Genomic DNA, 80902 nt, shown 5'->3' on the forward strand with positions numbered 1-80902 from the left:
CGCGTCGACCCACAGGCCTGGCTGACCGACACTCTCAAGCGCCTTGCGGGCGGCCACCGCATCAATGCACTCGGCGACCTCATGCCATGGGCATACGCCGCCCGCGTGGTGCGTTAACAGCGCTTACGGTTCTGTTGGCTCCCTCGCAAGTCGTGGCAACCCGGTTGTCGCATATCGCCATCGCCTGGAGCGGTAGCGAGGCGTCCGCCAAGGTCGTTGCCAACGCAATGCCCTGGCTCGCTGCAGCCGAGCGCGTCACGATCCTGTTGATCGACAAGGGCGAGGATGCAGCGCGCAAGTTGGTGGACGATCTTGGTCGCGGCGGCATCCGCGTCGGGGTCCATGCCGTCGCGGGTGATGATCGTGGACTGGGCGCCCAGATCGTGGCCGAGGCACATGCCGTCGGGGCGAACGCACTCGTTGCCGGAGCCTATCGTCACAATGCCTTGATCGAATGGGCGCTGGGCGGCACGACACGACACCTGCTGTCAGCCGCCGACTTGCCATTGTTTCTCGCACATTAGTCGAGCAGCGGGAGCTATCGTTCTGCGTCAGCGATAACCGTTCGTCAGCAGGTCGGCCGGTTTAGGCTCAGTACGGCGATAGAGCCGTCTGTGTGATATCGGTCCCCGCCGCCATTGCGGTGCCATGTCCCGGGCGGTAGCCGCATGGACTGCGGTGGCTGTGGGACTGCGCCGCAAGCCTGAAGGAGAGCTGACGACAAGGCGCGTTCGGTATCGATGTCGGGACCGATATGATGTGTGATCTGCAAGGTGAAGAGGCTCAGTCCAACGCCGCGATCAAACGTCGCTGCAGCGAGCCAGTCGTCGGTGCCGATCTGCCAGAAGCGGACATGGTGGCGGCGATCGGCGCTGGCGCCCTCGTCACGTTCGAACGCGAAATCCTGCATCCGATCCTGCACGAACAGGGGGCTCACCGGCGCATTCGGGTAGGGGCGTCCGGCGATGACACTCAACCCGATGCGAGCGCCCGTTCGCAGCGAAACCGGATCCGCCAATGACCAGCCGGCATGTCGATAGGCTGCCACGATCGCATCCTTGCGGCCCCGGATACGCAGGTTGATCGGATCGCCGGGAATATCCTGCGCGGTATAGGACGTGATCGCGTCGTTCTGGCCGATGAGCTTGTGCTCGTGGTGACTCCAAAGGCGTGGCAGGCCAGCGTAGGCCAATATGAACCATGCAAGCGGAATATAAATGATCATGGCCAGCGCGATCGACCACCAGTGCCAAGGCTTCAGACGCAATCGATCCCCCCAAAAATTGATCCCAACCTACTTATCCTCGCAAATCATGTATCTGCAGCCGCCACCTTTTCCCAGTAAGGAACCTTCAACCGGAAGGGCATCGGACGAGCACAGCAGTCTTTCCCGCGCCTATAAGAGGGAAATTTTCTCAAAAATTTGTTCCCGCAACTGTCTTCAAGAGAGGGGGGAATGGGACTGCCAAATGGTGTGCCCCAGCAGCCAGTATCGCGGCGGAGGAGCGTGAGACGAACGGCTTTTAGCCGGGCGATGCTGGTCGCTTGGTCGATATTGACGGCTTTCCAGCGATAGCGGTCGTACCCGCGACCTGACCGGAACGGCAAAAAGTGGTCGACAGCGTTCGGTTGGCCACTCTTCAAAAGGAAGGCCCGGAGCCGGCCTTGACCGGAACACGCTTTGCCTGCCAACCAATTGGCTCGCTCCTTCAAAGATATGCTCCCAAATGCATTTTCTGAAACGAACGATTGATATGGCAAAATGGGAAGATGCGGGGAGGGCAATAGCGGCCCCCGTCGCGACACAAAATTGGCCGAAATCAAACTAAGGCAATCGTACATGCCGTGAACCGCAATCTTCACGAGCTAGTTGCGGGCGATCAAATTGCTGACATTCGAAATATCAACTCCGTATAAAGTTCGTATATCCAACCGGCCGGCACATTCTCCCGAGGTCGCGAATGATCGCGGCATACCAAGGAGAACGTCATGGAACGCGATAACGACAAGGCACCGACGCTGGTCGACCTGGGCGATGCCCGTACCCTGACTCAGGGGCCGGCCGGCACCCCGATCGACGAGGTCCAGGGGTTCCTCGGCGCCGGCTTGGCCGACGACTGAAAGGGTGGCGGGGTGCTCCCGGGAACACCCCGCCGCTTCGCGATGAGGTTCTTCCTACCCCCGCTTGTCGGCTTCTGCTCAATCGGCGAGAGCGTGATCTTCCTCGATGCCCGCTCGGACCGCTACTGGATGCTTCCAGCCGTAATGAGCCAAGCCCTCAACCGGCTATGCGCCGGTGCAGAACTTGCAGGCGATGAGGCGGCACCGCTCCTCGCGCTCGTCCGGGCCGGACTACTTGACAGCACCAAGGGCGAACCTCTCGTGCCTTGCCAACTCCCGCGCGCGCGGACCAGTCGCCTTGAGGTAATCGACACCACGCCCAGGTCCTCGACGATGATTGCCGGACTGTGCTTCGCGGCGAGCACTTGGCGCATACGCAGGCGCGGCCTGGGATGTGAACTTGCACGACTTCAGCGTCGGCAAGAGCAGCAGGCCGGAACTGCCCGCGATGTCGATCGCCATGCGGGCGCCTTTGCGCGACTGCGCCTGCTGGTCAGCCCCACGGGGCACTGTCTTCCCCTGTCGCTGGCGCTGGCCCGGCGATGTGCTTCTGCCGATGCCCGGCTTGTCTTCGGCGTGCAGTTGGCCCCGTTCGCGGCGCATGCCTGGGTCCAGCGCGACACCGAAGTGCTCAACGACGAGTTGCATGTCGTGCACGCGTTCACGCCGATCCTCGTAATATGATCCGGCCGGCATTCGCGGCATGGTTGGCCAAGTCCCAGCCCTTCGGTGGAGGGGAGCAAGCCCGCTTTTCCGAGGCAGCCGGCCGGGCTGGCCTTGGGGTATGGCACATCGACGATCGGATGATGATCGCAGCGTCGCATGCGATTGCCACGCCGGAAGGCTGTATCGTCGGATCGGTCTTCCGGCGCGGAGAAACCACGTCGCTGACGGAAGCGACGCTTCGCGCTTCGTCTGGGACCATAAGCGCGGCAAGTGAACTGACGCGTGACCATTGGGGCGATTATGTTGCCGTCGGCACCTCGCGTGACGGCCGCTACGCCTTGCGCGCGCCGTTCGGCAGCCTGCCATGCTATTGGCAGGAGGCGCCCGACCATGTCGTTCTGGCCTCTTCAGTCAGGCTATTGAGCGCATTCGGCGGTTTGGCTCCGGCTGTCGACTGGCATGCCCTGGGCCATTTCCTCGCGGCCACCGACTTGCGCAATGGGCGCACCTGCCTGCGCGGCGTCGAGGAACTTGGCGGCGGGCAGGCAATCGAGGTCTCCGACCGCGGCATTCATCTCGAGCGGCACTGGTCTCCCTGGTCATGGGCCCACCGGTCGCAGGCTTTCGATACTGGCGATGCGGCGGCGGAAGCATTGGCCCGGGCGATCGACATAGCAGTCGTATCACGCCTCCCGGTCGACGTGCCGGCGATCCTGCTCCTGTCCGGCGGACTGGATTCTTCGGTCGTGGCGGCGGCGCTGGCGTCTACTGGGCGCCGCTTCACGTGCCTGACAATGGTGGTCGCAGACGCACAGGGCGACGAACGCGATCATGCCCGGGCCGTGGCGCACCATCTGGACGTCCCGTTGGTCGAGGTCGTTCGCGATCCTCGTCAAGTCGATCTCACGCGTCCCCTCGCGCGTGGCTTGCCGCGACCGACCGGTGCGCAGTTCCGCCAAGCGACATTTGCGGCTGCCGACGACCTGGCGAGAGAAACCGGTTCGTCGCTGGTCATCGATGGCGGTGGTGGCGACAACATGTTCTGCTCGCTGCAAAGCGTCGCCCCGGTGGTCGATGCCCTGCTCGGAATGGCCAGGGAGTCACGGCCAATCGCAACAGCGGTCTCGATCGCACGGATGGCCCAGGTCAGCCTTGCGGCTGTCCTGGCACGCGCCGGCATGCGCCTGGTGACGCGTCGTGCGGCCTATCGCTGGCCGGTCGACCAAAGTCTCCTCGATCCCGGGGTGATCGATGGCGTTGATCCTTCCCATCCATGGCTCGAGGTGCCGCGAGGCACGCCGCCGGGCAAGGCAGCCCAGGTCGACCTGCTCCTTGCCGCCATGGCGGTCGCGGATGGTCTCGATCCGGACCGACACCCGGCGCTCCTGTCGCCCCTCGTCTCGCAGCCCGTGGCAGAGGCCGCGCTACAGGTGCCGAGCTGGATGTGGTTCGAAGAGGGACGCAATCGTGTGCCCGTCCGACAAGCCTATGCAGCCCGCCTGCCCTCTTCGGTGGTGGGGCGGCGATCCAAGGGCACGCCGACCGGCTTCCTCGCGCGACTGGTCGAGCGGGAGGCTGACCTGTTGCGGCCTTTCCTGCTCGACGGATGCCTGGCCGTCCATGGCGTCATCGACCGGGCGGCGGTGGAGGCTGCTCTGGCGCCGGGACCTGCCCGCGACTTGCGCTTTGCCCGCCTGTTACAACTCGCCGACGCCGAGGCCTGGGCGCGGTCATGGAGCTGATGCCGGGGGGCGGGTCACGGCGGAATGGTCGCGCCAGTCCCGCCACCGCCGATACTGTTCGCGCTTGGCGGGATCGGGATCCTCCTCGCCCCGGAGCCAGAAGCGGAACCAGTCGAGATTGCGAGCATAGACTGCGGCCCGGTGCGCCGGCTGCCATTTGATGTGATGCTCGTCGGGAAAAATGCGCAGTTCGACGGGGACGTCGTTCTCGCGCAGGGCCGCGAATGTCTCGAGCGCGAACAGCCCTTCCTCGTCGGCCAGCTGGAAGAGGATTGGCGTGCGCAGCCGAGGAGCCGCCTGGGGCAAGGATATTGGCGCCCAAAATGCGGGATCGTCGGCGGTGACCTTGGGAAAGCCCATCGCACGCATCTCGTCGGCAAGGACAGTGCCCCCGTAAATGAGGTCGCTTCGCAGGTAGCGGCAGCAGGTGCTGAGCGACGCGGCGCGGAACGGCATGCCGGCGACCAGGGCATAGCGCGCCGTGGTCGAGCCGTCGCTCAGCCCGGTGATGCCCATCCGGTCGCGGTCGATGTCGCCGCGCGCGGCAAGCTTCGCCAATCCCGCTTCGAGCGAAGCATGGGTGCTGCGCCGCTCGTCCCAGTTGCGCAACACCGCCGCAACGGCCTCGGTGCTCGAGAGGTTGGGCTGGGCCTGCACGACGAGCGGTGGACGCTGGAAGCTCAGCACCGCGATCCCGTTCGCGGCCAGTGGCAGGATCGGATATTCGTCGCCCGTGCCGCCGCGCAGGAAGCCGCGGCTGGTGTACTGGACGATGACCAGCGGCCAGCCCTTGGCGGGCGGTTGTCCTGCGGGCAGGACGAGATCGCCCCAGGCGGGCAGACCCGCAGGGTTCGTCCAGCGCAGGCGCTCGACATGGGGCTTGGCCAGCGACGTGAACTCAGGGTTGGGGTCAAACACTGTTCGTGCGGCACCGCTGGCCAAGTCGATCGCGACGATGCGGCGTGGTGCCAAAGATGCCTCGCGCAGGCATAGTAGTTCCCTGGCCGCCATGGTGCAGCCGACCAGCGCATCCTCGGTGACCAGCAGGCGACGGACCGCAGCCTCGCCCGGCGTCCAGCGAAAGAGCGACGTACGCTCGTTGTTCGGGCCCTCATAGCGGAGGAAGAGAAGGCTGCGGCCATCGGGGCCCCACCACATCCCGCGGATCGAGCCATGGCATTCGGAGGCGATACAGGCCAGCCGGCCGCCGTTCCCGTCGGCCCAGATCCGGCGGCCGGCAAAGGGGGACGGACCGTCCACCTCGGCGCCCGCCTTCCGCCCGTCCGATGTCACGGCATTCAAAGGAGAGGGCTCGCTCAATACCGGTTCGCTACCCAGGCGGACGATGTCCTGGCGGCCTGCAAGCGCAGCGGGTCCGCCATTGCGGGGTACCGACCAAACCACTCGCTCGAGATCGCCCGGCAGCTGTGGCGCAAAGCCGTTGGGCGGGATGACGCGATGGTCGAACACGAACCCGGCGCGGCCCTCGGCGCGTACCGCGTCGGCAAAGGTCGTTCGCTCGGGCCGCGTCGCAAAGACGAGCCTCGTTCCGTCCTCGCTCCACCCGACGGCCTCGACATCGATCGGCGCGTCGGTGATCCGCACGGCGGTGCCGTCGTCGACCGAGACGCGCCAGGCCTGTGTCCGGCCGCCGACACGCTTGAGATAGGCCAGGTAGCGTCCGTCGGGCGACCATGCCGGGACGATGGTCGCAGGAAGGCCGCTGCCGGTCCGCGACCCGCGCACGACATTTTCCGCGCGTATCGCCTCGCCGCCTTCATCGACGATTCGTGGTTGAGCCCACGGTTCCAGGCCGAGCACAACCAAGGCCTGGCAGACGCGATTGGCCACGGGGTCGGCGCGCGAGATGACGAACGCGATCCGGCGACCATCGGGCGAGACGGCGAGCGGGCTCGGTCCACCGACCGAGGGGTCGGGCTGGCCGATGTCCCGCAAGGCCAGGAGATCGTCGAGCGAGACCGGTCGTCCCGCTGCGGCGGCCGGGGTGAATGCCGGCATGATGCCGGGGCATGGCGGGGGCGCGGCATCGATACCGGCGACAGCGAGGCCAGCGGCCAGCAGCATAACGCTCACCACGACTTGGTCGCCGAAATCGCGAGGACCCGCCCGAAGGGCGAATAGTTGGTCGAATCATAGGGCGTGTCGTACGGCAGGGTCGTCGCGATCGGACTGGGCTTGGCATTCAGGATGTTCTGGGCGGTCACGGCAAGGTCGACACTGTGCCACCATGCCGGTCCTGGGCCGGTGCGATAGCGAAGCGTGAGGTCGGCCTGCGTCATGCCCCCGACACGGCGTGCCGGCGAGGTCCGTCGGTCCTCGACCCCGCCAATCCGGCTCACCGCGCCGGTGAGAGTCAAGCCGCTCTGGGTCCAGCCGAGGGTGGCTCGTCCCCGAAAATGGGGAGGATTGAAGATCGTGCCGGCCAGATCGACGATGGGTTGTGCCGGCGTCAGTTGCTGGTCGCTTTGCAGATAGGCGCCGGAAAGCGTGGCGTTGATCTGCCCGGCGCCGAGACTGCGATCGAGGCGGGCCAGCATGTCGAGACCCTTCACGCGCTGCCGCCCGGCATTGCGGTTGGCGTTGTCGATGACCGCGACCACGCTCGTAGGGTCATAGGTGCGACCGGTGGCGTTGAGGAACTGCCCCGCCCCGAGACGCAGGCTTTCGAGGGTCGCAAGGCTGGGGGAGCGCAGTACCTGGTCGGCATAGGCGGGATCGGCGAGCGCACGGGCGATGAAGGTGACCGGTGCCACGATGCGATCCCGATAGAGCGTCTCGAAATAACTGATCTCGATGCTTAGCCCGTCCACCGCGCGGGGATGCAATGCCAGAGTCGTCGACCAGCTGCGGGCACGCTCGGGCTGCAGTGAATCGCGTCCCCCGGACAAGAGCAGGGCCGTGGCCCCCGATGGCAGGCCGGTCCCGCCGAATACGGTGGCTGGAAGGACGGCGACCACCAGTGGCTGGTAGCGCTGGAGGAGCGTCGGCGCGCGGAAGGACCGGCCCCAGCTCGCCTTCAACGAGACGTCGGGCGTCGGTGCGTAGACCAGGCCGAGCTTGGGCGTTGTGACTGCATCAATGCCGGGATAGTCTTCATGGCGAAGGGCCAGGCTGGCATCGAGGCGATGGACGGCCGGGATCGCCTGGGCCGGTCCGACGATCGGCAGGCTGGCTTCGGCATAGGCGTAGCGGCTGTCCTGGTGCGCATCGACGTCCTGCGCGCTGTTGTCGCCGCGCTGGCTGACCAGCCGGTTGTCACGATAGCCGACGCCCAGCGCGATCTTGGCGGGACCGCCGGGCAAGGCGAAGAGCGGACCGTCGGCCGCGAGCTCGACGCTATGGGCATCATTGCAATAGCAGCCGAATGTCCGGCTGGTCAGCTGGGTGCCAGTGAACTGGTTGGTCGCATAATGGACCCGGTCCCGGCCTGCGCTCCCCGCGAGTTCGAAGCGCCACGCGCCGGGAGACCAGCGCAGCGCCGGCGCGATCGCGGCCGAGTCGCTCTCGGCAGGCTGCTCGGCGTGTCGAAATGGCGTCACCCCGGCGGTGCTCAACGGAAACTGGGAGAAGCTGCGGCGATTGTTGTAGAGCAGGTCGAGCGACAGCTCGACAGTGTCGGCGAGCCCTTGATGGCCACTCAACACCACGCTGTGCCGCCGGAGCGATGGGTAGAGATCGAGCCCGGGCACCCGGTCGCGCGCATAGTCGCGGTCGGCGGCGCGGATGGCGGTGCTGTGCCCGAACTCATAGGCGAGCAGCATGCCGCCGCCCGACCATCGCTTTCCCGCAACGACGCCGTAGACCTGCTCGACATTGCCGCCATCGGTGGAGGCGCCGAGGCGCGCGCTCGTGGTCAGCCCCTCAGCGTCGCGCCGCAGCCGGATGTTGGCGACGCCGGCGATCGCGTCCGATCCGTACAGCGCGGAGGCGCCGTCCGCGACGATCTCAATCCGCTCGACCGCATTCACCGGGATCGCGGAGACATCGACGCTCTGGCGCGAGGCACTGTAGGCGAGCCGCCGGCCATTGAGCAGCGTCAATGTCGCGTCGCTACCGAGGCCGCGCAGGTTGAGCGACGATCCGCTCCCGACATTGACGCCGCTTGCCGCGGGCACATTGGCGCCGATGCCGGGGTTCTGGCCGCCCCCGAAATTCTGCGGGATGGTCCGGATGACGTCGGCAAGCGTCGCCTGACCTTCGTTGCGGATCGTGTCGGCGGTGCGGACGATCAGCGTCGAGGCGACCGGGGCGCCGCGAATGCGGCTCCCTGTGACCACGATGTCCGTGTCCGGGGACTGTTCCGCCTCGACCCGGACCTGCGGCGTGCCGTTCGGCCGAACCACGAATCCCTGGTTGATCGGCTCGGCCCGCAGGCCCGACCCGGCGAGCACGCGTGCCAGCGCGCTCGCGGCATCGAACCGCCCCTTGAGCGGTGGCGCGCGGCGTCCGGCGACGAGGGCCGCATCGACCATGACGGCCTGCCCCGTCGTCCGGGCGATCGCCATGAGCGCCGATCCCAGCGGCTGGGCCGGCAGGTCGTAGGCGTGTTCGTCGCGTGCCTGGCCATTGGCCGGTGCAACAACGGCCAGGCAGGCAAGGCCGGCACCCCCGAGATAGAAGCGATTCATCGTCGTTCCCCCTGCGGCATGATCGCCGCTCCACCGGGTTCAACGACACGCGATCGATCTACCCCCCTTGCGTTGCACGCGATGAGCCGGCGGCCGGCTGGAGCAGGATGGCGCCATCCGCTCGCGTCTCGACGCGCAGGCCGAACATGCGGGCAAGGCTGGCAGCCAGCTCCTCGGGCTTGTCGGCCGGGAATGCCCCGGTGACCCGCAGCTGGGCGAGCGAGGGATCGGCGAGGACCAGCCTGGTTGCCGTATAGCTGTTCGCTTCGGCCACGACCCGGTCGAGCGGCGCAGCGTCGAAGCCGAGCATCCCGCTCGTCCAGGCTGTCGTGCCCGCAGGTATCGTCCTGGGCGCCGAGAGATGCGTCATGTCCGCCGTGGCGGTGACCTGCTTGCCGGCCGTCAGGCGGATGCGTTGCTCCGGCGACTTTGCCGATCGGGCGGTGACCTCGACGATGCCCTGGATCAGCGTCACGCCCGCCCCGCTTGGTCGCATGTCGACATCGAAGATCGTGCCGTGTGCAACGACGGTCATCGCACCTGCCGTCACGGTGAACGGGCGACGCTGGTCATGGGCCACGGTAAACCGCGCGCGGCCCTGCTCGAGCACGAGTTGTCGCGCCTCCGGCGCGTAATGGATTGCCAGCGTGCTGTCGGTATCGAGCGTGACGCGCGACCCATCGGGAAGGCGGATGGTACGACGCTGGCCGACGGCGCTGGCGACGCGCTCCGGCTCGGCGACGCGCGGCGCCTCCGAAACGCTCCATGCCCCGACGACAAGGGCCATGGCGGCGGCGCAGCCGAAGGCGAGGCGGCCGGGCGTGGAAGCACCGACATGCCACCAGGGCCTTGTCAGCGGTGCGTCGTAGCGCAGGCTGCTCCGCGTCATGATGGTGCTGTCCTGCCAGTGCCGTTCGACCCGGGCGAAGGCGGCGGCATGCGCGGGGTCCGCGTTGCGCCATGCCTCGAAGCGGGCGCGATCGCGTTCGCCATCGGGCGCCTGGAGACGCGCGAGCCATGCCGCGGCCTCGCGCTGCAGCCGTCGATCGTCAGCCATTGTCGGCATGGTCCAGTTCATGGGCGAGAATGGCGATCGCCCGGCTCATCTGCTTCTCGACCCCTTTCACGCCAATCCCGCAGGCCTGCGCGATCTCGGCATAGCTCATGCCGTCGACGCGGTGCGCGAGAAAAATGGCACGGGTGCGGGGCCGCATCGCCTGGACGGCGCGCTCGATGCGTCGCAATTCGTCGCGCGCCTCGAGTTGCCGCTCGACATCGGGCGCAACGAGTTCGACGCCGTCGAGCGGGACGTGCATGTCCGAGGCGCGGCGAAGGTCGCGCTTGGCCTGGTCGAGGCTAACCGATGTTGCGATCCTCCAGAGATACGCCACCGGTTTCTCCTGAGCCAAGGATCGCAATCGGTCTGGCCCCAAGCCAAGCAATCGCACGAACGCGTCATGGACGAGGTCAAAGGCGTCGTGGCGATCGGACCGCCTTGCACGCGATCGCGCCAGGCGAGGCGCCTCGACCGCGTACAGCGTCTCGACGAGCGCATCGTCGCCGTTGGTGCGACGTGCGCGAGGGAGTGCCGATCCACTGCTCATGGCGAGCAGCGGACACGCGCCCGCGCGGCAGCTTCTCCGGAAGACATGGGACGCCTCCAGCGCCGAGGCGAGCCGGCCGGGCCAGCGATCGGGTCACTCGCGCAAGGGACGTCGCGGGCGTTTTTAGCCGACGAGCGCGGCCTGGACATCTACGCCAGCAGCCCGGAACGATCGTTCGTCCCGGCCAAAATATCCCAGGCAAGGTCCTCAAGCCTCGATGCGGACCGGGGCCCGCACGCTTCCAGCTTATCGCGTCCGATGCCCAATGCAAGGCGGGCAAGCGGTGGACATGCTCCGTCGACGGCAAGGCTGTGCCGCCGAACCGGGCCCTGAGGCATGCTTGAACATGCGCTGGCGCCTTTAGCCGCGAGGCCTGGACATACGCGCCAGCGACCCGGTCGCTGCTCTGCTCGGCATGGGCAGCGACTACTTTACGCCCATTCGCGATGTCGACCAAGGGGGCGATGCACCGTCGGCATCGACAAAATAGTGTTTCGCTCCCCGGCAGCACTGGATGGAGCCATTCGAGAACGGTCGCCGGATTTCCAGGGACCGATGGGACCACCATCGGCGACGGTCTCGTGCTGGTCCTTCTCGCCTGCATCGCTTCCATCGGGCCCGTTGCCCCATGCTTCGACTTTGCGTGCGCGACCACGCTTATTCACTTGCTGGATCCGGCAGGCGCCGCGTCAATGTCCCCAGACACGTCCGTGCTGGCCCCAGCGAGGGGCTGATCGTGGGGCGGCGATAATGAGATCGTAGAGGCGGCCCGGAGGACAGGATGTCCGGTCCCGGGCTGGAGACGCTCGTGACACCGACCAAGTTGCTTATCGGACAGATCCTCGTAGTGCTCGCGATCATCGTCGCGAGCATCTGGACCGCGACCCAATGGGCCGCCGCTCGGCTCGCCTACCAGCCGCAGCTTGGCCCGCCCTGGTTCATCGCCTTCGATCGTCCGATCTACCATCCGTGGTCGATCTTCCCATGGTGGTTCTCGTTTGACGCCTATGCGCCGGTCATCTTCGACGAGGCCGGTGCGATGGCTGCGGCCGGCGGCTTCCTGGGTTGCGGCGCCGCGATCTTTGGATCGATCTGGCGGGCGCGGCAATCGAACAACCTCACGACCTATGGCTCGGCTCGCTGGGCGGCCCGCAAGGACGTCGCGGCGGCCCGACTGCTCGGTGATCGCGGCGTCGTCCTCGGCCGGTTCGGCGGCGACGATCTTCGCCACGACGGCCCCGAGCATGTCATGGCGTTCGCACCGACCCGTTCTGGCAAGGGGGTGGGCCTAGTCGTGCCGACGCTGCTCAGCTGGACCGGCTCGACGATCGTCCACGACATCAAGGGCGAGAACTGGCAACTAACCGCCGGCTGGCGCGCGCGCTTCTCGCACTGCCTGCTGTTCAATCCAACCGATGCCCGCTCGGCGCGCTACAATCCGCTGCTCGAGGTGCGGCGCGGCGTGAACGAGGTCCGCGATGTCCAGAATATCGCCGATATCCTCGTTGACCCGGAAGGTGCGCTAGAGCGACGCAATCATTGGGAAAAGACCAGCCATGCACTGCTGGTCGGCGCGATCTTGCACGTCCTTTATGCCGAGGAAGAGAAGACGCTCGCCCGCGTCGCGACCGTCCTGTCCGATCCGCAGCGCAGCTTCGCTGAGACGCTGCGCCATATGATGGAGACCAACCATCTCGGCACCGATGATGCGCCCAGCGTCCATCCCGTCGTCGCCTCGGCCGCCCGCGAACTGCTCAACAAGAGCGATAACGAACGCTCGGGCGTGCTGTCGACGGCGATGTCGTTTCTCAGCCTTTATCGCGATCCAACCGTCGCGGCCGTCACAGCCGCGTCGGACTGGCGGATCGTCGACCTCGTGGAGGCAGCGCATCCCGTCTCCCTCTACCTCGTCGTACCGCCGTCCGACATCAGTCGTACCAAGCCGCTCGTGCGGCTGATCCTCAACCAGATCGGCCGCCGGCTGACCGAGGAACTCCATGGCCTTGGCAAAGACGGCAAAACCGGTGCCGCAGGTTCCGGAAGCCGCCCCGGCAGCAGGCGGACTCTCTTGATGATGCTCGATGAGTTCCCGGCGCTCGGGCGACTCGATTTCTTCGAGACGAGCCTCGCCTTCCTGGCAGGCTATGGCGTGCGCGCCTTCTTGATCGCACAGAGCCTCAACCAGATCGAGAAGGCTTATGGCGAGCACAACGCCATCCTCGACAATTGCCATGTCCGCATTGCCTTCGCGACGAACGACGAGCGGACGGCGAAACGGATATCTGATGCGCTCGGCACCGCGACCGAGCAGCGCGCGATGCGCAACTATGCCGGTCACCGGCTCGCGCCTTGGCTGGCGCATGTCATGGTTAGCCGGCAGGAGACCGCACGCGCCCTGTTGACGCCCGGCGAGGTGATGCAGCTCGCGCCGACCGAGGAGCTCCTGCTGATCTCGGGCCATCCGCCGATCCGGGCTAGGAAGCTGCGCTACTATGAGGACCGGCGCTACACTGCGCGCGTCCTTCCGCCGCCGACGCTTGAGGCAGGCGGATATCGCGACGTGCCCGCCGCCCGCCCTGACGACTGGGCCGGCCGGGTATGCGGGGCCGACCTGCGGCTCGCGGTTAGCACCGACGCTAGCAAAGACACAGAGGACGCCGGTCTCGAACAGGCCCGGCATCCTACCCACGAGGTCGAGCCGGCCATCAGGATCGAGCCGGAGATCGCCGACCCACTCGGCCTCGGCGATGACGATGGCGATCAGGCGGCCGAGCGACGCGCGATGGACCTTGCCCAGCAGGTCGGCACCGCTCGCACGGTCTATGGCCTCGATGCCGCCTCGGGCCGCCCCGACGATCTGCAGCTGGGGATTTGAGCGATGGACAAGACGAGCGACAAGGTGCGCCATCAATTCTTTCTCCCGAGACCGCTGTCCGACCGGCTGGAGGCACTCGCGGCCAAACCCGGCGCGACCAAGTCGGCAATCCTTGTCGATGCGGTCACCGCCTGGCTCAACCGGCGCGGGGCGTCCGAGCTGGAGGACCGGTTTGCGATCCGGCTCGACCGGCTGACGCACGCCATCGGGCGGGTCGACCGGGACACCTATGTCATCCTCGAGACGCTAGCGCTGTTCATCCGGTTCGAGCTGTCGATCCAGACACCGCTCGCCGAGAACGATGCCGCCGGTCGCGCGCTCGGCGCCAAGCGCTTCGAGGCCTTCGTGACCCAGGTCGGGCGACAGGTCTCGACCGGACGCCGTTCGCTGGGGGGATCGGTGCAGAACGCGGATGCGATTCCTTCCAAGCAGGGAGGCGACCGATGAGCGCCCTGCTGTCCGCGGAGCGTCGCCGCCGGATGCTGATTACAGCGCTGGGGAGTGACATCGCCACGGCGATGCGCGATCCGCTGGTGGTCGAGATCATGGTCAATCCCGATGGTGCGCTACGGCTCGACCGGCTCGGTGAGGGCCGGAGCGACACCGGGGTGCGGATGGCGCCCGACCAGGTCGAGCGCATCGTCCGACTGGTCGCCTCACACGCCCGCGCCGAGGTCCATGCCGAGCACCCGATCATCTCGGCGGAGCTGCCGCCGCATGTCGAGGGCCGCGCAGGCGAGCGGTTCGAAGGCGTGCTCCCGCCGGTGTCGTCGGCGCCGTGCTTCGCGATCCGCAAGCCCGCCACCAGGCTCCACACGCTCGACGACTATGTCGCCGATGGGCTGATGTCAGCGATCCAGGCCGAGGCGCTGCGCACTGCGGTCACAAGGCGCGACAACATCCTCGTCGCGGGCGGTACCAGCTCGGGCAAGACGACGCTCGCCAACGCGCTCCTCGCCGAGATGGCCGGGGAGCGCTCAGGGCAGGACGCACGTGTCATCCTGATCGAGGACACCCGCGAGCTGCAATGTCCGCTGCCCGACATGGTGGCGCTGCGCCCGCGCCCGCCGCAGGTGTCGATGAGAGAGCTCGTGCGCTCGACGATGCGGCTCCGCCCCGACCGGATCATCGTCGGCGAAGTCCGCGGCCCCGAGGCGCTCGACATGCTCAAGGCCTGGAACACCGGGCACCCCGGTGGGGTCGCGACGGTCCACGCCAACAGTGCGATCTCCGCGCTCTACCGGATCGAGCAGCTCTGCCAGGAAGCGGTCGTAACCGTGCCGCGCCAGCTCATCGCCGAGGCGATCGACCTCGTCGTCTTCATCGCCGGGCGCGGTGTCGACCGCCGCGTCTCGACCATCGCGCGCGTCACCGGGATCGACCCCGATACCGGCGCCTACACGCTCGCCGACCTGTCCCCGTTCACCCAGAAGGAGACCCGACCATGACCCATCTTTCCCTCCCGCGCCCGTCCACCCGGCGCAATCTCATCGCCGGCGCCGCGATCGGCCTCACGCTGACCTTTGCGACTCAGGTCCAGGCCGCGGGCTCGGGCATGCCGTGGGAGGAACCGCTGCAACAGGTGCTCGAGTCCGTACAGGGGCCGGTCGCCAAGATCGTCGCGGTGATCATCATCATCACCACGGGGCTGACGCTGGCGTTCGGCGAGACCGCAGGTGGATTCCGGCGCCTCATCCAGATCGTCTTCGGCCTGTCGATCGCGTTCGCAGCGTCGAGCTTCTTCCTGTCCTTCTTCAGCTTCGGCGGCGGGGCGCTGGTCTCATGAGTGCCCCGGCGACCGATACCGGTCGGTACCTCGATGGGTTCGAGGTGCCGATTCACCATTCGCTCGGCGCGCCGCTGCTGCTCGGCGGCGCGCCACGCGGGCTTGCGATCATCAACGGGACGCTGGCCGCCGCGGTCGGCCTCGGGCTCCAGCAATGGGTGGCCGGGGTGCTGCTCTGGGCCGTCGGCCACAGCGTCGCGGTCATGGCGGCGCGCCGCGATCCCGACTTCGCGCCGGTCCTGCTCCGTCACATCCGCCAGAAGGGATATTTCGCATGCTGAGGCAGAGGGCATGATGTACCTCGGCGAATATCGCGACCGTGCCGAGCGGCTCGCCGATCACCTTCCCTGGGCGGCGTTGGTCGCTCCCGGCGTGGTGCTCAACAAGGACGGCAGCTTCCTGCGGGTGCTCGCCTTCCGCGGCCCCGACCTTGAATCCGCCACCGAGGCCGAGCTGGTCGGCGCCTGCGCACGGGCGAACAACGCGCTCAAGCGGCTGGGCAGCGGCTGGGCCTTGTTCTTCGATGCCGAGCGGCAGGAGGCACTGGCCTATCCCGACAGCGACTTCCCCGACCCCGCGAGCTGGCTCGTCGATCGCGAGCGCCGGGCGGCATTCGAGGCCGCGGGCACGCATTTCGAGAGTCGCTATCACCTGACCCTGACCTGGCTGCCTCCGGCGGATACGACCGATCGTGCGGGGCGGAGCCTTGTCGAGCGCCCCGACAGCGACCGGGAGCGTGACTGGCGGAGTGCGCTCGCTTCGTTCGTCGCGGAAACCGATCGCGTGCTCGACCTGCTGTCGGGTGTCATGGCGTCGGTGCGCCCGCTCGACGACGGCGAGACGCTGACTTTCCTCCATGGCACCATCTCCGACCGGCGCCACCCCGTCGCCGTCCCCGAGACGCCGATGTATCTCGACGGCATCCTCGACGCGCTCAATCATCAGGATTTCGGCTATCGCTGGGCCACGCGCTTCATCGCGCTCGACAAGACTCAGGCGACGAGGACGCTCACGTCGCTTCGGCGCCAATGGTTCAACAAGCGCAAGTCGATCACTGCACTGCTGCGCGAGGTGATGTACAACACCCCGGCGCAGTTGCTCGACAGCGATGCCGACAACAAGGTCGCCGATGCCGACCAGGCGCTCCAGGTGCTCGGCGGCGACCATGTCGCCTTCGGCTATTTGACGACGACGATCACGGTCAGCGACCGCAATCGGGTAGCAGTCGAGGACAAGGTTCGCGCGGTCGAGCGGATCGTCAACGGCCTCGGCTTCACCGCCAAGCGCGAGACGGTGAATGCAGTCGAGGCTTGGCTGTCGTCCTTGCCGGGCCACGCCTATGCCAATGTCCGCCAGCCGCTGGCGCACACGCTCAACCTCGCGCATTTGATGCCGCTTTCCTCGGTCTGGGCCGGCCCGGCAGGCAACGACCATCTCGCCGCGGTCACGGGTCAGGACGCCCCGCCGCTGCTCGTCGCCAAGACCGCCGGATTGACGCCGTTCCGCTTGTCGACCCATGTCGGCGATGTCGGGCACATGATGGTGGTCGGGCCGACCGGCGCAGGCAAGTCGGTGCTCTTGAACCTGATCGCGCTCCAGTTCCGCCGCTACCGCCAAGCCCAGGTCTATATCTTCGACAAGGGCAACAGCGCGCGGGCGGCGGTGCTGGCGATGGGCGGCGCGCACCATGCACTGGGCGCGGCGGAGGCGGACGGCACGACGCTCGCCTTCCAGCCGCTCGCCGATATCGACGATGCCGTCGAGCGGGGCTGGGCTGCCGAATGGATCGCGGCGCTGCTGGCGCACGAGGGCGTGCCGGTCACCCCGGAGGTGAAGGACGCGATCTGGACCGCGCTCGGAAGCCTTGCCTCCGCCCCGCGTGAAGAGCGGACCATGACCGGCCTCGCGCTGCTGCTCCAGTCCAACGCGCTGCGCCTCGCGCTCCAGCCCTACACGCTCGAGGGACCGCACGGCCGATTGCTCGACGCGGCCGAGCAGCAGCTCGACCTTGCCGATGTCCAATGCTTCGAGACCGAGGCGCTGATGGGACAGGCCGGCACGGTCGCGCCGGTGCTAACCTATCTCTTTCATCGGCTGGAGGCGCGGTTCGACGGCCGTCCGACGCTGCTGGTCCTCGACGAGGCGTGGATCTTCCTCGACCATCCGCTCTTCGCCGCGCGCATCCGCGAATGGCTGAAGGTGCTGCGCAAGAAGAATGTCGCGGTCGTCTTCGCAACGCAGAGCCTCGCCGACATCGCTGGTTCGGGAATCGCGCCCGCGATCATCGAAAGCTGCCCGCAGCGAATCCTGCTGCCCAATGACCGGGCGGTCGAACCGCAGGGCCATGACATCTACGCGCGCTTCGGCCTCAACGACCGGCAGGTCGAGCTGATCGCGCGGGCGACGCCGAAGCGCCATTACTACCTCCAGTCGGCCCGCGGGAACCGGCTGTTCGAACTGGGGCTTGGCCCGATCGCGCTGGCGCTGTGTGGCGCGTCGGCCCCGGCGACGCAGAAGCGGATCAATGCCGTGCTCGCCGAACATGGCCGCGACGGCTTCGCCGAAGCCTTCGTGCGCGATGCCGGTCTTGGTTGGGCGGCCGACCTCATGGTGAATGCCCCTCAGCCGGAACTTGCCGGAGCATCACTCTAGCGATGCAAGATCACGCGACGCCGGCTGCGGTCACAGCCCGGCTGCCTCGGTCCGAAATTATGGTGCTTCTCAGATGCGCGATAATTGCAAAAATCGATCGCCCTGGACCTACCTGTCGGTAACGGACGAGCAGTCAACGACAGAATGTTTTGGGGGATGTGTGCACCAATAACGGCGTTAATGATTGATGCATACAGCGTGTCCGTTGACAACTTGCATTCGAGGATGCATGTGCTGGATGCATCCGGCGTAAAGCCGCTTGATGCTGGTTGGGTGCCACGGATGCCTGCTTCAAAGAAGCGCAGTTATGCGCGCTATACGATGGCAGCGGTAGAGCTCCTGGGCATGCTGGTGCAGCTTGAACGCAAGGCGCGCAGGATGACTGCGCAAGACATGGCGGACCGGCTCGGCGTCGACCGCAGCACCTTGCATCGGCTGGAAAACGGTGACCCGAAAGTCGAGCTGGGACTTGCCTTCGAGGCGTGTGCCATCCTCGGCATTCCGCTGTTCGAAGAGGATGCGCAGGGGGTGTCGATGCGGCTCGACGAAGCGGGCAAGCGCCTCGCACTGCTGCCTCGCCGCGTGCGGCCGAAGCCGTTGAGCATCAGCGATGACTTCTAGGCTGCCCCATCCGCGCGAGGCCTTTGTGTGGACCTGGCTGCCCGGAGCCACGAAGCCGGTCGTTGCCGGCCGGCTGGTATCCGATGGCGAGCGCATTCAGTTCATCTATGGCCGTTCGTATCGCGAGCGGGCCGACGCCATCCCGCTCTATATGCCGGAACTCCCGCTCGTGGGCGAACCCATCGCGCCCCACGGCACACTCGCGATGGCGAGCGCGATCCGCGACGGCGCCCCTGACGCGTGGGGACGGCGTGTCATTCTCAACAGGACCTTCGGGATCAAGGGCGACGGCCTTGATGGGATCGAGCTGGACGAACTGGTCTTCCTGCTCGAATCCGGATCGGACCGGATCGGCGCACTGGATTTCCAGATGTCTGCGACCGTCTATGCTCCACGCGGCGGCAGGCACGCGACCGTCGAGGAACTGCTCGCGTCTGCGGAGAAGGTCGAGAAGAACCTGCCGCTCACGCTGGAGCTCGACCAGGCCCTCCATCATGGCAGTTCGATCGGCGGTGCCCGTCCCAAGGCGCTGCTCACGGATGGGGCGCAGAAATATGTCGCCAAATTCTCCAGCAGCGGCGACACCTATTCGGTCGTGAAGGGTGAATATATCGCGATGCGTCTGGCCACACTCGCTGGGCTGTCGGTCGCGCCGGTCCGGCTGATCCATGTTGCGGGCAAGGATGTGCTTCTGGTCGAGCGGTTCGATCGCGTCCCGACCGGGAATGATTGGCACCGCCGGGCGATGGTATCGGCGCTCACCATCCTCGAGCTCGACGAGATGCAGGCGCGCTATGCGAGCTATCAGGACCTTGCCGAGAAGATACGCTTCCGCTTCATCGATCCGACCGCGACCCTGCACGAGCTGTTCGCGCGGCTGACGTTCAACATCCTGGTCGGCAATGTCGACGATCATGCGCGCAACCACGCCGCGTTCTGGGATGGGGCGCAGCTCGCCCTGACGCCCGCCTACGACATTTGCCCACAGGCGCGAGCCGGCGAGGAAGCCAGCCAAGCGATGCTGATTGTGGGCCGGCGCCGCTCGAGCCAGATCGCCACCTGCCTGGCGGCCGCCGGCGACTTCCATATGACGTCCGACCAGGCCATCGCGATCGTGTCCAGGCAGATCGAGACCATTGGCGCGCAATGGCTCGCGCTGTGCGACGAGGCAAGCCTAGGACCGGTGGACAGGGCGCTGTTCTGGGGACGGCAATTCCTCAATCCCTTTGCCTTCTACGAACTTGAAGGTCCGGCGGCCGTACTCGCCGAGCGCGCCGCCACGATCCGCGGCCAAGTCTGAACCGATCGCGATTGGTCGCCTGCTGCCGCTCGGCTGAACTGCAACGAAGACGAGAAGGACGTGAGCACGGAGCCGTCGTCTGCAAGACTGCGGCGGCGGCAAGGGCAGTCAGCATGACCTCGGTCCTGTCAGTTCATCTGGCCGCGGAGGAAGGCGATCAGTTTCGCATCACTCCCCGTGCGTTCGAGGATGGGCAGGATGACCCGCCACCCGTTGTCGCTGTTGGTCAGGATCACGATGCCGTCGCCGCTCGCACGATCGATCGCGGCGAAGGTGAAGGCCCCGGCATCCTTGCCGGTGTGGAGCATCGTTGTGCCTCCGGGAAATCCGAGAAGCTGCCAGCCGAGGCCAAAGCCGGTCCATGGTGGACAGCTGGCTGCTTTCGATCCGGCACATATTTCGGGCGTCAGATCGGCCTGCGATCTGCTGCGCTCCGCCGCGACGGACGCGACCAGGCCCCTGTCGTTGCGCGCATCGGTGAGGAAGCGCGCATAATCACGCGCTGTCGCGTGCGCGAGATCGGCAGCGTTGTAGCGCGTCACACGCTCTACAGGGAGCGGCTTGCCGGCGTCGTCGTAGGGCACGGCGATCGGCGCCGCCTCGCCTTGCGCCGACACATACCCGGAAGCACGCATGTGGGCGGGTGCGAACAGCCAGCGGCCAGCCAGCGTCTCGAACGACTGCCCGGTGCGACGCTCGGCGTAGCGCGCGGCATATTGATACCCCTCGCCCGAATAGCCGGTGGTCGTGCCGGGATCATGATCGAACGCCAGCCCCTTCGCATCGCGCCAGTTCGGCAACCCGGTGCGATGGCTCAGCGCCATGCGGACGGTGAGCTTCATCCGCCGGGGATCGCGCGACAGATCGGGGTCGCTCCAGTAGCGATCCATCGGCTCATCGAGCGACAGCTTGCCGGCCGACACTAGTCGCAGGATGACCTCCGCCGTCAGCGGCTTCGTCAGCGAGGCGAGATTGTAGGGCGTGGCGACACTCGCCGCCCGGTTGGGGCCTGCCATGCCCCAGGCACCTGTCGAGACGATCCGCCCGTTGCGGATCACGGCAACCGAAGCGCTCTCCACGTGCAGTTCTCGCAGAGCCGTGGTCATGTCCGGCAGAGAGGCTTTGGCTCTAGCGTCCGCCATCGAGGCGCACGCCAGCAGCGCAATCAAGCCTGCGTGAACTGTCCGCTTCAGAAGATTGGCTGTATTACCCATGCGCCACACGTATCGTCATGGCAGTCTGGCCACAACACCTGCCGGGTCTTTGGGGAAAGTTTCGTGATTGTCCCCATAAGGACCCGTGCAGACCCCAACCGGTATCTGACGCCAAGGCGCCGAGAAGCCGACACTCCATGCCGAACCCGACCGCGATCGACGCGGGTACGGGTGCCCGAGCACTGGAGATCGTCATGCCGTTCCTCGACCGCCGCCGCGTCATCACCGCCATGCTCGCCGCCGCTGCCAGCGGCAGTTTCATCATGGGGGTCATGTCGGCGGCGACGCCGGCCCATGCGCAGTTCGGCGGGATCGTGTTCGATCCGCGAAACTATGCGCAGAACATCCTGACCGCCGCGCGCACGCTGCAGAGCGTCAACCAGCAGATCCAGCAGCTGCAGAACGAGGCGCAGATGCTAGTCGCCATGGGTAAGAATCTGAGCCGTATCGACTTCCCGCAGCTCGACGTCCTCAAGCAGAAGCTTGCCGAGATCGACCGGCTGATGGGCCGGGCGCAGGCGATCGACTTCCGGGTCGGCCAGCTCGACGACCAGTTCAAATCGCTGTTTCCCGCCGACTTCTCCTCGGCGCTCCGCACCGATGCCCGCCTGCGTGATGCCCGCGCGCGGCTCGACGCCAGCATGGGTGCCTTCCGCCAGACGATGACGGTGCAGGCGCAGATCGTCGAGAACGTCCGGTCCGACACACAGGCGCTCGCCGACATCGTCGCGCGCAGCCAAGGCGCGGAAGGCTCGCTTCAGGCACAGCAGGCCACCAACCAGCTCCTTGCCTTGACCGCCAAGCAGCAGTTGCAGCTCCAGCAGATGATGGCCGCGCAGTTCCGTAGCGAGGCGATCGAGCAGACACGGCGCGCGACGCAGGCACAGGAGGCACGCGCGGCGACCAGGAAGTTCCTCGGCTCCGGATCAGCCTACACGTCCCAATAGCTCCACGGCGTAGACAGGCTCGATCCGGCCGGCGGCCGGTGATGCCCCGATCATCGGTCGCCGTCGCGGCGCGCGGTCCCGCTCCCCACCGCGCCCCGCGACATTCTTGCCACGTTGCCAGGAAGAGGATCCCATGAACGACCTCAATGTCATCGACCGCTTCTTGGCTGCGTTCGTTACCTACATCGACAGCGGCTTCGGGCTGCTCGGTCCTGACGTCGGCTTCCTGACCGCAACGCTGATCGGCATCGACATCACGCTTGCCGGCCTGTTCTGGGCGATGGGAGGCGAGGACAATGTCATCGGCCGCTTCCTGAGAAAGATCCTCTATGTCGGCGCCTTCGCCTTCATCCTGAACAGCTTCTCTCGCCTCGCCGACATCATCTTCCGCTCGTTCGCGCAGGCCGGGCTGACCGCCGGCGGTGGCACGTTGTCTGCGGACGACCTGCTGAAACCCGGGCGGCTCGCCGGGACCGGCTTCTCGGCGGCGTGGCCGCTGCTTGACCAGGCGAGCGAGATGGTCGGCTTTACGACCTTCTTCGACAATTTCCTGACGATCATGATCCTGCTGTTCGCCTGGGCGCTGGTGATCGTCGCCTTCTTCATCCTCGCGGTGCAGATGTTCGTCTGCATTCTCGAGTTCAAGCTGACGAGCCTGGCGGGCTTCATCCTCGTGCCGTTCGCGCTATGGAACCGTACCAGCTTCCTTGCCGAGCGCGTGCTGGGCAATGTCGTCTCCTCCGGCGTGAAGGTGATGGTGCTGGCCGTCATCGTCGGGATCGGCTCCAATTTCTTCGCCGAGTTCACGCAAGCGCTGCAGGGCCAGGAGCCCGACATCGGCCAGGCGATGAGCCTCGTGCTCGCCAGCCTGTCGCTGTTCGGCCTCGGCATCTTCGGGCCCTCGATCGCCTCGGGGCTGGTGTCTGGCGCCCCGCAACTCGGCGCAGGCGCGGCGCTGGGGAGTGCAGTCGGCGCCGGCGGCATCGCGATGCTGGCGGGCGGTGCGGCAGTCGGCGGCGCGCGCGCCCTGGCCGGCGCCGCGCTGGGTGCGGTGCGTGCCGGCACCGCGATGGGATCGGCAGCCTCGACCGCCGCGCAACTCGGTCGCGAGATGGGCGGCTCGGCGGTCGGCGGCATGGCCGCCGCCGCCAAGGGCGCGGCGGCCCAGAAGATGCAAAGCACCTTGGGGCTCGGCGCTGTCGCGGAGCGAGGTCGCAACGCAGCCTGGTCGGCGCTCCACCGAACGTCCGACGCGTCGCCGGGCGCGAGCGACGCCGGGGGCGGCACGCCCGCCTGGGCGCGCGCGCTGCGTGACCAGCAGACCAGCCGCCACCGCCGCCAGGTCGCGATCCACGCGCTCAGCCAGGGCGATCGTGGCGGCGGCTCCGCCATTCCCGACATCAAGGAAAGGAACGACTGAACCATGGTCTTCAAACGAAGCGTGCAGCGCTACGGGCGAACGCCGCAGCCCGAGACGCCCTACCAGCGTGCCGGGCAGCTGTGGGACGAGCGGATCGGCTTGGCGCGCGTGCAGGCGCGCAACTGGCGGCTGATGGCGTTCGGCTGCCTGTTCCTGACCGCAGGCACGTCGGCAGCCCTTGCCTGGCAATCGATGCAGAGCCGCGTCACGCCCTATGTCGTCGAGGTCGACAAGCTCGGCGAGGCGCGCGCGGTCCAGCCGGCCGACGTCGCATACCGGCCGACGGACCCGCAGGTGGCGTGGCACCTGTCGCGATTCATCACCAACATCCGCTCGGTGTCGCTCGACCCGGTGCTGATGCGCCGCGACTGGCTCGAGGCCTATGACTTCGCGACCCAGCGCGGGGCCCAGTTCCTGGGGGAATATGCCCGGTCGGCAGTGCCCTTTGCCCAGGTCGGCGACCGGACGGTGTCGGTGCAGGTCACCAGCGTCGTGCGCGCGTCCGACACGTCGTTCCAGGTAAAATGGACCGAGACCATGTTCGAGCGTGGAAGCCAGGCGGGCGTCCAGCGCTGGACGGCCATCCTCACCATCGTCACGCGCGCGCCGACATCGGCCGAGGTGCTGCGCAAGAACCCGCTCGGCATCTATGTCGACGCCATCGACTGGAGCCGCGAACTGGACGCTGCACCATCGTCGCCACCCACACGCCCCGCCGCCCAGTCGCCCGCGTCCCTGCCACTCGGATCGCCGCTCGACCCTTCCCTCGGCGCCCGACCTGACGCCGCAAACCTGTCCAACATGCAGGAGAATAACCCATGAAGCTCGTTATCTTGCCGGCCATAGCCACCATGGTCCTGGCCGGTCCCGCGTGGGCGAAGGATCAGGCCGCGGCACCGCTGAAGGCGGTGCGGTCCGCCACGCAGAATGCCACGATCGAGCCGGCAGCGACCGGGTTCGTCAGCGGCGCGCAGGTCTATCCGTTCAACGACGGCACGATCTATCAAGTCTATACAGCGCCGGGACTGGTGACCGACATCAGGCTCCAGCCGGGTGAGACGCTCGTCGCGGTCGCGAGCGGCGACACCGCCCGTTGGGTAATTGGCGACACCACTTCCGGAGGGAGTGGCAGCGGCTCGGGCGACGGCAAGCAGACGCATGTGCTGGTCAAGCCAGTCTCGTCAGGCCTGCTCACCAACCTGGTCATCATGACCGACCGGCGTGCCTATCATCTCAGGCTCGTCAGCACCCCGGCAACGGCGCTGTCCTCGCTGCGCTGGACCTATCCGCAGGACGAGCTGCTGGCCGTGCGACGCAAGGCGGAAGCCGCGCAGGCTGCAGCGCCGGTGGCGACGGGGCTGGCGATCGAGCAGCTGCATTTCGACTACGCGATCAGCGGCGACCGCCCCCCATGGCGGCCACTGCGCGTGTTCGACGACGGGGCAAGGACCTATGTCGAGTTTCCGGCTTCGCTGGCCAATGGCGATGCACCGCCCCTGTTCGTCATCGGCCCAGATGGGAAGGTGGAACTGGTCAATTACCGGCTGCGCGACCGCTTCTATGTCGTCGACCGGATCTTCGACGCGGCCGAACTCCGGCTCGGCTTGAAGAAGCAGCAGGTCGTCCGCATCGACAGGATCGGGCCATCCGCTCAGCGGAGGGGGGCATGACCGAGATTGCCGAACCTTCGTCAGACGCACCTTCGCCCGCCGAAGCCATGCTTGACGCGCCCGCACCCGAGGCGCCCGCCCAGCCGGCGAAGGTCGACCCGGAGACATTGGCCATCCGTTCCCGTCCGGCACGCGCGATCCGCTTCCGCAAGGGTGCGATCATCGGCCTCGCCGCACTGGGCTCGGCCAGCCTGATGGGTATCGCGTGGATGGCGTTGAAGCCGCAGGTCTTCCGGCACGTCGCGCAGGACAGCGAATTGTCTCAGCCAATGGCAAAGCCCGCCGCCGACGCACTCTCTGGCCTCCCGGCCAGCTATGGCGATGCGCCCAGGCTCGGCCCACCGCTTCCCGGCGACCTTGGCCGGCCAATCCTTCGCGCACAGGAACGGGCCAAAGCGACCGTTGCTCCTCCGTCCGTCGATACGGTCGCGGCAGCACGGCAGCAGCGGATGGCCGACCTCAAGGCGGCGCGAGAATCGGGCCTGATGGCGCAGGTCACGACCGGCCATAGCGTGGTCACCCCTGCTTCCTCCGTCGGCCCCGAAGACCCTGATGCCATCCCTGCGACGGCGACGGGGACGCGCAAGGAGCAGTTCGCCGCGGCCAGAGACACGGGCGGCGATCTCAACGTCGGCGCCCTCGTCACTCCTGCTTCGCCCAACAGCCTGCTGGCGGGCAGCGTGATCGCGGCAAGCCTCATCACCGGCCTGAGTTCCGACCTGCCCGGCATGGTCACCGCGCAGGTCACCCAGAACGTGTTCGATACCGTCACGGGGACGATCCTGCTCGTACCACAGGGTGCCCGGCTGATCGGCAAGTATGACAGCGTCGTCGCGTTCGGGCAGCGCCGTGCGCTGGTGATCTGGCAAAGGCTGATCCTGCCCGACGGCAGCTCGGTGCGGCTCGACAACATGCCTGCCACCGACCCGGAAGGCTATGCCGGGCTTGCCGACTGGGTCGATTTCCACACATGGACGCTGCTCAAGGGTGTCGCGATCGCGACCATGCTCGGCGTCGGTTCCGAGCTGTCGATCTCCGGCGGAAGCGACCTCGTGCAGGCGATCCGCCAGTCCGCCCAGATGAACGTCGCGCGGGCCGGCGACCAGATCACCCAGCGCAACCTCGACGTCCAGCCGACGGTCACGATCCGTCCCGGCGCGCCGGTCCGCTTGCTGGTGACCCACGATCTCATCCTCGCCCCTTATCCGAGAAGGACAAGCTGACATGGCCGATCTCAAGCTCGGCAAGCTGCCCGACCGCACGCCGGTCAAGCTGGCCATCACCATCACGCCGGACCTCCAGTCGTCGTTGCAGGCCTATGCTGCGGCCTATGCCTCGACCTACGGCATTGAGGAGCCGGTCACCGAATTGATCCCCGCGATGTTGTCGGCCTTTCTGGAGAGCGATCGGGCGTTCGTGCGCGAGCGCGACGCGCGAGTACGGGGGCAGAAATGATCGAGCGGGCATGGGAAAGGAAGATCAAGCCGCTGACGGTCCGCGTGGCAACGGCGGTTTGCATCACCGGCCTCAGCCGCTCGCGGATCTACGAGCTCATCCAGTCGGGCTACCTCGAGACGACGAAGGTCGGCCGTGCCACGCTGGTCCAGTATCGCAGCCTCAAGCGGTTTACCGACAATGAGGGTGGCGGAGAGGGGCATGCCGGACATGTTTTGCAACGCGACTAGCTTAGCTCCGTAAACGCCGTGTCGAGACGTGCCAGACGATCGGCGATCGCGCGGCTTACGCTGGCATGGACGTCGTCGGCGAAGTCGTCCGGCATTGCTTGCCGCGCGACGTCCGCGGCCGTGACGGCTTTTTTGCGAATGTCGGTGATGACCTTGTCGATAATGGTCGGGCCGATACCCGCGGCTCTCGCGGTCTGGACGAAGTGCCGGCCCAGGACTTCCTCGATCCGGTAATGGCGGCTGGTGCCCGCCGACATTGCCAACCGGAAACTCTTCTGTGCCAACTGTCCGCGATCGACAGCATCCTGGACGCTCAGGACATCGTAGAAGGGCGTCAGCTTGAAGCCGCCGCCCGGACGCAGGAAGAGGCTGAAGTTTTTCGCATGTCCGTCGGTCGCGCCGATGAGCCAGAAGATGATCTGGCTCGACAGGAATGTCGCCTGATCCTCGGTCGGATCGTCGCTACCGCCGAGCAGTCTTATGATGTCCGCCGCGGCGGGACCACCTTCGCTTTGGTATTTCTGGGAGGATGGCACGCCGAGTGCCTGGCAGCAGTCTTCCTGCGGAACGCGCAGCAGCCGACCATCGGCGAGCCATCGGCGATCGAACCGCTCTACGACCAGCGCGCGCCGCGCCCCGAAGGTGACGATCTCGGTTTTCGCGACCGGCAAGCCGAAGGCGCCCAGCAGCTCCAGACAGTAATGCTCGTTGTCGACACTGGCGGTCATGTCGACCGTGCCGGTCGAGGTCGGAATCTCGCCGAGCTGAGGCTTTAGGATATGCGTTGTCGGAGTCGTTCCGATTGGACGCAGCCACTGGCCGTCGTGGCGCAGCAGCGCGGTCTTCTCCTGCGCACCCGCAATCGAGATTCGGAATTCTTGGCCAGGATCGATCCCGAGCGGCGCACCTTTGAGATTGTCGAGGAGGTGTTCGATATCCTCGTCGCCCAAAGCTTCGCCCCGTACATCGCCTTTGGCGTCGATGGCTTCACCGTCGGGCAGAAACTGCATCGCGCCCACGCAATCCCGGCCGATACGGGTCAAGAGGCTGTATGGATCGGTACCTTCGGCACCTGTGCGCTCCGCCACGCGGCGTCGGATATCGGCGCTGTCGGGGAGCAGGTTGTCGAAAACGGCGAGTACCGGTGCGCCGCGATAGGTGGTTGCGCGAAGCGGCAGTGACAGCGAGGCCGCGAAGGCGTGGTCCCACTCGAGCCAGCTCAGGTCATAGCGGAACGATACGGCGCCACTCGTTTCCTTCTCGAGGCGGCCGACGAGGCGATTATTGATCAGCACGTTCAGGGGAACGTGGGTCTTGCGGCGCGCCATTGTCAGAAGATTTCGCTCAGGTCGGCGCTGCCCTTGCTGCGCGGTGCGATCTGCATGTCGAGGTCGAGCGCTGCCAGGATACCGAACAGGGTTTCGAGCTTTGTACCCGTCTGCCCACTTTCGATGCGGGAGATCGTCTTCTGCCCGGTGCCAACCAAGGCCGCCAGAGCCTGCTGGGTGAGGTTGCGCTTGGTCCGCGCGTTATGGATGAGCGCACCGAGCTGTTTGTGAGAGCGAGCAATGTGGGCCATGGGAGACGCCTTTCAGTGACGGCATACCCTATAAGGGATAAACTAGCGATATACCTTGAAGGGCATATTGTATATTTATACCCTACAGGGAGTAAATACAATTTATACCCTGTGGGGCATTATCTACGTTAAGGACTCTGGGCTATATCGGGCGTCCGCGAGGGTAGCGACCAGAGGCAGGGAGGAGCTATTCTCGTCAGCGTGGCTGGACGACGACATGTAACGCGCGCGATCCCAACGTTTGCCAGCCTTGCCTTCACGCCCTTGCGCACATTTGGGTGGGGCGCCGTCGATATCCACCAAGCATTGCGACACTCGCGCTCTTTGCCTCGGGTTGCAAAACAGAATGAACCCAGACGGAGCAGCTTGGCACCACGCCAGCGGCGTCGATGCCGTTCCTGCAGCATCGCGAGAGACGGTAGCGAATGTCCCTCGCGAGCACCCCGGAGGACCTAGAGAGGCTCTACTCCACTTAGCTGGGAAACAGGACCTTAGCGGTTCCCAACCGCAAAAACCGAAAGGTGGTACCCATGTCTGCTAATCCTGACCGCTTTCTCCGTCTGAACGCCGTCCTGGCGCAGACAGGACTTTGCCGTTCCACCCTATATCGCAAGATGGCCGACGGCACCTTTCCAAGGAGCACTCAGCTCAGCACCCGCTGCATAGGTTGGCGTGCATCGGCCATCGACGAATGGATGCGCAATCCCGCTTCCTACGATCCTGCAGGATGACGCCGCCATCATCTGGCAGGCGTCGCAAGTCTTACGCTCGCTTCCGAAACTTGCCCTTGATGACGGCACCGCCGATCCGAAGTTGGTCGAGATAATCCGACCACCACTGCGCCATGCGCACCCGTTCCGCCCAGTGCGCGCCGCGATGATAGGCGGCGCGCACCTTGTCCTTCTCGCCATGGGCCAGCGCGCGCTCGATGGCATCGGGATGCCACAGCCCTGACTCGTTGAGGAGCGTGCTGGCCATGGCGCGGAAGCCGTGGCTGGTCATCTCGTCGTTCTCGAACCCCAGGCGGCGCAGCGCGACGTTCAGCGTGTTGTCGGAAATGCAACGCTTGGTGGTATGAAGCGCCGGGAAGAGGAATTCGCTGTCCCGCGCCAGCGACCGCAAATCCTGCAACAGGAACAGCACCTGCCGCGACAGCGGCACGGCATGCGGCTGCTTCATCTTCATGCGCTCGGCCGGCACGCGCCACACCTTCTCGGCAAAGTCGATTTCGCTCCACTTCGCCTGCCGCAACTCTCCCGGGCGCAGGAAGACATGCGGCGCGATCCTGAGTGCATGCAGGGTCTCGGGCCGCCCCGTGTACCCGTCGATTGCGCGCAATAGGTCGCCGACCTTCTTGGGCTCGACGATCGCGGCATGATGCTTGACGCGCGGAACAGTAAGGGCGCCGCGCAGGATGTCGGCTGGATTGCGCTCGGTGCGCAGGGTCGCGAAACCATAGCGAAAGACACGGCCGGCAAAGGAGCGTAGCCGAAGCGCCGTCTCATGATGCCCGCGACGCTCGACCCGCTTCAGCACGTCGAGAAGCTCATGCGGGGTGATCGCTGCAATCGGACGCTTGGCGATGCCATCGAGGAGTTCGAGGAACCAGCGCGCCTTCTTGATGGTGGCGGGGGAACGTCCCTCACGCTCCATCTTCTGGATATATTCCTCCGCCACCAGGGCGAAAGTTGTCTGCGCGGCGAGTTCGGCCTTCAGTCGCCGCTGGCGCTTTTCCTCCACAGGGTCGATCCCGTCATCGAGTTCGGCCTTGGCCTCGTCGCGCTTCCGGCGCGCCTGCATCAAGGTGACATCGGGGAAACTGCCCAGCGATAATTTGCGCTCGATGCCGCAGCACCGGTAGCGAAAGCGCCAGAGCAGGGCGCCGGATGGCTGCACCAGTAGATACAGGCCGTCCGAATCGGCCACCTTGTAGGGACGCTCTGCCGGTTTCAGCGCCCGAATCTGCACAACCGTAAGCATGGGGCCACGCCTCCTGCAACGTTCGTGGCCCCATGATTCGTGGCCCCTTTTGAGTGGGCCACGGCGGAACATAATGAGATTTCACGGGACCGCCGAGAGGCAGTTTACCGCAGATTTCTGCGGTTTTCCAGGTTTGTTCCGGGGACGTGATGGTGCCGCTTACAGGACTCGAACCTGTGACCCCCGCATTACGAATGCGATGCTCTACCAGCTGAGCTAAAGCGGCCCGTCTCGTGAACCGGCTGGTGTCCGGTCAGGTGGGGGCGCTTAACAGGTCGGTGGGGGGCTGGCAAGCGGCTTGTGTGCGGGTGGGGCGATCTTCACCTGTGGTTAACGATGTCGGGGCATGACAGGATCATGACCAGGAAGACCGTCATGGACCGCGAACCGCAAAATCCCCGGGATCCCGTTTCGGCTCGTCCGGCAGGCGAAATCGCGGGCGGGGCGGAGGATGCGCTGTCGCGGCTGGGCGCGGTGGAGCGGCGGCTTCATGCACGGGCCTATCACCACTGGGTCTCGCTGTCGGGGGAGGCGCGGTTTCCCTCGATCCGGGCGCTGGATACCGAGGCGATCGGCGATTTCGCCGCCAATTCGGTGCTGCTGGATTTTCGCGGCGACCGGATCGACCCGGCCATCGCCTATATCGGCCAGGCGCTGCGCGAGGAATGCGGCACGGCGGCGCGACCGGCGCGGATCGGGGAATTGCCCGGGGAGTCGCTGCTGGCCCGGCTGACCCGGCATTTCGACCATGTGCTGGCCGATCAGGCACCGGCCGGGTTCGAGGCCGAGTTCGTCAACGCGCGCGGGCGCATGACGCTGTATCGTGGCATATTGCTGCCCTATTCGTCCGACGGGTTGATGATCGACTTCATCCACGGCGTCCTCAGCTGGAAGGAACTGGCCGATCCGCTGTTGCAGGCGGCGCTCGATTCGGAGCTGATGGATTCCGCCGCGGGGGAGATCAAGGCGCCGCCGCCGGGTTCGGCCGCCGCGCTGTGGAACGCAGCCCCGTCCTCCAGCGGGGAGGAGGCCAGGACTATCGCTACCATATCATGGCCAACCGATGCGCAGCCGGGGACCCCCGTGGTGATGGTCGGCCGCGTGGCGGAGGATGGTAGCGTTTCTATCAGCGGGACGGTGGTCGGCGACGCACGCTTGGCCGAAAGGGTATTGCGCGCTTCGCAATGAAAATTGCGCTGCGGCGCAACATCTTTTCTCTCGGTGCAGAGGGTTGAGCGGCGCGAAAGCCCGGCCTAGGACTTACCGCCATGGCACCGAATATGTCGCATCCGATGGCCGACGCGATTGCCGCGCGGCTGACCCAGGGCGCCCTTCCGGCGGAGTTGCAGGGGTTCGGCCCCGCGGAGGTGGCTGCTGCGGCGGCCTTCGTCGCGGAGGTGGCCCAGCAGCGCTCGCCCGGCGAGCCTTCCATTGCGCTGGAGCCGATGTCGGGCGACGACACGCACCGCCGGATGCGGCTGGCGATCGTCAATGACGACATGCCCTTCCTGGTCGATTCGATCGCGGCGATGGTCGGCGCGGACGGTATCGCGATCGACCGGGTGATCCACCCCGTCCTGCCCGTCACCCGCGATGCCGAGGGACAGCTTCAGGCGATCGGCACGGGCGGAAAGTCCGAATCCTTCATCTATCTGGAAATGGAACGCGCCGATGCGCGCGACCGGCGCGGGCTGGTCGATGATCTGCGCGCCGTGCTGACCGATGTTCGCGCGGCGGTGGCCGACTGGTCGGGATTGCAGGATGCACTGGCCGCCGATGCGACGACGCTGGGCGAGAAGAATGGCGAGGGCGCGGCGCTGCTCCTGTGGTTCCTGGGCGGCAAGCTGACGCTGCTGGGCCATGAGAAGTGGTTCGAGGACGGCCGCGACGCCCCCGCGCTCGGCGTCGCGCGCACCCCGCACAAGGTGCCGCTGCTCGCCGAGACGTCGCGCCAGCGCGCGCTGGATTATTTCGTCGAGGGCGGGGCGGCGCCGCTGCTGCTCAAGTCCAATGCGATCTCGACCGTGCATCGCTCGGTGCCGCTGGACCTGGTGCTGGTGCCGGTGATGGAAGGGGGCCGCGTCGTCGGCCTGTCGATCCATGCCGGGCTGTGGACCAGCGCCGCGCTGGCCAGCCCGCCGCATGAAGTGCCGGTGCTGCGCACGCGCCTCGCCGCGCTGCAGGCCAAGTTCGGGTTCGATCCGCGCGGCCATACCGGCAAGGCGCTGACCCATGCGCTGACCGCGCTGCCGCATGATCTGGTCACGGCGTTTCCGGGTGAGGCGCTGGAACAGCTGGCGCTGACCGCCATGTCGCTGGCCGACCGTCCGCGGCCCGAGCTGGTGCTGATCCGCTCGGTGTTGCAGCGGCATCTGTTCGCCTTCGTCTGGCTGCCGCGCGACGAACTGACCACCGCGCGGCGTGTCGCCATCGGCGAGATGCTGGGCGAGGCGGCGAACGGCTCGCTGCTCAACTGGTCGATCGCGCTGGAGGACGGCGTCGTCGCGCTGATCCGCTACACCATCGACCTGCGCCAGGACGGCCGCCTGCCCGACACGGCGGCGCTGTCGGAGCGGCTGCGCAAGATGGTGCGCGGCTGGATGCCCGATGTCGAGGCCGCGCTGGCCGAGCAGGTGCCCGCGCCCCGCGCGGCCCGCCTGGCGCTGCGCTGGGCCAATGGCTTCCCGACCAATTACCGCAATGTCAGCGATGCCTCGGAAGCGGCGGCGGACATTCTGCGGCTGGCGTCGCTGGAGAATGAGTCGAGCCGTTCGGTCCGCCTGTTCCCGGTCCAGCCGGGCCAGGATCGCCAGCTGAAGATCTACAAGCTGAACGGCGCGCTGCCCCTGTCGGACGCGGTGCCGGTGATGGAGAATTTCGGCTTCCGCGTGATCGGCGAGTTGCCGACACGACTGCGCGACGATGCCGATCCGTTCGTCCACGACTTCATCGTCGAGACCGAGGCGACCACCGAGCCCAAGGGCGCGGCGGTTCTGGAGGGCGCGATCGCCGCCGTGCTGGAGGGCAAGGCGGAGAATGACGCCTTCAACCGCCTGATCGTCGATGTAGGTCTCAGCCCGCAGGCGGTGGTGCTGTTCCGCGCCTGGTTCCGCTATCTGCGCCAGGCGGGGCTTCCCTATGGCCTGACCACGGTGGTCGACGCGCTGCGCCGCGCGCCCAGGCTGGCGACGGCGCTGATCGAGCGGTTCACGGCGGCGCACGACCCGAAGGCGACCGGCGATATCGCCGCTGCAGATGCCGCGATTGCGGCGGGCCTCGACGCGGTGTCGGCGATCGACGACGATCGCATCCTGCGCAGCTTCCGCGACATGATCGCGGCCACGCTGCGCACCAACGCCTTTGCCGAGGCGGGCAAGGAAGCGCTGGCGTTCAAGCTGGACAGCCATCAGATCCCGGGGCTCCCGGCGCCGCTGCCGTGGCGCGAAATCTGGGTCTACAGCCCCCGCGTCGAGGGCATCCATTTGCGCGCCGGACCCGTCGCGCGTGGCGGCCTGCGCTGGTCGGATCGCCGCGACGACTTCCGCACCGAGATCCTGGGCCTGATGAAGGCGCAGCGGGTGAAGAACGCCGTCATCGTGCCGACCGGTGCCAAGGGCGGTTTCTACCCGAAGCAGCTGCCCTCGCCCGTCACCGACCGCGACGGCTGGGCCGCCGAGGGCAAGGAAAGCTACCGCGTGTTCATCCGCGCCTTGCTGTCGATCACCGACAATATCGTCGAGGGCGCGGTGGTGCACCCGGACGGCGTGCGCGTGCTGGACGGCGAAGACCCCTATTTCGTGGTCGCCGCCGACAAGGGCACCGCGACTTTCTCCGACGTCGCCAATGCGCTGGCGCTGGAGCGTGGCTTCTGGCTGGGCGATGCCTTCGCCTCCGGGGGCAGCCAGGGTTACGACCACAAGGCGATGGGCATCACCGCCAAGGGCGCCTGGGTTTCGGTCCAGCGCCACTTCGCCGAGCGGGGTGTGGACGTGCAGACGCAACCCATCCGGGTGGTCGGTTGCGGCGACATGTCGGGCGACGTGTTCGGCAACGGGATGCTGCTGTCCAAGGCGATCAAGCTGGTCGCTGCGTTCGACCATCGCCACATCTTCCTCGATCCGAACCCCGATCCCGCGACGAGCTGGGACGAGCGGGCGCGCATGTTCGCTTTGCCCCGGTCGAGCTGGGCGGATTACGACACCAGCCTGATCTCGCCCGGCGGCGGCGTCTTCCCGCGTTCGGCCAAGACCATCCCGCTGTCGGACGAAATCCGCGAGGCGCTGGGCATCACCGCGACCTCGTTGGAGCCGGCGGCGTTGATCTCCGCGATCCTGAAGGCTCCGGCCGACCTGCTGTGGTTCGGCGGCATCGGGACCTACATCAAGGCGGCGGCCGAGAATAACGTCCAGGTCGGCGATCCGGCCAATGACCGGCTGCGCGTCGATGCCGAGGATCTGCGTGTCACCGCCATTGGCGAGGGCGCGAACCTGGGCGTCACCCAGGCCGCGCGCATCGCCTTTGCCGAGCGCGGCGGGCGGATCAACACCGACTTCATCGACAATTCGGCGGGCGTCGACTGCTCGGACAACGAGGTCAACATCAAGATCGCGCTCAACCGCGAGATGATCGAGGGCCGCCTGGCGGAGGACGACCGCAACACGCTGCTCGCCTCGATGACCGAAGACGTCGCGCATATCGTGCTGGAGGATAACCGCCTCCAGACCTTGGGCCTGTCGATCGCCGAGGCGGACGGCGCGGGCGCGATGCCCAGCTATGTCCGCGTCATCGAAATCTTCGAGAGCGCCGGGCGGCTCGACCGCGCGGTCGAGGGGCTGGGCAGCAACGATGTGCTGCTGCGGCGCGGGCAGGACGGCATCGCGCTGACCCGGCCCGAACTGGCAGTGCTGCTGGCAACCGCCAAGCTGACGCTCCAGGACGCGATCGAAACCAGTCCGCTGGCGCTCGACGACGAACTGCGCGCCGATCTGCACGCGGCCTTTCCGCCCGCGATGCGCGAGCAATTTGGCGAGGCCATCGACCAGCATCGCCTGCGCGGCGAGATCGTCGCGACCAAGCTCGCCAACCGGATCGTCAACCGGATGGGCATCCTCCACCCGTTCGAGCTGGCGGAGGAAGAGGGCGCGGCCATGGCCGACATCGCGGCGATGTTCGTCGTGGTCGAGCGGCTGTTCGACCTGAACGGTCTGTGGACCGCGATCGAGACGGCGGCGATGCCCGAGGCGGCGCGCATCGCGCTGTTCGACGAAGTGGCACGCGCCACCCGTTCGCAGATCGCCGACCTGCTGCGGTCCATGCCTGCGGGCACATCACCCGGCGCGGCGCTGGAGCGGTTGCAGCCGGGTATCGAACGGCTGGCGGCGGAAACGCCCGCCCTGCTGCGCGACGAGGCCAAGGCGCAGAGCGCGCGGGTCGTCGCCGCGCTGGAGGAGGCGGGTGCGCCCGCCGATCTCGCGGCACAGGTGGTGCGCGTGTCGGAACTCGACGGCGCGGTCGGCTTGGCCGATCTGGGCCAGCGCCTGTCGCTCGATGAGACGCGGTTGACCCATGCCTTTACCCGTCTGGGTCAGGCGCTGGGCCTCGACTGGGCGCAGGGGCAGGCGGCGCGGATCAGCCCGAGCGATCCGTGGGAACGGCTGCTGATCGCAGGGCTGGCGCGCGACTTCCAGCAGCAGCGGCTCGACTTCCTGGGCCGTGCGGGCGCGACCGACCCCGAAGCGGCGGTCGAGGCATGGCTGGAGCGCAATGCGGCGCGTGTCGGCCAGTTCAAGGCGGTGATCGACCGGGCGCGCCTGGCCGCCCAACCGAACGCCGCGATGCTGGCCCAGATCGCTGGCCAGGCACGGGTGCTGCTCGGGCGATAAAGGAAAGACCTGTTCCCCGGCGAAGGCCGGGGTCCAGTTCCTGTGTCGCTGGAGGCGCGCAAAACGCCGCGTGGGAGTTCCCTCCTGCGCGGCGTTTTTGTTCACGCGAAGCCGCGATGACGCGAAGATTGATTTCACGCGGAGACGCGGAGACGCGGAGAATAGGGTTTGTTCGCGCAGAGGCGCAGAGAGTTAGACTGTGACGACGTGACCTTGAGCCTGGTCGAGCCCTTCCCCTTCAGGGGAGGGGTTGGGGTGGGGCATCGCCGCGAACGTGACGCTTGCGGCAGCGCCCCACCCCCGGCCCCTCCCCTGAAGGGGAGGGGTGAGTCCATCTCATGTTATCGCAATAGCAACGCGCGCAGCGCTCTCTATCGTCAGCGCTCGCTATAAGAGGGCCGCTGGCGCGGCGAGCGAGACACCTCCGCGTCTCCGCGCCTCCGCGCGAACCAACCTTCTTTCTCTTCGCGGCCTCGCGGCTTCGCGTGAACAAAAATCAGATCGCCGCACATTTCTCCAGCAGCCAGTCGCGATCCGCGCCCTCCAGTTCCGGCGCCAGAACCTCCGCCACCCGCGCATGGTACGCGTTGAGCCAGTCCCGCTCTCCCGAAGTCAGCAACTGAGGAACGATCAGCGTGCGCTCGATCGGGCAAAGGGTCAGCGTCTCGAAGCCCAGCATGTCCCGGTCCGCGCCCGGAATCGCACGCGGTTCGACCAGCACGAGATTCTCGATGCGGATGCCATATTCGCCCGCCTTGTAATAACCGGGCTCGTTGGACAGCATCATGCCTGCCCGCAGCGGCTCCATCGCCGCACCGCCGGGATAGTTGGGCGCGGCGATACGCTGCGGCCCCTCATGCACCGACAGATAGGCACCGACGCCGTGGCCGGTGCCATGGGCATAATCCAGCCCGACCTCCCAGAGCGGCCGCCGCGCCAGCGAGTCCAGATGCCCGCCCAACGTCCCGTCCGGGAAGACCGCCGTGGCGAGGCCGATATGCCCCTTCAGCACGCGGGTGAAGCGGTCGCGCATCTCGTCCGTGGCCTCGCCGATCGGCATGACGCGGGTGATGTCGGTGGTGCCGTCCTGATATTGCCCGCCGGAATCGATCAGGAAGAGCTGACCCAACTCGATGGCCGCATTCGATTCCTCGGTGACGTGATAATGCGGGCTGGCGCCATGTGCGCCGGTCGCCGAGATGGTGGAAAAGCTGGTGTCCTTGAGCAGCCCGGTCGCCTCGCGGCACGCCAGCAACTGCGCGGCGGCGGACAGTTCGGTCTGCCCGCCCCTGGGGCATTCGCGCTCGACCCAGTGCAGGAACTTCACCATCGCCGCGCCGTCGCGCACCGAGGCGGCACGGTGCCCGGCGACTTCGGCCGCATTCTTGATCGCCTTGGTCAGCACGACCGGATCGCGCAAGCCCAGCACCTTGGCCCCGCCCGCCTCCAGCGCTTGTGCGATCGCCGCCACCGCGCGTTCGGGGTCGGCGACGACGCGCCTGCCTGCGAAACCGCCCAGATAGCCCTCGAACGCGGCACGGTCGTGCAGCCGCACCGCATTGCCCAGATGCGCACGCACCTCGGGCGTGATCTTCTCGGGTGCTACGAACAGATCGGTTTCGCCGTCGGCATGGACGATCGCATAGGACAGGGCGACCGGCGTATGCGCGACATCGGTGCCACGCACGTTGAGGGTCCAGGCGATCGAATCCAGCGCCGACAGCACCACCGCATCGGCACGCTGCTCGGCCAGCCATTCGCCGATCTTCGCCCGCTTGGCGGCCGAGCTTTCGCCGGCGATTCCGTCGTCCTGCACGCGCAAGCCGGCAGGCGAGGGGGCGGGGCGGTCGGTCCATATCGCGTCGATCGGGTTGGACGTGACCGCGACCAGCTCGGCATCCCGGTCGGCCAGCGCGGCGGCCATGTCGGCGACCTGCTGGCGCGTATGCAGCCACGGGTCGTATCCGATCCGCTGCCCTGCCGCCGTCTCGCGCCCCAGCCAGCCCGCCACGCTGTCCTGCGGCACCGGGATATAGGCATAGTCCTCGCCCGACACCTGCTCGCGCACCTGAAGGGTATAGCGCCCGTCGGTGAAGATCGCGGCCTTGTCGCTGAGCACCACCGCCGACCCCGCCGAGCCGCCGAACCCGGTCAGCCAGCCAAGCCGCTGCGCATAGTCGCCAACATATTCGCTCATATGCTCGTCGGTCAGCGGCACGACGAAACCGTCTAACCCTTGCGCGGTCAGTTCAGCACGAAGGGCGGCAAGGCGGGCGGAATGGGACATGGAACGGCCTGACAGCAATGGGAAACGCGGCCGGTCTAGCCCTCCGTCCGCACAGCGTCGAGCCTGTGGGGGGCTTGATCGATTTGTCTGATGATATACGATCTGGAGCGACTGACTTGGGAGGGGTTTGCATGACGATCGACAGGCGAAGTATCCTGGTGGGGGCGGGCGCGGCGGCGCTGGCGGGTGGCGCTATGGCACGCGCGGCACAGCCGGATGCGTTTCACCCCGGCGAGGTGTGGAACGATACGAACGGCGTCGCGATCAATGCGCATGGCGGCGGCCTGCTGCGTCATGGCGGGCGCTGGTGGTGGCATGGGGAGCACAAGACGGCGGGCGAGGCGGGCAATACCGCGCTGGTCGGCGTCCATGCCTATAGCTCGGCCGATCTGGTGAACTGGCGCGACGAGGGGGTGGCGCTGCCCGTATCGGACGATCCCGACAGTCCGATCACGCGCGGCTGTATCCTGGAGCGGCCCAAGGTCGTCTATAACCCCCGCACCCGCAAATTCGTGATGTGGTTCCATCTGGAGCTGAAGGGACGCGGTTACGGCGCGGCGCAGGCGGGCGTCGCGGTGGCCGACCGACCGCAGGGACCGTTCCGCTTCCTGCGCGCGGGGAGGGTCAATCCGGGCATCTGGCCCGCCAATGCGACCGCAGGGGACAAGGCGCCGGACACCAAGCTGGCCCAGGACATGCCCGGCGGGCAGATGGCGCGCGACATGACGATCTTCGTCGATGGCGACACCGCCTGGCATGTCTATGCGTCGGAAGAGAATGCCACGCTCCAGATCGCCCGGCTGGCCCCCGACTGGACGAGCCATGACGGCTATTATGTCCGCGCGCTGCCCGATGGCGGGAACGAGGCGCCTGCGCTCTTCAAGGCCAAGGGGCGTTATTACATGTTCGCCTCCGGCCTGACCGGCTGGCGGCCCAATCCGGGGCGGGTCTATGTCGCGGACCGGGTGACGGGACCGTGGCGCTCGCTGGGCAATCCGGTGCGCGGGAGCGAGGAGGACCGGAAGACGACCTTCCACTCGCAATCGACCTCCGTCCTGCCGCTACCGCCCGAGCGTCCGGGGGCTGAGCCGCGCTTCATCTTCATGGCCGATCGCTGGCGGCCGGAAAATGCGATCGACGGGCGCTATGTGTGGCTGCCGGTGGAATGGGAGGGCGAGACGCCGGTGATGCACTGGCGGGATCGCTGGACGCTGGCCGATGGGTGGAAGGCCAAGTAACCCGAGCAACCGTTCAGCCTGAGCGAAGTCGAAGGCCACGGGGAACCCGTCTTGGCCAAGCGCGGGACGTGCGCTTCGACTTCGCTCAGCGTGAACGGCCGTTGGGGATAGGGGTAACGGGGGCAAGAGCGTGGGAGAAACCTTGGCCCACCCCTTCCGGCGGGGCGTAAGCCTAGCTACATCCGGGCGATGACCGAACCCGCCGCGCCGACGCCGCCCATTGCTCAGACCCGTCCCCACAGCTTCACCGCACACGGGATCACCATCACCGACCCCTATGCCTGGCTGAAGGACCCCGCCTATCCGGAGGTCGAGGACAAGGACGTTCTCGCCTATGTCGAGGCGGAGAACGCCTATTTCGAGGCGGTGATGGCCCCGCGCCAGCCGCTGATCGACCGGCTGTATGAAGAGATGAAGGGCCGGATCAAGGAGGATGAATCCTCCGTGCCCCAAAAGGATGGCGACTGGCTCTACTGGACCGCGTTCGAGACCGGCGGACAATATCGCAAATGGTGGCGCAAGCCGGTTGCGGGTGGCGCCGACGAGCTGCTGCTCGACGAACCCGCGCTGGCCGAGGGCAAGGAATATTTCCGGCTGGGTGCCTTCTCGATCAGCAACAATGGCCGCTATCTGGCCTATGCGATCGACGACAATGGCTCCGAACGGTTCGAGGTGCGGGTCAAGGACCTGACCACCGGCGAACACCTGCCCGACGTCATCCCCGGCATGTTGTCCGAGATCGTCTGGGTCGCCGACGACAGCGGCTTTCTCTACGGCGTGGCGAATGCGCAGTGGCGCACCGACAATGCGCGTTTCCACAAGCTGGGCACGGCCGTCGAGGATGATGTCGAGTTGTTCCACGAGGATGACGAAGGCTACCGCGTCGCCGTCGCCGAGACCTCTGCGCGCAACTGGATCGTGATCGCGACCGGAGACCACGTCACCAGCGAGGTGCGGCTTCTCCCGGCCGATAATGTCTTTGCCGAGCCGATCCTGGTCGCGCCCCGCAAGGAGGGGCGCGAGTACGACGTGGACGAGCATGACGGCACGCTGTTCATCCACACCAATGACGTGGACCCGCAATTCCGCCTGTGCACCGCCTCGATCGACAATCCCGGCGAGTGGCACGAGCTGATCGGTCCCAACCCGCATTTCTACATGACCGGGGTGGAGTGCTATAAGGACTTCTTCGTGGTCGAGGGGCGCGAGGACGGTTTGGACCGGATCGCCATCCATCGCTACGACACGCCGACCGTTCCCCAGCGGATCGATTTTCCCGAGGCGAGCTATACGGCGGGCCTGGGCGACAATCCCGAATATGACGTGTCGATCCTGCGGCTCGGCTATGAATCGATGGTCACGCCGGGCACCGTCTATGACTATGACGTGGCGACCGGCAGCCTGACCGTGCTGAAGGTGCAGGACATCCCGTCGGGTTATGACGCGGACAAGTATCGGACCGAGCGGCTGAAGATTCCTGCTCGCGACGGGACGATGGTGCCGGTGTCGATCGTCTACCCCAGGGACTGCCCGCGCGACGGGTCGGGCAAGCTGTTCCTCTATGCGTACGGCGCCTACGGCTATGCGATTCCGCCGGGCTTCTCGACGGGCCGTATGAGCCTGCTCGACCGCGGTTTCGCCTATGCCATCGCGCATATCCGCGGTGGCGACGATCTGGGTCAGCAGTGGTATCTGGACGGCAAGCTGGAAAAGCGGACCAACACCTTCCATGATTTCGTCGACGTGGCGAAGGGGCTGATCGACGGTGGCTGGACCAGCCAGGGCCAGATCGCCATTGCGGGCCGTTCGGCGGGTGGCGAACTGATGGGCGCGGTGGTCAATTCGGATCCCGAGCTGTGGGGCGCGGTGATCGCGGACGTGCCGTTCGTCGACGTACTCAACACGATGATGGACGCCGAGCTGCCGCTGACGCCGGGCGAGTGGCCCGAATGGGGCAACCCGATCGAGGACAAGGCGGCGTTCGAGCTGATCCGCAGCTACAGCCCCTATGACAATGTCCGGCCCCAAGCCTATCCGCCGCTATTCATCTCGGGCGGGCTGAACGACCCGCGCGTCACCTATTGGGAGCCCGCCAAATGGGCCGCCAAATTGCGCGCGACCAAGACCGACGACAATTTGCTGCTGCTCAAGACCAATATGGGCGCAGGGCATGGCGGCAAGTCGGGCCGGTTCGAGAGCTTGCGCGAAGGGGCCGAGGAGCACGCCTTCATCCTGTGGCAGATGGGAGTCGAATCCTGAGCATAGAGGCGATCGTCGCGCGCTACGGCGTCGCGGCCATCGCGCTCGGTGCCGGGCTGGAGGGCGAGACGGCGGTCGTGACGGGGGGTATCCTGTCGCACCAGGGGCTGATCGGCTGGCCCGCCGCCTTCCTCGCCGCCGCGATCGGCTCGTTCCTGGCGGACCAGGTCTTCTTCACCATCGGCCGGCGGGCGCGCGACGGGCGCTGGGTGAGCAAGTTGCGCAAGCGGCGGGTCTATGCCCGCGTGACCAGGCTGATGGAGCGTTATCCGGTCGGCTTCATCTTCGCCTTTCGCTTCCTCTACGGGCTGCGCACGATCAGCCCGGTGGCGCTGGGCACCAGCCATGTGTCGACGCGGTTGTTCGTCGCGGTCAATGCGGCATCCGCCCTGTGCTGGGCTGCGATCTTCACCGGTATCGGTTATCTGTTCGGCGAGGCGTTTCACGAACTCGCCGCGCGCTACCGCCCCACGCTGCCGCATATCCTGATGGCGGCCGGACTGGTGATGGTCGCCGCCGCGATCGGCTGGGGCGTGCGCGCATTGTGGCAGCGATACAGGGAATCGGACGAACAGGCATGAGCCGCTTCACCAAGACCTTCACCGCCCTCCGTGAGCATATCGACGAGCTGGGCCATGTGAACAACGCCGTCTGGGTCCAGTGGATTCAGGCGATCGCGGGCGCGCATTGGGAAGCCGTCGTGCCCCCCGAACATGCCGCCGCCCATGTCTGGGTCGTGACGCGGCACGAGATCGACTATCGCGGCAATGTCGTGGCGGGCGAGACGGTGACGGCCGAGACCTGGGTGCCCAATCCGCCCAAGGGCGCGCGCTTCGACCGGCATGTCCGCTTTCTGGATGCCGGGGGGCGGGTAAAGGTGGAGGCGGTGACGACCTGGGCGCTGATCGACCGCGCCACCGGCCGGTTGCTCCGTGTCACGCCAGAGATCGCCGCGCCCTTCTTCCGGCTTTGACCGCAAGAAGCGGGACGTATCCGGGGCGATCATCGGTTAGGATGCTCCCCATGTTGAGCGAATGCACCATGGCCTCGCCGGTGGGCGAGCTGACCCTCGTGGCAAGCGGGCATGGCCTGCGCGCCGTCCTGTGGGCCGACGAGCGGGTCGGGCGGGTGACGCTGCCCGAACGTCGCGACGATCCGGCGCATGCGGTACTGACGCAAGCGGTGTGTCAGCTGTCCGAATATTTCGCGGGAGGACGCCGCGTGTTCGACCTGCCGCTCGACCCCGAAGGCACCGCGTTTCAGAAGGCGGTGTGGACGGGCTTGAACGCCATTCCATATGGCGAAACACGCAGCTACGCCGCGCTCGCCACCGCGATCGGCCGGCCGGGGGCATCGCGCGCGGTGGGGGCGGCGAACGGGCGCAACCCGCTGTCGATCGTGACGCCGTGCCACCGGGTGATTGGTGCGAACGGGACGTTGACGGGCTTCGCGGGCGGGCTGGCCGTGAAGCAATGGCTGCTCGCCCATGAACGCGGCGAGCCGACGCTCGCGCTGGCATAAGCGCGTCTGAAACCCTTGCTCCGGGGTGGTCCTGGAGCACAACGATATGGGATCGAACCGAGCCTGGCCCCTCCCCTTCAGGGGAGGGGTTGGGGTAGGGCATCGCCACAGGCCCGGCGTTTGCGGAAAGGCCCCACCCCCTGCCCCTCCCCTGAAGGGGAGGGGTGGATCAAGCTGATGTCATCATGCTCCCAATCTTCATTCGGGTATATTTACCTGGCCGAGATATTTGCGGTTTGGGGATTCGTAATTGGGGAAATTGGTTCGTCATTACTCGGTTATTCTCTAATTTATAAATTTTATTGAATTAATTAGCGTTATGAATCTGAACAATAAATCAGGAAATATTTGAATAATAACGCCGTGCATCATCCTTGTTGTTGATGACAACAAAGTGCTGTATTAATGTGGCAATGCATTGTTAATAAAAAGAGGAATCAAAGATTTGGGGGATCTATGATAAATCGTTTTATGGTAATGGCTTCGGCTTTGATGTGCTTTTCCGGCCCCGTCAATGCGCAACAGACAGCGCGATGGGAGGGGGTGGATTTTTCTTCGAATGTTGATTGTGGCTACGTTTATGCGGATAGCTCATCAAATTATACGCACTGGGATATGTCGCTACAAATTCTAGTGACTTTCAATTTTAACTTTACTCAGAGCTATAACAAATCGGAGCGGCAAACCCGGCGGGTGCATTGGGATATGTCGACCGGAGCTTCGAGTATTGAAACAAAGCACTATCTTGGTAATCCGACGAATAGCTATGGTCAGTCTGTGCATGTAAGGTCATGTAACGGTCCATGTGGTATTACCAGAGCATCCAAGCCTAGAGAATCATGCAATGGAGCACGGACATGAGCATGCTGATCTTCGTCATAGCGCTGCAGGCCTCGATCATATCTGGTGGTGACATCAGGCCTGAGGGAGCGGTAATCGAGCGGTCTTCCAGCGGTCCATCTCTTCACAACTCTCAAGCCGAGATCCAAAACGAACGGCGCTCCCCGTCAAGCGCACAAAGGCCTTTGGCGCCAAGTCGTTCAAGTGACGTCGATGAAAATGCCGTCATTCGTGAACAGATAGCGCTGGGTCGAGACATGGCGCGTGGTGGTTTCAAGCCCAATCCTCAGCCACTGCCTATGGAGCCCTATCCTGGGTGTCGTCGAATCGACCGTATTCCGATGGGTGTGAAGTTGACAGGGTCTGATGTCACTAACGGCCTGAGCGATCTCTACAAATGCCCGCAATTTTCCGCAGTCGTAACGTATCTTGATGTTGCCGCTCCGATCGGCGGAACGGTTACCATTGGATTTCCCGATGCGGAAACGGCCGCCGTTATAAACGGAGGCGCATTGAGTCGGTCGTTTTACGCGACACCGGGCAAGGGCGCCCGGGTTACCGATATGTGGATCGGTAAACGCCAGGGGGTGACGGTTTCCCTGATCTCCAACTCTCTTTCCCTGAAAGACATGCAGACAAAAGCGGATCTGATGACCGAAACAATAACCAAGGCGTTTCTGTAAAGCCCGATCACCTCATGCCCGGATATACCTGGCATGGGGTGACGGTGGATATTGGGACCATGTCGGGCGGTAACCTTGCTCAGGCTGCGGCATATCGGATGGGGTCAGTCGTCCCAGAGGATCGTGATCGGCGCATCGATTCCCAGCACCGCATGAACCGGGCAGGCTGCGGCCGCGGCTTCCAGCCTTTTACGCTGGGCGGCGTCATACCGTCCCGGCACCCGGACCGTCACGCCCAGCGTCGTGATCCGGCGCGGGGCGTTGCCCATCGCCTTGGTGACGGTCGCGGTCGCGCCCGCCAGTTCCAGCCCGGCGACCCGCCCCGCCATCGCCATGATGCTCAGCACGCAGCCGCCCAGCGACACCGACAACAGGTCGCTGGGCGAGAAATGCTCGCCCCGCCCGCCCAGCTCCTGCGAGGCGTCCATGACCAGCACCGCGCCATTGTCAGGATGGGCGACATGACAGCGCAGGCCGCCTTCGTAATGGACGATGAAATCGGCCATGTTACCCGCTGTTCCTCAATGCCGTGGCGATGCCGTTGATCGACAACAGGATGCCCTCGCCGATGCGCGGATCGTCCTCGCCCGCGCGGTGCCGCTTCATCAGTTCGATCTGCAGCAGGTTCAGCGGCTCGATATAGGGCAGACGCAGGCGGATCGACGCCTCCAGTGCCGGGTTGTCTGACAGCAGCCGCGTCTGCCCGGTCACGGTCAGCAGGCCGTCGCGCGCGCGGTGCCAGCCGTCATGGATCCGCCCGAATATCGTGTCGCGTAAGGTTTCGTCCTCGACCAGACCCGCATAGCGCCGCGCGATGCCGATGTCGGACTTGGCCAGCACCATCTCCATATTCGCCAGCGTCGCGGCAAAGAAGGGCCAGTGTTTCGCCATCTCGGCGAGCAGCGCCTTGTCCTCGAACTGCGCGATCGCGGTGCCGACGCCGAACCAGCCGGGCAGCATCACGCGTGCCTGCGCCCAGCTGAACACCCAGGGGATGGCGCGCAAATCCTCGATCGCGTCGGACTTTTTGCGGCTGGCCGGGCGGCTGCCGATCTTCAGCCCTGCGATTTCCGCGATCGGGGTCATCTGGCGGAAGAAGGTGCGGAAGCCCTCGGTCCCGTAGACCAGAGCGCGATAGGTGGTGAAGGCAGTGGCCGACAGCTCTTCCATCGCCGCGGTAAAGCGCGCGGTGTCCGCGGCCGACAGCCGGTCGGGTTCCAGGCTGGCGAGCAGGGTGGCGGAGGCCATGGCTTCCAGATTGGTCAGTGCCGAGTCGCGCGTGCCGTATTTGCCCGCAATCACTTCGCCCTGTTCGGTGATGCGGATACGGCCCTGCACCGTGCCGTGCGGCTGGGCGCGGATCGCGGCGAAGGCGCTGCCGCCGCCACGCCCCACCGCGCCGCCGCGGCCATGGAACAGCTGCATCCGCACGCCCGCCTCATCAAAGACCGGGCGGAAGGCGCTCGACGCCTTGGACAGCGACCAGGTGGAGGTCAGGTAGCCGCCATCCTTGTTCGAGTCCGAATAGCCGATCATCACTTCCTGGTGCCCGCGGGCGCGGACGATCGCGGCGATCTCCGGCAGCGCGAAATAGGCGCGCATGATCTCCGGCCCGGCTTCCAGATCCTCGATCGTCTCGAACAGGGGCACCGCCATGATCGCGGCGGTGGCGGGCGCGCCGGGGCGGTAGAGGCCGAATTCCTTCAGCATCAGGTTGATTTCGAGCAGGTCGGACACCGACTTGCCCATTGAGACGATATAGTTGGTGATGCACTTCGGGCCATATGTGGCATGGGCATCGGCGGCGGCCCGGACGATCGCCAGTTCGGAGCGGGTCTCGTCCGAATAGTCCGCATATTGGCTGAACAGCGGCCGGGCATTGGCGAGTTCGCGGCGGAGCAGCGCGACGCGGGCGTCCTCGTCGAGCGCCAGATAGTCCGCCTCGACGCCCGCGACCTTCAGCAGTTCGGCGACGACGCGCTCATGCACCGCCGAATTCTGGCGCAGGTCGAGTGTGGCCAGGTGGAAGCCGAACGTCTCGACCGCGCGGATCAGCCGGCCCAGTGCGCCGCTGCTCGCCAGCGTGCCGTCGCCCTGCGCCGCCAGCCCCCGCGCGATCGCGACCAGATCGGTGCGCAGCGCCTTGGGATCGGGATAGGGCTGGCCGGTCAGCTTGCCCGGGCGGGGCGGGGTCTTGCCGGTGAGGTGCTGATGGGTTGCGGCCAGTCGCGCATAGATGCCCGACAGTGCGCGGCGATAGGGCTCGTCCGCGCGGCTGAGCGCGTCGTCGCCGCTGGCATCGGCCAGCGCCAGCACCGCTTCGTCCACCTGCGCATGGCCGGTCGAGATCGACAGTTCGGCGCCCAGCGCGTGGACCGCCTCGCAATAATGGGTCAGCACCGCGTCCGCTGCCTGCGCCAGCGCGGTGGTCAGCGATTCGGCGGTGACGAAGGGGTTGCCGTCGCGGTCGCCGCCGATCCACGAACCGGGGCGCAGGAAGGCGGGCACGCGCGCGCCGAACGCCTTGTCCCAACGCTGGTAGAGCGCGGGGAGGACGGGGAGGAATACGTCGCGCAAGTAAGACAGCGCCGTCTCCACCTCATCGGTGACGTACAGCCGCTCGCGGCGCAGGACGCGCGTCTGCCAGAGGAGCGCGATCTGGCGGCCGATCGCCGCTTCCACATCGTCGCCGTCGGGCGTCACGTCACGGCCGGCGTCGCGCATCGCCAGCAATTCGGCGATGCGGTTGCGGTGGTCGATCATGCTCTTGCGCCGCACCTCGGTCGGGTGCGCGGTCAGCACCGGCACGACCAGCGCCTGCGCCAGCAGCTCCATGGCCGCGTCGCGGTCGATGCCCTGTTCGGACAGCGTCGCCAGCACCTCGGCAATATCGGTGCCCGGCTCGCGCGCAATGCCCTGTCGATCCTCGGCCAGATTGGCGAGCATCGAGAACAGCATGAAGCCACGCACGAAATCCAGCGTCTCGTCGAGCGCCAGCTTCTCCAGTTGCAGGTCGACCGATCCGTCCTCGCCCAATCCGCGATAGCGATCGACCGAGGCGCGGCGAATGGCTTCGGTCGCCTCGAACAGCGCGTCGCCGCCATAACGGCGGATCACATCGCCAAGCTGTGCGCCCAGAAAGCGGATGTCGGGATTGTTGGCGATCGGAGGCAGGATTGTCATGGGCGCTATTGCTGCAACGCAATAGGATGCGCGTCAACCAATCGCGACATGTAATTTTGGTATAATATTATGGCAGGCGGAAGCGTAGAAATTACGCATGTCTCAACTTTTCTTCCCTCCCGCCTGCGGAAGGGGAGGAAACAGAGGCGTTGGCTCTTCCATAAGCGGGAGGAGAGTAAGGAGAGGCTTGGTATCGGCAGTGGTCCTGTGTGTCCGAGGCTGCCGCTCAGTTCGCATTCCCCGGCGGGGTCGCGGTCGCGCCCGTCGCCACCGGGTTGCTGGGTGTCGCGGGCCGTTCGGTGCGCGAAGCCTCGCGCTCTTCCGACGTGACCGTACCGTCGCGGTTCAGGTCCATCCGGTCGAAACGCGCGAGCATCCCCTCGAAGAATTCGCTCTCGGTGATCTCGCCGTCCTTGTTGCGGTCCAGCTCCCACAGGCGCGAATTGGTGGTGGGCATTTCATCGGCGGTGATGATGTCGTTGCCGTCGCGGTCCAGTTCGCGGAAGCGGCGCGCCATCATGCTGCCGAAGTCGACGCGGGATGTGACGGAGGGCGGCACGAAGCCTGCCTTGGCGGCGGCACGGTCGGCCTCGGCGCGGTTTTCCGCCTTCTTGCCACAGGCGGTGGTGGTGGCGGCCAGTGCCATCAATCCCAGGCTCGTCAGGCCTCTTGCCCATCCACGCATTCGACACTCCCGCTTCGTTACGCTTCCAGCTCAACGTCCCAATAGAGCCAGTCGTGCCATGTTTCATGCAGATAATTGGGCGGGAAGCTGCGGCCATGTTCCTGCAGATGCCAGTTGGTCGGGCGGATCGGCTCGATATGCAGCGGCATCGCGGCCTGGCGCGGGGTGCGCCCGCCCTTTTTCAGGTTACAGGGCGCACAGGCGGTGACGACATTTTCCCAGGTCGTCCGGCCGCCTTGTGCGCGCGGGATGACATGGTCGAAGGTCAGGTCGCGGTGCGATCCGCAATATTGGCAGGAGAAGCGGTCGCGCAGGAACAGGTTGAAGCGGGTGAAGGCCGGGAATTGCGACGGCTTCACGAATTGCTTGAGCGCAATGACCGAGGGCAGCTTGACCTTGGCGGTCGGGCTGCGCACCTCGCGCTCATAATGGGCGACGATATCCACCCGGTCGAGGAACACGGCCTTCACCGCGGTCTGCCAGGGCCAGACCGACAGCGGATAATAGGACAGCGGCGTATAGTCCGCATTCAGTACGAGCGCCGGACACGAGTCCGGGTGTCGGATCAGGTCGGGATGAAACACAGCTCCTCCCTTCGTGGTACGCCGACGCTCTTCGCGCAGGCGCGTGACATGGCTATGACACTGCGCACTATGACAGCATGGGATGTGAATCGCGGTCAAGGGGGCGGGCGATGAGCGGTGGGCGACCCGTGACGCGATTCGCGCCCAGCCCGACCGGGCGGCTGCATCTGGGGCACGCGCTGTCGGCGGTACGCGCCTTCGATCTGGCGCGGACAAGCGGCGGGCGCTTCCTGCTGCGCATCGAGGATATCGACGGCACGCGCAGTCGCCCCGAGCATGTCGATGCGATCCTGCGCGATCTGGAATGGCTGGGGCTGGAATGGGACGAACTGTCCTTCCAGTCCGAGCGGCTGGGCCTGTACGCGGCGGCACAGGGGCGGCTGGCCGATCTGCTCTATCCCTGTTTCTGCACCCGCGCCGAAATCGCCGCCAGCCTGTCCGCCCCGCATGGGGCGACGCCGCTCTATCCGGGCACGTGCCGCCATCTGTCGCCCGGGACGCGCGCTGCGCGGATGGGCGAGCCGCATAGCTGGCGGCTGGACATGAAACGGGCGGTGGAGCGCGCCGGGCCGCTTTGCTGGCAGGACGAATATGCAGGGACGGTCGCTGCCGATCCGCTCGCCCAAGGCGACGTCATCCTCGCACGCAAGGATGCGCCCGCCAGCTATCATCTGGCGGTGACGGTCGACGATGCCGCGCAGGGCGTGACCGACGTGGTACGCGGGGTCGATCTGTTCGACGCGACCCATATCCACCGGCTGTTGCAGGGGCTGCTCGACCTGGAGACGCCACTCTATCACCACCATCCGCTGATCGTCGGCGCGGACGGCCAGCGCCTGGCCAAGCGGCACGGTGCGCCTGCGCTGGCGGCGATGCGCGAAGCGGGAGAGGATGGCCGCGCGCTGGCCGATGCGCTGCGCCGCAATATGCTTCCTGCTGGATTTCGGCTGGGGGAGGCGTAAGCTCAAGGGCATGACCACTTTTCTCGTGATCCTGCTGATCGCGGCGATGCTCGCCACCGTCGTCGCGCTGGTGCGCGGCATCATCACCTTTCTCCAGGAGGCGACGGCCGAGGCGAAGGGCGAGGGGCCGACCGCGTCGCAGCTGAAGTCTAACCGGATGATGCAGCAGCGCATCTTTTTCCAGGCGCTGGCGATCACCGTCGTCGTGCTGCTGCTGTTCATGGCGGGGCGGACCTGATCCCTTGGTCAAGCTGACGAAAATCTACACCCGCACCGGCGACGAAGGCACGACCGGGCTGGTCGACGGATCGCGCCGCTCCAAGGCGGAGCCGCGCATGGTCGCGATTGGCGAGGTGGACGAGGCGAACAGCGCGATCGGCGTGGCGCTGCTGTCGGTCGAAGGGCCGCTCGCCGCGCAATTGACCATGATCCAGAACGACCTGTTCGATCTGGGCGCGGACCTCGCCACGCCCGGCGAGATCGAGGGCGCGCTACGCATCGTGCCCGAACAGGTCGCGCGGCTGGAGGCGGAGATCGACGTGATGAACGCATCGCTGTCGCCGCTGACCAGCTTCATCCTGCCGGGCGGCAGCGCGGCGTCCGCGCACCTGCATCTGGCGCGCGCCATCGCTAGGCGGGCCGAGCGCGCCGCCGTGGCGCTGGCCGAGCAGGAGGCGATCAACCCGCCCGCGCTCGCCTATCTCAACCGATTGTCCGATTGGCTTTTTGTCGCCGCGCGCACGATGAACCAAAGCGGCGCATCGGACGTTCTTTGGGTTCCAGGAGGGGCGCGCATGGTACGGTAAGGGGCCGACCGGCCTCCCCATGTCCCGGGGAGCGCCCAATGCCGACCCTCATACCGTCCTCTGTGGCGACCCTTGAGCCTGCCAGCGAGCTTGCATCCCGCTATCGTTCTGTCCGTGCGCTGACCCTGGCGCTGGCCGCGCCATTGTCCGATGCCGATGCGACCGTCCAGTCGATGCCGGACGCGTCGCCCGCCAAATGGCATATGGCGCATACCACCTGGTTCTTCGAAACCTTCGTGCTGCGCGACCATGTGCCGGGTTATGGTCTGCACGATCCGCGTTTCCCCTTCCTGTTCAACAGCTATTACGAGGCGGAGGGAAAGCGTCACGCGCGCCATCGCCGGGGGATGATCACCCGGCCGACGCTGGACGAGGTGCGTGCCTATCGCGCCCATGTCGACGCCGCGCTGCTGGCGGCGCTGCCCGACCTGCCCGCCGAGGCGCGCGAACTGGTGGCGCTGGGCTGTCACCATGAGGAGCAGCATCAGGAGCTGTTCGTCACCGACATCCTGCACCTGTTCTCCGAAAACCCGCTCGAACCGGCACTTTATACGCCCGAGCCGAAGGCCCCCGTCGCGATGCCCGGTGCGATCGGCTGGATCGAGGGCCGGACGGGGATCGTCGAGATCGGCCATGACGGGCAGGGCTTCGCCTTCGACTGCGAAGGGCCACGTCACCAGGCGTTGCTTCAGGGCCATGCCATGGCCGATCGCACCGTCACCAATGCCGAATGGATGCAGTTCATCGACGATGGCGGCTATCATGATGCACGGCTCTGGCTGTCGGACGGTTGGGCCTGGGTGAAAAGCGAGGGCATCGCCGCGCCGCTCTATTGGGAGCAGCGCGACGGCGGCTGGACCCGGTTCGGGCTGGACGGACGGCGCGCGATCGACCCGGCCGCGCCGGTCACGCATGTCAGCTTCTACGAGGCGGACGCCTTTGCCACCTGGGCGGGCGCGCGCCTGCCGACCGAGTTTGAATGGGAAGCGGCCGCCGCGTCGCGTGACGCATCGGGCGGCAACCAGCTGGACCGCGCGGGCGCGATCGAGCCGCGCCCCTCGCCCGGCGGCCCGGCCTTTTTCGGCGACGTCTGGGAATGGACCGGTAGCGCGTACCGTCCCTATCCCGGCTTCCACCCCGTCGAGGGCGCGGTCGGCGAATATAACGGCAAGTTCATGAACGGGCAGTTCGTCCTGCGCGGCGGCAGCTGCGCGACGCCGCGTGGCCATGCCCGCGCCTCTTACCGCAACTTCTTCTATCCCCATCAGCGCTGGCAGTTCACCGGCGTCCGCCTGGCAAAGGACCTGTAATCATGCTGAAGCCCGAAATCGAGGACGGCCAGATGTCGCTGGCTGACCCTGCCTTTCGCGCGGACGTGTTCGCCGGGTTGGAGCGCCGCCCGCGCGCCATCCCCGCGCGCTGGCTCTACGACCGCACGGGGTCCGAGCTGTTCGAGGCGATCACCGACCTGCCCGAATATTATCCGACGCGGACCGAGACCGCGATCCTGAAGACCATGTGCCCCGATCTGGTGGAGCATGTCGGCAAGGGGCGCGCCGTGGTCGAGTTCGGTTCGGGCTCCTCGACCAAGACGCCGGTGCTGCTGCGCTGTGTCGAACCCTCGGCCTATGTGCCGATCGACATTTCGGGCGACTTCCTGCGCGAATCCGCGCGCGGGCTGCAACAGGCCTTTCCCGACCTGCCCATCCATCCGCTGGAAGGCGATTTCATGCGTCCGCTGGCGCTGCCTGCGGTGGTGGCGGATGCGCCGAAACTGGGCTTCTTTCCCGGTTCGACCATCGGCAACATGACGCCTGCCATGGCGACTGACCTGCTGCGCGCGATGCGCGGCTCGCTGGGCGAGGGGGCGATGCTGCTGATCGGCATGGACCGGACCAAGTCCAGCGACGTGCTCGTCCCCGCCTATGACGATGCGGCAGGCGTGACGGCGGCGTTCAACCGCAACCTGCTCGACCGGATCAACCGCGAGCTGGACGGCACCATCCCGGTCGACGCCTTCCGCCACCGCGCGATCTGGAACGACGACCGCTCGCGGATCGAGATGCACCTAGCCGCAGAGCGGGACGTGGATTTCACCATCGAGGGGCGGCCCTTCGCCATGGCGTCGGGCGAAACCATCCATACGGAGAACAGCCACAAATACGGCCCCCGCGATGCCAAGATCCTGTTGCGGGCGGGCGGCTGGACGCCGATCGCGCAGTGGAGCGATCCCGACGAGCTGTTCGCGGTCTATCTGGCCGAAGCGCAATCTGCTCGGCTCGCGCCATGAACGGTCTGGCGTAATATCCGGATACAGATCTAATTTTTGTTAAGGCCGTGCGACTTTTTGGCAGGTTTGACGTTGTGAATCCCGGTTTGGCCAAGGTTCAACTCGACAGGGTGTTCCACGGTCCGGCCCCGCGAAAAGTACTTCTGATCGTTTCACTATAACAGAAGAACTTGTCGACGGTTCCTGATCGGGAGGAGCATGATGACCGAAAGCGCACAACTGCTCGACGCGTTCGATGCACGGGTCGAGCGTCGCAATATGCGGCGTGAATTCTTCAAGACGGCAATGGGCGCGGCAGCCGCCGGCGTGACCGCCTTTTCCCTGGCGGGCAAGGCCGGGGCACAGTCGACGGTCACCGACACCGATATCCTGAACTTCGCGCTGAACCTCGAATATCTCGAGGCGCAGTTCTATGCCTTTGCCGCCAACGGCACCGGGCTGCCCGCCAACCAGTTGACCGGCACCGGCACGCAAGGGGCCGTGACGGGCGGCCAGCAGGTCAATTTCGCGACCGGCATCGGCGATGACGCCATTGTCGGGCAATATGCCCGCGAGATCGCGGCGGACGAGGCGGCGCATGTCGCCTTCCTGCGCACCGCGCTGGGTAGCGCGGCGGTCGCGCAACCCGCGATCAACATCTCGGGCGATGCCAATGGCCCGTTCACGGCGGCGGCACTGGCCGCGGGCGTGATTACCAGCGGCACCTTCAACCCCTATAGCTCGCCCACCGCTTTCCTGCTGGGCGCGTATATCTTCGAGGATGTCGGCGTGACCGCCTATAAGGGCGCCTCGCCGTTGATCAGCAACAAGACCTTTCTGCAGGCGGCGGCAGGCATCCTGGCGGTCGAGGCTTATCACGCCGCGATCGTGCGCACGACGCTCTATGCCCGTGGCTATGCCGATCCCAACCCGGAATCGTCGCTCATCACCGCCGCAGGCAAGATCTCGGACGCGCGCGACAGCCTGGACGGTTCGAGCGACCTCGACCAGGGGATCGCCCAGACGACGGTCAACGGACAGCTCGTGTCCAACATCGTGCCGCTCGATACGAACGGCATCGCGTTCAGTCGCTCGCCGGGTCAGGTGCTCAACATCGTGTACCTGAACAAGGCGGCCGCCACGCTGGGCGGGTTCTTCCCGAACGGCGTCAACGGCAATCTGCGCGCGAGCGTGGCGAACTGATCCCCTTTTTCCTCCTCTGGAGAGGATTTGAATCATGAGCGAAGAACGCTGCATTCTCGAGGTTATCGAAGAGGCCTCCGCCAAGCGTCGGTCCGATCGTCGCCGTTTCATGCGCATGGCCGCCGGGGCCGGCGCCGTCGGTGGCCTGGCGATGCTGGGCGCCTGCGGGGACGATGGCGACAATGTCATCGTCGTGCCCACGCCGACGCCCACCACCACCCCGACCGGGTCGGTGACGGATGCCGATGTGCTGAACTTCGCGCTCCAGCTCGAATATCTGGAAGCGCAATTCTACAGCTATGCCGCCTTCGGCACCGGCCTGCCGTCGTCGGCGCTGACCGGCACCGGAACGCAGGGTGCGGTCGCGATCAACACCAGCGCCACCAACGGCGCGGGCCAGCCGCGTCAGGTCCAGTTCAAGGACCCGATCGTCGCGCAATATGCGCGCGAGATCGCCTATGACGAGATCGCCCATGTCAACTTCCTGCGCAATGCGCTGGGCAGTGCGGCGGTGGCGCAGCCTTCGATCAACCTGTCGGGCGATGCCAGCGGTGCGTTCACGGCGGCGGCGGTCGCGGCGGGGGTCATCACCAGCGGATCGACCTTCGATCCTTACGCCTCGGACGAGGCCTTCCTGCTCGGCGCGTTCCTGTTCGAGGATGTCGGCGTCACCGCCTATATGGGCGGCGTCGCCCTGTTGACCAACAAGACCTTTATCGAGGCGGCGGCGGGCATCCACGCGGCCGAGGCCTATCATGCCGGTCTGGTCCGCACGACGCTGTACCGCAAGGGGCTGAGCAATGCGTCGCTCATCACCAATGCGGGCAAGATCTCGGACGCGCGCGACAGCCTGGACGGCTCGACCGATCTCGACCAGGGCATCGTCGCGATGGTGAACGGCGCGCAGGTGGCGAACCTGGTTCCCGCCGATTCCAACGCTATCGCCTTTGTCCGCACGCCCGGCCAGGTGCTGAACGTCGTGTATCTGAACAAGGCGGCGGTGAACGGCGGCGGCTTTTTCCCCGGCGGTCTGAACGGCACCGTCCGCACCAGCGCCGCCAGCGGCTAAACTGCCCTTCCCAAGGTCCCCTCCAAGGGCCGCTTGCCCCGACCGGTCGCCAGTCCCCTGGCCGGTCGGGGCATTTTGTATGTGTCGCGGGGCTGTTCCCCCTTCACGCGAAACCGCTTCTTATCCGCCGCGAACTCGCTTATGATGGGCCGTATCCCCGGGGGAGCGCTGGCCTGCGCTTGAGAGGGGGGCAAGAGCCCCTGACCCGCTGAACCTGATCCGGCTGACACCGGCGTAGGGAGGGAGCGGCCCCATCTCTCATGGTCCGTTTCCTCCGCATGGAGTGGACGACTATGGCAGATATCCCCGCAAAGACCGAAATCCCCCCCGCGGGCAGCGCAATCGGCGTGACCACCGGCCCCATTCGTGGCTCGAAGAAGATTCACGTCGGCCCGCTGAACGTCGCGATGCGCGAAATCCATCTCGACCCGTCCTCGGGCGAGCCGCCCTTGCGCGTGTACGACACCAGCGGCGCGTACACGGACCCCAATGCGCGCATCGACATCATGGCGGGCCTGCCGCAGATCCGCCGCAACTGGATAGAGGCGCGCGGCGATGTCGAGGCCTATGACGGCCGCGAAATCCGGCCCGAGGATAATGGCCAGCTCGGCCCCGACCGGTCGGGCGGCGTGCCGCAATTCCCGCGCACCGGGCTGAACCGCCCCTTGCGGGCCAAGTCGGGCATGAACGTCAGCCAGATGCATTATGCCCGGCGCGGCATCATCACGCCCGAGATGGAATATGTCGCGACCCGCGAGAATCTGGGCCGCGAGATGCTGAAGGACTATGTCCGCGACGGCGAGAGCTTCGGCGCGGAGATTCCCGATTACGTCACGCCTGAATTCGTCCGTGACGAAGTGGCGCGCGGCCGGGCGATCATCCCCAACAACATCAACCATCCCGAGTCCGAGCCGATGGCGATCGGCCGCAACTTCCTGGTCAAGATCAACGCCAATATCGGCAATTCGGCGGTCGCCAGCAACGTCGCCTCCGAAGTCGACAAGCTGGTCTGGTCGATCCGCTGGGGCGCGGACACGGTGATGGACCTGTCGACGGGGCGCAACATCCACGACACGCGCGAATGGATCATCCGCAACTCGCCCGTGCCGATCGGCACCGTCCCCATCTATCAGGCGCTGGAAAAGGTCGGCGGCATTGCCGAGGAGCTGACCTGGGAAATCTTCCGCGACACGCTGATCGAACAGGCCGAGCAGGGCGTCGACTATTTCACCATCCATGCGGGCGTGCGCCTGCCCTACATCCCGCTGACCGCCAGGCGCGTCACCGGCATCGTGTCGCGCGGCGGCTCGATCATGGCCAAGTGGTGCCTGGCGCATCACAAGGAGTCGTTCCTGTACGAACGCTTCGACGAGATCACCGAGATTATGAAGGCCTATGACATCGCCTATTCGCTGGGCGACGGCCTGCGTCCCGGCGCGATCGCCGACGCCAATGACGAGGCGCAGTTCGCCGAGCTGTATACGCTGGGCGAGCTGACCAAGCGCGCCTGGGCGCAGGACGTGCAGGTCATCATCGAAGGCCCCGGCCATGTGCCGATGCACAAGATCAAGCAGAATATGGAAAAGCAGCTGGAGGCGTGCGGCGAGGCGCCCTTCTACACGCTCGGGCCGCTAACAACGGACATTGCGCCGGGCTATGACCATATCACCAGCGGCATCGGTGCGGCGATGATCGGCTGGTACGGCACGGCGATGCTCTGCTACGTCACGCCCAAGGAGCATCTGGGCCTGCCCGACCGCGACGATGTGAAGGTCGGCGTCGTCACCTACAAGCTGGCCGCCCACGCCGCCGACCTGGCCAAGGGGCACCCCGCCGCCAAGATGCGCGACGACGCACTGAGCCGCGCCCGCTTCGAGTTCCGCTGGCGCGACCAGTTCAACCTGTCGCTCGACCCCGACACGGCGGAGTCCTACCACGACCAGACGCTCCCGGCGGAAGGCGCGAAAACCGCGCATTTCTGTTCGATGTGCGGCCCGAAATTTTGTTCGATGAAGATCACGCAGGAAGTGCGGGAATTTGCCGCGTCGCGCGCGGCGAATAGCGACCTGCTGGGAGCAGGTCGCGATCCCGAACCTCGGGAGTTCGCGGCCAAGCAGAACGCGCCAGTAGAAACCTTCGTCGCGGCGGAGGATGCCGAGGTGGGGATGCAGGAAATGAGCGAACGGTTCCGCGAGAAGGGCGGGGAGGTTTACCTTCCGGCGGAGTGATAAAAAGGGGCGGTCTTTCGACCGCCCCCTTCTTTTAAGCGTACTGGATCAACTTCCACGTCACCGCCTTGCCGTCATAGGGCGGCATGCGGTTGCCCTCTGCGATAGGGGCAGTGGTGGAATACCCGATGGGCTGCCAGACCCCGGAGTCGGGGCAGATTTCGCCCGTACGGGCAGTGGTACCAATAGGTTTACGAGTACGCATTGTATGCTCTTCCTTTAACAGGCTCTGGTTCCGGACACGCAAACCAGTTGATTGTTAAAAGGAGGACCACTACGTGCTTTTACGCTTGCACAAGCACCGAGGTGGTATGTCCGCCTCCATCAGGGCCGTCGTTGGCGCGGCGGCCCTGATTTCGTTTTGCTGTCAGATCGGCTGACCCGCACTCCCGAGAAAGCATTGGTATCGGCGTCTCCAACGGCGCAAATTCATCCCCGCTCGTGCGGGGGAATCGTGCCCGCACAATCGTGCATCGAAGCGTAGCGTGGGCCATTCCCGCAGGACGGGAGAGCCTTTAGCTTCGACTATGCAGGTTTCCCACAAATTCGCGTTGTGGTCAAAAAATTGAAGCATAGCGGTTCAGAAAATTTATCATGCTGCTCAAGCGCAAGGCATTTGATTTTGTTACCCGCTATAAACCCGCTGTTTTCTAGGACCAATCGACATTCATGCTGCCGCCCTTTTCCCTCTCCCCTGGATAGGGGAGAGGGTTAGCGGAGCTTGCCAGCTTTGCTGGCTAGCGCAGCTTGGGTGAGGGGTTGAGCGAGCCTCAAGGCTCGCGCGCTCGCTGCCCGAGCGCTTCACCCCTCACCCAGCTCCGACTAAGCCTTTGCTTCGCAAAGACTAAGTCTGCGCAACCCTCTCCCCTCAAGAGGGGCGAGGGAAGAAGGGTATGTCTGAATGTCGATCCGTCCTAGCGAAGTATTATCGGATCAGAACTTGCTCGATCGACGCCCACTCGCTGGCCGATACCAGAACCGCTCCTTCACCCCGCTCAAGCGTAATCGCCACGGGCGCGCGGTCGGCGACGACCTTGTCGATCATCGCCTCCAGATTCTCGGCCGCTTCGTCGTAGGAGACTGCCTGCATGGGGCCATGCTCTCCTACAACCGGCTGAACGTCAACCTCACCGCTTCCGCACAAACTCCGCGCGCAGCACCAGGCCCTTGATCCCGTCGAACTTGCAGTCGATTTCCTGCGCGTCGCCGGTCAGGCGGATCGACTTGATGAGGGTGCCACGCTTCAGCGTCTGGCCCGCGCCCTTGACGGTAAGGTCCTTGATCAGCGTCACCTGGTCGCCGTCGTTCAGCACGTTGCCGACCGAGTCGCGCACCACGACCGCATCGTCGTCGCTCGCCGTGCCGCCCTTGGCGGCGGCGTCGGCCGCGCTGATCCATTCGCCGGTCGCTTCGTCATACACATAGTCGTCGTCGGCCATGGCCTGGGGTCCCTGTTCTGATCGGTGGAATGGCGGGCGCTATGCGCGCTTGGCCGAAATGATGCCAGTATGATTACAGATCATGCCAGCGGCGGGAGCGCCCAGTCGATCGGCTCGCGACCATGCTCGACCAGGAAGTCATTGGCCTTCGAAAAGGGCTTCGAGCCGAAAAAGCCGCCCCGCGCCGACAAGGGCGAGGGGTGGACCGAAGTCAGGACGCAGTGCCGCCCTTCGCCCATCTCACGGACGAAACCCGCTTTCTTCTGGGCATAGGCGCCCCACAGGATGAAGACGACCGGCTCGGGCCTGGCGGCGACGGCGCGGATCACGGCGTCGGTGAAGCGCTCCCAGCCGCGCCCCTGATGCGAGGCGGCTTGCCCCATGCGCACGGTCAGCACCGAGTTGAGCAGCAACACCCCCTGCCGCGCCCAATGGTCGAGCAGGCCGTGGCCGGGCGGGGCGATGCCCAGGTCGGTCGCCATCTCCTTGTAGAGGTTGACCAGGCTGGGCGGCGGGCGGACGCCGGGCTGGACCGAGAAGGCCAGGCCGTGCGCCTGCCCTTCGCCATGATAGGGGTCCTGCCCCAGGATGACGACGCGCACCTGATCCAGCGGCGTCAGGTCGAGCGCGCGGAACCATTCGGACGGGCGGGGAAAGACACGTTCGCCGCCCTCGCGCTCCTCGGCGAGGAAGGATTTCAGCGCCTTCATATAGGGTTCGTCGAATTCGGGCCGCAGCACCGACAGCCAGCTTTCGTGCAATCGAACATCGCTCATGATTGTGTCTTGCCGTTCGCGACGGATGCGCGCAACCGGCGTCGCCGATGATCGTTATGCAGGCGATACGGTCGCCCTCCCGCGACCGCCAGATAGGAAAGGAACTGGTTCATGCAGCGTTCCCCGATTCTCCTGGCCGTGATGGCCGCCGCGCTGCCGCTGGCGGCGTGCGGGTCCTCCAGCGAACCGGCGAATAACAGCGCGGCCGCCGTCACCACCAACGGCACCGAGATGAGCGCTGACACGCTGGGCGCCAAGATCCGTGCGCTGCCCGAGGGCCAGCGTCGCGGCGTCCTGTTCCGCGCGATCCGTGACGCCGGGCCGAGCGGCGCCAGCTGCCAGTCGGTCACCGCGATGAAGGAAGCCGCCGCCACCAACGGCAACCCGACCTGGAACGCGGTGTGCGACGGCACGACCCAGTGGACGATCGTGCTGACCGCCGACCAGTCGGCCAGCGTCACCGGCCCCGGCCCCGTCACGATCAAGTGAGTCGGGCCAAGTAGGCCGGGAGAGGCTCGACCGTCACCGTCCGGGATGGTCGAGCCTCGCCAGCGTCGCGGGATCGTCCTGCCCGCCGAAGAAGCGCGTAAGCCCTTGGCGGAATGGCGCGGGATCGTCGGCGACGGCGGCGAACAGGGTCAGCGAGGAGCGCAGCTTCATCGCATCGACCGCGCCGAAGATCGCCTCGGCCGAACCCGGCGCAGCGATCGCGGCGGCCACGGCGGCCCGCAGGCGCTCCCCCAGCAGCGGATGCGCCAGATAGGCGCGGGCTTCGTCGGCATCGGCGATGGCATAGAATATCGCCGTGGGGCTGCGGCCCAGTCCGGCGATCTGCGGGAAGATATACCACATCCAGTGGCTTCGCTTGCCGCCGGATCGCAGTTCGGCCAGCGCCGTGGCAAAACTGTTCGCCTGGGCCTCGACAAAGCGGGCCAGCGCGGCATCATGGGCAGGCAGGGATGACATGAAGGGGCAACCGGCCGCAGCCCCGAAGCGTTCCCGCCCATACGAGATTCGTCAGGAGAGAGACATGTGCCGTTTCGCCATCCTTGCCCCCTTGGCCCTGCTCGCGCTGTCGGCGTGCGGCGGGCAGGGGGGGGATACCGACTCGGATGTCGCGCCGGGTAACTTCACCCCGCCGGGTACGGCGCGACCCACCCCGATACCGGGCGTGGCGCAGGTCAACCCGCTGACCAGCTATGTCGGCCATTATCCGGGCGATGCGGTCGACGGGGTCAGCTTCTTCGACCGGACCGAGGTGGCGAGCGCGCTGCACGATGCGGTCGGCGACCAGAAGCTGGTGCAGCGGATCATGTCGCGCGGCGCGGTGACGGTGCCGATCTTCCGCCAGGGGGAGCAGGGGATCGCCGCCCATGGCTGCACCCCGCATGACTGCGCCGACAACAACTGGACGGTCCAGATCGACCTGAAATCGTCCAAGGCGCGGGTCTGCTATCACGACCGCGAGACGATGGGCGACCGCAGCCAATGGTATATGGGCGGCGCACCCGTGACCCAGCCGGGGGAATGCCCGCAGGAGGGGTGATCCTCCCCCCGCGCATGGCGAGGGGGCACCAGCGGCTCGCAACGAATCACGCCCCTCCCGCAGGCGGGAGGGGATGGGGGAGGGAAGGCCACGGGCGATGGTCTCGGTGAGACTCCTTGCCCTCCCCCGACCCCTCCCGCTTGCGGGAGGGGAGAGGCTTACGGGAGTGAGAGGAAGCGCGCCGCCGGATATGCCTGCCGCGATTCCTCCCCGGCCGGGCCTTCAGCTTGTCCTCAGAACGTGTACGCCAGCCCCAGCGCGCTCAGCCACTGGCCGCGCGAACCGGCCTGCGCCACGATCGGGCTGTCCCCGAAGTCGTTGACCATCCGGCCATAGGTCAGGCCGCCGACGACCTTCCACCCCTTCAACAGGTTGCCGGTGATCGAATAGGTGGCAAGGCCACCGACCGACCAGTCCTTCCACCCGGCGCGCGCATTGTACACGGGCAGGCCGCTCGCCGTGCTCTGGTCCGGCGTGATCGAGAAATAGCGGCGGGCATAGCCGCGCCCGGCCCGCTCGGCGGTGGCGAACAGGCCGACCGCCGCCTTGGTCGACAAGGGGGTGAAATAGTTGACCGAAGGCTGCCAGATGCCGCTGTCGTGTACGCCGGTCACGTCATGGCGATAGCTGAGCGAGACAGAGAGTCGGTCATAGGGGCTGGTGACCACGCCGATCTTGCCGATGCCGACATAGCCGCCCAGCTCGACCGCCGCACCGATCTTGCCCAGCGCGCGGACGCGGGGATCGTCGATCTGCGACGGGGCGGTGCGGTCCAGGTTCACCACGCCGATCGGCCCGGCCTGGATATCCCAGTCGCGATTGGCCTTGTCGCCGATCAGGTCGACCGAGAGGCGGTTGCCGATATAGGTGATGGTGTGCCCGTCGATATAGGCGAGCGCGGCGGGGGCGGGGGTGAACTGATAGTCGTTCGACCCCTCGTAATCGGGCAGATAGGCCCCGGCCAGGCCGACGGTGATGGTGTTCTTGCCCAGTTGGCCCGCCATCTCGGCGGCGGCGGGGTTGCTGGACACCGTGGCATCCTGCGCAAAAGCGGGGGCCGACAGGGATAGCGCGCCCATGGCGATCAGCGGGGCGGAAACGCGCGAAAATAGGCGCAAGACGGAAAACTCCCTGAATTCTGTTATCCGAAATGCAACGCTACGGTCACGATTTCGCTCCGGCGGATTGTGTCAGAAGATGTACCGCATCTTAATCTGTTGTGTTTCGGCAACAGAATCGAGCGTGAACCGCGCCGCGGCAAAGCGCGGCGGGCCGAAGCGGATCACCGGATTGCGTGAAAAGCCGAAGCCTTCGCGCGGGATGCCCGCCAGCGTGTCGAGCTTGGCATTGTTGTTCTCGTCATGGATGACGGCGGCGGCGTAATTGCCGTGCGGCAGGCCGTCCAGGTGGATGCCCCGCTGCCCGGCGGGGACCGAGCGGGTCAGCGCGCGCGCATCGTCGACGCATTGCGGGAAGTTATCCGGGTCGGCGGTCAGGCACAGCCGGATCATGCCCTTGGCCGAGCGGAGCTGGTCGATCCCGATGTCCAGTCGGCTGACCGGCGCGGCGCTGATCAGCGGCAGGGCGGCCAGCACCAGAAGCGCGGCGCGCGGCCTGCGCATGGGCGCGCTCGAAATCCCCGAGCCCCCGGTCCGTGCCGCACAGTCGATCCCAGAACCGGAAATAGAGTCCATAATTGCACCCATATTGCTCATGATGCCGTTGATGATGGCTTGCCGTGATGAGCCACCCCCCCAGGTGCCCCTGCCACAGGAATCGCGGAAAGATCTCCCAACCCATGTGGTTGGTCACGCCCATAACGGTCATGATGGTCAGCACCAAGCCGAGCGCGCCGACGTGAATCGGAATCACAAACACAAGTAGCGGAATTACCACAGCGCCCGTCACCGCCTCGATCGGGTGAAAGGCCATGGCGGCCCAGGCGGTCGGCGGGCGGCTGGCATGGTGGACGGCGTGGGCAGCCTTGAAGACGGCGGGCCGGTGCATCCAGCGATGCGTCCAGTAGAACCAGGTGTCGTGCGCGACCAGGTACAGCAGCACCGAGACCGGCCAGTACCAGAGCGGATAGGCGTGGATGTCGGCGTAAATCTGTGTCCAGCCGCGATTCTGCCAGCCCCAGGCGACGATGCCTGCGGGCACGCCGTAAATGGCGGCGGAGGCCAGGCTCCACCAGATTTCGCGCCGGATCTGCGGATCCAGCCCGGCATAGAGATTCGGATGCCGTGCCCGGGTCGCCAGCGCAAACGCCCCCGAGGCGAGCAGATAGCGGACACCGACGATCAGCGTCATGGCGATGGCGGACAGGATCAGGGCAAGCGTCACGAGAACCTTGTACCCTATCGGGGGCGTGGCTTGAACCGCGAACGTCTGGTTCGAGGCCTTTTGTTCGCGCGGAGGCGCGGAGGCGCGGAGAGGTTGAAGCGGGCGTCGGCGTCGAGGACGTGTTCATCCTTTTGCCCATGCCGCGCCGTCGATGAGCAGAAGCGGCCTGTCGGCCGGACGTGACACCTCCGCGTCTCCGCTCGAACTCCACCACCTCCGTTCAGGCTGAGCGAAGTCGAAGCCCACGCATCACCTTATCAGCGAGCGCATCCCATGCACTTCGACTTCGCTCAGTGCGAACGGAGGTGGGAGCTTGGGTTATCCCCGGTGGAAGATGCGGATCGGCCTTTCGTGATAGACCCCCTCGACCGGCGCGCCATAGCCCAACTTCTCTGCCAGCCGGATCGACGCGCTGTTTCCCGGATCGATGATGCAGCAGGTCCGCCCGATTCCCTGCGCCTCCGCCCAGTCCAGCACCGCGCGCATCGCCTCGCCCGCATAGCCCTTGCCCTGCGCGGCCGGGACCAGCGTCCATCCGACCTCCGGCACCGTCAGTTCCGGCACGATCGCGCGCCGTGACTCCAGCAGGCCCATATCGCCCAGCACCTGCCCCGTCGCCGGGTCGCACACCACCCAGGCGCCGTATCCGAACACTGTCCAGCATCCGACCGATCGAAGCAGCCGAATCCACACATCCTCGCGAGCGCGCGGCTTGCCGCCGATCATCCCGTACACCGCCGGATCGGCCCACATCGCTGCCAGTGCGTCGAGATCGTCGGGATGATGGCTGCGCAGGGTCAGCCGTTCGGTGGTCAGGGTCGGCGCGGTCATGCCCCGCAGCTTAGCCCGCGTCGCGGATCACCGCCAGAAACGCCTCGCCATAGGCATCCAGCTTGCGCGCGCCGATGCCCGACAGCAGCGACAGCGCCGCCCTGCTGGTCGGCCGCTGCGCCGCCATGTCGCGCAGCACCGAGTCGTGGAAGATGACATAGGGCGGCACCCCCGCCTCCTGCGCCAGTTCGCGGCGCTTGGCGCGCAACGCCTCGAACAGCGGATTGTCCGCCGGATTGGCGGCGACGGGTGCGGCGCGGCGGCCCTTCTTCTCACGCTTGGGCGGCACGACCAGCGACAGCCGCGCCTCGCCCTTGATGAGTGCGCGGGCGGCGGGGCCGAACTCCAGCCCGCCATGATGATTGGTGCGTAGTGCATCGCGCAACAGCAGCGCACGGTGGACCGGCTTGATCAGCGCCACCTCGTCCCCGTCGATGATGTTCCACACCGACAGCGCCTCATGCCCGTTCATCAGGCTGCGCTCGGTCGACTGGCCGGTCAGCACCTGCTCGATATAGCCCGCGCCGAACATCTGGCCGGTGCGGAACACCGCCGACAGGAATTTCTGCGCTACGGTCGTCGCATCGACCGCATCGGGCGACCCCAGGCAATTGTCGCAATTGCCGCAATCCTCCGCCAGTTCCTCGCCGAAATGGCGCAGCAGGATGCGGCGGCGGCATCCGCCCGTCTCGACCAGCGCCCCCAGCGCCGACAGCCGCGCGCGCTCGCCTGCCTGCCGCTCGGGCTCGACCTCGGCCATGCGTTGCCGCGCGCGGGCGAAATCGTCGGCGCCCCAGAAGAGATGCGCGACCGATGGATCGCCGTCGCGGCCCGCACGGCCGGTTTCCTGATAATAGGCCTCGATCGACTTCGGCAGCCCGGCATGGGCGACGAAGCGCACGTCGGGCTTGTCGATGCCCATGCCGAAGGCGACGGTGGCGCAGATCACCATGTCCTCGCTCGCCACGAAATCGGCCTGGTTCTTCGCGCGCACCGCGGGGTCGAGCCCGGCATGATAGGCGCGCACCGGGCGGCCGGTCCGCGCCAGCGCCTCGGCCAGCTTCTCGGTCGCCGCGCGCGTCTGGGCATAGACGATGCCGGGGCCGGGCGTGTCGGCGACGACGCGCGCGATCTGCAGGTTGACGTTCGCCTTGGGGCTGATCGCATAGCGTATATTGGGCCGGTCGAAGCCCGAGACGATCATCCCCTCGACCGGAATGCCCAACTGCTTGGCAATGTCGGCGCGGGTATGCGCATCGGCGGTCGCGGTCAGCGCGAGCCGGGGCACCTCCGGAAAGGCGTCCATCAGCGGTTCGAGCAGCCGGTAGTCGGGGCGGAAGTCATGCCCCCATTCGCTGACGCAGTGGGCTTCGTCGATCGCGAACAGGCTGAGCGGCGCGGAGCTGAGCAACTCGCGGAAATGCCCTGACGAAGCACGCTCGGGTGCGACATAGAGCAGGTCGAGCTGGCCGTCGCGGAAGCGCGCGACCGTCTCGGCCCGGTTCTGGTCGACGCTGGTCAGCGTGGCGGCGCGGATGCCCACCGCCTCGGCCGCGCGCAACTGGTCGTGCATCAGCGCGATCAGCGGGCTGACCACGACGCAGCAGCCGTCCATCATCACGGCGGGCAGCTGGTAGCAGAGCGATTTTCCTGCGCCCGTCGGCATGACCGCCAGCGTCCGTTGCCGGTTCAGGACGCGGTCGACAACCTGCGCCTGCACGCCGCGGAACTGGCTGTACCCGAAGACTTCATGGAGTTTGGCAAGGGGGTCGGCGACCATCGGCCTGCATGTAGCGACCGTGCAGGGGCGGGGGAAGGGCAGCCGGTTTTTCACGCCTGACGAAAATATTTTCACATCCGTTCCGTGGAAAAAATCGAGCGTGTTTTTGCGATGTTGTCCGATGCTCGTGGCGTCGATCGGGCCTTTCCATCCCCGAAACGGGCGGTTCGCTTTGTAACGAAACATTGCCAGAGCGCAGTGCCGTGGCTATTGCGACTAAGTCTCATATTCATGAGGGGATTCATGTTGATTTGTCGAACGCGGCCGCTGGCTGCCACCCTGTCGTGCGTCTTGATGATGGCGGCGAGCGCCCCGGCCATGGCCAGCGAGGGTATGTTTTCACGGGTCTATACGACCGACCTGACCCCGGCGGGCCATTTCGAGCTGGAACAGGTCGTTCGTGAGCGCGAGGGGCGCGCGTTCGGCCATTACGACGCCACCGACCTGCGCACCGAGTTCGAATATGGCGTCACCGACAATTTCCAGGCGTCGCTCTACGTCAACTCCAATCGGATGCACGCGACCGGCGCGCCCGATGATGACGACGAACGGGGCCAGACCGGCTTTACCCGCCACAATCTCACGGTGCAGAGCCTGTCGACCGAGTTGGTCTACCGTGCGATCAGCCCGTACAAGAACAAGCATGGCTGGGGCCTCGCTTTCTATATCGAGCCCGAATACGCCTTTCACGATCTGCACAACGGCCTGAAATACGGTCCCGGCACCTTCGGGCTGGAAACCCGTGTGATCGTTCAGAAGAACTTCGCGGATGACCGGGTGGTCCTGGCCTATAATCTGGTGCTGGAGGCGGAATCGATCCGCTTTTCGGGACGCCCCGACACCAATAGCGAACTCGACTGGAACAATGAACTGGGCGCCACCTATCGCGTCGCACCCAAGTTCTTCGTCGGGGCCGAGTTCCGCAACCATAATGAATATGGCAATTTCACCAAGCATGAGCATTCGGTCTACTGGGCCGGGCCGGCGGTCCATTATGCCGGTCAACATGCCTGGGCGACGCTGGGCTATCTGCGGCAATTCGCGGGCAATCCCGGCTTTGACGAAGACGGCAACGACATCGGCAAGACCCTCTTCCTGCGCAGTCATGAGCGCAACGAGGTGACGTTCAAACTCGGCATCCCCTTTTAAGGACGGACCCATGCGCTCGCGCTTCATCCCGCTCGCCGCGATAGCCGCGGCGGCCATTCCGGCACCCTTGTGCGCCACCGTTTACATGACGGTGCAACAGGTCCAGGCGGCCTGGTTTCCCAACCAGGCCCTGACACCCGACGATCGCACGCTGTCCCCCGAACAAATGGCCGCGATCCGCGCGCATAGCGGCGTCCATGTCCTGTCCCGGACGGTGCGAAGCTGGCACGCGCCGCATGGCGGCCGGTTGTTCGTCGACCGGGTGCTGGGCAAGCACGAGTTCATCACGCTGGCGCTCGCCGTCAATGCCGACGGCTCGGTGCGCGGCCTGGAGATACTCGATTATCGCGAAAGCTATGGGGGGCAGGTCCGTGACCCGGCCTGGCGCCACCAGTTCGTCGGCAAGCGGGACGGCGCGCCCTTCGAGCTGGACAAGGACATTCGCAACAATTCGGGGGGGACGCTCTCGGCACGGCATGTGACCGAGGGTGTGAAGCGGTTGCTGGCCACTAACAGCATCGTCTTCGGTGCAGGCTGAACGCGCCCGGCCCTGGCTGGGCACGATCACCACGATCCGGGCGAGCGGCGGCAGCGAAGGGGCGGTCGTCGCCGCCATCGATCAGGCTTATGCGGCGATCGCCCATGTCCATCACCGCATGAGCTTCCAGTCGGCGGACAGCGATCTGGCGGCCATTGCTCGTCTTCGGCCGGGCGAGGAGGCGGTGATCGATCACGCAACGGCGGCGTGCCTGGGCCGCGCGCTGGCCTTTGCGGAGGCCAGCGGCGGTGCATTCGATCCGGTCCTGCCGGAAAATGGCGCGTCGTGGCGCGACCTGCGGCTTCAGGGCGTGCGGATAGCGGTGCGGCGCACGCTGCGGCTCGATCTGTCGGGCATCGCCAAGGGCTATGCGGTCGATCGCGCCTGCGAGCGGCTGGCGGCGGCGGACTTGGTCGCGGCGATGGTCAATGCCGGGGGCGACCTGCGCACCTTCGGTCCGGAGGAGACGGTGACGCTCACCCCCAGCGGCCCCGCAGCCCCGGTCGCGGTGCTGTTGCAGGATGGGGCGCTGGCGAGCAGCGACGTGATCGGCAGCCTGGCCGAATATGGCGTGGTGCAGCACCGCGACGGACGCTCGGCTCCGTCGTCCGCCGCCGCCCCTTCCCCGACCCCCGCTTTCGTCAGCGTCGCGGCGCCGTGCTGCACCGACGCCGATGCCTTGACCAAGATCGTGCTGGCGATGGGCGACGATGCCGCCGCGCTGCTCCGCGCGCACGACGCGGTTGCCTATGTCCATCAGCCCGACCGGGGATGGCGAACGATAGGATGCGAAATGTGAGCCGCGCCAATGCGATGCAATTGACCACCAGGCGGCGGCGTCTGCTCCAAGGCGTGCTGTTGCTCCTCTGGGCCAGCGGGACGGGCTGGCTGATCGCGCACCACTGGCTGACGCGACAGGGGGAATATGGGCCGGAGATCAGCCCGGTCGAACCATGGGCGTTGCGCCTTCATGGCCTGATGGCGCTGGCCACCACGGCGTTTCTAGGGCTGCTTTGGGCGGTGCATATCGTGCGTGGCTGGACCGCGAAGCGGCGGCGCGGGTCGGGGGGCGTGCTGTTCGCCGGCGCGATGCTGCTGCTCGCGACCGGCTATCTGCTCTATTATGCCAGCGACGACGATCTGCGCGGCTGGGTGTCGATCGTCCATTGGAGCCTGGGGCTGGTGTCCTTGCCGCTGTTCATGGTCCACCGGATCGGGCGCGGGCACCCGCGCTGACCCTGCGCCCCGCCAGCCCGGCTTGCCCCGCCGGGCCTCATCGCCTAGCGCTACGACCCATGAAGCGATTGGCCATTTACTGCGGGTCGGCGACCCCCTCGGACCCCCAATATATCGAAACCGCGCGCGCCGTCGGGCGCGGTCTGGCGGAGCGGGGAATCGGCGTCGTCTATGGCGGCGGGCGGCTGGGCCTGATGGGCGCGGTGGCGGATGCGGCGCTGGAGGCCGGGGGCGAGGTGATCGGCATCATCCCGCAGGCGCTGGTCGATGCCGAGGTCGCGCATCGTGGGCTGACCGAACTGCATGTCGTGCCCGGCATGCATGAGCGGAAAAAGGCATTCACCGACCTGTCCGACGGTTTCATCACCATCGCGGGCGGCACCGGTACGATGGATGAATTGTGGGAAGCGCTGAGCTGGGCACAGCTGGGCTATCATGCCGATCCGGTCGGGCTGCTCAACACGGGCGGCTATTACGATCATCTCGTCGCCTTCTGGGACAAGATGGGCGAGGTCGGTTTCCTGCGGCCGCAGCACCGCGAGCTGCTGATCGTCGACACCATGCTGGACGGTCTGCTCGACCGGATGGGCAGGCATGTGCCGACCCAGCCGATCGTGCGCATGAACGCGGACGATCTGTGAGCGACACCGCCGCCCCGACCGAGCGCGACGCGCTGGTGGCGGCGGCGCGGGATTCGATCGCCAGGGGCTCGAAGAGCTTCGCGGCGGCGAGCCTGTTGTTCGATCCCGAAACGCGTGCGCGCGCCTGGCTGCTCTATGCCTGGTGCCGCCGCTGCGACGACATCGCCGACGGGCAGGATCATGGCCATGGCATGACCCGAGTCGCCGATGCGCCCGCGCGGCTGGCCGAATTGACCGAGAAGACCGAGGCGGCGCTGGCGGGCCGGGTGGTCGGCGACCCGGCCTTCGACGCGTTGCGCGTGGTCGTGGCCGAGACGGGAATGCCGCATCGCTGGCCCCGCGACCTGATCGCCGGGTTCGCGCTGGATGCGCAGGACTGGCGGCCCGCGACCGAGGACGATCTCTACCGCTATTGCTATCATGTCGCGGGGGTTGTCGGCTGCATGATGGCGGTGACGATGGGCGTCGCGCCGGACGATGATGCCGTGCTCGACCGTGCCTGCGATCTGGGCATGGCGTTCCAGCTGGCCAATATCGCGCGTGACATTGCCGAGGATGCGGGCGCGGGGCGGCATTATCTGCCGCGCGAATGGCTCGCCTATAAGAGCATTGCCCCCGACGCGATCATGGCCCCCTCGCACCGGCCGGGCCTGAGCGCGCTGGCGCGGCGGCTGACCGACCGGGCAGCGGCGTTCGAGGCGAGCGCGCGGATGGGCACGCCCGCGCTCTCCTATCGCTCGGCCTGGGCGGTGCTGTCGGCGGCGGCGATCTATGGTGAGATCGGGCGCAAGGTGGCCAAGCGGGGGCGGCATGCCTGGGACACGCGGGTCGGAACCGGCAAGCTGGAGAAGCTGGGTTTCATGGCGCGCGCCAGCCTGCAGGCGGCGCGGCGGGACAAGATGCGGATCGTCCCACGCGATCCGACGCTGTGGACGCGGCCGCGCTGACGCCCAGCCCTGCGTTCGGGCTTATCCCATCCTCCGTTCAGCCTGAGCGAAGTCGAAGGTCACGCGAATAACTCACCAGATGGGAAACCTGTCCTCTGGTTCCCTTGGCCTTCGACTTCGCTCGGGCCGAACGGAGGGTAGGGGAGCAGAACGGAGAGCGGGGTGCTTAGCCCCGAGTCGGCTTGCGTCCGGTCTTCGCCATCTGCGCGCCCATCCGGCGGCAATCGGCCCCGATCACGGGATAGGGGACGTCGGTGTTGGCGGCGATGCGGTTGGCCAGGTCGGCCCGGCACTGTGCCATGGTCTCATAGCGGGCGGGCACCATCCGCGCCTCGGTGCAGTCCATGCTGCCGTCGCCGCAGCCCAGGATCGCCATCACATAGAAAATCGGTTCCATCTAACCGCCTCCAGTTAAAGGTGAAACGTGGGCGCGCGGCGGGAGGTTCCGGGCTTCGGACGATTGCCTTGGCGCCCTATTGCGTTCCTGAGCCATTGAACTCGGCGCCGCTTCGTCCGACATGGGGCGGACATGCCCCCAATCGATCCCACCGCCGGGACGGCCGACCGGCCGCTGATCCCGACGCTCCGCCGCTTCCTCCCCTATCTCTGGCCCGCCGGAGAGCCCGGCTTGCGCGTGCGGATCGTGGCGGCCATGGCGCTCGTCATCCTGTCCAAGCTCGTCCAGGTTCTGGGCGCGGCCTATACCTTCAAATATGCGGTCGACCGGATGGCGGCGAACGATCGGAGCGCGGTGACGCTCGTGATCCTGCTGGTCGTCGGCTATGCAGGCGCGCGGTTCGCGACCACCCTGTTCGACAATCTGCGCAATGCGGTGTTCGAGATGGTCGGGCAGGATGCGACCCGGCGGCTGTCGGCCGACGTGTTCCGCCACCTCCACCGCCTGTCGCTGCGTTTCCATCTGGAACGGCGGACCGGCGCCGTCACCAAGGTCGTTGAGCGGGGCACCAAGAGCATCGACACGATGCTGTATTTCCTGCTGTTCAACATCGCGCCGACCGTATTGGAACTGGGGCTGGTCCTGGCGATCTTCGGGCGCAGCTTCGGCCCCGTCCTGGTCGTCACCACCATGGCGATGGTCGTCCTGTACATCGTCTTCACCCGCAAGGTGACCGACTGGCGCAATGCGTTGCGGACGCAGATGAACGACCTCGACACCGGGGCGGTCGCGCATGCGGTCGACTCGCTGCTAAATTTCGAGACGGTGAAATATTTCAACGCCGAGGAGCGTGAGGCACGGCGGTATGAGAACGGCGTCGCCGCCTATGCGCGTGCGGCGACCAAGTCGGAAAATTCGCTCGCCTGGCTCAATGTCGGACAGGCGGCGATCACCAGCCTGATGCTGGGCTTCGCCATGGCCTGGGTCGTGCGCGAGTGGAGCCGGGGGGCGGCGTCGGCCGGTGACGTGGTGCTGGTATCGACCTTGCTGTCCCAGCTGTTCCGGCCGCTCGACCTGCTTGGCATGGTCTATCGCACCATCCGGCAGGGGGTGATCGACATGGGTGCGATGTTCGACCTGATCGACACCCCCGCCGAAGTCGTCGACACGCCCGGCGCGCCGTCGTTGAAGGTGACCGGCGGGCATGTCCGGTTCGATCATGTCGTGTTCGGCTATGATCCCGAGCGGACCATATTGAAGGGGCTGACGCTGGATGTGCCGGCGGGCACGACCTGTGCGGTGGTGGGGCCGTCGGGTGCGGGCAAGTCGACGCTCGCGCGGCTGCTCTATCGCTTCTACGATGTGAATTCCGGTGCGATCACCATCGATGGCCAGCCGGTGTCGGCGGTGGCGCAGGACTCTTTACGCGCCGCGATCGGCATCGTGCCGCAGGACACGGTGCTGTTCAACGAGACGATCGGCTATAACATCGCCTATGGCCGCGAAGGTGCCGACCAGGACGATGTCGAGCGCGCCGCGAAGGGCGCGGCCATTGCCGACTTCATCGAACGCCAGCCCCAGGGCTATGCGACCCGCGTCGGCGAGCGCGGGCTGAAGCTGTCGGGCGGCGAGAAGCAGCGCGTGGCGATCGCGCGCACCCTCCTCAAGAATCCGCCGATCCTGATCCTCGACGAAGCGACCAGCGCGCTCGACAGCCGGACCGAGGCGGATATTCTGGCCACGCTCCAGGCGATCGAGCGCGGGCGGACCACCTTGGTCATCGCGCACCGTTTGTCGACGGTGGTCCATGCCGACCAGATCGTCGTCCTCGACGGCGGCCGGGTGGTCGAGCGCGGCACGCACGGCGAATTGCTGGCGAAGGGCGGGCTGTATGCGGAGATGTGGGCACGCCAGGCCGCTGAGGTCGAACAGGTCGAGGAGGATGCGCTGCTGGCGTGAGTTTCCTCCCCTGTAAGGGGAGGTGACACCCCTCCACCAGCTGCGCTGGTCCCCCTCCCCTTGCAGGGGAGGAAGATCAGAGGCAGCTCAACCGCACCTGCCTTGCGGGCTTGTCGAACACGATCGACGAACAGCGGTTCAGCTGGTCGGCGCCGATCGACAGCCAGTCCTTCTTGGGATTGCGCCTGCCCTTGCCGGTTACGACCACTTCGTCCGGATCACCCGCCGGTGCATCGGCGTCGGCGATGGTTGCCGTGCTGCCGAAATCGACGGTTCGGACCCCCAATTGCGACATCGCGAACGGGCCGATCGCGACGGGCGTCTTCAAGGTCATCGTCCGAATCGGCCGTGTCACCCCGAAGACGATTTCCTGTTGGGTCGCCGCACCGGATAACTGTCCGCCATAAGCCCGTGCCAGCCGGACCGCGCCACCCGCATTGGTCGTGCTGCGCGGATTGCGGGGGTTGAAGATGACCCGCATCGGCTCCCCCTCGATCGGGATCACGACATAGCGTGAACCCCAATCGCCGAACATCCCGCCGCCGCCGACCATCGGCAGGCTGACGTCGCGCTCGCCCGGTTGCGGTGCGCGCAGGCGGAAACGGATGACGGGATCGGCCAGGCTGGCAGGGCCGAACACACCGTCATAGCCCGTGGCATAAGGTTGTTCGGCAAAGGCGATCCGTCGTTTGAACGCGGCCCCTGCACCGGACCGAACCTCCGCCACGGCGGATTTGCCGTCGATCCGTACCGGCCCGACCCGGAAGCCGATTTCGATCATGCCCGGCTTCATACCCGCGGCTTCGGCATAGCTTTTGGTGATGATCGGAATGCCGAGCGCCGCCGGATCGATCAGCACGGTGCGGGCGACCCCGTTGACCGACAAGGTCTCGCGTCCATCCGGTGCGATCACGCGCTCCGGCGTCGGCGGCGCGGCGGCCGTGAGGGGGGCCAACAAGAGGCAGGCGAAGACACGGCTCATGATGATCTCCCGGTGTCGTGACGACCGGGTAACGATCGGGTGTAATCATGTCGGCTTTGTGGCCGGACCGGACTTTATTGCGCGGGGTGGTTCGTGATGAAATCCGCCACCGCCGTCACCACGCCCGGTGCGATCGGCAGATTGGGGTCGGCATAGGTCGCCAGATTCGCGCCCCGGCTCTCGCCCTCGACCGTCTTCAACACGTGGTTGACCTTGGGCAGCAGGATCAGCGTCGCCTTGGGCTGGGCGGCTTTCAGGATCTTCGCGTCCTCGACCGTGACCTGAAGGTCGGCTTCACCCTGCACGATCAGCAGCGGCTTGCTGGTCGCGGCCGCCAGTTTTGCCGGGTCCTTGGCAAAGCTGTTGACCAGAAAGGGCTGGATCACGTCGGCGAACAGCATCGACAGCGGAGGCGTCAGGCTGGCGGCGGGGATGGTATGCCCGGCCTCCAGCGAGTCGATCGCGCGGTCTGCATCGGCCAGGATGGGCGCATTGGCCGGATTGGCATGGAGCTGCGCCCGCATCACCTCGCCCAGTCGGCGTCCGGGGGTGGAGACAGCGATGACGCCGCACAGTCCCGCCGGTCTGGCGGCGGCGGTGTCCAGCGCGACCAGTCCGCCCTCGCTATGCCCCAATACCCACACGCAGGGCGCGCCGGTCTTCGCACGGATCGTGGCGATCCAGGCGCGGGTGTCGGCGGCATAATCGTCGATCGTCACCTTGTTGGCATCGGGGATCGCGCCCGCGCTGGCGAACATGCCGCGCTTGTTGATTCGCACGCTGGCGATGCCCTTGGCCGCCAGCCCTTCGGCGAGCAGACGCAGCGAGGCGGCCTTCAGCCCGCGCGGACTGTTGCCGTCGCGGTCGGTCGGTCCCGATCCGGGGATCATCAGCACGACCGGCACCTTGGCCCCCTCCGGTCCGGTCCAGCTGCCTTTCAGCGGACCCTCAGGGCCGGGGGCGGCAATGTCGCGATCGGCCATCGGCATGGTTGCGGCGATGATGGCGGCGAACAGCGTGACGAGCGACATGACCTACCCCTCTTTAATGGCCTTTATTCCCGACGCCCCGTTCAGCCTGAGCGAAGTCGAAGGCCACGCGATGCCCTCGCCACAGGGATGCGGGGCCAGGTTTTCCCTTGGCCTTCGACTTCGCTCAGCCTGAACGGAGGGGGAGAGGGAGGCCGTTACTGCCGCTCCAGCATCAGCGCCGCCGTGGCCTTGGCGCTGCCGACCACGCCCGGAATGCCCGCGCCCGGATGGGTGCCCGCGCCGACGAAATACAGGTTGGGGATCGAATCGTCGCGGTTGTGGACCCGGAAATAGGCGCTCTGCGTCAGGATCGGCTCCAGCGAGAAGGCCGAACCCATATGCGCGTTCAGGTCGGTCGCGAAATCGGCCGGGGCGTAATGGAACTTGGTCACGATCCGTTCGTGGATGTCCGGGATCAGGCGACGGCCCACCTCGTCCAGGATGCGCTTTTCGAGGATCGGTCCGACCTCGTCCCAGTTCATCGGGAACTTGCCCATGTGCGGCACCGGGGCCAGCGCGTAGAAGGTCGAATGCCCCTCGGGCGCAAGGCTCGGGTCGGTGACGGTCGGATGGTGGAGGTAGAGCGAGAAATCCTCCGACAGCACGCCGGTATCGTAGATATCGGTCAGCAGGCCCTTATAGCGCGGACCGAACAGGATCATGTGGTGCGGGATGCCCGGCCAGGCGCCCTTGATGCCGAAATGGACGACGAACAGCGACGGCGAATAGCGCTTGCGCTCCAGCCGGTTGACCGCCCGCCGCGCCGAGCGGTTGTCGGACAGCAGGTCGCGATAGCTGTGCATGATATCGGCATTGGTCGCGACGGCATCGGCCTGGATGGTCAGGCCGCTCTTGGTCACCACGCCGGTCGCGCGGTCGCCCAAAGTCTCGATCCGCGTGACGGGATCGCCCAGCCGGATCACGCCGCCGATCCGCTCGAACTGCGCGACCATGCCCGCCACGAGGCGGTTGGTGCCGCCGCGCGCGAACCAGACGCCGCCGTCGCGCTCCAGCTTGTGGATCAGCGCATAGATGGCGCTGGTCGTCATCGGATTGCCGCCGACGAGAAGCGTGTGGAAGGACAAGGCCTCGCGCAGCTTTTCCGACTTCACGAACTTCGACACCATGGCATAGACCGAATTCCATGCCTGGTACTTCGCCAGCGCGGGCGCGGCCTTGATCATCGAGGCGAAGTCGAGAAACGCGACATGGCCGAGCTTCTCATAGCCTTCGCGGTACACCCCCTCGGCATAGTCCAGGAACTTGCCATATCCCGCGATATCGTCGGGGTTCAGCTTGGCGATTTCCGAGCGCAGCTGGGTGTCGTCGTTGCTGTAATCGAAATTGGTGCCGTCGACCCAGTTGAGCCGATAGAAAGGATGGACCGGATCGAGCGTCACGTCCTCCGACATCGACCGGCCGGTCAGCGCCCAGAGTTCTTCCAGACAGGCCGGATCGGTGATGACCGTCGGCCCGGCGTCGAAGGTGAAGCCGTCGCGCTCCCAATAATAGGCGCGCCCGCCCGGCTTGTCGCGCGCCTCGACGATCGTCGTCTGCACGCCCGCCGATTGCAGGCGGATGGCCAGCGCCAGCCCGCCAAAGCCCGATCCGATGACGACCGCGCTCTTCATGCCCGGCCCCCCGACTTATCTCTCAGGGCGGCGATCGCGCGCAGGATCGGCACCGGCGGCCGTCCGGTCAAAACTCGTGCCTTGTCGGCCATGGTCGATTGCCCCGCATAGAATCGCCCGATCAGGTCGGGCGGAAGTCGATAGAAACGCTCAAGAACGCGGTATCGCTCATCCGGCTCCGCGGCCTTGAACAACATCGTGTCGAGCATACGGTAAAAGCCGCGCGCGTCCCAGGCGTCGCGCGCCATGCGATAGGTCGCGTCGTGCAGGTCGGTCCCTGCAAAGTCGCGCCGATCGGCCAGCATCGCGGCCATGCGGATCGCATCGGGCAGCGAATAGCCGGTGGTCGGGTGAAACAGCCCGGCGCGCATCCCGGCCTTGGGCGTCCTGGCCCCGCCGCTGCGCCAGTAACCGTCGAAATCGCCGCCCATGGCGACGGGCAGCACGCCCGCCTCCTCGCGCACCACCTCGGCCCCCACCCAGTCGCGGCTGTCGGCATAGCGTTCGATCCGCTGGACGATGGCGCGACGGTTCAGCTCGGCGGAGGTGGAGTAATAGGTATCCTCGACGAAGATCCGGTCCTCGGCGAAGGGCAGGGTATAGACGAACCGATAGCCGTCGAGCTGCTTGACGGTGGCGTCCATCACCACCGGCCGCTCGACCCCGTGCGGGCGGGCGAGCTTCAGTTCCTGCCCGACGAATTTCTGCCAGCCGCAGGACAGCGACGACAGGTCGCCCGCGCCCCGCGCGTCGATCACGCCCGTCGCCTCCACCCGGTCGCCATCGGCGAAGACGGCGGCGGTGGCCGACACCGCCAGCACCTTGCGCCCCAGGATCAGCGCTTTCGGCGGCAGCGCCCGGCGCACTTCGGTGTCGAGGCGGTGGCTCTCGATCGAATAATAGGTCTGGTCGATGGTGCGCGAATGCGCCGGAAAGGCGACGTCATAGCTGCGCCAGCCATGGGCGACGAGCCGCTCGACGATCCAACGGTCGCGCTTGGCGACATCGCTGCCGAAAAAGGACCAGAGATGGTTGCCGCCGATCGTCTCGCCCGCATCGACCAGCCGGACGTCGAGCGAGGGATGGCGGGCTTTCAACGCCAGCGCGATCAACCCGCCGGCCAGGCCAGCGCCAATGATCGCGACATCGCAGGAGATTTTGGCAGCCATTGGCCCACCGCTACCGGAAAGCGGGGCCGAGGCAAAGGGTCGGTGCCATTACAGAAGGACGGCGGTGTCGGGCGCGTCGCCGGTCGCGAAGCCGCCGGTGATCTTCCATGCCGCCAGATCGATGATCGCGATCCGGTCATTCTCCAGCGCCGCGTACAGGACCGACCCACCGGCGGGCAGGTTCAGCCCCGGCGCGGCGGCGGGCAGGGGCAGCCGTGCTTCCTCGGCCAGGGTGGCGGGCGAATGGCGGGTCAGGCTCTTGTCGGCGGTGTTCGATACGATCAACCGGCCGTCCGGCTGCACGACCACCCGCACCGCCTCACCGCGCAGGGTGGTGCGCGCGCGCGGCCGCAGCGTCACCGCATCGAGCGCGTGGAGCACGCCCGCCGGGCGGTCGATGACATAGAGCGTCCGTTCGTCGGGGCTGAGCGCCAGGCCCTCGGGCGCCTTGCCGATATGCTGTTTGACCGGTGCGAAGCTGGCATCGTCGGGGTTCACCATGATGACCATGCCACTCATCGTGTCGGCGACATAGGCGCGGCTGCCATCGGCCTTCACCACGAAATAATGGCTGCGCGCGCCGCCGACCGGGATCATCCGGTCGGGGCCGTCAGCGGTGGCGGGCGTGTCGAAGCGGGCGAGCAGGCTGTCGGTCTCGGACAGGGCATAGAGGCGACCCTTCGCATCCATCCGCATCCCGTGCCAGCGGCGGTGCGGGGCCAGGTCGATGGTGCGCGCGAGCTTGCGCGCCGCCAGATCGATCACCCAGAGCTGATGCCCGCCCTCGCCGCCGAACTGCCAGCCCTTGACGCCATAGCCGCCGACATAGGCGAAGCGGCCGTCCGCATCGGCGACCATCTCGTGCGGCTGGGTGCCCAGCGGCACCTGACCCAGCCGTTCGCCGTCGGGCACGCGGTAGAAGGCGACGCCGCCCGGGCCCTTTTCGACCACGGCCAACACGCCGCGCGGTGGTGCCGCGGCCTGCGCCCGGCGTGCCCAGGCGAGGGGAAGGGCGGAGGCCACGCCCAGGGCGGCCAGGCTCCACAGGCCCTGACGGCGATCGATCAGCGGCATGGGGCGGCTCCTGAACAACGGGGGATGACAGCCAGACGTGGCGCGCGGCCGTATGTTCCGCCGCATGGCGGAGCCGATGCGAAACTGATGCGTCTTTTCCCGCAAAGCGGGTCCGCCACCAGTTGCGGTGAAACGGCCGTTTGAATAGGTGAACCGCATGATCCGCCCAATCAACGAAAGCGTCGCCGTCGCTCCCCAGATCCGGCCCGAGGACGTCGCCGCGATCAAGGCGGCGGGCTATGCCGCCATCGTCAACAACCGCCCCGATGGCGAGGAGCCGGGCCAGCCGACCGGCGATTCGATTCGCGCCGCGGCCGAGGACCAGGGGCTGGCCTATACCGCCATTCCCGTGACGCCCGGCGGGTTCAGCCACGAGATGGTCGACCAGATGACCCAGGCGCTGGTCGAGGCCAAGGGGCCGGTGCTGGCCTATTGCCGGTCGGGCACGCGCAGCTGCAATCTGTGGGCGCTGGCGGCGGCCAAGGCCGGGCGCAACCCGACCCTGATCGTGATGCAGGCCGAAGGGGCGGGTTACGACCTGTCGGGCCTGCGCCCGACGCTGGACGCGCTGGCAGGCAACGCCGGATGATCCTGCCGCTCGTCGGCACGGTGACGACCGGGGCGCTGGCCGGGCTGGGCCTCGGCGTGGCGCTAGGCGGGGCGGGGATCGCCTGGCTCTGCACCCGCCGCCGCGATCGCCGGATCGGCTCGCCCGAAGATGTCGCGGCGGCGGCCGAGGCGGCGCTGGCGGGCTTCACCGTGGCGGGCGCCGTGGTCGGTGCCGATGGCCAGGGCGCGCTGGTGGTGGCGACCGACGGCCGGGTCGCGGCGCTCAAGCTGCAGGGACGCCGGATCGGGGTGCGCGAAATCCCATGGACGCGGGTGCGATCGGGGGCCGAGGGCATCGTCGCGGAGGTCGAGGGGCGTTTCGGGCCGGTGATGCTGGCCGGGGTGAATGTGCTCGACATCCGGCGGCTGGCCCCGCGTTGAGGGTGGGAATGCCCCTCCACCATCCTTCGGATGGTCCCCCCCCCTGTCTGATGGGATGGTGGTATGAAGGTGTTGCGGAAGGGAGCCCGTCCCCCCCGAGGGTCTCGAGCCCGATAGGGAGCAAGGGTCCCTTCCGCGTTGGTCACAACCCTGAACAGTTGCTTGGGACTGTGGATCCCGCACGACATGGACAGGAGCCTTTACCATGCCACAAGCCGTCATCGGCTGCGACC

General features: G+C 66.4%; 77 protein-coding genes, 1 tRNA gene and 1 riboswitch. Of the genes, 48 read left to right on the plus strand and 30 right to left on the minus strand.

Going from position 1 to position 80902, the window contains the following annotated elements; all coding sequences use genetic code 11:
* A partial coding sequence (locus tag BSZ14_RS07440; RefSeq protein WP_139330359.1) for a transposase domain-containing protein occupies window positions 1–117 on the plus strand: 117 nt, incomplete at its 5' end.
* 35 nt (window positions 118–152) lie between these two features.
* Complete coding sequence (locus BSZ14_RS19615; protein ID WP_206744332.1) at window positions 153–524, plus strand: universal stress protein; 372 nt, start codon at window positions 153–155, stop codon at window positions 522–524.
* A gap of 44 nt (window positions 525–568) precedes the next feature.
* On the opposite strand, the gene BSZ14_RS07450 is transcribed toward BSZ14_RS19615, so the two are convergent.
* Entirely contained in the window at window positions 569–1225 is a 657-nt protein-coding gene (locus BSZ14_RS07450; protein WP_158069188.1) for an LssY C-terminal domain-containing protein, read from the minus strand.
* 764 nt (window positions 1226–1989) lie between these two features.
* Between BSZ14_RS07450 and BSZ14_RS19280 the strand changes: the two genes are divergently transcribed.
* From BSZ14_RS19280 to BSZ14_RS07460, 3 genes are all read left to right on the plus strand, one after another.
* A complete protein-coding gene (locus BSZ14_RS19280; RefSeq protein WP_139330363.1) occupies window positions 1990–2121 on the plus strand; it encodes a benenodin family lasso peptide in 132 nt (43 codons plus the stop codon).
* A gap of 93 nt (window positions 2122–2214) precedes the next feature.
* On the plus strand, window positions 2215–2805 hold the full coding sequence (locus BSZ14_RS07455) for a lasso peptide biosynthesis B2 protein (RefSeq protein ID WP_158069189.1): 591 nt from the start codon (window positions 2215–2217) through the stop codon (window positions 2803–2805).
* Window positions 2802–4529, plus strand: coding sequence for an asparagine synthase-related protein (locus BSZ14_RS07460; RefSeq protein WP_083748158.1), 1728 nt, complete (start codon window positions 2802–2804; stop codon window positions 4527–4529). The genes BSZ14_RS07455 and BSZ14_RS07460 overlap by 4 nt, the downstream gene beginning before the upstream one ends.
* On the opposite strand, the gene BSZ14_RS07465 is transcribed toward BSZ14_RS07460, so the two are convergent.
* The 4 genes from BSZ14_RS07465 to BSZ14_RS07480 are packed head-to-tail and all read right to left on the minus strand — an operon-like array spanning window position 4518 to window position 10782.
* A complete protein-coding gene (locus BSZ14_RS07465; RefSeq protein ID WP_076710436.1) occupies window positions 4518–6614 on the minus strand; it encodes an Atxe2 family lasso peptide isopeptidase in 2097 nt (698 codons plus the stop codon). The genes BSZ14_RS07460 and BSZ14_RS07465 overlap by 12 nt on opposite strands.
* Window positions 6615–6619: 5 nt before the next feature.
* Window positions 6620–9178, minus strand: a complete 2559-nt coding sequence (locus BSZ14_RS07470) for a TonB-dependent receptor (RefSeq protein ID WP_076710437.1) — start codon at window positions 9176–9178, stop codon at window positions 6620–6622.
* A 58-nt stretch (window positions 9179–9236) separates the two neighbouring features.
* A complete protein-coding gene (locus BSZ14_RS07475; protein ID WP_076710438.1) occupies window positions 9237–10235 on the minus strand; it encodes a FecR family protein in 999 nt (332 codons plus the stop codon).
* Window positions 10228–10782: an RNA polymerase sigma factor gene (locus BSZ14_RS07480; RefSeq protein ID WP_076710439.1), complete on the minus strand. Its 555-nt coding sequence runs from the start codon at window positions 10780–10782 to the stop codon at window positions 10228–10230. Before BSZ14_RS07480 ends, BSZ14_RS07475 begins: the two co-directional genes overlap by 8 nt.
* Before the next feature lie 808 nt (window positions 10783–11590).
* Between BSZ14_RS07480 and BSZ14_RS07485 the strand changes: the two genes are divergently transcribed.
* The 8 genes from BSZ14_RS07485 to BSZ14_RS07520 all read left to right on the plus strand — a co-directional run bounded on the left by BSZ14_RS07485 (window position 11591) and on the right by BSZ14_RS07520 (window position 20016).
* The gene (locus BSZ14_RS07485) at window positions 11591–13657 is read left to right on the plus strand and encodes a conjugal transfer protein TraG (RefSeq protein ID WP_076710490.1); all 2067 of its coding nucleotides are present in this window, start codon (window positions 11591–11593) and stop codon (window positions 13655–13657) included.
* A 3-nt stretch (window positions 13658–13660) separates the two neighbouring features.
* Window positions 13661–14104, plus strand: a complete 444-nt coding sequence (locus tag BSZ14_RS07490) for a CopG family transcriptional regulator (RefSeq protein WP_076710440.1) — start codon at window positions 13661–13663, stop codon at window positions 14102–14104.
* Window positions 14101–15105 (plus strand): P-type conjugative transfer ATPase TrbB, encoded by a 1005-nt coding sequence (trbB, locus tag BSZ14_RS07495; RefSeq protein WP_083748160.1) that lies wholly within the window; start codon window positions 14101–14103, stop codon window positions 15103–15105. The genes BSZ14_RS07490 and trbB overlap by 4 nt, the downstream gene beginning before the upstream one ends.
* Complete coding sequence (locus BSZ14_RS07500; RefSeq protein WP_076710441.1) at window positions 15102–15443, plus strand: TrbC/VirB2 family protein; 342 nt, start codon at window positions 15102–15104, stop codon at window positions 15441–15443. Before trbB ends, BSZ14_RS07500 begins: the two co-directional genes overlap by 4 nt.
* The gene (locus tag BSZ14_RS07505) at window positions 15440–15724 is read left to right on the plus strand and encodes a VirB3 family type IV secretion system protein (RefSeq protein ID WP_076710442.1); all 285 of its coding nucleotides are present in this window, start codon (window positions 15440–15442) and stop codon (window positions 15722–15724) included. Before BSZ14_RS07500 ends, BSZ14_RS07505 begins: the two co-directional genes overlap by 4 nt.
* Before the next feature lie 10 nt (window positions 15725–15734).
* Complete coding sequence (locus BSZ14_RS07510) at window positions 15735–18095, plus strand: conjugal transfer protein TrbE (protein ID WP_076710443.1); 2361 nt, start codon at window positions 15735–15737, stop codon at window positions 18093–18095.
* Between the two features lie 180 nt (window positions 18096–18275).
* Entirely contained in the window at window positions 18276–18716 is a 441-nt protein-coding gene (locus BSZ14_RS07515) for a helix-turn-helix transcriptional regulator (RefSeq protein ID WP_158069190.1), read from the plus strand.
* 25 nt (window positions 18717–18741) lie between these two features.
* Entirely contained in the window at window positions 18742–20016 is a 1275-nt protein-coding gene (locus tag BSZ14_RS07520) for a type II toxin-antitoxin system HipA family toxin (RefSeq protein ID WP_241823681.1), read from the plus strand.
* Between the two features lie 128 nt (window positions 20017–20144).
* Here the strand turns inward: BSZ14_RS07520 and BSZ14_RS07525 are convergent, their stop codons facing one another.
* Window positions 20145–21122 (minus strand): serine hydrolase domain-containing protein, encoded by a 978-nt coding sequence (locus BSZ14_RS07525; RefSeq protein WP_241823682.1) that lies wholly within the window; start codon window positions 21120–21122, stop codon window positions 20145–20147.
* Between the two features lie 302 nt (window positions 21123–21424).
* On the opposite strand from BSZ14_RS07525, the gene trbJ reads away from it, so the two are divergent.
* The 7 genes from trbJ to BSZ14_RS07560 all read left to right on the plus strand — a co-directional run bounded on the left by trbJ (window position 21425) and on the right by BSZ14_RS07560 (window position 26952).
* On the plus strand, window positions 21425–22177 hold the full coding sequence (gene trbJ / locus BSZ14_RS07530) for a P-type conjugative transfer protein TrbJ (protein WP_076710492.1): 753 nt from the start codon (window positions 21425–21427) through the stop codon (window positions 22175–22177).
* A gap of 133 nt (window positions 22178–22310) precedes the next feature.
* Complete coding sequence (gene trbL / locus BSZ14_RS07535; RefSeq protein ID WP_076710447.1) at window positions 22311–23597, plus strand: P-type conjugative transfer protein TrbL; 1287 nt, start codon at window positions 22311–22313, stop codon at window positions 23595–23597.
* A gap of 3 nt (window positions 23598–23600) precedes the next feature.
* Window positions 23601–24419 carry a conjugal transfer protein TrbF gene (trbF, locus tag BSZ14_RS07540; protein WP_076710448.1) on the plus strand — a complete coding sequence of 273 codons (819 nt, stop codon included), beginning with the start codon at window positions 23601–23603 and terminating at the stop codon, window positions 24417–24419.
* Window positions 24416–25267, plus strand: coding sequence for a P-type conjugative transfer protein TrbG (trbG, locus tag BSZ14_RS07545; RefSeq protein WP_076710449.1), 852 nt, complete (start codon window positions 24416–24418; stop codon window positions 25265–25267). The genes trbF and trbG overlap by 4 nt, the downstream gene beginning before the upstream one ends.
* A gap of 47 nt (window positions 25268–25314) precedes the next feature.
* Window positions 25315–26490, plus strand: a complete 1176-nt coding sequence (locus BSZ14_RS07550) for a TrbI/VirB10 family protein (protein WP_076710493.1) — start codon at window positions 25315–25317, stop codon at window positions 26488–26490.
* A 1-nt stretch (window position 26491) separates the two neighbouring features.
* The gene (locus tag BSZ14_RS07555; protein WP_042485086.1) at window positions 26492–26722 is read left to right on the plus strand and encodes a DUF2274 domain-containing protein; all 231 of its coding nucleotides are present in this window, start codon (window positions 26492–26494) and stop codon (window positions 26720–26722) included.
* Window positions 26719–26952, plus strand: coding sequence for a DNA-binding protein (locus BSZ14_RS07560; protein ID WP_076710450.1), 234 nt, complete (start codon window positions 26719–26721; stop codon window positions 26950–26952). Before BSZ14_RS07555 ends, BSZ14_RS07560 begins: the two co-directional genes overlap by 4 nt.
* Here BSZ14_RS07560 and BSZ14_RS07565 read toward each other — a convergent pair.
* Together BSZ14_RS07565 and BSZ14_RS07570 are read right to left on the minus strand one after the other, a co-directional pair.
* Window positions 26949–28280 (minus strand): type II toxin-antitoxin system HipA family toxin, encoded by a 1332-nt coding sequence (locus BSZ14_RS07565; RefSeq protein ID WP_076710451.1) that lies wholly within the window; start codon window positions 28278–28280, stop codon window positions 26949–26951. The genes BSZ14_RS07560 and BSZ14_RS07565 overlap by 4 nt on opposite strands.
* A 2-nt stretch (window positions 28281–28282) precedes the next feature.
* Window positions 28283–28531 (minus strand): helix-turn-helix domain-containing protein, encoded by a 249-nt coding sequence (locus BSZ14_RS07570; protein ID WP_076710452.1) that lies wholly within the window; start codon window positions 28529–28531, stop codon window positions 28283–28285.
* Window positions 28532–29061: 530 nt separating this feature from the next.
* Here BSZ14_RS07570 and BSZ14_RS07575 point away from each other — a divergent pair.
* The gene (locus tag BSZ14_RS07575; RefSeq protein ID WP_076710453.1) at window positions 29062–29262 is read left to right on the plus strand and encodes a helix-turn-helix transcriptional regulator; all 201 of its coding nucleotides are present in this window, start codon (window positions 29062–29064) and stop codon (window positions 29260–29262) included.
* A gap of 31 nt (window positions 29263–29293) precedes the next feature.
* On the opposite strand, the gene BSZ14_RS07580 is transcribed toward BSZ14_RS07575, so the two are convergent.
* The gene (locus BSZ14_RS07580) at window positions 29294–30511 is read right to left on the minus strand and encodes a tyrosine-type recombinase/integrase (protein WP_076710454.1); all 1218 of its coding nucleotides are present in this window, start codon (window positions 30509–30511) and stop codon (window positions 29294–29296) included.
* Between the two features lie 150 nt (window positions 30512–30661).
* Window positions 30662–30737, minus strand: a tRNA-Thr gene (locus tag BSZ14_RS07585).
* 131 nt (window positions 30738–30868) lie between these two features.
* On the opposite strand from BSZ14_RS07585, the gene BSZ14_RS07590 reads away from it, so the two are divergent.
* Window positions 30869–31699 carry a hypothetical protein gene (locus tag BSZ14_RS07590; RefSeq protein ID WP_139330365.1) on the plus strand — a complete coding sequence of 277 codons (831 nt, stop codon included), beginning with the start codon at window positions 30869–30871 and terminating at the stop codon, window positions 31697–31699.
* 80 nt (window positions 31700–31779) lie between these two features.
* Window positions 31780–36393: an NAD-glutamate dehydrogenase gene (locus BSZ14_RS07595; RefSeq protein WP_076710456.1), complete on the plus strand. Its 4614-nt coding sequence runs from the start codon at window positions 31780–31782 to the stop codon at window positions 36391–36393.
* A gap of 496 nt (window positions 36394–36889) precedes the next feature.
* Here the strand turns inward: BSZ14_RS07595 and BSZ14_RS07600 are convergent, their stop codons facing one another.
* On the minus strand, window positions 36890–38680 hold the full coding sequence (locus tag BSZ14_RS07600; RefSeq protein WP_076710457.1) for an aminopeptidase P family protein: 1791 nt from the start codon (window positions 38678–38680) through the stop codon (window positions 36890–36892).
* A 131-nt stretch (window positions 38681–38811) separates the two neighbouring features.
* Here BSZ14_RS07600 and BSZ14_RS07605 point away from each other — a divergent pair, with 131 nt between their 5' ends.
* From BSZ14_RS07605 to BSZ14_RS19285, 6 genes are all read left to right on the plus strand, one after another.
* Window positions 38812–39918, plus strand: a complete 1107-nt coding sequence (locus BSZ14_RS07605; RefSeq protein ID WP_076710458.1) for a glycoside hydrolase family 43 protein — start codon at window positions 38812–38814, stop codon at window positions 39916–39918.
* Between the two features lie 189 nt (window positions 39919–40107).
* Complete coding sequence (locus BSZ14_RS07610) at window positions 40108–42177, plus strand: S9 family peptidase (RefSeq protein WP_076710459.1); 2070 nt, start codon at window positions 40108–40110, stop codon at window positions 42175–42177.
* Window positions 42153–42758 carry a DedA family protein gene (locus BSZ14_RS07615; protein WP_241823683.1) on the plus strand — a complete coding sequence of 202 codons (606 nt, stop codon included), beginning with the start codon at window positions 42153–42155 and terminating at the stop codon, window positions 42756–42758. Before BSZ14_RS07610 ends, BSZ14_RS07615 begins: the two co-directional genes overlap by 25 nt.
* Complete coding sequence (locus BSZ14_RS07620) at window positions 42755–43150, plus strand: acyl-CoA thioesterase (RefSeq protein ID WP_076710460.1); 396 nt, start codon at window positions 42755–42757, stop codon at window positions 43148–43150. The genes BSZ14_RS07615 and BSZ14_RS07620 overlap by 4 nt, the downstream gene beginning before the upstream one ends.
* Before the next feature lie 50 nt (window positions 43151–43200).
* On the plus strand, window positions 43201–43698 hold the full coding sequence (locus BSZ14_RS07625; protein WP_076710461.1) for a methylated-DNA--[protein]-cysteine S-methyltransferase: 498 nt from the start codon (window positions 43201–43203) through the stop codon (window positions 43696–43698).
* A gap of 857 nt (window positions 43699–44555) precedes the next feature.
* Complete coding sequence (locus tag BSZ14_RS19285; protein WP_139330367.1) at window positions 44556–45221, plus strand: hypothetical protein; 666 nt, start codon at window positions 44556–44558, stop codon at window positions 45219–45221.
* Between the two features lie 104 nt (window positions 45222–45325).
* Here BSZ14_RS19285 and BSZ14_RS07635 read toward each other — a convergent pair whose 3' ends face one another.
* The 4 genes from BSZ14_RS07635 to BSZ14_RS07650 form a co-directional block, all read right to left on the minus strand.
* Complete coding sequence (locus tag BSZ14_RS07635; protein WP_076710463.1) at window positions 45326–45727, minus strand: OsmC family protein; 402 nt, start codon at window positions 45725–45727, stop codon at window positions 45326–45328.
* A 1-nt stretch (window position 45728) separates the two neighbouring features.
* A complete protein-coding gene (gene ppc, locus BSZ14_RS07640; RefSeq protein ID WP_076710464.1) occupies window positions 45729–48404 on the minus strand; it encodes a phosphoenolpyruvate carboxylase in 2676 nt (891 codons plus the stop codon).
* Window positions 48405–48630: 226 nt separating this feature from the next.
* Complete coding sequence (locus tag BSZ14_RS07645; RefSeq protein WP_076710465.1) at window positions 48631–49089, minus strand: EF-hand domain-containing protein; 459 nt, start codon at window positions 49087–49089, stop codon at window positions 48631–48633.
* A 17-nt stretch (window positions 49090–49106) separates the two neighbouring features.
* Window positions 49107–49673, minus strand: coding sequence for an HNH endonuclease (locus BSZ14_RS07650; RefSeq protein WP_042485172.1), 567 nt, complete (start codon window positions 49671–49673; stop codon window positions 49107–49109).
* A gap of 110 nt (window positions 49674–49783) precedes the next feature.
* On the opposite strand from BSZ14_RS07650, the gene gluQRS reads away from it, so the two are divergent.
* From gluQRS to thiC, 8 genes are all read left to right on the plus strand, one after another.
* Window positions 49784–50635 (plus strand): tRNA glutamyl-Q(34) synthetase GluQRS, encoded by an 852-nt coding sequence (gene gluQRS, locus BSZ14_RS07655; RefSeq protein WP_076710466.1) that lies wholly within the window; start codon window positions 49784–49786, stop codon window positions 50633–50635.
* Between the two features lie 10 nt (window positions 50636–50645).
* A complete protein-coding gene (locus tag BSZ14_RS07660) occupies window positions 50646–50873 on the plus strand; it encodes a twin transmembrane helix small protein (RefSeq protein ID WP_042485175.1) in 228 nt (75 codons plus the stop codon).
* 4 nt (window positions 50874–50877) lie between these two features.
* Complete coding sequence (locus tag BSZ14_RS07665) at window positions 50878–51441, plus strand: cob(I)yrinic acid a,c-diamide adenosyltransferase (RefSeq protein WP_042485178.1); 564 nt, start codon at window positions 50878–50880, stop codon at window positions 51439–51441.
* Between the two features lie 38 nt (window positions 51442–51479).
* Window positions 51480–52751, plus strand: coding sequence for an ergothioneine biosynthesis protein EgtB (gene egtB / locus BSZ14_RS07670; RefSeq protein ID WP_076710467.1), 1272 nt, complete (start codon window positions 51480–51482; stop codon window positions 52749–52751).
* Window positions 52752–52753: 2 nt separating this feature from the next.
* On the plus strand, window positions 52754–53731 hold the full coding sequence (egtD, locus tag BSZ14_RS07675) for an L-histidine N(alpha)-methyltransferase (protein WP_076710468.1): 978 nt from the start codon (window positions 52754–52756) through the stop codon (window positions 53729–53731).
* Between the two features lie 201 nt (window positions 53732–53932).
* Window positions 53933–54913 carry a ferritin-like domain-containing protein gene (locus BSZ14_RS07680; RefSeq protein ID WP_042485204.1) on the plus strand — a complete coding sequence of 327 codons (981 nt, stop codon included), beginning with the start codon at window positions 53933–53935 and terminating at the stop codon, window positions 54911–54913.
* Between the two features lie 34 nt (window positions 54914–54947).
* Window positions 54948–55982, plus strand: a complete 1035-nt coding sequence (locus tag BSZ14_RS07685; protein ID WP_076710469.1) for a ferritin-like domain-containing protein — start codon at window positions 54948–54950, stop codon at window positions 55980–55982.
* 149 nt (window positions 55983–56131) lie between these two features.
* Window positions 56132–56240, plus strand: a riboswitch (TPP riboswitch).
* A gap of 35 nt (window positions 56241–56275) precedes the next feature.
* The gene (thiC, locus tag BSZ14_RS07690) at window positions 56276–58210 is read left to right on the plus strand and encodes a phosphomethylpyrimidine synthase ThiC (protein ID WP_076710470.1); all 1935 of its coding nucleotides are present in this window, start codon (window positions 56276–56278) and stop codon (window positions 58208–58210) included.
* A 925-nt stretch (window positions 58211–59135) separates the two neighbouring features.
* On the opposite strand, the gene BSZ14_RS07700 is transcribed toward thiC, so the two are convergent.
* From BSZ14_RS07700 to ung, 3 genes are all read right to left on the minus strand, one after another.
* A complete protein-coding gene (locus BSZ14_RS07700; protein ID WP_042485284.1) occupies window positions 59136–59300 on the minus strand; it encodes a type II toxin-antitoxin system prevent-host-death family antitoxin in 165 nt (54 codons plus the stop codon).
* Between the two features lie 37 nt (window positions 59301–59337).
* The gene (locus BSZ14_RS07705; protein WP_056435829.1) at window positions 59338–59649 is read right to left on the minus strand and encodes an alkylphosphonate utilization protein; all 312 of its coding nucleotides are present in this window, start codon (window positions 59647–59649) and stop codon (window positions 59338–59340) included.
* Between the two features lie 80 nt (window positions 59650–59729).
* Window positions 59730–60425, minus strand: coding sequence for a uracil-DNA glycosylase (ung, locus tag BSZ14_RS07710; protein WP_198930469.1), 696 nt, complete (start codon window positions 60423–60425; stop codon window positions 59730–59732).
* Window positions 60426–60536: 111 nt separating this feature from the next.
* Between ung and BSZ14_RS07715 the strand changes: the two genes are divergently transcribed.
* Window positions 60537–60914 carry a hypothetical protein gene (locus BSZ14_RS07715; protein ID WP_139330369.1) on the plus strand — a complete coding sequence of 126 codons (378 nt, stop codon included), beginning with the start codon at window positions 60537–60539 and terminating at the stop codon, window positions 60912–60914.
* A 33-nt stretch (window positions 60915–60947) separates the two neighbouring features.
* Here the strand turns inward: BSZ14_RS07715 and BSZ14_RS07720 are convergent, their stop codons facing one another.
* Entirely contained in the window at window positions 60948–61391 is a 444-nt protein-coding gene (locus tag BSZ14_RS07720; RefSeq protein ID WP_198930470.1) for a DUF1810 domain-containing protein, read from the minus strand.
* Between the two features lie 64 nt (window positions 61392–61455).
* Here BSZ14_RS07720 and BSZ14_RS07725 point away from each other — a divergent pair, with 64 nt between their 5' ends.
* A complete protein-coding gene (locus BSZ14_RS07725; RefSeq protein WP_076710474.1) occupies window positions 61456–61971 on the plus strand; it encodes a hypothetical protein in 516 nt (171 codons plus the stop codon).
* Window positions 61972–62204: 233 nt separating this feature from the next.
* Here the strand turns inward: BSZ14_RS07725 and BSZ14_RS07730 are convergent, their stop codons facing one another.
* From BSZ14_RS07730 to recQ, 5 genes are all read right to left on the minus strand, one after another.
* Window positions 62205–63089, minus strand: a complete 885-nt coding sequence (locus BSZ14_RS07730) for a MipA/OmpV family protein (protein WP_241823685.1) — start codon at window positions 63087–63089, stop codon at window positions 62205–62207.
* 72 nt (window positions 63090–63161) lie between these two features.
* Window positions 63162–63482 (minus strand): DUF2141 domain-containing protein, encoded by a 321-nt coding sequence (locus BSZ14_RS07735; protein ID WP_330218791.1) that lies wholly within the window; start codon window positions 63480–63482, stop codon window positions 63162–63164.
* The gene (locus tag BSZ14_RS07740) at window positions 63448–64281 is read right to left on the minus strand and encodes a sterol desaturase family protein (protein WP_241823687.1); all 834 of its coding nucleotides are present in this window, start codon (window positions 64279–64281) and stop codon (window positions 63448–63450) included. Before BSZ14_RS07740 ends, BSZ14_RS07735 begins: the two co-directional genes overlap by 35 nt.
* Before the next feature lie 351 nt (window positions 64282–64632).
* Window positions 64633–65145, minus strand: a complete 513-nt coding sequence (locus BSZ14_RS07745) for a GNAT family N-acetyltransferase (protein ID WP_076710477.1) — start codon at window positions 65143–65145, stop codon at window positions 64633–64635.
* 10 nt (window positions 65146–65155) lie between these two features.
* Window positions 65156–66925, minus strand: a complete 1770-nt coding sequence (gene recQ / locus BSZ14_RS07750; protein ID WP_076710478.1) for a DNA helicase RecQ — start codon at window positions 66923–66925, stop codon at window positions 65156–65158.
* Window positions 66926–67168: 243 nt separating this feature from the next.
* On the opposite strand from recQ, the gene BSZ14_RS07755 reads away from it, so the two are divergent.
* The 6 genes from BSZ14_RS07755 to BSZ14_RS07780 are packed head-to-tail and all read left to right on the plus strand — an operon-like array spanning window position 67169 to window position 71436.
* On the plus strand, window positions 67169–68074 hold the full coding sequence (locus tag BSZ14_RS07755) for a DUF6662 family protein (RefSeq protein ID WP_042485233.1): 906 nt from the start codon (window positions 67169–67171) through the stop codon (window positions 68072–68074).
* A 10-nt stretch (window positions 68075–68084) separates the two neighbouring features.
* Window positions 68085–68612 carry an FMN-binding protein gene (locus BSZ14_RS07760; RefSeq protein ID WP_076710480.1) on the plus strand — a complete coding sequence of 176 codons (528 nt, stop codon included), beginning with the start codon at window positions 68085–68087 and terminating at the stop codon, window positions 68610–68612.
* Entirely contained in the window at window positions 68602–69411 is an 810-nt protein-coding gene (locus BSZ14_RS07765) for an FAD:protein FMN transferase (RefSeq protein ID WP_076710481.1), read from the plus strand. Before BSZ14_RS07760 ends, BSZ14_RS07765 begins: the two co-directional genes overlap by 11 nt.
* The gene (locus BSZ14_RS07770; RefSeq protein WP_076710482.1) at window positions 69408–69848 is read left to right on the plus strand and encodes a hypothetical protein; all 441 of its coding nucleotides are present in this window, start codon (window positions 69408–69410) and stop codon (window positions 69846–69848) included. Before BSZ14_RS07765 ends, BSZ14_RS07770 begins: the two co-directional genes overlap by 4 nt.
* A 59-nt stretch (window positions 69849–69907) precedes the next feature.
* A complete protein-coding gene (locus BSZ14_RS07775) occupies window positions 69908–70489 on the plus strand; it encodes an LOG family protein (protein ID WP_042485239.1) in 582 nt (193 codons plus the stop codon).
* Window positions 70486–71436, plus strand: a complete 951-nt coding sequence (locus BSZ14_RS07780) for a phytoene/squalene synthase family protein (protein ID WP_076710483.1) — start codon at window positions 70486–70488, stop codon at window positions 71434–71436. The genes BSZ14_RS07775 and BSZ14_RS07780 overlap by 4 nt, the downstream gene beginning before the upstream one ends.
* 166 nt (window positions 71437–71602) lie before the next feature.
* Here the strand turns inward: BSZ14_RS07780 and BSZ14_RS07785 are convergent, their stop codons facing one another.
* On the minus strand, window positions 71603–71833 hold the full coding sequence (locus BSZ14_RS07785; RefSeq protein WP_042485246.1) for a hypothetical protein: 231 nt from the start codon (window positions 71831–71833) through the stop codon (window positions 71603–71605).
* A 132-nt stretch (window positions 71834–71965) separates the two neighbouring features.
* Here BSZ14_RS07785 and BSZ14_RS07790 point away from each other — a divergent pair, with 132 nt between their 5' ends.
* Entirely contained in the window at window positions 71966–73792 is a 1827-nt protein-coding gene (locus BSZ14_RS07790) for an ABCB family ABC transporter ATP-binding protein/permease (RefSeq protein ID WP_076710484.1), read from the plus strand.
* A gap of 76 nt (window positions 73793–73868) precedes the next feature.
* On the opposite strand, the gene BSZ14_RS07795 is transcribed toward BSZ14_RS07790, so the two are convergent.
* The 5 genes from BSZ14_RS07795 to BSZ14_RS07815 all read right to left on the minus strand — a co-directional run bounded on the left by BSZ14_RS07795 (window position 73869) and on the right by BSZ14_RS07815 (window position 79679).
* A complete protein-coding gene (locus tag BSZ14_RS07795) occupies window positions 73869–74774 on the minus strand; it encodes a hypothetical protein (RefSeq protein ID WP_076710485.1) in 906 nt (301 codons plus the stop codon).
* A 74-nt stretch (window positions 74775–74848) separates the two neighbouring features.
* Window positions 74849–75805, minus strand: coding sequence for an alpha/beta hydrolase (locus BSZ14_RS07800; protein WP_198930471.1), 957 nt, complete (start codon window positions 75803–75805; stop codon window positions 74849–74851).
* A 155-nt stretch (window positions 75806–75960) separates the two neighbouring features.
* Window positions 75961–77436: a phytoene desaturase gene (locus tag BSZ14_RS07805; protein WP_076710486.1), complete on the minus strand. Its 1476-nt coding sequence runs from the start codon at window positions 77434–77436 to the stop codon at window positions 75961–75963.
* Window positions 77433–78605: a lycopene beta-cyclase CrtY gene (gene crtY / locus BSZ14_RS07810; protein WP_076710487.1), complete on the minus strand. Its 1173-nt coding sequence runs from the start codon at window positions 78603–78605 to the stop codon at window positions 77433–77435. Before crtY ends, BSZ14_RS07805 begins: the two co-directional genes overlap by 4 nt.
* Before the next feature lie 48 nt (window positions 78606–78653).
* Window positions 78654–79679: a YncE family protein gene (locus BSZ14_RS07815; RefSeq protein WP_076710488.1), complete on the minus strand. Its 1026-nt coding sequence runs from the start codon at window positions 79677–79679 to the stop codon at window positions 78654–78656.
* Between the two features lie 157 nt (window positions 79680–79836).
* On the opposite strand from BSZ14_RS07815, the gene BSZ14_RS07820 reads away from it, so the two are divergent.
* On the plus strand, window positions 79837–80268 hold the full coding sequence (locus BSZ14_RS07820; RefSeq protein WP_042485259.1) for a TIGR01244 family sulfur transferase: 432 nt from the start codon (window positions 79837–79839) through the stop codon (window positions 80266–80268).
* Entirely contained in the window at window positions 80265–80669 is a 405-nt protein-coding gene (locus BSZ14_RS07825) for a hypothetical protein (RefSeq protein WP_052811419.1), read from the plus strand. The genes BSZ14_RS07820 and BSZ14_RS07825 overlap by 4 nt, the downstream gene beginning before the upstream one ends.
* Window positions 80670–80902: the final 233 nt, after the last annotated feature.

This window comes from Sphingomonas sp. Sph1(2015) (genome assembly GCF_001970915.1).
Classification (GTDB): Bacteria; Pseudomonadota; Alphaproteobacteria; order Sphingomonadales; family Sphingomonadaceae; genus Sphingomonas; species Sphingomonas parapaucimobilis.

Bases quoted from the DNA above. Each gene is read 5' to 3' on its own strand.
- BSZ14_RS07515 (WP_158069190.1), top strand. From the start codon at position 18,276: ATGATTGATGCATACAGCGTGTCCGTTGACAACTTGCATTCGAGGATG.
- gluQRS (WP_076710466.1), top strand. From the start codon at position 49,784: ATGAGCGGTGGGCGACCCGTGACGCGATTCGCGCCCAGCCCGACCGGG.
- BSZ14_RS07605 (WP_076710458.1), top strand. From the start codon at position 38,812: ATGACGATCGACAGGCGAAGTATCCTGGTGGGGGCGGGCGCGGCGGCG.
- BSZ14_RS07555 (WP_042485086.1), top strand. From the start codon at position 26,492: ATGGCCGATCTCAAGCTCGGCAAGCTGCCCGACCGCACGCCGGTCAAG.
- BSZ14_RS07685 (WP_076710469.1), top strand. From the start codon at position 54,948: ATGAGCGAAGAACGCTGCATTCTCGAGGTTATCGAAGAGGCCTCCGCC.
- BSZ14_RS07720 (WP_198930470.1), bottom strand. From the start codon at position 61,391: ATGTCATCCCTGCCTGCCCATGATGCCGCGCTGGCCCGCTTTGTCGAG.
- BSZ14_RS07635 (WP_076710463.1), bottom strand. From the start codon at position 45,727: ATGGCCGATTTCATCGTCCATTACGAAGGCGGCCTGCGCTGTCATGTC.
- trbL (WP_076710447.1), top strand. From the start codon at position 22,311: ATGAACGACCTCAATGTCATCGACCGCTTCTTGGCTGCGTTCGTTACC.
- BSZ14_RS07645 (WP_076710465.1), bottom strand. From the start codon at position 49,089: ATGCGTGGATGGGCAAGAGGCCTGACGAGCCTGGGATTGATGGCACTG.
- BSZ14_RS07470 (WP_076710437.1), bottom strand. From the start codon at position 9,178: ATGAATCGCTTCTATCTCGGGGGTGCCGGCCTTGCCTGCCTGGCCGTT.
- BSZ14_RS07550 (WP_076710493.1), top strand. From the start codon at position 25,315: ATGCTTGACGCGCCCGCACCCGAGGCGCCCGCCCAGCCGGCGAAGGTC.
- BSZ14_RS07800 (WP_198930471.1), bottom strand. From the start codon at position 75,805: ATGTCGCTCGTCACGCTGTTCGCCGCCATCATCGCCGCAACCATGCCG.
- BSZ14_RS07590 (WP_139330365.1), top strand. From the start codon at position 30,869: ATGACCAGGAAGACCGTCATGGACCGCGAACCGCAAAATCCCCGGGAT.
- BSZ14_RS07600 (WP_076710457.1), bottom strand. From the start codon at position 38,680: ATGTCCCATTCCGCCCGCCTTGCCGCCCTTCGTGCTGAACTGACCGCG.
- BSZ14_RS07560 (WP_076710450.1), top strand. From the start codon at position 26,719: ATGATCGAGCGGGCATGGGAAAGGAAGATCAAGCCGCTGACGGTCCGC.
- BSZ14_RS07460 (WP_083748158.1), top strand. From the start codon at position 2,802: ATGATCCGGCCGGCATTCGCGGCATGGTTGGCCAAGTCCCAGCCCTTC.
- BSZ14_RS07570 (WP_076710452.1), bottom strand. From the start codon at position 28,531: ATGGCCCACATTGCTCGCTCTCACAAACAGCTCGGTGCGCTCATCCAT.
- BSZ14_RS07595 (WP_076710456.1), top strand. From the start codon at position 31,780: ATGGCACCGAATATGTCGCATCCGATGGCCGACGCGATTGCCGCGCGG.
- BSZ14_RS07490 (WP_076710440.1), top strand. From the start codon at position 13,661: ATGGACAAGACGAGCGACAAGGTGCGCCATCAATTCTTTCTCCCGAGA.
- trbF (WP_076710448.1), top strand. From the start codon at position 23,601: ATGGTCTTCAAACGAAGCGTGCAGCGCTACGGGCGAACGCCGCAGCCC.
- BSZ14_RS07660 (WP_042485175.1), top strand. From the start codon at position 50,646: ATGACCACTTTTCTCGTGATCCTGCTGATCGCGGCGATGCTCGCCACC.
- trbG (WP_076710449.1), top strand. From the start codon at position 24,416: ATGAAGCTCGTTATCTTGCCGGCCATAGCCACCATGGTCCTGGCCGGT.
- BSZ14_RS07480 (WP_076710439.1), bottom strand. From the start codon at position 10,782: ATGAGCAGTGGATCGGCACTCCCTCGCGCACGTCGCACCAACGGCGAC.
- BSZ14_RS07715 (WP_139330369.1), top strand. From the start codon at position 60,537: ATGCAGCGTTCCCCGATTCTCCTGGCCGTGATGGCCGCCGCGCTGCCG.
- BSZ14_RS07625 (WP_076710461.1), top strand. From the start codon at position 43,201: ATGTTGAGCGAATGCACCATGGCCTCGCCGGTGGGCGAGCTGACCCTC.
- BSZ14_RS07565 (WP_076710451.1), bottom strand. From the start codon at position 28,280: ATGGCGCGCCGCAAGACCCACGTTCCCCTGAACGTGCTGATCAATAAT.
- BSZ14_RS07510 (WP_076710443.1), top strand. From the start codon at position 15,735: ATGATGTACCTCGGCGAATATCGCGACCGTGCCGAGCGGCTCGCCGAT.
- recQ (WP_076710478.1), bottom strand. From the start codon at position 66,925: ATGGTCGCCGACCCCCTTGCCAAACTCCATGAAGTCTTCGGGTACAGC.
- BSZ14_RS07815 (WP_076710488.1), bottom strand. From the start codon at position 79,679: ATGCCGCTGATCGATCGCCGTCAGGGCCTGTGGAGCCTGGCCGCCCTG.
- BSZ14_RS07580 (WP_076710454.1), bottom strand. From the start codon at position 30,511: ATGCTTACGGTTGTGCAGATTCGGGCGCTGAAACCGGCAGAGCGTCCC.
- egtB (WP_076710467.1), top strand. From the start codon at position 51,480: ATGCCGACCCTCATACCGTCCTCTGTGGCGACCCTTGAGCCTGCCAGC.
- BSZ14_RS07450 (WP_158069188.1), bottom strand. From the start codon at position 1,225: ATGATCATTTATATTCCGCTTGCATGGTTCATATTGGCCTACGCTGGC.
- BSZ14_RS07725 (WP_076710474.1), top strand. From the start codon at position 61,456: ATGTGCCGTTTCGCCATCCTTGCCCCCTTGGCCCTGCTCGCGCTGTCG.
- BSZ14_RS07475 (WP_076710438.1), bottom strand. From the start codon at position 10,235: ATGGCTGACGATCGACGGCTGCAGCGCGAGGCCGCGGCATGGCTCGCG.
- BSZ14_RS07700 (WP_042485284.1), bottom strand. From the start codon at position 59,300: ATGCAGGCAGTCTCCTACGACGAAGCGGCCGAGAATCTGGAGGCGATG.
- thiC (WP_076710470.1), top strand. From the start codon at position 56,276: ATGGCAGATATCCCCGCAAAGACCGAAATCCCCCCCGCGGGCAGCGCA.
- BSZ14_RS07805 (WP_076710486.1), bottom strand. From the start codon at position 77,436: ATGAAGAGCGCGGTCGTCATCGGATCGGGCTTTGGCGGGCTGGCGCTG.
- BSZ14_RS07795 (WP_076710485.1), bottom strand. From the start codon at position 74,774: ATGAGCCGTGTCTTCGCCTGCCTCTTGTTGGCCCCCCTCACGGCCGCC.
- ppc (WP_076710464.1), bottom strand. From the start codon at position 48,404: ATGACAATCCTGCCTCCGATCGCCAACAATCCCGACATCCGCTTTCTG.
- ung (WP_198930469.1), bottom strand. From the start codon at position 60,425: ATGAGCGATGTTCGATTGCACGAAAGCTGGCTGTCGGTGCTGCGGCCC.
- egtD (WP_076710468.1), top strand. From the start codon at position 52,754: ATGCTGAAGCCCGAAATCGAGGACGGCCAGATGTCGCTGGCTGACCCT.
- BSZ14_RS07825 (WP_052811419.1), top strand. From the start codon at position 80,265: ATGATCCTGCCGCTCGTCGGCACGGTGACGACCGGGGCGCTGGCCGGG.
- BSZ14_RS07575 (WP_076710453.1), top strand. From the start codon at position 29,062: ATGTCTGCTAATCCTGACCGCTTTCTCCGTCTGAACGCCGTCCTGGCG.
- BSZ14_RS07760 (WP_076710480.1), top strand. From the start codon at position 68,085: ATGCGCTCGCGCTTCATCCCGCTCGCCGCGATAGCCGCGGCGGCCATT.
- BSZ14_RS07610 (WP_076710459.1), top strand. From the start codon at position 40,108: ATGACCGAACCCGCCGCGCCGACGCCGCCCATTGCTCAGACCCGTCCC.
- BSZ14_RS07500 (WP_076710441.1), top strand. From the start codon at position 15,102: ATGACCCATCTTTCCCTCCCGCGCCCGTCCACCCGGCGCAATCTCATC.
- BSZ14_RS07525 (WP_241823682.1), bottom strand. From the start codon at position 21,122: ATGACCACGGCTCTGCGAGAACTGCACGTGGAGAGCGCTTCGGTTGCC.
- trbB (WP_083748160.1), top strand. From the start codon at position 14,101: ATGAGCGCCCTGCTGTCCGCGGAGCGTCGCCGCCGGATGCTGATTACA.
- BSZ14_RS07505 (WP_076710442.1), top strand. From the start codon at position 15,440: ATGAGTGCCCCGGCGACCGATACCGGTCGGTACCTCGATGGGTTCGAG.
- crtY (WP_076710487.1), bottom strand. From the start codon at position 78,605: ATGGCTGCCAAAATCTCCTGCGATGTCGCGATCATTGGCGCTGGCCTG.
- BSZ14_RS07745 (WP_076710477.1), bottom strand. From the start codon at position 65,145: ATGACCGCGCCGACCCTGACCACCGAACGGCTGACCCTGCGCAGCCAT.
- BSZ14_RS07740 (WP_241823687.1), bottom strand. From the start codon at position 64,281: ATGACGCTGATCGTCGGTGTCCGCTATCTGCTCGCCTCGGGGGCGTTT.
- BSZ14_RS07620 (WP_076710460.1), top strand. From the start codon at position 42,755: ATGAGCCGCTTCACCAAGACCTTCACCGCCCTCCGTGAGCATATCGAC.
- BSZ14_RS07735 (WP_330218791.1), bottom strand. From the start codon at position 63,482: ATGATCCGGCTGTGCCTGACCGCCGACCCGGATAACTTCCCGCAATGC.
- BSZ14_RS07465 (WP_076710436.1), bottom strand. From the start codon at position 6,614: ATGCTGCTGGCCGCTGGCCTCGCTGTCGCCGGTATCGATGCCGCGCCC.
- BSZ14_RS07790 (WP_076710484.1), top strand. From the start codon at position 71,966: ATGCCCCCAATCGATCCCACCGCCGGGACGGCCGACCGGCCGCTGATC.
- BSZ14_RS07785 (WP_042485246.1), bottom strand. From the start codon at position 71,833: ATGGAACCGATTTTCTATGTGATGGCGATCCTGGGCTGCGGCGACGGC.
- BSZ14_RS19280 (WP_139330363.1), top strand. From the start codon at position 1,990: ATGGAACGCGATAACGACAAGGCACCGACGCTGGTCGACCTGGGCGAT.
- BSZ14_RS07775 (WP_042485239.1), top strand. From the start codon at position 69,908: ATGAAGCGATTGGCCATTTACTGCGGGTCGGCGACCCCCTCGGACCCC.
- BSZ14_RS07705 (WP_056435829.1), bottom strand. From the start codon at position 59,649: ATGGCCGACGACGACTATGTGTATGACGAAGCGACCGGCGAATGGATC.
- BSZ14_RS19285 (WP_139330367.1), top strand. From the start codon at position 44,556: ATGAGCATGCTGATCTTCGTCATAGCGCTGCAGGCCTCGATCATATCT.
- BSZ14_RS07820 (WP_042485259.1), top strand. From the start codon at position 79,837: ATGATCCGCCCAATCAACGAAAGCGTCGCCGTCGCTCCCCAGATCCGG.
- trbJ (WP_076710492.1), top strand. From the start codon at position 21,425: ATGCCGTTCCTCGACCGCCGCCGCGTCATCACCGCCATGCTCGCCGCC.
- BSZ14_RS07680 (WP_042485204.1), top strand. From the start codon at position 53,933: ATGACCGAAAGCGCACAACTGCTCGACGCGTTCGATGCACGGGTCGAG.
- BSZ14_RS07755 (WP_042485233.1), top strand. From the start codon at position 67,169: ATGTTGATTTGTCGAACGCGGCCGCTGGCTGCCACCCTGTCGTGCGTC.